Raw genomic sequence first — 101,541 nt, forward strand, 5'->3', positions numbered from 1 at the left:
GTAGCTTTTAAAGCCTTGTGGTAGTTGAGTCGACCACAATACTGTGATGTTTGGCTCTGGACTTGCACCCATGTTGTAAAGAGTGTGCAAGAAACGGAAGCTTGATTTAGTCACCAGTGTACGACCATCAAGGCCCATACCTGCAACAGACTCTGTTGCCCAAATTGGGTCGCCAGAGAATAATTCGTCGTATTCTGGAGTACGTAAAAAACGAACCATACGCAGTTTCATTACGAAATGGTCAATCATTTCTTGCGCTTGCTGTTCTGTGATTAAGCCGCTTTTTAAATCACGTTCAATGTAAACATCAAGGAAGGTTGAAGTACGGCCTAATGACATTGCCGCGCCGTTTTGGCTTTTCACTGCAGCAAGATAGCCAAAGTACGTCCACTGAATTGCTTCTTTCGCGTTTTTAGCTGGAACAGAAATATCGCAGCCGTATTTAGCGGCCATGGTTTTCATATGACCTAAAGCTCGATGTTGTTCTGCGATTTCTTCACGAAGCTGGATAACACTTTGCAAATCCTCACCGGCTTCCATTTGAGCTTGTAAAGATGCAAATTGGTTAAACTTGTCTTGCATTAAATAGTCGATACCATACAACGCGACACGACGGTAATCACCAATAATACGACCACGACCGTATGCGTCTGGTAATCCGGTTAATACGCCAGATTTACGACATGCCATGATTTCAGGCGTGTATACATCAAATACCCCCTGGTTGTGGGTTTTACGTAATTCTGAGTAAGTATATTGCACGTCAGCGTTTAGTTCGCGACCATAAGCTTGGCATGAACCTTCAACCATACGAATGCCGCCATTAGGCAACATGGCGCGTTTTAATGGTGCATCTGTTTGTAAACCAACAATCGTTTCTAGATCTTTGTTGATATAGCCTGCGTCGTGCGAGGTAATGGTTGACACCATATCAGTATCAAAATCGACAGGTGCGTGAGTTTGGTTTTCTAACTTGATGCCTTCCATCACTTTATCCCATAGCGATAAAGTAGCATCGGTTGCGCCAGCTAAGAATGCTTCATCACCCTCGTATGGCGTATAGTTTTTCTGGATAAAGTCACGTACGTTAACTTCTGTTTTCCAATCGCCAGCTACGAAACCTTCCCACGCATTGGCAAATAGTTCGGTTTTATCTGTCATTTACTTAACCCTCTGGTTGTTTAATTACGGATACCTTTCAAGTAAAACAAGCGCTGTTATCCGTTAAATGTTTGCATTCTAGTGTCTAGGAACATTCGCTAGACTGAGTCGTTTACCGCTTCTGCGACATTCTTGGCAATCGGTATGCCTAACTCACTTTAATGACGCTTCAGATCTAATAACCGGCAATGGTTTTAAATTGGTAAGACCATTTATCCACCCAATAATAATAGCACAAGCCATAGGTATTTTCGGCACATTTCGTTATTGGATTGGTAAAACTGTTAACTGGTTAACAATACCGTTTTTTATTTGGCGTTAAGCAGCCAATAAAAAAAGCGAAACATGATCTGTTTCGCTTTTTTAGTGGTTTTTTGAGTGAGGTTTTATTATAGCAGTGCAGGGATGCCTTCAATCATTCCTACGGCAAGCATGGCGGCTAAACAAATCACAAATGCAAGGCCTGGGATCACAATTCGGTCAGCAAATGATAATGTTTTAGGGCGCTCTTTATCGCCAATCAAACCATTGTTATCAAGTAGCATTGTTAGTGCCCAAGCAAGTACTGGGTTGGCAACAAATGAGGCGAAAATACAAATGCCGGCAGCTTGACTGCTGGTGGTATCTTTTACCATTTGTAAACCCGCTTCAAGTAGCGGTAAAAACACACCGACTAATAGCGCAATAGACATTACAGGGCGCCATACGGTGATATCCATTGGGTAACCTACAATCGCCACAATAATACATAAACTACCGAGTAAAATTGCGCCTGCTGGAATAGGGCGTTTAGCGATAGCCGCAGGGATCATGTATGTTCCCCAAGATGAAGTAATGTTACCGCCACCTACAGCTGTACCAACCATCTGTCTGATTGAGCATGTGGTCATCGTGTCGTCCACATCCATTAATACTTTTTCTGCACCTTTAGGGTAGTTGAGCTCTTGGAAAATACGGTGACCCAAAAAGTCAGGTGACCACATTGCGACAGCTAAAATGGCGAAAGGTAGAGAGGCGATAAAGTGGGCCATATTAGGTAAGCCCAACATCCAGCCGTGTTCTGTAGAGCCCCACCAGTAAACGGGGTTTAAATTAGGGATACCAGGTGCGGTAGTAAATTGCAGATCAAGCCCTGCGCCCAGTCCAAATGCTAACGCAATGGCAGCAATCGAACACAGCGGAATGGCTAACCAACGTTTGCCAAACTTAGCTAATGACGCATAGATGATGACGTTTATTACCAGGATGATAAAGGCTACATACCCTAATGAATAATCTAAGCTGTGTTTCGCTTGTAAGCCGCCAGCCCAATCAAACAACGACCCTATTTGACTCTTAGCACCCATAAAGCCAAGAAACACCAATAAGCCGCCAGCAACTCCACTACTGGTGAGATTAACCAGTTTTGAACCCCCTTTGAAATAGCTTAATAACAAGCCGAATATACCGATAAGGATTGCTAAAGCTAACGGATGAGCACCAGCAAGGGCGATGGTGCCAATGAGCGGGATCATTGGGCCGTGATTTCCGCCAAGGTTTGCACGTGGATTAATTAATCCCGAGCTGATAATACAAAACAATAATGCAGGAATAAGCATTTCTACGCGCACAATTTGAATGGCAAATTCAGCCCCCAGATTGACATGCTCCCACTTTTCACTGAGCCCTGCCGCCCATGCAGCCATTACCGCTGAGTACATTACTGTAATACCAATAGTACCTGCGATGGCTGGGACTAAGTCTTCCCATTCAAAGCGAAAGTCACGCCCAGGAAGGTTAAGTCCCCAGCGCCTTGGTTTCATTATTTTTAATTCGTTTTCTAAGTAGGCATCGCGCGTTGCAAATTCACTGGCTGGGCGGTGAAGTTCACTGTAACTCGCTTCATTGTCTGGTGTGGCTGCTTGATTGCTTGTATCTGACATAATTTCTCATTCTCCGAAAAGAACAGGTTATTTCATCAATTGATGAAGTTGAGTGTGTTCCATTGCAGTGATGGCGGTTGGCCATTAAGTTAGCTAGCCAATGAGCTTAATGCGCTCAGATCACCTTACTCGACTGCGATGCATTTTCATCAAATTGCGCCACAGTGATGTCCTTATAGTGTGTGTTTTTCTTGGTAAGACCAATTTACCTGTTAATTTTAGCATAGGCCGTGCAGACCATCACTTGCTATCAAGAAAGTTGATGTTTTGTTTATTCGAAGTGGGAGCTGGTTAACAAATTGAAGCTAATATTAGATCAATAAATTGCATTTATACGGGATGGTGTCGTTTGTTTTTTGTTCAAATCAAGGTTGCAGGGTAATGTTGTTATTTGATTGGTGATGTAAGGTTGCTTCATTACCGCGCCCAGCACCGAAAACAAGGCGATGCTCTGAAGCAAATATCTTCAAGTTGATTTGGTATAGCCAAAGTTTACAGGCACCGAAACGAAACGAGCATAGTGTCATAAGCAATCATATTACAACATTGAATGACATCGGATTTCATTTGATGTAAAAGCATATCATTGTCAATTACATCATCTGTATTTAACAGGGCGCTGCGCTGTAAACGGCCTAAAAAACTGTGGTGTTGAACCTGGGTATGGTGAATGTCTTTATCGAGTTCAATCTCAATATCCCATTCTGCAAACGCCATTTGAATTTCTTGTTCAAATTGCTTTTGCATCAATATATTATCGCCATCAGCGTCAGCTAAATTGTCAGCGGTAAATTCATGGGTTATTACCAGCTCAAATTGAGCAAGCATATCCAGCATATTGTTATGAACCATGTGGATCTCCTATCCAGTGATAGTATTTGTGATTAGCATACTAGCTTGCTTTACAATGGTATTTTTGCTGCATGTGCTTTACCGAGTGTGTTGCAATTTCAGTGAATACCGTTAGGTTTATATCTGATAATTTATTGATGTAGAGGCACGATTTACCTAATTTATGCTTGCCTAGCTTTGAAAGTAATTGTTGGTATGCTTCAAATCCTGGCATGATATACACCACTAAATGTTGTTTACGCGGTGAGAAGGCTATGACGGCAGATTCGCCTTCTCGGCCACTCTCATATTGATAATGATAGTGACCAAATCCAATAATGCTTCCCATTAAATAGGGTTTATAACCCGATGCGCTTTCAAGTAGTGATAACAGACTATGTGCATCTTTCTGCCTGGCCTCATTATCTAGCTTTGATAGGAAGAGTTTAATGTCGTCCATTTATTTATCCTCTTGCAGTATCGAAAAACCTAATTTTTTAGAAGGGTAATCGCATTTGTTGCCGTTGCATGTGTTCATTTAGTCATCAATTTTACGCCATATTTACGCCATAATGTTTACAAACAAAGCCCACTGAAACTGTGTTTTTTATTTAGATTACCTACACTTTTGCACTGTCTGTGCATATCCGTTGAGTGGTTTTAATTTTTGATTCAGTCATTTACCAGTCGTTTATTGTGGGTCTAAATATCTTGTGCTGGCATAGTCGATATAACGCTTTTTGGATATTGTTTTATTAATGCTATTTTTTAGCTAGTCGTTTGGCCTCAGCAATAAGGCAGGCTCTTAACGGATTATCACCCGTATCTTGACGCCATATAAACGACAAATGACGATTTAAATTAAGCTCTGGTGTGTTGAGCACCACCAACTCACCTTTAAATACGTCTTTTTCAATATCTAAATAGGGCAGGCAGCTTAAATAGACTCCATTTTTAACAAGTGCTTTTAATAAACCGACTTGTTCATATTCTTTCCACACGTTGAGTTTATCAATCAATCCGTGAATTGCTGCATCAAAAATGCGTCGTGTACCCGCACCAGGTTCTCTTAATACCCATTTAGCGAGCTCTAGCTGAGACAGGCTGGTTTTAGGGTGCTGAGCGAAGGGATGGTGGGGGGCTGCAACAACGACAAGGTGGTCATCTATCCACGGTTCTTGATGAAGTCGACTGTCATCAATACGTCCTTCAATAATGCCTAAGTCAAATTGGTAATCTAGTACTTCTTTGGCAACATGATCACTGTTTTCTACCGCGAGCTCTATCCTGAGTTCAGGAAAGTCATTATCAATGTTACTGATAAGTTGAGGGAGTAGGTGTTCTGCTGCAGTTTGGCTGGAGCATAGCTTAACGGTGCCGCTGATAATATGTTGGTCATGTAGGCCGAGGGTTATTTGTTGGGCATCTTGGAGCAACTTTTGAGCTCTTGGGCGTAACCATTGCCCCCAGTGACTCAAAATTAATCGATTTCCTTGACGTATAAATAACGGACGTCCCAGTAAATGCTCAAGTTGACTTAATGACATACTCACAGCAGATTGGCTCATCGATAATTTTTTGGCCGCCGCACTAACACTTTCTAGGCTGGCCACTGCGTCAAAAACAGCGATTTGTTTTAATGTGAAATGCATACATTACCTATTGATAGTAAAGCCAATGAGCCAATAGTCGGTCATTTTGGCTATACGGTATAGTCATCAATGTGAGTTTTGTGGCGAGATTAGCAGTAATCCAAGAAACAGGCGGGCTTTACCCCCATACATACAAATAAAAAAACGGCATCAAAAGATGCCGTTTAAAAGACAGAACTTATAAAAACATCATATCAATGTTTAAAATTTATAAGTTGCTGTGGTGTGGAAGAAACGACCTACGTTGTCATACGCTGAGCTTGCTTCTTCAGTACCTGTAGTACCGTAAGGTAAGTCACGGTTAAATACGTTGTCGATACCAAACTTCAATGTCACGCCAGAGTCAAAGTTATACGCCACAGATACATCACTGATGTAGTAGTCGCCATAGGCCATAGCGCTGCTTGGGTTTGCATTGTTATCTAATGTGTAGTTAGTGTACAAGTCTACCGCTTGGATATAACGAGTTCTCCAGGCATAGTCCCAGTTATTGATCGCATAACCTACACTTAAGTTAGCCTGCCACTTTGCATAACCAGCCGTACCAGCAAGCTCTTCATAAGTGTCTGGCTCATCTTGGAATGAATAATCATTACGCTTAAGCAGACGAGTCGCAATCAGGTTAGTTGTTACGTCACCTTCAAAGGCTTCAAAGGTGTAGCGAATATCAAAGTCGATACCAGATGCTTCAAGTGAAGCGATATTTAACGCAAATTGTCTAATTTGGGTAATTTCGCCAGTGCTTGAATCACGAGTAATCAAACTGCAGTATTCGTTGTTAATACCTGATGTAGAGTCTACACAACGGTCAAGAATATCTTGAGCACCTACAGCGCTAATGGCGTTTTCGATTTCGATATCCCAGTAATCAGTGGTAATAGACAAACCTTCGATAAAGCTTGGTTGATATACCACACCTAAGGTGTAACTTGTTGACTCTTCTTCTTTTAACTCTTCATTACCGCCACTTAATCCTTCAAGTGTTTTGTCATCATAATCTGAGTCAAAGCTGCTTGAAACGCCTAATGCGGCACAGTTTGCTTCGCGAACAGAGGCATCACTTAAGTCATTTAGGTTTGATGTGCGGCAAGGGTCATCAACACTAAAGAACGTTTGACTCGCAGCGCCATAAAGCTCACTGATGTTAGGTGCACGGATTGCTTCAGAGTACGTAGTACGAACACGAACTTCGTCGTCGACTTCCCAGCTTAAGCCTGTTTTCCAGGTAGTGGCATTGCCAATGGTGCTGTAATCAGCAAAACGAACAGCTAAATCAAGATCTAACTGACGAACCATAGGTAAGTCAGCTAATAACGGCACTGTCATTTCGGCAAAGACTTCGCTGACGTCAAATTCGCCCTTGTCTTCACCCAATACGTTGAAGAAAGTTCCTTCAGCATTATCAGGTTCAAAGATTTCACTTTGTTCTTTACGGTATTCAACACCGGTAGAGAACCCAACATAACCCGCTGGCATTTCAAACAAACCAGAGTTTGTCATAGTGCCACCTAATACGGTCTGCTTAATCACCGAGGTACCGATAGAGGTGGTATTAATATAATCAATGGCTTCTTGGCTAGGAGCACCAAACCCAAAAATATCAACAGCCACACAGCCAGCAGCTCTTGCTGTTTCATCGCGACATACGGCTTCGCCATCAACTAAAATTGAATCAAGCGCATTGGCGTAATTGCTATAGACTAAGTTGTTTTTGTTAATACGCTCAAGATCAGTTTGGCCATAAACAGCGTAAACATCGTAATCCCAATCTTCTAAAACAACACCTTCCATACCTAAAACGTAGCGTTGGGTTTCACGGGTATCATCTTCGATACGTACACCTAAATCCGTCATAAAGCGACGAACGTTGATCGTGTCTACGTCATTAGCTTGCATTAAGCTCGCAAGTTCTGGGCTAACAAAGGCATTATCTATGCTGACATTGTTAACTGAACTACCAAAGAAAAATGCAGGTTGTCCTTCGTCAGTTGACTGACTATTAACGTATTTGCTTTCAAAATAAACGTTGTGATCATCGTTTAGTTGGTAGTTTGTTTTGAAGTTAATATTGTAACGTTCAAATTCAGGCTGCAAGGTAACAAACTGATTTAAGTTAGTGAAGTCACAATCGGCACAACGAATACCATCAACGTTTTCGCCCAAGTACACATCTTTCATTGAACCGTCAGCGTTAAAGGTTTTCCAACCATCTAAATAAAACGTGCCGGCATTACTGATGCTGTAATGACCTGCATTTGGCGTTAAAATTTTATCAGGATCAGCTGGGTCGTTATTATCTACGGTGCGGCTTGAGTTGGTTAAACTGGCAAACGATGTTGCAGTTTGCTCGCGGTCATAAGCGGCTAATTCATCTTGTGCACTGTACTCAACGGCAAAAGCAATATTACCATCGCCTTGCGCAAAATCGGTACCGTAAGAAAGAGAGAAACGATCTTTATTAAAATCGCTGTCATCAGCCCAGCCTTTTGTGGCAGAAACATCTAAACCGTTAACATTTTTCTTTAAAATAAAGTTAACCACGCCTGTTACCGCATCAGCACCATAAATTGCAGATGCGCCACCGGTGATCACTTCTACTTTATCAATCCACACACTTGGGATGGTATTGACGTCAACAGATGAAGTACCCGCAGAGCTTGATACATGGCGCTTACCATTAACTAGCACTAGGGTTCTAGCAGTACCCATGCTTCTTAAATCAAGTAAGTTAAGTCCAGAAGTACCAATAAAACGACCAGAGTTTGCCAATGAGTAGGTGTTGCCTAGTGCAGGTAATTGGTTTAGCGCTTCACCAATGTTAGTTACACCTGTTGATAACAATTCGTCACCGGTAATAACAGTTACAGGTGTTGGCGCGATTGCACCTTCACGAATAATGCGTGAGCCCGTAACAGAAATACGTTCAACATTTGATGCGTCTGTTTCTTCTGCAACAGCATAGATTGATGTGGTGGCAGACAAGGCTACACCACTGATTAACGCAATGCGAACCGCACTGGCTAATTTTGAATTAACTTGCATTTATCACTCCCAGAAATGTTTTTTATTATGGTGTAATTGTTGTCAATATATTGCTGAGCAAGTTGACATAACATTACACGTACATGGATATAACCATTAACGAAATAAAAAACAACACTGTAAAGTTTAATCGTTTCCAGTTAAGAGTTAACTTATGTCGTTATTTTTAAATACAAAAAATCAACAAGTGGGCGACTTAAATACAAATTTGTAAATTATTGCATTTACAAAAGTTGATATTGTTATCGAGGTGTTGGTAAATAATGTTAATAATAAATTCGCAGACGGTTTTTTAATCTAATATTGTTGATGATATGTAATTTAAATTTATTTAAAAAATAAGATGAATTTATTTAATAATGGGATATTTAACGATAAACGTGATGATAAATAGCACAATGGCATATTGCATACATTATATAAAAATAGGTTAATGCCATTACGCTTGCTGAGAAATTTCAACCAAAAATGTAATCCAGGTGTTGGATATGCAATTTTATTGATTGTTTATGCATCTCAATATATAAAAAAGCCAGCAATTTTTTGCTGGCTTTTTAGTGATACCGATAAGGTGTTTGAGCTAAACCCAAACAATTGTACGCTGGTATGTGGTGTATTTACTGTACGTTTTCGCTATCGCCAAATTCACCAGCAAATAATACTGATGATAAATAACGCTCTGCAGCCGACGGTAGAACAACCACAATGGTCTTGTCTGCAAATTCTGGTAACGCAGCAATACGGTTTGCTGCAACAACAGCAGCGCCTGAAGAAATACCCACTAAGATACCTTCTTCTTTCATTAAGCGGCGTGCCATTTCAATAGACTCTTCGTTAGTGACTGCTTCAACACGGTCAATAATCGATAAGTCTAGGTTGCCCGGAATAAAACCAGCACCAATACCCTGAATTTTATGAGGGCCTGGTTGGATCGGTTGTCCTGCTAATGCTTGTGCAATAACCGGTGAGTCAGCGGGTTCAACAGCGACTGAAGTAATGGTTTTACCTTGTGCTTTAAGGTAACGGCTTACACCTGTTAATGTGCCACCTGTACCTACACCTGCAACAAATACGTCAACAGCACCATCGGTGTCATTCCAGATTTCAGGGCCGGTGGTTTTTTCATGTATCTCTGGGTTAGCAGGGTTACTAAATTGTCCAAGTACTAAATATTTTTCTGGCGCTGATTGGCGAATTTCTTCAGCTTTATCAATCGCGCCTTTCATGCCCTTAGCGCCTTCTGTTAACACTAAGTTTGCACCTAGGGCTTTGAGTAACTTACGGCGCTCAAGGCTCATCGTGTTAGGCATGGTTAATGTTAATTTGTAACCGCGAGCAGCAGCAACATAAGCAAGTGCAATACCTGTGTTACCTGAAGTCGGTTCTATTAATTCGATGTCTTTGGTTAGCAAACCTTTTTTCTCTGCATCCCAAATCATGTTAGCGCCAATACGACACTTAACACTGAAGCTTGGATTACGTGCTTCTACCTTTGCTAACACCTTGCCATTACTGACACGGTTTAAACGAACTAACGGGGTATTACCTAAAGTGTATGAATTATCTTCGAAAATTTTGCTCATGGATTATTTGCTCCTATGGTTGCATCAAACAATCATAATCAGATAGACAGGATTTAGAAGTGAAAGTTTGTTCTTCTTTATTCTTTTTAGTTATTAGCGTTTATGCTGTTATACTAAATCAGCAGTTATTGCTGGGTTATTGGCCTTTTAGGCTAAATAATGCTCAATTGATGGTCTGACCATTATGCAATTTTAATTTAGTATGACGAAAACAAAATATAAAATACTAGAATAGCTGCAATCAGTTAATTCAGCTCGCGCAAAAGCAATAAGACAGATGCAGAGGGTAGTGATTGTAATGACATCATTATACTTAACTCACATCAGGGGACCGTCTTGTTGCTAATGAGCATTAACTCTCTTACTCACAAATAATGGTAGAGCAAAATGAATAAAGTTGTGATTTCTGGTAGTGGTTTGTACACACCACCGCATAGTGTGTCTAATGACGAATTGGTCACTTGCTACAACAGTTATGTTGATCAATATAACCAACAACATGCCGCAGAGATAGAGGCGGGGACGACAGCCGCATTGGCATACTCTTCAAGTGAGTTTATTGAAAAAGCATCAGGCATTAAAAGCCGCTATGTGATGGTTAAAGACGGTATTTTAGACACCAATATCATGATGCCATTAATAGCCGATCAACCATCTGAAGCATTATCCATGCAAGCGGAAATGGGCATAGCTGCGGCCAAACAAGCCTTAGAACAGGCAAATGTTAACCCGGAAGATATCGATTTAGTGATTGTTGCCTGTGCTTATACCCAACGAGCCTATCCAGCCATTGCCATTGAAATTCAACAAGCCATGGGCACGAAAGGTTTTGCCTATGACATGCTAGTGGCATGTTCATCAGCCACCTTTGCAATTGTGAATGCGGTTAATGCAATACGCGGAGGTACAGCAAGTCGTGTGTTAGTGATTAACCCTGAGTTGACCTCACCACAAATTAACTTTCGCGATCGTGACAGTCATTTTATTTTTGGTGACGTAGCCACTGCTGTGGTGGTTGAGCGTGCTGATCTAGCAACATCGACGAATGCCTTTAGTGTGTTATCGACTCGTTGTGTAACCGATTACTCAAGCAATATTCGCAGTAACTTTGGTTTTGTTAATCGTTGCGATCCAGCAAATATCAACAGTGCTGATAAGCTGTTTCATCAACAAGGTCGTAAGGTGTTTAAAGAGTTACTGCCGATGATTTATCAACACCTTGATGCTCAGTTTGTTGACGAGCAAATAAAACCTGAAGAGTTTAAGCGTTTATGGTTACACCAAGCTAACATTAATATGAATTTGTTTGTTGTGAAAAAACTGCTTGGTGATAATGTTGAACCAACACAAGCACCTATCGTTTTGGATGAATATGCCAATACGGCTTCTGCTGGCTCTGTGATTGCTTTTCACAAATATAACCAGGACTTTAAAACCGGCGATTTAGGCTTGTTGTGTTCATTTGGTGCTGGGTATTCGATTGGCAGTATTGTATTAGAGAAGTGTTAATTTATTTAATAATCAGATAAAAGGGCAATGTATTGAGAATATTGATTGTTGAAGACAGTGAAACGATATCTAAAATCTTAAAACATTTAATTGTGCAAGATCTTGGTTATCATGTTGATATTGCACCAGATATGGCCAGTGCACTCACGTTGTTGGAGCAGCATCAGTATTTTGTTGTCGTTGCCGATTTGAACCTACCAGATGCATCTAATGGCGACATTGTGCGTCTGGTGTTATCTGCTTATAAAACACCGTGTATTGTGTTAACCAGCAACCTCGATGCTGATCAGCGGCGTGAAATTTTAAAATTAGGTATTGTTGACTACATACCAAAAGACAACCGTTACAGTTATCAGTATGTGGTAAAACTTATAGATAGGTTATATCGCAATCAACAGGTAAAAGTGCTGGTAGTGGATGATTCTGTTGTTAGCCGTAAGTTTGTGCGTATGTTGCTTGAGCATCACCTTTTTCAAGTAATAGAAGCTAATGACGGTGAAGCAGCGCTTGCCATACTAGAGCAAGAGGATGATATTCAACTGCTGATCACCGATTACAACATGCCTATCATTGACGGTGTTGAGTTGATCCTGCGTGTACGTGAAAAATATAACCGTGAAGATATCGCGATTATAGGTTTGTCTAATGACAATGACGAAAGTTTATCGGCAAAGTTTATTAAAAATGGTGCAAATGACTTTTTACAAAAGCCATTTGTTCATGAAGAGTTTCATTGTCGGGTGCTCAATACGTTAGATTCGCTCGATATGATGCGAAATTTATGGAGCAAGGCAAACCGTGACTATTTAACTAAAATTTATACTCGGCTGTATTTTTTTTCCGAACACAACAGCAAAGATTCTGAAAACGCTTTACTGTCGGTGGCATTATTAGACTTAGATTATTTCAAAAAAATTAACGATACCCATGGCCATGATGTTGGCGATCAGGTGTTAATTGAGTTTGCTCAGCGTCTAGACAATGCATTTGGATCTAATTTTACGGTTGCCCGGTTTGGCGGTGAGGAGTTTGTGGTGGCATTTAAAGGATTAGATGACATTAAAACGACTACCTTAATGGATAAGTTTAGAGAACAATGCGAAGCTAATCCTATGCAAACCACCGCGGGTGATTTAGTGGTTACGTTTAGTTGTGGTGTTGCAACGAGAAATAATGAAACACTGGATCAAACATTACAACGTGCCGATGAACTCTTGTATCAAGCAAAAACGGCGGGGCGTAATCAAGTGATTAGGGCCTGTTGATACCAAAAGTTATCCCAAAACAATAATGCCGTTGATGTAGTTCATCAACGGCATTATTGTTATTTGGACGGGAAAATTTTGTTATAACAACCAAGCGTAACTTACTTTCATGAAGTAGGTTTTTTCATCTTGAGTTAATGAGTCAATATCATCATTTGCTACAAATGCATCAGAATAACCAAGGTAAAATACACTTTGTGGATTTAATTTGTAGCCATACAACAACTCGTTACCAAGATCTTGATAGAGACTATCGGGCTTTTGGTATAAATATAGCGCTGGATCGCGTTCAATGTGGGTATAAACCGTACTGAAACGAATAAAGCTGTTAAGTGTGAGTTGCCAATTTAACCGTACATCACTGAGATTTGCCGTAAACAAACGGCCATCATCAACATCTAATGTTTGATAACGGTGTGACACATCAAGAACTAATGATTCAGTTAACTTCCACTCAACACCGGGATTGAACATATTAACAGTTGCAGAACGATTGTTGGCAAAATCAATATCATCACCTAAATACATGTCGAGCTCTAATTTCAGCGAGCCGATAGGGGTTAAGTTGGTGTAAAACCAAGCTAATGTTTCGTCAAACATGGTGGTATTGTTGTCAATATCACTGATACTTGGGTTATGACGTCTCCCAACGCGTTTACGCTGAACAATACCTGAAGCCATATAGCTTTGGAGTCCACCTTCAAACTCTATAAACATTTCGGCTTCTTGTTCGAGTAATTCATGATTTTCGCTATGGCTGATATCCCAGTCGCCGCCAAGTTCTATTCGATTAAAAAAGTTGTCTTGTGGATACCACATGTAGCCACCGCCAATAACAAACTTATTGACATCGACTTTGTCGATAAACCCTAAGTCTGCTCTAAAATCACGGCCAATAGACTGATATTGGCTCGAGGCATACCAATTACGGCGTTCATGCAGATAAGTCACATTTAACATTCCATCATCAAACTCATCTTCTTTGTTGGTGCGCAGTACACGCTCATTGAGTGCACAATTACCAAATTGACAGTCAGCAAGATCTTGGTTGCAATCGTTGTTATTGCAAAATTGCGTGAACAAATCTTCAGGGTAAGCCGTTTGTGAGTGTGCATACTGGGCGGTCAGAGTGTCTTGCTTAGTGGGCTGATATTTAATGTCGGCGCTGGCTAGATAGTTATGGTAGTCATTGGCTTGTTTTAATGTCACTAAACCACCAATTGAAAATTGCTTACTGGGGTCAAAGCGATATCGAGTTGCCACATTATGGCTTTGCTCATCAATGACAGCGATATCTGAACTTAAGTTACCGGGCACCAAAAACTGACTTTGTTCATCATTTGCCGCCAACATGGCAAAGGTATGATCATCGGTTTTGCTGGTGAGCTTTATTCCATAATCGGGTGAGCTAATGTTGCGAGTGTGCAGTAACTCAAGTTGCGTGTCGAAATAATCTTTATTGTCTAAGAAAAACGCCCGTTTTTCAGGAAAAAACAATGCAAACGTATTGTTAACATCTAATTGACCTGCATCGGCTTCAATCTGTGAAAAATCAGGATTAATAGTTGCATTAAGTAAGGTTGTTGGTGTTATTCCCCATCGTAAATCAACACCAGCCTCAACATGGGTTTTATCATCCCAAGGGCCTGCATTACTCGCGTCTCGTTGGTTATTTTGGTTTGCAACTAGTGATGGCGTAATTTGCAAGTCTTTACCTTGAGTCGCCCCTTCAAGGCCTGTTGCAGTGCCTAGTTGACACAGCTGGCAAGACACATTTCGGTCAATTTTATGGGTCGAGAAACGGTGAGTCTTGTTTCTTGGATAAAAGCGGATAAGTTCGATGCCCCATGTTTGTAAGGGGTGGCGGTCATCAAAGTTAAATAAACGCAGCGGCAGTTGTATTTCAACCTGATAGCCTTTATCGGTTAATTTGCCTTTGCTGTACCAAATACCATCCCAGGCGTCACTTTCTTGGCCTGTCAGTTCGTTTTCAATTGAATCACTTTGTACGCCATAGGCATTGATAAAAAATTGATAGGCTAAGCGGGCATTATTAAAGGTATCAAGCTTAATACCCACCATATCATCTCCCCAAGATTTATCTCTATCCCTGAGGTTTACCCTGATCTGTTCGGGTGCGGGGTCATGTGCGATAAAAGCAAAGTATAAGCTCGATTTTGAGGCAAACACTTTAGCGGAAGTCGTCACTGGTGCGGCAATATTTTCGCCTGGTGAGGTTTCATATTTAAGCGTAACTTCTGCAGCTTGTTGCCATACCGCTTCATTGAAATCGCCGTCTATTTCAACTTCTTGATTAATTGTTGGAATAGTTAAATGAAATTGTTCACTTGAACCGGCAAAACTCAGCGGTGTGACACCAGCAGACAAGACACACGCCATTAACATTCCACGCAAAACGTTACTCACAGTCACTGTTACTCTTTAATTGTTATTTAGGGCTATTGTCGCAAAAAAGTGTCTTTAGGGCAGGTCTGACTTGTGAGTAAAGTATCAATGAATTGTTACAGGATGTTGGCGTGACATAAAAAAGCCTGTTCAATAGAACAGGCTAATGGTCATCCAAACATAAAGTGTTTTAATCTGGAGCGACAAGTGGATTTTTGTATGCGTCACGGTATTTATCAACCCACATCGCGGTTGCACCACAAATAGCCACAGGCATCACAATAAAATTAACAATTGGGATCATTGAAAATAATGTGACCGAGGCGCCAAAGCTATAGCTTGACCCTTTGGTATTTTTAAGCGCGAATTTCATGTCATCAAAACTGACTTTATGGTTGTCAAACGGATAGTCACAATACTGAATAGCCATCATCCATGCGGTAAATAAAAACCATAAAACGGGTGCTGCTGTTTGGCCGATAACGGGTACCCAAAACAATATCAAAAACAGTAATGCTCGTGGTAAGTAGTATTTTAACTTAGTCCACTCACGACCAAGGATACGCGGTAAGTCCTTTATCATGTCTACAGAAGAGCCGGTATTAACATTTTTACCTGTAAGGTGTTGTTCTACTTTTTCGGCGAGCAAACCATTAAAAGGCGCCGCTAACCAGTTCATCACCGAGCTGAAAACGAAAGACATAACAACTAACATGGTTAACACCGCTAATGGCCATAAAAAGAAATGTAACCAAGTTAAATAGTCAGGCAACTGAGCGTTCATCCAGTCAAAAAGTTCAGATAGCTGGCCGACTGCAAAATACATTGCACCTGCAAAAAGCACTAAATTAATCATTAACGGGATAAATACAAATGAGCGTAATCCCGGCTTTTTAATTAATTGAAAGCCTTGCATAAAATAATTTACACCGCTCTTTTTAACGGCTTGAGTGTTGTTTATCATTAAATACGCCTGTTTTGTGTCTTATAACATTGATTTTGACTAGCCAATGATAATAAAACAAGCGATAAACTGTTTCAAAAGGATAAAAATCGTTACAAAATGCAGCTCAATTGCTAAAGTGAGCTGCTTTTTTCTTTTAATGCGTACCTGAACTGGCAACATGAGATTAAAACAAATAAAACTTGCTGGATTTAAGTCGTTTGTAGACCCAACAAAAATCCCATTCGATAATGCGCTTTCTGCCATTATTGGCCCTAATGGTTGCGGCAAATCAAATGTGATTGATGCCGTGCGTTGGGTGCTGGGAGAAAGTAGCGCTAAAAATTTACGTGGCGATTCGATGACCGATGTGATTTTTAACGGTTCATCTTCACGTAAACCCATTTCTGTCGCTGGCGTTGAATTAGTTTTTGAGAACTCTCAAGGGCGTTTAGCAGGACAATATGCAAGCTATCAAGAGATTTCTGTTAAGCGGCAAGTCAATCGTGACAGTGAATCGACTTATTTTTTAAATGGCCAAAAATGTCGTCGCAAAGACATTACTGATTTGTTTATGGGTACCGGGCTTGGTCCACGCAGTTACGCCATTATCGAACAGGGCACTATCTCTAGGTTAATTGAATCTAAACCGCAAGAGCTTAGGGTTTTTATTGAAGAAGCCGCTGGCATTTCGCGTTATAAAGAACGTCGCCGTGAGACTGAAAATCGCATTCGCCATACCCGAGAAAACCTTGAGCGTTTAAATGACATTCGAGTTGAACTTGGCACTCAACTCGATAAATTATCACAGCAAGCAAAAGCAGCATTACAGTATCGCGAACTTAAAACCCATGAGCGCTTGCTCCATAGTCAGCTATTGGTTATGCGTTATCAGGAACTGCTGTCCCAAACAGATACACTTGATGGCGAACTGACCTCGCTAAATAGCCAATCAGAACAACTGCAAGCTACATCACAACATGCCGATACCAGCTTGACCTTGCTCAAACAACAACTTGCTGAATTAAGCGATGCAGAACATAAAATAGTTGAACACTTTTATGCCACGGGCAACCAGATTACCAAGCTTGAACAACAGCTGAAACATCAGCAGCAACAAGATACACAGTTACAGCAACAAATAAGTGCTTTAGAGCAACAATTAGCCGTTGGTGAGCAGAAGATTGCGACGCTAAACGATAATTATCAACTTTTGCTGACTCAAGCAGATGCACTAACACCGCAATGTGAACAAGCCCAAATGGCGCTTGAGTTCATTGATGAGCAGCTTGCCGTGATTGAAGAAGCCTGTGATGAGCAACAATTGCAATTAACTCAATATGCTGAAACCTTGGCATCGAATAAAATGCAATTGGCGTTGTCGCAGTCAAATTTCACTCACCAGCAACAAAGTTTGCAGCAGGACGAACGGCAAAAGCAGCAATTGGAGCAAGAGCTTGCAGCGCTAACTTTGCAAGACAATCAAACCCAATTAGCCGATACACAAACGCAACTGGCTCAAATTGATACGCAACTCGATAACGCACTTCAAGAGCAACGCGTGCGTGAGCAACAAGTTAGCGCAACCCTGCAGGGGGCAGAGCAGCAACGTGAACAATATCAAACGCTAAAACAAACGATTACGCATCGCCATGCTCGTTTACAGCTTATAGAGGAACTACTTGCCGCCCACACACAAACCGCAGGGCAGCAACTTTGGCAAGTGCTTGACGTGCAACCAGGTTGGGAAAAAGCAGTCGCTATGGTGTTGCATGGGCTGAGTCAATTTCCGGTATTGAGTCACGAAGAATCTTCAACTAACCCAAAGCCAATCGGGTTTACTCAAGGGCACACAACAAGCAATATTGCTTTTAAGACCGAGGTTAATCTCGCACCTTGGCTCAAATCAGTAACCTGGGTTCATACACTTGATGAGGCAAAACGACTTTTGCCACAATTAAGTGAAGATAGCTATTTAGCAACCCAAGATGGTTATCTTGTGGGGCAGGGTTTTGTGTTAAATCAAACCCAAGCTGGGCAGTCTGCTATTGTACTTAGTCAAGAGCGGATTGAATTGAATGAGCAATTACTCGAGTTTGAAAGCCAGTTGAACCTTTCTCAACAAGCCTTAACAGCAAGTACACAACAAGCCGCAGAGCAACAATTACAATTAGGCCAGCTACAACAAACGTGTCATCAATTGCACATTAGCCAGACTAAATTGCAGTCCATTTTGGCTAGCTTGCAGCAGCAACAACATGATAAACACCAAAAACAGCGCAAATGCCACGACGCCTTAGTTCAGCTTGAGCAGGCTTACAATGATAAGCAAATGCAAATAGAGGCCTACGAAGAGCAAATCGTTGCTCAAGAAGAGGCGCTGTCGATTGCCATAAACCAACACGAAGTGGCTCAACATGCTTGGCAAAACAGCCAGGCAAAACTGCGTGAAACCAAAACACAGCGTGCACAGGCGCTTAATCTGCTCACACAGCACCAGGCTCAATTACAAAAACAGCAGACTCAGCAGGCGCTGAGCTCTCAACAATTGCAGCAACAAACTGAAAAACAAGCAGAGCTGTCAAGTCAATACGATCAGTTGCAACAAATATTACAACAGAATCAGCAGCAACGTGGTGAGCATCAACTGGCACAATTATCGGCTCAGCTGACACAAACACTTGAGCAGCAGCAAGCCCTCCAGCTACAATTGCAACAAAACCGCGCTCAACAGGCTGAGTTACAAACCAGTTTAGATAGCTCAGTATTGATGCAAAAACAACAGCTTGTAGCGTTACAGGACTTGACTCAAAAGATAAGCGCGTTAAAGTTACGTCGTGAGGGTTTAAAAGGGCAGGCCAATGCACAACTGCAATTATTGCAAGAGCAGCAAATTCAGTTGCAACAGGTCATTGCCGATATGCCAGAGCACGCAAGTGTTAACGTATGGGCAGAGCAGCTTGAAAAGGTAAAACAAAAAATAGTTCGCTTAGGGGCGATTAACCTCGCAGCAATTGAAGAATTTGAAACTCAACGCGAGCGAAAAGCATATTTAGACAGCCAAGACGATGATTTAAATAAAGGGTTGTCAACGCTAGAAGATGCCATTAGAAAAATAGATAAAGAAACAAAAAGCCGCTTTAAATCGACATTCGAAGCGGTTAATCACGATTTAGGGCAGCTATTCCCTAAAGTGTTTGGTGGTGGTAGAGCGTATTTGGCGCTCACTGATGATGATTTACTTGATACTGGCGTGACTATCATGGCACAGCCGCCAGGCAAGAAGAACAGCAGCATACATTTACTTAGTGGTGGAGAAAAAGCCTTAACCGCTTTATCATTAGTCTTTGCTATTTTTAGACTAAATCCAGCACCTTTTTGTATGTTAGATGAAGTTGATGCACCTTTAGATGATGCCAACGTCGAACGTTTTTGTCGTTTGTTGCAAGAAATGTCTCAAAGTGTGCAATTTATTTATATCAGTCACAATAAAATAACGATGGAAATGGCTGATCAACTCATTGGCGTTACTATGCATGAACCGGGCGTTTCAAGGATAGTCGCAGTGGACATTGAAGCCGCAGTTGCCTTAGCCGATGCGGTATAAATTAGAAAGACAGGGATACTAATGAAAGATCTACAACTGGTGTTGTTTGTACTAGGTGCGATTGCAATTATTGCAGTGTTAGTGCACGGTTTTTGGTCAATTAGAAAACAACAACCTAAAGCAATGAAACAAAGTCCAATGGCCGGATTTTACAAAGACCAAGCGCAACGTCGTGACTCAGAAGGGTTCGACGCTGATGGCATTGGTAAAGTGCGTGTACGTAAAGCCGACGAAGTTGATGAACCGGTAATCAAACCGATTTTAAAAACAAATCTAGGCCAAAAAACGGAACATTCAGATCCAATCCCAAGCCATACCCCTTTGCAAGATTCATTACGTCGCACGCCTGAGCCAGCAAAGCAGCCTACTCAACAAGCTTTGTTTACAGATGAGGAAACCACACCTTCAGTAACTGTTGCTCCGTCACTCGTGCAAAATGTGAGTTCAGCAATGAGCTCACCTAAAAAGATTTTTAATTCTGCAACGAGCACTGGCAAGTTAGAAAGCTATACCGGTAAACCATTACCGGTAAGAGCTGAACCGGTGAAAGCTGAACCTGTTAACACACAATCGGCTAAAATTGAGCCTAAAGTGCAGCAACAAACGCTAAACACAGCCCCTGAGCAGATGGCTACACAGGAAACCCCGGCAAAAACGACTCAAGCAAATGATCCTGTCGAGCCTACAGACGTGCTCGTGCTGCATATTGTTGCAAAGCAAGGCCAACAAATACATGGTGCGGAGTTATTGCCTAGTTTGTTGTCACTTAATTTTAAATTTGGTGATATGGATATTTTCCATCGCCACATTGATAATGCAGGTAATGGTAATGTATTGTTTTCATTAGCCAATATGTTAAAGCCTGGTGTGTTTGACCCAGACAATATGGAGCAGTTTGTTACTCAAGGCGTGGTGTTGTTTATGACATTGCCTGCTTTTGGTGACCCCATAATGAACTTTACCATTATGCTTAACTCTGCTTATCAGATTGCTGATGATTTAGACGCAGAGATCCTTGACGGCCAACGTCAGCCTTGGTCTGACGCTATAAAGAAAGATTATCTTAGACGAGTAAAAGCGGCGCTATAATATTATCCGCTTATTCTCAATGCTATAAGGCCGCCGCAGCGGCCTTAATTGTTTTATCCTTATTATTTTGCCAGTAGTGCCTCACACTGGCTAAGCAAATGAAAGTACATACTTGTATGATGACGGATACCCAAATGCACGAACTTCAAACTGAAATCGATCAACTCACTCAGGCAATTAATCAACATAATATTCGATATTACGTAGACGATGCACCGTCAATTCCCGATGCAGAATACGACAGATTAATGAAACGTTTGATTGAGCTTGAACAAGCCCATCCGCAATTAGCGTTACCGGACTCGCCCAGTAAAAGAGTGGGGGGGATTGCGTTACAAAAATTTGATCAAATCACCCATCTAAAGCCGATGCTCAGTTTAGATAATGCGTTTGAAACCGATGATTTTGTTGCATTTAATAAACGTATTGCCGACAAAGTGGGTGCAGTTGATTATGTTTGTGAGCCTAAGCTTGACGGTTTAGCGGTGTCGATTACATATCGTAACGGAGTACTTGAACGTGCAGCTACTCGTGGCGACGGCTCTGTGGGCGAAGACATCACACAAAATGTGCGTACTATTCGCGCTATTCCCCTTAAGTTACGTGGTGAAGGCTTTCCGGAGTTAGTTGAGGTTCGTGGTGAAGTGTTTATGCCTAAAGCGGCATTTGAGGCGTTAAACCAACGTCAAATGGCTAAAGGCGATAAAGTATTTGTTAATCCTCGCAATGCCGCTGCGGGGAGTTTACGGCAATTAGACAGCAAAATTACCGCATCTCGCGCCCTAGGATTTTACGCCTATGCACTTGGCGTTGTCGAAGGCGAGTCTCAAACAATGCAATTGACTCATTATGGCCAATTGAACCAACTAAAGCAGTGGGGATTACCGGTAAGCCTAGAAGTTAAAGTCTGTGACACCCTAGAAAATGTATTTACATATTATCAAGATATTATGTCTCGTCGCAGCCAACTTGAATATGAAATCGACGGCGTAGTGATCAAAGTCAATGACATAGAAAAGCAGCAGACGTTAGGTTTTGTTGCTAAAGCACCACGTTGGGCAATTGCTTATAAATTCCCAGCACAAGAAGAAATGACATTACTTGAAGCCGTTGACTTTCAAGTGGGCCGCACAGGTGCAGTTACCCCTGTAGCCCGTCTAAAACCTGTGTTTGTAGGTGGGGTTACGGTATCAAATGCGACATTACATAATGCTGATGAAATAGCCCGTTTAGGCGTAAAAGTTGGCGATACAGTGATTATTCGCCGTGCCGGTGATGTGATCCCGCAAATTGTTGCCATTGTGCCAGAGCAACGTCCAGATGATGCTCAAGACATTGTGTTTCCGCAGCATTGCCCAGTATGTCAAAGTATTGTGGAGCGCCTAGAAGGTGAAGCCGTTGCCCGTTGTAGTGGAGGATTGTTTTGCGAAGCTCAGCGTAAAGAAGCTATTAAACATTTTGCCTCACGTAAAGCATTAAACATTGATGGTTTAGGCGATAAAATTGTCGAGCAGCTGATTGATAAAGAATTAGTCAAAACCCCAGCAGATTTGTTTTCGCTTACCGCTTCAGCCATCACCATGTTAGATCGAATGGCGATGAAGTCTGCCACCAATATTGTTAATGCCATTAAGCAGGCAAAAACCACCACTTTAGCGCGTTTTTTGTATAGTTTAGGTATACGTGAAGTCGGTGAGGCAACAGCAGCTAACCTGGCGCAACATTTTGCTGAATTTGACAAAATTCGCACCGCCAGTGTTGAGCAATTGCTTGAGGTGAGTGACGTTGGCGAAGTGGTTGCAAGGCACATAAGCCAATTTTTTGCTCAACCACATAATATTGAAGTAATAGAACAATTACTCGATGCAGGTATTACCTGGCCAAAGATAGAGCAAGCCGATGAGTCACAACTCAGCCTTAAGGGACAAACTTGGGTACTTACCGGAACCTTAAGCCAACTCAATCGAAATGACGCTAAAGCACAATTACAAGCACTTGGCGCGAAAGTTGCGGGTAGTGTATCTAAAAACACAGATTGCCTAGTCGCAGGGGAAGCTGCTGGGTCAAAGCTTGCAAAAGCACTAGAATTACGTGTTAAAGTCATAGACGAACAAGGACTCCTAGACTTACTTAATGCCAGTCATTAATCTGATAAAGATAAACATTGAACTAATGCCTATGGCCGCCGATAAGAGTAAATTGTGAATTTTAGTCATATAACCTGGCTTGACGATCGCGGCCATATAAAACCGCCATTATTTTTATATTTAATATTGGTGTTTCTGGCCAGAGGTTGGTGTATTTTTATTGCATCACTCACTCAGTTTAATGACCGCTCTGGTTTAGTAAGGTTGTTTTATCCAGAAAAAACCGACTTTATTTTGGCCTTAGTTGCGGGGGTTGGAGCGGTATTTATTTATGGGTTGATTATTGCTGAGCGTAAGCGTAGTTGGCTAATATTAAGGCCATTATTTTGTAAAAGTATCTGGTTTTTATGGTTTTTACTTATTTTAGATGGTGTTTTTTTACTGCAACGAATAGTGCATGATGATTATTTATTTAAACTGGGTTACTCATTAGATGCGCTTTTTTTATTTTGGTCTGTGATTTATGTACTAAAATCAAAGCGGTTAAGTTACTACTTTGCTGATTGGACAACCGAAGATAACGACAGCCATCAGCCAACAAAAACACAATAACGACAATGTTAGCGTAATAATGACATTATCACTCCAGCTGGTATGGCAAATGTGAAAGGATCACTACTTTGGCTAAAGCAGAATTAACACAAATACCCGTTTCTGAAATGGTGATTGGTTTAACCGTTAAGCTGCCGTTGTCGTGGACCAGCCATCCTTTTTTTCGCAGTAAAGTAAAATTAGAGCAACAAGTTCAAATCGAGATGATAAAAGGGCTCGATGTCGATTTTGTTTATGTGATAGACGGCCATGATTTATTGCCGGTAGTAGAAGCACCAGTTGACGTTGAATCGCCAGCAGAAGAGCAAACCCAAGAAGTAGATTACCGGCCATTGGCTAAAAAAAGCATGCGAGTAAGTCAGCAACGCTTTATCAAGTGCGTTAATGACAGCCGTACCGTGTTTAGTAAAGTGGTGAGCGATCCAGAAGGTGCTTATCGCGAGGCTGCAACACTAGTAGAGAGCTTGGTTGAGCACCTATACGAAAGTGATACGCCACATTTAACCCTAGTCAGTAGTGGTGAAGCCGATGTGAGTGTGACCCAGCATGGTATTTCTGTTTCGGTTTTGTCGATGATGATTGCCCATGCACTTGCATTGTCTAAAAAAGAAGTGCGCGATATCGCCCTGGGCAGTTTATTTCATGATATTGGTAAACTTAAAGTGCCAGAAGAAATTAGGCGCAAACGGGGAGAATTATCTGATGTTGAAACCAACTTTTTAAAGAAGCATCCTAATTTTGGTTACGACATGTTAACCCGAAGTGGGCTCTTTCCTGAAGCCATTCTTGATATTGTTTTACATCATCACGAATACATTGATGGCAGTGGTTTTCCTGATGGCTTAACTGAAGCTAAGTTATTAATGACGACTCAAGTTGTGTCGTTAGCTAATGACTATGAAACCTTGTTATCTAAATACCATACCCCTCAAATAGCGCTGGGAATTTTATTTAAAAATCACAGCAGCAAACATAGCGATAAATTAATCTCAGTATTAGTTAAAATCTTAGGGATCTACCCGCCCGGAACCATAGTGCGCTTAACTGATGACAGTATGGCTAAAGTGATGATGACTACCGCAGATGTAAAACAGCCTCATGTTTGGGCGTGTGATAGCACAGGTGGCAATCCTGGTTTTAGATTTTTAATTAACGAAGATGTACAAGTTAAAGAAGTCATTAAGATAGATGAGTTAACAGAGGGCGCCACTAAAACGTTGCAAACTAACAACCCCATTAGCTTTTACTTTAATCATTTTAGTCATCAAGAGAATCAATGAATACAATAACAGTTATTGGTTGTGGTTGGTTTGGCCTACCTTTTGCCAAACACCTTATAAACCAAGGCTTTCAAGTTAAAGCGTCAAAACGACAAGTCGACGATTTAGTCTCTTTACCGCAATTAGGTATTGAAGCTTACCAGTTGGATTTGGCTAATGTCAGCCATGATGCAAAAAACTCATCGTTATTTGATGCAGATGCCATTGTCATTAATATTCCACCTGGGCTCAAACGTGGCAATTCCGATTACCTTCATTATTTAACAACACTTAAACAGTTAATGGGTGCAAGGCTGTATCAAAAAGTGATTTTTATTAGCACGACGGGCGTGTATCCCTCTGATGATCAAACGGTCACCGAAGCTGATGCCAGCGCGTTTAACGATACTGCCAGTACCTTGCTGCAAGCAGAAGCCATATTTGCCACTCTGCCTAATAGCTGTATTGTGCGGTTTTCTGGTTTGGTGGGTCCTAAGCGTCATCCAGGACGTTTTTTTGCTGGTAAGTCAGATGTTAGCGGCGCTAACGTTGCCGTTAACTTAGTGCATTTAGATGATTGTATAGCCGCAGTGAGCCTCGTATTAACCAGCTCAAATACATTGCCCATTTATAATGTTGCAGCGCCAATACATCCTACTCGTGGTGAGTTTTATGTTGCAGCAACAACCCACCTTGGCTTAACCGCACCGCAATTTAATTTACAGCATCAACCGAGCAAAGTGATTGATGGTCAATTAATTTGCCGAGATTTAGGGTTTCAATATCGTCATCCTGATCCACTTAAAATGCTTGATGCTTGCTAAACGGTCATAGGCTATAATAGCGGGCATATTTTGATTAAAAGGCAATTATTGTGACGACTCAAACTCAAGCGTTTGCATTACTTCCAGATGATGAATTCGTAGAACTGTACAAAGTATTAAAAGTACAAGGCTTAGTAAATGGTGGTGGCGATGCAAAGCATGTTATCACTGAAGGTCAAGTGACCGTTAATGGCGAAATTGACACCCGTAAACGTAAAAAATGCATTGTAGGTGATGTTATTTCGTTTAACGGTGCAAACATTGAAATAGTTGCGGCGCAATAAAGGACAAATACATGCAATTCCCTGATGATGATAACGGCCAAATGTTAGCAGCAATGGCTGAAGCCGGCATTGATTTAACCCAATCACTTGAAGTTGATTTCTTTTTGGTATTTGACGATCAGCGTGATGCTGAATCAGCTATCGAAGCCTTAACTCAAAGCGACATGAAGGGTGAACTAGAGCTTAACTTTGATGAAGAAAGTACCAAGTGGGAAGTGATTGTTTGCCTACAAATGGTGCCAGAATATGATGCTCTTGTTGCCAAAGAAACCGAGTTAAATAGCTTTGCACAAGAGTTTGACGGTATTTCTGATGGTTGGGGCGTAATGCAACATCAGCATGGCGACGATGAGTTTGCTGATGACGATGATGACCACGAATGCAGTGAGCATTGTCACCACTAATAATATCTCGTTTCATCATGTATTGATTTATTTTCAATAGATAGAAAAAGCCGTTAATGCTCGCATTAACGGCTTTTTTATTATCAACCAATTAATCCACTAGTCAGCTAACGAATCAACAGGCCGATAAGAAAAGCTATTCTTTAATTTCTTCAACGACTTCTTTGGTTTCTCGGCCAATGGCTTTTACCGTGTCGCGTGTACCATGACCAATTGCCGTCGTGACCTTTTTGGTTGTGTGGCCTATTTCTCTGCCAGTCTGTTTTAATTCTGCGCAAGCGGATAAGCACAGCACCATGCCTAAGGACACTAAGATTAAAATGGCTTTTTCATTCATTGTAGTAACCTGCTAATTTGTAGGTGTTAAATACAATCTAAAAGATGGATTTGTATAATATATCTCCAATCAACCAGAAACAATGATAAGTAACTGCCCATAAGGTTTACATTACTGCTTTAGCTAACCACGGTTAATGGTTAAATCAGAAATATAGCCATGCTGCGTTGCCACCAAGGCATTTTTTAGCATCAGCGCAGCTTCATCGGCTGTCATAAAGCTTGATGTGTCAATATCTTTACCGCTGGTAGACCAAAAATCGGTCGCCATTCCGCCAGGGTAAACCGCAATCAACTTCATTGGGCAACCTTTTAGCTCTAACCTTAACGACTCAACTAAGCCTTTTACCGCCCATTTTACCGCACAGTAAGTTGACTCATTTGCTTTGCCGGCGAGGGCTGCAGTCGACATCACCACCACAACATTAACCTTATGATCGCGATAGCGACTCACAAGCTCACGTAATACTAAAATACTGGATGTGAGGTTGTTGCTAATGAGCTGATCAATAGCTTGTGGGTTTTGTTGTTCGATAGGGCCAAAGTAACCACTGCCAGCACAATGAATGACTGTCGTGGGTGGAGTCGATAATTGTGAAAATAATCGACTTACATCGTCAGCAACACTCAAATCTGCAACTTGGCTGACAACTTTGTCTTGCTGTGCTGGGGTTAGTGTCGCGGTCACTGCGGCCAGTTTTTGTTTGCTACGTCCGCTAATGAGCAGTTGGCAATCGTCGGCTGCATAGTGTTGAGTAAGTGCAGCACCAAGGCCGCTGCTGGCACCTGTAATGACAATCATCGTAAATCCTGAGGCAAATTTCATTAAGCTGGTCACTATACCAATGCCTATGCAAACTGCAATCGTGGATAATTGTTGATGCATTCAATAAACGTGAATAAATTAACAGAACGCTTTGTATTTTGACGTTAAAGATTGTCTAATAACGCCTTGCTCATTGTCATACAGACAACACATTTATCGCGAAGAACGAGAACCTCCATGTTTGAACTCACACTCCAGCTTGCCGTTGTTTTATTTGCTGTTGCTTTAATTGCCGGATTTATTGACTCCATAGCCGGTGGTGGTGGCTTATTAACAATACCCGCATTAATGTGGGCTGGTCTGCCTCCAGCTGCTGCATTAGGTACCAATAAGTTGCAAGCTTGCGGGGGCAGTTTTTTTGCCAGTTTGTATTTTGTGCGCAAAGGCATGGTTGATTTACGCAGTATTCGGTTATCGTTGGTATGTGCTTTTATAGGAGCCGCAATCGGCACTATTTTTGTGCAAATGATTGACGCTAAGCTGCTTGAGTTAGTGCTGCCATTTTTAATATTAGCCATAGGGTGCTATTTCTTATTTTCTAAAAAGATCAGTGAAGATGATCGTCAACAAGTTTTCACCCCCACTGTGTTCGCCTTCACTGCTGCGCTTGGTGTTGGCTTGTATGATGGATTTTTTGGCCCAGGCACAGGCAGTTTTTTTGCATTGGCTTTTGTCTCTCTTGCGGGGTTTGGACTGGCTAAAGCTACAGCTCACGCTAAGTTATTAAATTTTGCGACTAACATAGCATCATTAATCTTCTTTTTAATTGGTGGCCAAGTCGTGGTGGTGTTAGGGCTTATTATGTTGATAGGGCAATCTATAGGCGCAACGCTTGGCTCACGCTTAGTGGTGACTAAAGGTGTTAAAATTATTAAGCCGTTGGTGGTGATAATGTCACTGGGTATGAGCCTTAAATTACTCTGGTCGCAATACATGTAACAGGGCAGCAAACTGTTCATTAAAGTTAGTTTTCATTAAAGGGATGTTATGCGCATTATTCACACATCAGACTGGCATTTAGGGCAATATTTTTATGGCAAAAGCCGTGCAGCAGAGCATGAAGCTTTTATGGCGTGGTTACTTGATCAAATTGATACTAATCAAGTTGATGCCCTCATTGTAGCCGGTGATATTTTTGATACAGGAACACCGCCAAGCTATGCTCGCGCGTTATACAATCAATTTATTGTTCAGATTCAACAAACGGGTTGCAAGCTGATTATTTTGGGTGGCAACCATGACTCCGTATCAACGTTAAATGAATCACGGCATCTATTAGCTTGCCTTAATACCACTGTTATCCCTGGGGCGTTTGAGCAAGTGAGTGAACATGTATTACCGCTTAAAAGCCGGCAGGGAGAGCTTGGCGCCATTTTGTGCGGTCTTCCTTATCTTCGCCCTCGTGACATTGTGTTGAGTGAGTCTGGTGAATCATCAACAGATAAGCAGCACAAGCTAGGGGCTGCCATTAGTGATTTGTATCAGCGCTGCTTTGAGCAGGCAACCGTGTTAAATGCTTCACTTTCATCACCCGTGCCAATCATTGCAACAGGCCATTTAACGACAGTAGGAGCCAGTACATCAGAGTCGGTTCGAGACATTTATATTGGCAGTTTAGATGCCTTTAATGCGGCGCATTTTCCGCCTGCCGACTACATTGCCTTAGGGCACATTCATCGCCCACAAGTGGTGGCAAAATCTGAACACATTCGTTATAGCGGCTCGCCAATAGCGTTAAGCTTTGATGAGTTAACAAGCCAAAACGATGCTAAAAAATCCGTATTTTTGGTTGAGTTTACTGATAATAAACTTGCGCACGTTACGCCGCTTATGGTGCCAATGTTTCAAGCGATGCAGGTGTTAAAAGGTGATTTAGACAGTATAGCGCAACAATTAAATACGTTTGCTGCAAATGCACAGGGCACGGCAACAACTTGGTTAAGTATTGAAGTGTCGCAGCAAGATTATTTGTCTGATTTGCAATCACGCATTGCCGACATGACTCAAGATAAAGCCGTTGAAGTATTACAACTTAAACGCGCTAGAAGCCAACGACAACAACACATTAAGCAACTTGATAATGAGACCTTATCAGAGCTCAGTGTGAATGAAGTCTTTGCAAGACGATTAGCGCAAGAGCAGTTTGATACTCCCTCACAACAAGCTCAGCTTGCTCGCATGAAGCAGCAATTTAGCCAGGTTGTGTCGGAAGTAGAGTCAGAAATCAATCAACAAGACTCAGCTGCCAGCCATGTACTTCACGAGTCAATGGATCAAAAGCGTGAGCAAGAAGGTCAAGCATAATGAAAATCTTAAGCCTACGTTTTAAAAACATTAATTCACTAAAAAATGAATGGAAAATCGATTTTACCCAATCACCGTTTGCTGAAAATGGCTTGTTTGCCATTACAGGCCCAACGGGCGCAGGTAAAACAACCATTTTAGATGCAATTTGTTTAGCGCTATACCACCGCACTCCGCGGTTAAATACTATTTCAAAAAACACAAACGAATTAATGACCCGTGGCACAGCTGAGTGTTTAGCGGAAGTTGAATTTGAAGTAAAAGGTGTCGCATACCGTGCTTTTTGGAGTCAGCGCCGATCACGTGATAAAGCAGACGGCAATTTACAAGATGCTCAAGTCGAATTAGCCTTACTGAGTGATGGAAAAATTCTTGCCAGTCAGATTAAACGTAAAACAGAGTTGGTAGAAGAAATCACCGGGCTTGATTTTGCGCGTTTTACTAAGTCGATGATGTTATCTCAAGGACAGTTTGCCGCCTTTTTAAATGCAGAAGCCAACGAGCGAGCAGAATTATTAGAAGAACTGACTGGCACAGAAATATACAGCTTAATTTCAGCTCGAGTGCATCAACACTTTAGCGATGCCAAAACCAATTTAAAGGTGTTAGAAGCCAAGCTTGGCAGCGTAGAGCTGTTAGATGACACTCAGCGTGCAGCACAAGAGATACAAATTAAACAGCTGGATCAATCATTAGATGCGCAGCAACAGCAGCTTTCTAAGCTCAACGAATTATTAACCTGGGCAGACAACACTACACAAGCTAACAACAACCTTGCTCAGGCTAAAGCGCTGCATCAGCAAGCACTGTTGCAGCAACAACAGCACAGTGAAGCACTCGCTCAACTAGCGCATAGCGAACCGGCTCAGCAGATTTCTCCCTTGTTTGACCAACAAGTCTTAGCGCAAACCAAAGTGGCCAATTTAACGGCACAAATAGCTACGTTGACACAACAAACGCAGCAAGCGGATACCGCGTTAACCACTTATAAACAGCAACATAGTAAAAGCCAGCAGCAGCTTAATGAGGTTAGCAAAGCACATAACGCACTACTGACTTTAATCGATAAGCAAGTCCTGCCTTTAGATCAACAAATTGCCCAGCTAAGTTTCCAATTATCGCAAGTGACGTCAAGCCAGCAACAAACAGAGCAGCAGCAACAAGAAGCGATTAAACAACAGCAAGCATTATTGGATCAACAAGCGACATTAACAGCCGCTAAACAACAAATAACCCAGCAACTTGACAGCCTGCCTCAAGGGCAAGAAGTGGCCAAAAAATTTGCCGCATGGCAAAACCAGTATCAGCAGATTATACAATTAAGTCAGCAAGGTGAAGGTGTTAAGCAACAGTTAGATAAACAAAAGCTGACCCTAAATGAAACCGAAAAAGCGTTAACACAGAGCGCTCCTAAAATAAGCCAAGCGCAGGCTGATTTCGCGCAAACATCGGCACAACACACGGCCAGCCAAGGTGCATTAACCACGTTGTTAGCTGGGCAAGATGAAACGAAGATAAATGCGCAATACCAACAATTATTGCAGCAACAAACTCATCGTTATCAGCTAAGCCAATTGTTTATCCAGTTTGAACAACAACAGCAGCAATACCAAACCTTAACCAGTCAATTGGCACAGATTGACGAAGAGTCATTAGCAGTAGCTCAATCGCTTACCGCAGTAAGAGCCCAGTGGAGTGATAAAAATCTGCAATACAAAGATGTGCAAATGTTACTGCAACAAGAGCAGCAAATTGCCAGTTTGAGTGCACAAAGAGCCAAGTTAAAAGCAGGTGAACCTTGTGCACTGTGCGGTTCGACCGAACATCCCTTGATTGAGAAATATGAAACACTCAATGTAACTGCAACTGAGTTGCGTGCCCAGCAGCTACAAATCGAATTAGATGCGATTAAACAGCAAGGGGAAGAGTTAAAAAACCAGCAAACAGCGATGCAAGTGAATCAAGAGCATGTTCAAAAACAATTAAGTCAGGCTCAATCGCAAATACAAGCAACACAAACACAATGGCTGCAACAAACACAAGCACTCAATGTTTCTCTGCCTTTAACATTGCAATCTAACTCATCCTTAGCCGCTTATCTTGCTGATGCTGAAAATAAACAACAACAGTTAGCATCGACCATAGAGCAGATTAATCAAAGCCAGAAAACCTTACATCAACATCAGCACGCTTTTGTACAAGCAGAGCAAGCGCTCAGTAAACTGATAAACCAGCAAGAGTTATTGCAACAACAGCGAGAAAATGTGCAGCAGTCGATGTTAGCGCAGCAGCAACAGCTGGAAGCGTTAAACCAGCAACAAGCAGACATGATTGAGTTAGTGACGTCACACATTAATGCCTGCGGCCTTAGCGCCCCTGATATAACTCAAGCTACAAACTGGTTAGCACAATTGCAACAGCAGCTTGATGCATGGACTCACGCGCAGCTACAGGCGGTAGAAAACCAGCAAGCGTTATCAATTACCACTGAAAAGCTTGCAGCAAGTCAGCAACAGATAACGGACATCACCGCGAAACTAGCATTAATCACAGAACAAGTGAGCCAAGCTCAAGCTCAGCTCGATAATGTCAAAGCACAGCGCCAAGCCATATTTGGCGACAAGGTCATTGACGATGAAAAATCTCACAGTCAACAAGTATTAGAGCAGGGACAACAAACTTTAGCGGCGATAGAGCAACAAGTGCAGCTTGCCGATAAACAGTTAACCAGCTTACAAGCACAACAGCACAGTATTACTGTGCAGGCTAACGATGCCACGGCAGAATATCAACAATTACAGCAACAATGGCAAACTGCTTTGCAAGACAGTCCATTTGCCGATGAAGCTGCTTTTAAACAAGCAAGGTTGACGCCGCAAGCGCGACAAAAGTTACAACAACTTAAACAACAACTCGACAATGACATTGTTAAAGCAAACACCATTGTTGAGCAAGCCAGTTTACGCCAAACCGAGCTCGCCGAACTTGGCGAGCAAAAACAATACCATGGTCAACATGTTCATGAATCTCAGCAGCAACAACAAACCATAACAACACAGCTCCAGCATGATAAACAGATGCTGTGGCGATTAACTCACGAGCTTGAGCAAGATGCGAGCAAACGAGCTGGCCAGCAACAACTGCTAATTGAGTTGGCCCAATTGCAACAAGAATACGATGACTTGGCTTGCTTACATTCGTTAATAGGTTCACAAAAGGGCGATAAGTTCCGTAAGTTTGCCCAAGGCCTTACTTTAGACCATTTAGTCGCTCTGGCGAATCGGCAGCTTGAACGGCTTCAAGGACGCTATTTATTAGAGCGTAAAGAGTCAGATGCGCTTGAGCTACAAGTGCTAGATACCTGGCAAGGTGATGCCGTTAGAGATACCCGAACCTTGTCGGGGGGAGAAAGCTTTTTAGTGAGTTTAGCCCTTGCATTGGCGCTTTCTGATCTTGTTAGTCATAAAACGAGCATTGACTCACTGTTTTTAGATGAAGGCTTTGGTACTTTGGATAGCCAAACATTAGATACCGCATTAGATGCACTCGATAATTTGAACGCCTCGGGCAAAATGATAGGTGTGATTAGCCATATTGAAGCCATGAAAGAACGAATTAGCGTGCAGGTAAAAGTGAATAAAATGAATGGGCTTGGGATCAGTAAATTACAAAATGAGTTTGCTGTTAATGCAACTTGATCGGCTTCAAACTCCCGTAATTACTGTAATCGACCGCAAATTAATTATTAATTAAATATCATTTTTTATTTGTAATATGACTATTTTTTGATATAAAAGAGCGTTGATATGCATTTTGAGTGCAAAAGTCCTTGTTTTAAGCAGTTTTACCGGACGGCGTAGTATCAAGTATTGGGCCATATTTATGATAAAAACGATGTGACAGCAGATGGTTAAACTCCTTGTGCTTAACTTCGCAATAACAATTTGCAGTAAAAGAAAAACAATAAATATAAAGCGTCATCTTTTAGGGTGGATTAGACATTGCTAATGAGTAAAATTATGGGCTATCAAAGGCCAGATATAAGCTCGCTGAGCTTACCTAACTTGCATAAAAAGTTATTACTAGCAAGTGTATTTGTTGTCGGTGCAGCGTTATTATGGCCCACACAACAAGAGTTTTCATCACAACGTATTCCAGTGGCTATCGACATAGACTCGTTACTGCCACACATAGCACAACAAAATCAGGTTGCTACTTCCACTCAACAAAATACCCCTATTTTAGATAGAGTGATTGAAAGCGGTGATACCCTTAGCCATTTATTTGAACTGGCCGGTATCGACCAACGCACCATGTATAAAGTGCTAGAAGCAGACTTAGAAGTACTGGCCTTAGATACATTATTACCGGGTAACCGTATTCAGTTTTGGGATAACGCCAATGGCGAGCTTGAAAAGTTAGAATTGTATTTTAACCCTGCTCATCAAGTGGTGTTTACCCGTTTTGACGATGGCAGTTATGAAGTAAAAGACATCAACATTGATGGTATTTGGCAAAATCGAATTGTCGGTGGTGAAATCAATGGCTCGTTTTATGTTTCGGCAAAAAATGCAGGTCTAAGTGCCGCTGAAATTCAAAAAGTAGAATCATTACTTAAGTCTAAACTCAACTTTTCACGCGAGCTGCGTGCAGGTGATACATTTTCTGTACTGGTAAATGATCAGTTTGTAGAAGGCGAGCCAACAGGAGTGACATCAATAGAAGGTATTCGTATCAATACCGGACGTCGCGATATTACCGCATTTCAAAATACCGATGGCAATTTTTACGACATTAACGGTCAAAGTTTGGCGCCAGCATTTCAGCGTATTCCTTTAGACCGTAAAGTGCGGTTAACCTCACACTTCAATCCGGCGCGTAAACATCCAATTACAGGCCGTATTCGCCCACACAATGGCACCGACTTTGCGACACCGATAGGCACCAAAGTCGTTGCCCCAGGTGAAGGTGTTGTCACTATGGTGACTAAGCATGCGTTCGCGGGTAACTATATTGTGATCGAGCATGACAATAAAGTGCGTACGCGCTACTTGCATTTGTCGAAGTTTTTAGTCAAAAAAGGCCAACGTGTAACGCGCGGTCAAGTGATTGCATTATCGGGTAATACAGGTGCATCGACAGGACCACACTTACATTATGAATTTATTGTCAACGGTCGCCCAGTGGATGCAATGAAAGCCAATATAGCAGAAGCCAAAGTGTTGCCTAAAAAGCAATTACAGGAGTTTCAGGCATTAGTGCGTAGCAGAACCATGATGATGGATTTAGGTTAATCATTAGCGACTAAATCATCAAAACGAATAAAAATGCAGCTATATTAGCTGCATTTTTTGTTTGAACACGAGCGTTTATATTGCCTCTTTGTACATTGCTACACTATCTGGATTGGGCATTTATAGTACAGCGATGAGATTTCTCTAAGTTTCTACTTTTCGATGGTATGAGTATTTATAGTAAGCTCCCCAATACGGTTGCTACCCACGGTTATCAAGATTTTCAGGCTGATTGCTTTAAAATCCATAGGTAAAACAATGAAACAGAATATCGTGCATATTGCACTAGTGATAAAAGATTACGATGAAGCAATCGATTTTTATGTCAATAAATTAAACTTTGAGCTTATCGAAGATACTTATCAGCCGGAACAAGATAAACGCTGGGTTGTTGTAGCACCGCCAAACTCTCATGGCGCGGCGATATTACTGGCTAAGGCGTCTAAGCCTGAACAGCAAGATTTTATAGGTAATCAAACCGGTGGTCGTGTATTCATCTTTTTGAATACCGATGACTTTTGGCGTGATTACAAGCGGATGAAATCGATAGGTATTCACTTTGTACGTGAGCCACAAGAGCAAGACTACGGCACTGTTGCGGTGTTTGAAGATTTGTATGGCAACCTATGGGATTTACTTCAGTTAAACCCCAATCATCCAATGGCAAAAAGGTAAGATTAGTTTTATCTTGGCAATGCTATTTATCAATTGTCATTTAACTTAACTTGCAAGTTGCTCGCTGAGTTTATTGTTTTACATTGTCCGCATCCACCTCGGTTCTTGGGTCCATTTCATATGCGGTTGGGCTTGCCATATCGGTGACGGCACGAAAGCTTTCTTTTGTTGCCAGTGTTGAAGGGGCAATATGGCTGCGACGTCTTAATAATACGATAACGAAGAAAATCGCCAAACAAGAACTGGTAAAAGCATATAACCCCTTGGCGCCTAATAATCCCATAGCAACTGAAGCTATGGGGGCACCAATAGCCGACGATAATCCCAGAGTGATGAGCATAGCGCTGCTTATTTCAACAAAATCTTCAGCGGTGGCGTTGTCATTCGCATGGGCTAAGCATATTGCATATAGCGTCATACAGGTTCCTCCCCAAAAAAAGGCTGATATCGCTGCAGGCCAACCGCCAAAAGTCGTGACAATGTAAGGAAGGGTAACAAACACTAGTGACACCATGGTGCCACCTAATGCGGTAAACATTAAAACACTGCGTCTATCAAACCTATCAGACAATTTACCCAGCGGTACTTGAAAACATGCTCCGCCAAGCACGGTGGCAGATAAAAATGCACCGAGTTGAATGTTGTCAAAACCATTATCTTTAGCATAAATAGGGGCTAAAGCCCAAAATGCACCTGTGACAAAACCAGCAACCACGGCGCCAATCAATGCAACATGAGAGTGGAGCCACACCTTTGGCATATTTAACTTAACCTGCTTTACCACTGCTGGTGCAGATGAACGTGTTAATGACACAGGTATGATGGCGATAGAGATAAAGATGGCTGCGAGACCGTATAGCATCGATTCTCGCTCACTACCTAAATTGAACAGTTGTTGACCACACATCACCATGATTAAATTGAGTGTGGTATAGATAGACAGTATTGTTCCCCTATTACTGGCTGTAGACGTGCCGTTTAACCAGCTTTCGATGATCATGTATAGGCCAGAAATCATTACTCCTATCAAAAACCTTAACAACATCCAACTATAAAACTCAGGTAATAAAGGAAACACTAAGATGACCACTGAGTAGCATGTAGCTAATACCGCAAAACTTCGAATATGACCAACTCGTTTAAGCATATAGGGTGTGGCTAAACAGCCGGAAACAAACCCTAAAAAGTAGCCAGATCCGGTCAAGGCGACTTGTGTATCGCTAAAGCCTGATTCACTGGCTGCGATGGGGAGTAAGGTCAATAATAATCCATGACCAAGAATTAAAAATGCATTCGATATGAGTAATGCTGAAAGTGGGATTAACGCGTTTAACATGTTACTCCAAAGGCTACTATGTCATATGCACAGGCATACGATGAGCCACTATTTGTGGTACTTAATTCAGGTTTTCTATGCGGACTTTAATCCTATGTGTTGCTATTTGATTCTATTATTGCGCCAATCGACTATGAACAGCGTGCTAATGAACGACTGTTGCTGTTAGATTAGCTTATCAGCATCATCAAGGTTGGAAGATTTATACCAAGTATTAAGATTATTTTTTATTCAATATTATCAAGCGATTAGTTTGTGACTGTCACGATGAATTTAACTTAATAGCACCAACTCGGTAGGTGTTTTATTTGTGTTGCACTTATATTGAACAAACTTGAATATCACAAAGTGCCAAAAAATTAGGGGGAAGCGATGGATCTCAATCAAGTAACATTACCTGTATCGAATATGGATAAGGCGGTGGCGTTTTATCAAGTTTTGGGGTTTACCTTAATCGTTGATACCCCACATTATGCGCGCTTTGAATGCCCGATAGGGCAGAGTACCTTTTCGCTATCATTAGAGCCTGAACCGACGATGAATGGGGTGGTGATTTACTTCGAACATGCAGAGTTAGATTGCTGGGTAAGTGACTTGCAAGCAAAAGGGATTGAGTTTGCTCAGCTACCCACAGATGAAGCATATCTATGGCGAGAGGCGGTTTTGTTTGACCCAAGTGGCAATAAACTTAAGCTTTATTGGGCGGGTGATAATCGTTTAAATCCACCTTGGCGAGTTAAATCTTAAAATGCCTTCTGTTTGGTTTAGTCAAATCTGTACCTTAATTATAAGGTGACTGGCCTGCTTCTTCTGCAACTAGCCACACACGCATATCAAATTCGAGTTGGTGATAGTCTGGCAGCATAAAAGTACAAAGTTGATAAAAAGCTTTGTTATGATCTTTTTCACGCAGGTGGGCGAGCTCATGTACCACCACCATTTGCAGCAGTTCAAACGGGATATATTTTAAGCGTGATGAGATACGGATTTCATTTTTAGCTTTTACTTTGCTGCCCTGGCGCCGATTAACATAAGAATGTAGCCCAAGTGCATGGTGGCTGGCATTAATTTTGTCGTCAAAAATGACTTTTGCTAATGGATCAGACTGACGCAAATAGGTGTTTTTTAACCCTATCGTCATATCATATAAAGCTTTGTCTGTACGGATGTCGTGTACACGCGGGTAGCGACTTAAAAAGTGTGCGCCCAATGCATTGCTATCAACCAATTGACGTATTTGCTCAACGATGTCTTGGCGATAACCACTTAAAAATCGTAATGCACTGAGTTCACTTTGCCGCTGTTTAATGTCGGCGCTGGTGATTAAGGTGCTCAAGTCTGTTTTGGGCTTGAGCGCTTGGCTTGCCGATTTTAGCGGCATTTTTGGCGGTGCTTGGCGATTTTTGGGTTTGCTGTCTGGCATGGGGGCAACTTGGGAGGCAATTAAATTTGAGTGGTAATGTAGATGATTAAGGCGTTACTAACTATTGCAGTAACGCCATAATGTGGCGGTTTATGCTTTACCAAAAATAATGCGGTTATGTTGAACATAAGCCACATCAAACGCATTTTTTTGAACACGTTTTAAGTCAAGTGATTCAAAATCAACTTGCGGCGGATTACGTTTTAACTGTTCTTTAATGGCAACCGGTGAAATGAGGCTTACCGGCAGATCAGTGATTTGAATGGCGGCTTCAAGTTTAAAGCTAGTGGCACTGCCGGCTAACTTTCCTTTTTGTTCACGTTCAATAATGGCGATGTGATCGACTTTATAATCTTCCATTAATTTATGAAACGCAAAATGAAACTCGCGAATACTTTCTGTTTCGTTAGAGTTTGACACGCTAAACGACACTTTACGGCATGCTGGTACGTTGAAGGTTTCGCCTTCATAAGTGAGCAAGCTGATAATGGCTTCGCCGCCTTTTAATTCTACACCACAAATTTTCATGTTAATCCTTACTGTTTTTACACACACCTGCTTTACGCTGATGTGTCGTTGTTCAATGGATCACGCTTAAGCGCAATCCTAAATGTTGTGCGCGTTAAAGTGTTTATTTAGTCTTCAGCGCTGTTATCTTCTTCAATAATTTGGATCGGTTTAGCTTTACGGCGCATCGGTGCGTCACCTACGTCAACACTGGTGATAAAGCGTTTATCACGCTTAGGTGCCGCTTTCGCTTTTTTAGCCGTTTTTGTTTTACTGGCCGTAGCACGCCCTTGTGGCGCATTGTTTGTTTTGCCTGTTGCCGGTTTGTCTTTGAGGCCTGTAAATTTAGCTTTCATGCCTTCGATTACTGTGGGCTCAAAGTTTTTACGCAAAAACAGCTGCACTTTTTTAAAGCTGTCCCAGTCTTTAGGGCCAACAAAAGAGATGGCATCACCTTTAGCACCCGCTCTACCTGTACGGCCAATGCGATGGACGTATTCTTCGGCAAATTTTGGCATGTCAAAGTTAATCACTAATGACACGTTAACTAAATCAAGCCCGCGAGATGCCACATCAGTGGTGATCAGTATTTGCGACTGACCACGTGCAAACTGATCCATAATGTGATTACGTGCAGATTGCTTTAAATCACCGCTCAATGCCGATGTTGCAAAACCTTGTGATGCCAGTAATGTGGCTAATCGGTCTGTATCAGAGCGCGTTGCGGTAAACACAATCACTTGCTTGTGTTGTTCTTGGGTTAAAATATGCTGCAATAACGCTTGTTTGTGGTCTAAATGGTCAACCAAAATAATGCGTTGTTCAATGTCTTTGTGTTCTGAGTACGACTCACCAATAGCAACGTGACTCGGAGACTTTAGTAAGGTTGCTGCAATGTCGTTAATGCTATCGTGATCTAAGGTTGCAGAAAACATTAAGGTTTGGCGACGTTTATGATCGGCCGCGTCATTAATGGCTTTTAATTGTGGTGCAAAGCCTAAATCGAGCATACGGTCAGCTTCGTCAAGAATGAGCAGTTCAAGACCGTTTAAAAACAAATGACGTTGTTGTAAATGATCCGCAATCCGGCCTGGGGTTGCCACAATAAAATGTGGGTCTCTTGCGAGGGCTTTGGCCTGGTCGTTAAAGTTTTCACCACCGAGTACGCTAATGGCTTTATATTGGGTGTTGGCCACTAATAAACGTAGCTGACCGTACACTTGTTGTGCCAGCTCACGCGTAGGCAACAAAACCAAAACACGAGGATCTTTTTTCGACAAGGCTTTCGTTGAGATTATACGTTGCATGGCCGGTAATAAAAACGCGAGGGTTTTACCCGAACCGGTTTTAGACGAAGCCATTAAATCTTTACCAGATAAGGCAATGGGCAGTGCTTGCGCTTGAACATCGGTAGGCGTGGTAATGCCAAGGTGCTTTAAACTGTCAAGCAGGCGCTTGTCCAATTGAAAATCGGTAAATTGCAAAGGTAAATCCCCTAAAAAATGTTAGCCACGGATTATAGCTGTTTCACTGTGCTATAGCCAACAAGAGTCGCTTTAGTTATGCTATTTTTTAACATCTTAGCTTTGCATTGTATTTGCACATTAAAGATGTTGATTGAATGATAATCATGCCTCGTTTGAAAGGAATAAATATGACAAAGCCGACCGTAGGATTAGTGTTAGGCAGCGGAGCCGCAAAAGGCTGGGCACATATTGGCGTGTTAAAAGGATTAGCATCGTTAGACATATACCCAGATAAAATTGCGGGTTGCTCAGTGGGGGCACTTGTTGGCGCTGCTTATGCTAATGATCATTTAGATGAACTCGAAACCTGGGTAAGCGGCTTTTCTAGCTGGGATGTACTTGGGCTAATGGATTTAGGTTGGCGTAAGGGGGGCTTAATCAGCGGGCAAAAAGTGTTCGATGTGCTGGCTAATCGCATTGGTGATCTCAATATTGAGCAATTAAATAGGCCGTTTGCGGCAGTGGCTACCGATCTGTATTCTGGCCAAGAAATATGGTTTAGAGAGGGAAATTTACGCCATGCTGTAAGGGCATCGTGTTCTATGCCTGGCTTTTTACCCCCAGTGCAACAAGATAACCGTTGGTTAGTTGATGGTGCGGTGGTTAATCCTGTGCCCGTTTCGTTGTGCCGGGCAATGGGCGTAGATATTGTTATTGCGGTTGATCTAAATGGTCATCGTCGTGGTCACATGCACATGATGCCTGAACAATTAAAAAGCCGTGAGCCTAAAAAATCTCAACCTGTTACTGAAAAACCACAGTTAGAGTCTGGCTTTATGGATTTGTGGGGCAAAGGTAAAGATTATATGAGTGACCTAACGGACAAGTTTTCCCTTGGTGGCGGTAAATCTCACCCGGGCATGATAGCTGTTATGTCTCAGTCGATGGACATTTTAGAGCAAAGACATAAACGGTCGCGACTAATGGGCGAGCCACCAGATATTTATATCGTGCCTGATGTGGTTGATATTGGCACTATGGAGTTTCATCGAGCCAAAGAAGCGATTAAAGCCGGAGAAGTTGCGGTACAAGATATTGCCCATTTACTTAAGGCGACGTTGTCGAGTCGTTAATATTTTGCAGCAGGTTATTGCTTAATGTATGGCCTGCTGTCGCTTTTATTTTTTCACTACGGTTAACTGCAATTTGTCTTAATCTTTACCAGTCTGCTTTCTTATGATCTGGATCAAAGAAACGTATCCCGTTATAGCGCCTAATACACACCATATAGTGTTGTTTATTTATTTTGTGCCAATATATAGTGTTTTGCGGCATTTATAAAAGGTGGGTCGTATGCTAGTTGTGGTGAAAAGGGATGGATGCCGTACTGCGTTTGACGCAAGTCGCATCAAAGATGCGGTGTTAGCTGCAATGGATTCTGCGGGGCAAGCAGATGATCAATATGCACTGGAATTAGCCAAAGCTATACAGCTACAGATGGCCGAGCGCACGCAAGTTGATATACATGAGCTACAAGATGCGGTTGAAAATTTATTAATGTCGGGGCCGTTTAAGTCTGTTGCTCGTCATTATATTGAGTATCGCCACGATCGCGACAAACACCGTGAAGCTAAAAGTAAGTTAAATTGTGCTATTCGTGGTTTAGTTGAGCAATCTGACAGTGCTATTTTAAATGAAAATGCCAATAAAGATGCCAAAGTGATCCCAACTCAACGGGATTTGTTAGCCGGCATTGTGGCAAAACATTACGCCAAAACTCACCTATTACCAAAAGATGTGGTCGCTGCCCATGAAAAAGGCGAGATTCATTACCACGATTTAGATTATGCGCCTTTTTTCCCAATGTTTAACTGCATGCTCATTGATTTAGCGGGCATGTTGACTCATGGTTTTAAAATGGGCAACGCTGAAATAGACACGCCTAAATCAATTTCTACTGCTACAGCCGTTACGGCACAGATTATTGCCCAAGTGGCCAGCCATATTTATGGCGGTACAACGATTAACCGCATTGACGAGGTGTTGGCTGAGTTTGTACAAAAAAGTTATCAAAAACATCTTGCTGTGGCTAAAAAATGGCAAATAGCTGACGAAGCGGGTTTTGCCATGACCCAAACCGAGAAAGAATGTCACGATGCTTTCCAATCGCTAGAATACGAAGTGAATACGTTGCATACCGCTAACGGACAAACTCCATTTGTGACCTTTGGTTTTGGTTTAGGCACATCATGGGAATCGCGGTTAATTCAAAAATCTATTTTAACAGTGCGCATGGCGGGTTTGGGCAAAAACCGTAAAACGGCAGTGTTTCCCAAACTGGTTTTTGCTATTAAAGATGGGGTTAATCATAAAGCCCAAGACAGTAATTACGACATTAAAAAGATGGCGCTGACCTGTTCTAGTATGCGTATGTATCCCGATATTTTGAATTACGATCAAGTGGTGAAAGTCACGGGTTCATTTAAAACCCCAATGGGATGTCGCTCATTTTTGGGTGCCTATGAAGAAAATGGGCAGTTGGTTCATGAAGGACGCAATAATTTAGGGGTAGTGAGCTTAAACTTACCTCGTATCGCGTTAGAAGCAGGTAATGATGAACAGCGCTTTTATCAGCTACTCGATCAACGTTTATTAATCGCGCGCAAAGCGCTAGATACCCGCATTGCGCGTTTAGAAGGGGTTAAGGCGCGAGTGGCTCCAATTTTGTATATGGAGGGGGCCTGTGGTGTTCGCTTAAAAGCAGATGACGATATAAGCGAGATTTTTAAACACGGTAGAGCCTCTATTTCATTAGGTTTTATTGGGTTACACGAAACCATCAATGCTATTTATGGTCACGACAAGCATGTGTTTGATGATGCCGCATTACGGGCAAAAGCGGTGGCGATCATCAGTAAACTTAAGCAAGCGACTGAGTCGTGGAAGCAAGAAACCGGTTACGGCTTTAGCTTATACAGCACACCTAGTGAGAACTTATGCAGTCGCTTTTGCCAGCTTGATACGGCGCAGTTTGGGGTGGTTGCTGGGGTGACAGATAAAGGCTATTACACCAATAGTTTCCATTTAGATGTTGAAAAGAAAGTTAACCCGTTTGATAAAATCGACTTTGAACAACCTTATCCGGCAATCGCTAATGGTGGGTTTATTTGTTACGGCGAATACCCCAACATGCAACATAATATTGAAGCGTTAGAAAATGTGTGGGAATACAGTTACAGCCGAGTGCCATATTATGGCACGAACACGCCCATTGATGAGTGTTATGATTGTGGCTTTATTGGTGAATTTAACTGTACCAGCAAAGGGTTTGTGTGTCCTAAATGCGGTAACCATGAACCCAGCCGCGTGTCAGTGACTCGCCGTGTGTGTGGCTATTTAGGCAGCCCTGATGCCAGGCCATTTAACTTTGGTAAGCAAGAAGAAGTTAAACGCAGAGTGAAACATTTGTAATGCATTACAGTGCATACCATAGTGTTGATGTTGTTAACGGTGAAGGTACCCGCTGTACGTTATTTGTCAGTGGGTGTGAACACGCTTGTAAAGGCTGTTATAACCAAAGCACTTGGCGACTTGATGCTGGCCATGTGTATACTCAAGCGCTTGAAGATCAAATCATTACAGATTTAAACGATGACCGCATAAAACGCCGAGGCTTAAGTCTTAGCGGTGGCGATCCGCTTCACCCAGCTAACGTGGAAACCATTTTACATTTAGTTAAGCGGGTTAAGCGTGAATGTCCCAATAAAGACATTTGGCTGTGGAGCGGTTATCAGCTTGCAGAGTTGAGCGAGGCGCAACAAGCAGTGGTTGCACTGGTTGATGTATTAATTGACGGAAAGTTTGAGCAAGATAAAGCTGATCCCGCGCTATTGTGGCGCGGAAGCAGCAATCAGATAATCCACCGATTTAGTCGTTAGTAATCCCAAGTTGATGGCGATAACGCTTAGTGCGTTGTTTGGTTTTAAATTGATCGACCACTAAACTCCATAGTGCTGAGTCGTTTGTTTGCGGTGTTGCTCCTTGGCTCATGCGGCGAAGTTGGCGTTTAATTATGGCCATGGTGGCCAATCCTGCCAGGGTTTTATTTTGCCAATCGACTCGAGGTAATGTTGGGCTAAAGTCTGGCTGTGTTTGCCATAAGTTGGCTAAGTTAGGGTAAAAAGCCAATGCACTGGCAATACCACACATTACAAAGCCGGCATCGAGCACTTGCTCTGCAATCTCCTTACGGCGTATGCCACCTGTGAGCATTAATGGAATAGGCGACTTAGCCACTAATTGACTGGTTAAACTAAGAAAATATGCTTCACGGGCGAGGGTACGTTCATCGGCACTTCGTCCTTGCATAGCGGGTGCTTCATAACTGCCGCCAGATAGCTCAACCACATCGACGTGATATTGGGCCAATAGATTAATGACTTGCTCTGCATCTTCTACATCAAATCCACCGCGTTGAAAATCGGCTGAATTAAGTTTTACTGCAATATCAAATGTGTCGCCACATCGTTGTCTTATTTGCTTAACCACGTCTAATAAAAGTTTGGCTCTATTTTCAAGTGTGCCACCCCATTCATCGGTGCGTTTGTTGGTTAATGGCGATAAAAACTGTGCCAGTAAGTATCCATGTGCAGCATGGACTTGCACGCCGTCAAATCCGGCCTGTTGTGCCATGCTTGCTGTTGTTGCAAAACGTTCAATTACATCTGTAATATCATCATGATTCATTGCTTTAGGCTGCGTAAACATTGAAGAATGCTTGCCTAAATCTAATGCGATGGCTGATGGGGCCAGGTTTTTACCGCCCATAGCCTTAAATACTTGTCTGCCTGGGTGGTTAAGTTGCATCCATACTCGGGCGTTGTTTTGCTTGGCAATACTGGCCCATTGTGTAAAAGGAGCTAAATCACTGTCGGCCTCTAACGCAACGCCCCCAGGACCTGTCATGGCATAACGGTCAACCATAACATTGCCAGTAATTATTAACCCTACGCCACCTTTTGCCCATGCATCATAAAGCGCAAACAATGCGCTGTCGGGTTGTTGTTTTGCATTGGCGAGGTTTTCTTCCATGGCGGCTTTGGCAATACAATTAGGGATAATGCCACCATTAGGTAAGGTATATGCGCTAAATAAACGGTTTGTCATGAAATGCTGTCCATTTATGGTATTAAATAAGGGAATTAAGTGAATTGACCCATGCCAGACATCATAAAGTAATACCATCACAACACCAAACAGGCCCTAGGGTCTGTTTGGTGTTGTTGAGAGAAGTTGATTAAATACGGTAGGTTACCGTTAACTTAGCATTACGTTCTTCGCCTGGTAATCCACCTAAGAACATGGCTTTTTCGTAGTATGATTTATTAAATAAGTTATTGAGATTTAATTGAATTTTATATCGTTCAACATCATAACTAATTGCAGAGTCTACAACAGTATAGCTTGGGACGTATCCGTCAGGAATGCCGAACGAGCTTGAGTTGGTGCTTCGCTCGCCAACATGCTCAGCACCAAGACTAATCGATACAGGTGCAGGTAAACCAAACTCGGCTGCATAAGTCACCCAGGTGCTTGCTGTTACGTAAGGTACACCTTTTTGATGTTGACCATAATCGCTACTGTTTGGATTTTGGTTGTCTCTTGCATCTTGATACACAGCATTAATGTTGACCTTCCATTGCTCACTTAAATAGGCGTTTAAGTCCATTTCGACGCCTTTGGTGTCTTCGCTGCCATCGTAAAAATACGGATCAATATCGGATGTCGTCGCGCTACTGTCGTAATCTGGGTTACTGTAGGCAATATTGGTACGTGAAGATTTAAAAAACACTAATGATGCCAGTAGCTGGTCTTCAAATGCTTTAAAACGTACGCCAAGGTCGTTACTGATTGATTCAGAATCATCTCGGTCGGCTTCTGTGCCTGTTACATCGCCCAATACACTGTAGGCTGTTCGACCTTTAGAGTGATTAACAAAAATAGAGATATCATCAGTTGGCATGTACGTTAAACCAAGGTTGTAAGTAATACCGTTGTCTGTGGTATCTGCTTCTGGCTGTGGCTCTGCCAGGCTACTGCTATATCGAGAATCGACGCCTAAATGCTTATAGGTTTGCCTGATCTCATTGAAGGCAACACCCACTCGGCTGGTAAAGCCTGCACCTAAATATCCCACATGCTGCACTCCAAGCCCCCATGCACTGACTGACTTATTGTAATTACTGGTCACTAGAGGGTCGTAATCTTCAAAATCACCTTCGGCCCAATTAGGATCGCGGATATCATAAATATAGGGGAGCGTTCCTTGGTAGCTTACGTCACCGTTACTGTCTTTTAATACGTAATCGGCATCCCATATTGACGACTGTTTAAATCGAATTGTTCGGTCTTCAAAGTTAGCGTTAACCAATAATTCGTTTTCAATGTTGCCAATGTCAAAGTCGTAACGCAGATCGGCAAAATATTGCCATGACTTTTCATCTGCTGTGACTTTACGGTATTCCTGACGACGAGCTGCATAGGGATACAGTACGTCATCTTCAACTAATGGTGCACGGGGATCTGCATTAATGACACCATTGCGTTGCCAGTAAACGTAATTATATGCACCTGTTTGGCGAGCAAAACCCGTTTCATAATTACGATATTGCAATTGCTGATTTAAGAATAGGTCGTCAGTTAAGTATATGTTGTGGGTAAGTTTAAAGCGTAATTCTTCGCTTTCGTTATCTTTTGCCATCGGGGAAATCAAACCATTATGGCCAAAGTCGTAGGGGGTTTGGCCATCACTAGCACTGAGCGAGTCTGCAAGTTGTTGACGCTGCTCATCGGTAAGTTGCACGCCACTGCTGGTTGGGTCGTTAACCAAATCTTCCCATGTCACTTCGTCAGCGGTTTTACCGTCAACCGATGCAGCGTTATAAATACGAATAGGGTGACCAATGGAGTCGACAGGAATAGCGTCTTTGATATAGGCAGTAGAGAACATCAGATTTTGACTGTCATCTACAACAAATTTTAATGAGCCGTAGACTTCATCTCTGTCTGTGCCAAGATCGCGATAGCCGTCACTGCGGGCGCTTTTTGCAACCACGCGATAGGCAACATCATCGGTTATGCCTCCCGTACTGTCGGCCATTAGTGAATAGCTGTCCCATTGTCCAACTTCGGCTTCAATAACATGTTTGCTTTCAAACTCTGGTTTTTTTTCGATTAAGTTAATCACACCGCCAGCGCTACCCATGCCGTATAAGCCTGTGGCAGGGCCTTTTAATACTTCAACTGAATTAACATTGGTGAGGGAGCGGGTTGGGTTAAATGTATTGCCAAGGCCGGCGCCGCCGTACATGCCATCAAAGGTGTAATTGGCTCCTAAACCGCGGATGACAAGGTTGTCGCCAATACCATAATTATTACCTGCTTGGGTCACGCCACTGATGTTACGCACTAGATCTTTCATGTTACTAATGCCCTGCTCATCAATGAGTGCTTCATCAACAATGACAACCGCCGCGGGAGTCTCCATCAAAGACATGTCTGATTTTGTTGCTAAACCGGAATTCATCACTACCTGGTTTTGACGACCGTATACAGTAATACGTTCATAGTCTTGTGCAGTGGGTTGCGTTTCAGTACTCGAGTCATTAGGTGTTTGCGCGTGTGCATAAATAGGAAATAAAATACTTTGGCAAGCAAGAGCAAGTAAAGATAATCGTAGCGATGTCATAGTGGATACCTCGTTTAATGATTTTGCGAATGATAATGATTATCATAAAGATTGCAATTGAATTTGAGTCATCATGTGGCAAAAACGCTAACAAGAAGTTTATTTGCGCTATTTTTAAGCTGATTGGCTGCAACATCATCATAACCTGTTGCATAAGTTGTTAATTTTTATAATGGAGTAGCTTTATTGTTAGTTATTTGTGATTTCGGATGCTGGCGTTTGTAATGCAATAACTGGTTTGGATCAGGCGTAAAAGACAAGACAGCAAAACCTCTAATCGATTTTTAAAGGTGGGTTATCTTTGTGGGAAGAAAAATTGTCTTAGTAGCCATATATGCGTAGTTTGGTTGTCGCATATTAGGTAGGTTTGGGTATATAATCTGCATCCGAAAAGGTGTTGTGAGGCATAGCTAAGTATCGCTTCTTCAATAACACACTAAAGTATTTAAGGTAACCAAATGAATTTAAAGCAAGAACTGCAAACATTAAATGACAAATTAGATAAGTTTCGTCGCAAATTAGCCGCGGCAGAACAGCGTGGTGATGCCACGGTTGTCATGCAGTTTAAGAAAGAAATTGCCACTGTCACTAAACGTATTGCCAGTGTAAAAGGTCAGCAAACTCGCGAGTTAAGCAAAGAGAGTGTTGCATTAAAAGCGCTTGGTTTTAAGCGTGCAATCACAAAAGCAGAACAGGCTGACATGGGTAAGTTGACTAAATCGGTTAAAGGTTTAGTTGTTGTGCACCCTTTAACGGCTCTTGGTCGTGAAATGGGCATTAAAGAAGTCACAGGCTTTGCTCCTACTCAGTTTTAATATTTTCTTTTACAGTTAGTTGTCGTAAGGTTAATTCATGTCGATAAAATATATCGCAACATCTAAATTACCCACTCCTTGGGGAGTGTTTGACATGCATGGTTTTGAAGAAACCGCTACAGGTAAAGAACATGTTGCGTTGACATTTGGTCAGCTTGATCCCACACAAGCGATGTTAGGTCGTATTCACTCAGAATGTTTAACGGGTGATGCTTTATTTAGTTTGCGTTGTGACTGTGGTTTCCAATTACAATCAGCGATGCAATCCATTGCCGAGAAAGGCCAGGGTTTTTTGTTGTATTTGCGTCAAGAAGGTCGTGGTATTGGCTTATTAAATAAAATCCGTGCTTATGAACTACAAGACGGCGGTGCTAACACGGTTGAAGCCAATGAACGTTTAGGCTTTGAAGCCGACATGCGTAAATACGACATGATAGCGCCTATGCTTAAACAAATTGGCGTAGAAAAAGTCAGCTTAATGACAAACAACCCTCGTAAAGTGATGGCCATGCAAAATGTGGGCATTGAAGTGGTTGAGCGTATACCATTGCAAGTGGGCAAAAACCGTTATAATGAGTCATATTTAAAAACCAAGTCTACTGAGCTTGGCCATATGATGTCTGAACATCATTTCAACGATGAATAGGAAAAACGAACCGTAATCTTATGGCAATGAAACCCGAGCGTCATCTTTGGCTTTTGGATTTATCACCATCGACTCAATCAAGGTTTTCTTTTTTGGCACCAAACCGCCTCGTTTTATCAGTCTGCGCTTTCATCGGCTATAGCATAAGTTGTCATGTGTTAGCCGATGAGCTCATCAGTTCAGAACCCGACGCTTCCCATTATGCGTTTGCTAATTATCTTGGCAGTGGTGTTTATCGTACGTCAGGCCAAAGTGCTGCCGTGGTTAATGTCCCTTTAGGCTTTGATTTAGAAGGGTCCGACAGCCATCTTCTTAAGTTTCGCTTATCGACTTCGTTTGGTTTTTTTGACTACTCTTTTAACGACTTGCCTGGTGGCAGTTTGCCTAAAAGTGTTGGTACACTGACCGTGACTCCCGGCATTGAATATCATTGGCTGGTGGACGAGAAATTGACTCTGGAGTCGTATTTTGATCTCGGGTATGGGCATAATTTCTCTACACACAGCCATGTGGGTATTTACTCAACAGGGCTGTCGAGTTTGTACCGCTTTGGCCCTGCGGAGTATAACCCTGTGTGGGTTAACCGCATTTATTATGCTGGATATAAAAGCAATCAAAATGACGGCACCGAAGGCTACTCAGTATTAAAAACCGGTGTAGATGTTGGGGTTAATTACGGTTGGCAGTGGGATGATATTTGGGTTGAGCCTCGGGTGTTTGTTGCAGGCCATTGGTATTTTAATCAATTAAAATTTGTGACACCCGTCGGCGAAGATGTGCTGACATCCTACACCTACGAAATAGGCACAACGTTGGCTTTTTCTAAACCGTTAACCTTTGCGGCCATTGGCCTAGACAGTGTCGAAATTGATCATTTTGGTTTGAGTTATCAAGTTGGCGGCGGGCTTAAAGTGTGGCGCTTAATATTTGGGTTTCCACTGTAAAGTAAGTGCTATTAATCAAACTGTGTTATTTCTATCCAAAAAGTGCTGAATTATTAGCACTTTTTGTCTAAGTTTTACCGATCAGGATAAAAAAATTATCAGAGATTGTTGAGTTGTCACATAATTAATGGAAATGGTATTAACCTTTGCCCCAAATATCAGCATTGACGGGCTTGGTCGGTTCAGCTGTTTTCGCTGAGGCTGATTTGTTAACTGGTTTAGATGTTTTTACGCCATGTTGAACCTTGATGGCGGGTTTGCGTGTGTCATCTTTTGGTGGTGGAAGTGGTAACTTATTCGTTTTAAGGTACAAGTATTCAACTTTGTCACGCGCCCAAGGTGTTTTTCGTAAAAACTTCAAGCTTGATTTAACACTTGGGTTATCTTTAAAACACATAATGTTGATTCTAGACGCTAATTCTTCCCAACCATATTTTTCAACCAGTTGGGTGACGATAGTTTCTAGCTTTATGCCGTGAAGTGGGTTATTTGCTTGTGTCATGGACCGTGCGTGCTCAATAAATTTGTCACTATTATACCCACATTAATGGCAAAGAGATATCAACACAAAACGGCAGCCAAGGCTGCCGTTTGTCATGAGAGGGAGAAAGTTATTGTTCGTTAGCTAAGGTGATGTTGTCTTCATCATCTGAATCAATATCGCCTTTACCTTTAGTTTTAATGATAATCAGCGCTGCAATTATTACTGTTGTGACAATACCGGCAAGGGTAGAAACGGTCATAGGCAAGCCTGCACCCAATGTAGATGAGTTCAGCATAAAGCTAATCACAACACAGGTCATAAACATCGCGGGTACAGAACAAATCCAGTGGAATTTATTATGCCGAAGTAAGTAGGCAGCTGCTGTCCATAGCATCAATACTGCTGTGGTTTGGTTTGCAACACCAAAATAGCGCCAGATAATACCGAAATCGACTTGAGTTAATACTGCACCGATTGCAAATAAAGGTAGAGCCAGCAAGAGGCGCTTTGGTAATTCAACTTGTTTGATGTTGAAGAACTCAGCCAAGATTAAACGAGCAGAGCGAAACGCGGTGTCACCAGATGTGATTGGAAGCACAATGACACCAAGAATAGCCAAGAAACCACCAAATGCACCAAGCAATCCGTTAGATGCTTCATAGACGACGTTAGCTGGGTTGCCTGCCATACCAGCATTAAGCCCTTCAACACCGCCAAAGAATGATAAAGCAATGGCACACCAAATCAACGCGATAACACCTTCACCAATCATGGCACCAAAAAACACAAAGCGACCATTTGATTCGTTTTCAACACAACGAGCCATTAATGGAGATTGGGTTGCGTGGAACCCTGATACTGCACCACATGCAATCGTAATAAATAGTGCAGGCCATAATGGCATGTCGTTAGGGTTAAGGTTAGTAAAGAAGTCACCCATTTCAAAGCCAGGTAACATAGTATGCTCAGATGACAGCATCAACGCGACAGTCAATCCAAGTGACATAAAGACTAAAAGTGCGCCAAAAAATGGGTAAAAACGACCGATGATTTTGTCGATTGGCACAATTGTGGCCACTAGGTAATAAACAAAAATAATGCCAACAAAGATGGCAACATCAAAGCCAGTCAACTTGCTTAGAAGACCTGCAGGTGCAGAGATAAATACCACGCCAACAAGTAATAGTAAGATAATGGCAAACAAATTCATAAAGTGTTTGGCATTTTTACCCAGGTATTTACCGGCTAAGTTAGGTACCGATTGCCCATGGTTACGAACCGATAGCATACCTGAGAAGTAATCGTGGACGGCACCAGCAAATATACAACCCAATACAATCCATAACATGGCAGCAGGACCATACAAAGCACCTAAGATTGGGCCAAAAATAGGACCCACACCAGCAATGTTTAACAATTGAATTAGATACACTTTACTCTTTGACATTGGCACGTAATCGACGCCATCAGTTTGAGTAAATGCAGGTGTTTTTCTTTGGGTGTTGATGCCGAATACTTTTTCGACAAAGGCCCCATAAATAAAATACCCACCGATGAGTAAGCCAACACAGAGTAGAAACCAAGTCATTTTTATATCTCCCCTTTTATTTAGTATCACAATTGTAAAGTGTTTAGGCGATTTAAAGGGGAGCATTGCAGTGACAGGTAGAATTGACTGCTTAAGCGGCAAATAGTGGGGATGAAATGTGTGGCTAGTTAAAAAGCGTGCGTTGCATCACTTAATTATATTGTCTATTGAAATCCAAGTAACTGTTTGAGCTCTTTAAGATAACGGCGTGATACCGGTACGTGAGTGCCACTGTGTGTTGTGACTTCAGCGCCAGTGTCGGTGATTTCTATTTCAGATATGGCGTTTGGCGACAACAGGTATTGTTTATGACAACGAAATAACGGCGTTTTTTCCTCAAGGGCTTTTAGCGTGAGCTGGGTGTGGGAAAACCCTTTACTTGAATGCACATGAATACCGCCCATATCACTCACAATAAATTCAACATCGGCAGTAGCGATAACTTTGAGTTTATTGCCTGTGTAGCACGGCAAGTGAGTGAGTTGGCTAGGTAATATATGTGTTATTGATTGTGGCGCCATATTACTGCGCACTTTATCTAGAGTTTGATTAAAACGATTTTCATCAATCGGTTTTAACAAATAGTCGAATGCATTGTTATCAAACGCTTTTACGGCGTATTCATCAAAAGCGGTAATAAATACGATTCGCGGCATTTGCTCTGGGTTTAACATGGCTATTAATTCCATGCCGCTGATCCTGGGCATTTGAATATCCACGAAAATTAAGTCCGGCTTTTGCTGGTTTATTTGCTGCAGAGCTTCGATGGCATTACCGCATTGGCCTAGCACGTTAAAGTCTGGATGTTTCTCGAGTAGGTAGGCCACTTCTTGGCGGGCAAATGGCTCATCATCAATAATTAAACACCGGATCATAATGTGCTCTTTTCAAGTGGGATACGAACCTGTACACACGTAAATTCTTCATCTTGGCTTGTGACTGTTATTCCATATTGTGTCCCAAACAGATTTTGTAGGCGCTTGTGTACTAAGTTCATCCCTAGACCTTCAGTATTGGATGCAGGGCTATACAGTCCTGCATTGTCGATGACTTTTAGGAGTAAATCATTGCCATCTGTGTTTGCTTCAACGTTAATTATTCCTGCTTCAAGCATGCGAGATGTTCCATGTTTTACTGCATTTTCAATTAATGGTTGCAGGGTAAAAGCGGGCATTTTGTGATGGTGATATACCTTGGGTATAGTAATACTTACCTTGAGTTTATCGATAAACCTTGCATGTTCAATGGCGAGATATGCATCAATGTGTTCGAGTTCATCGGCTAGGGTGACAAGTCCTGTTGTGCGTGTGAGGTTAATCCTTAAAAATTGTGACAATTGTTGTAGTAACTTTTTCGCCATTTTGGGATCACGATTAATAATGGCACTGATGGTATTTAAGGCATTGAATAAAAAATGAGGGTTGACTTGGGCTTGGAGTAACTTAATTTCTGCCTGCATTAACAGGCTTTTTTGTTGTTCAAAGCGTCCATATAGGATCTGATTTGATAATAATCTTGCTATACCTTCACCTAGGGTACGATTGATATTTAAAAACAGTTTGTTTTTAGGTTCGTATAACTTAATGGTACCTACCACTTCATCATTACTGCGCAGTGGAATGACCAAACTTGACCCCAAATTACAGTGTTTTGAAATTGAACAGGCATAAGTTGTGTCAACGCCATCGGCAAACATCACCTTATTTTGCGATATAGCATCTAAGGTGATCTTAGAAGAAATCGGGGTATTGGGAAGGTGGTGGTCTGCGCCAGTACCGATAAAGGCTAATAGTTTGTGTCGGTCTGTAATCGCGACAGCGCCTACGCGGGTTTCTTCTATGATTATTTTTGCCACTTTTTGGCTCGATTCTTCATTAAACCCTTTCGATAAAATGCCAACACTGCGCTCGGCAATTTTTAAGGCATTGGTTGAAAAGCTCGAGGACAGCTTATCGAACATGGTTTTTTGATCGCGCACTATGCTCATAAACATGGCCGCGCCTAATGAGTTAATTAACAGCATGGGAGGGGCAATAACATAAACCAATGCCCATGCTTGCTCAAATGGCTTTGCAATCAATAAAATAAGGCTCATTTGCAGCAGTTCGGCCACAAATGTCACCATAAAAACCCAGGCAGGGTTGTATAAGGACTCTTCTTTTCCTGCCTTTTTTAAATAATAACTGTATAACCCGGCTAGCAGCCCTTCTAAGGTGGTTGAAATAGCACACGCGATATCGGTAAATCCGCCCATAGAATAACGGTGCAACCCACCGGTGAGGCCGACAAAAAAACCTGTCACTGGGCCACCAAGTAGCCCGCCTAGTACCGCACCCATTGCCCGTGTGTTGGCGATAGCGCCAGTGGTTTGTTCGCCAAAATAGGTGGCCATAATACAAAAAAGTGAAAACACCACGTAAATAAAAAATTTGTGGGGTAAGCGTTTTGAACTTTCAGCAAATAGCTTAAAGAGCGGTGTTTTACTGACTAAATAAACAATAACCAAATACACGCACATTTGTTGCGTGAGTAATAAAATCAACGACATGAGTTCTCTCAAGGTAGCCATATCGGTTAGGTATCCTAACCGTGGTTTTGTAATGCTGCTAATTTAGCAGGCGTGAATAATATTAAGGGATATGGCGTGTGGTTAACGTGACGACTTACTCAATATGGTTAATTGGGCTGTGTCTTGTTGCTGATAAAATTCATCTATCAGTAATCGGAGGATTTTTGATTTGGCAACTTTAGTGGTTTTTGCGATTTCGTCGAGTTGAGCAATGCTTTTTTCGGTGAGTGTAAATGTGGCATGGCGATAAATTTTGGTGCTCTTTTTATCGAGCCCCTTTAGAAATTGTGCTGTAGTTTGGCTGGGCGCAGTTTGTCCAGATGATTTACCTAATGCATAGTTGTTAGCATCTTCAATAAAATCATCTACAGACACCTTTTTACGAGGGTCATTTGGTTTTTTGCGTTTAAGATCAGTTAAACTCATAGCGATTTTCTGGTGGTATAGCAAAAAGCTCATCAGCAATTGAGCGGATTTCCTCAGCGGCTTTGCCATCGGGTTCGATTTCAAGCACTGATGAACCGCTTTCTTCACTGTCATCATAAATATTACGGCTAAAGGTGACTGAATCTAGTGCTCGCAAACCAAATGATTGCACGACTTCTTTGGCTTCTAAAATACGTTTAACTTGTGAGGGCAGTGCAGGGCATTGAGTGATGACAATTGTGGCCACCATCTTGGGGTTAACCATTTTACAGGTGCTGAGCATGTCTTCCATGTGTGGTAAGGTTTTTAAATCTCGACGTTTTGGCCTTAATGGAATCACAACATACGTTGCAACAGACATTGCTGCCCGCATCGCTAGGTTGTCTTGGCCACCACAATCAACAATGACATAGTCGAAACGCTCGTCAAGACTTAATAAATCATTACGAATTTTACCGTACAGTTGAATGCAGTTAATGGCTTTGAGGCTAGGGTCATTGTTGCGAGCTTGGATCCAGTCAGAGGTTGTACGCTGTGGATCACAATCTACCATGAGTACATTAGCATCAAACTTTTGAGTGATATAAACCGCAAGATTTTGGGCTAAACAGCTTTTACCACTGCCGCCTTTTTCTCCACCAACAAGCAATATCATGTCTGGGTCCTCTCAGGTTTAAGCTTAAGTAACATAGCCAATCAGTGATGTACTTTTTATGAGTATAGAGCAGCCCCGTAAGACTGCATAACATATTCAATAAATTAAATTAATTGAAGTGCTACATGGTAACTATGGGGCGAGCATTCTGTACACCGACATACTTGCCCTTTAATAGTGTTTTGCTTTGGTGTGTTTTCGTTGAAGGTAATTGCGATTAAGTCACCTACTTTAAAGGCAGATTTATAATCCAATAAAACCCCTTTTCGGGCTAAGTCGATACAAATACCATAATCCTGGCAAGACTCACCTTGAGCGCTTATCCAATCTAAACGTATGCGCTCAGCTTCCATATCGACTCGAAGTGAACCACGTTTTTCGTCAAATCCTGTTGGCTCTTGGCCCATGTTGTCGCTCCTTGAAAATCAAAACACTAATAATGGCTATTTTTGCAGCTTGCTACTACTCATTCTATTGTTTGCTTCAGTCTATTACTTGCTACTGTTGCTACTAATTGCTTGCTACTGTTGCTACTAAGAGTCTATTGCTTGCTACTATTAATCTTATTGTTAGCACAATTACTTGGTTAAGCAAGGGCTAAGGTGAAGTTAATATGGTTTCGACTCGGTGGTAATCACGTGATGTTAATTGTCGTAATCTTGATTTTTCGGGTAAGGCATTTTTAACTGACCCCATCGAATCACAATAACGGTACACGCTAATAAGATAGTAGATAACGATATGGCCAAAATACGCCAATCTTCCATGCCTTTCATGTCTAAAATTAGGTATCGCGCTAATGCCACAATGGCAATGTACAGTGGCATGCGGATTGGCAGTTTGCCTGACTCAATGTAGTTAACTACCATGGCGAGCACTTCAAGATAAATAAACAGCAAGAGTAAGTCGGCTAATTCAACGGTGCGAATATGGATCATATGAAGGATTTCTTCGCCGATGGCAAATAAGGTAGCTAGAGCAATAATAAAGAGGACTAAATGTTCAATGCTCTTTAAGGATTTAATGCTTAAGTCTTTAGCTTTATATAATGGCATAGTTGATATCTGTCAGTTGATGAAGCAACATTATCGGTGACTTAAGCTCATTTGCACAGTGATCAAGTTCAACTTTAGTTTATTTCAGAGATAAAAAAAACGCGAAGGGCATAAAGCCATTCGCGGTTTTTAATTCTGTTTTGTCCAGGAGATATAAGCTTAGCGCTTTAACCCTTCGTTTAGTAACGGACGCATGGTTTTAACAAGCTGCGTGGTCACTTTTGGACTACCTGCAACAATATTACCCGATGCCATGTAGTTATGTGCACCCATAAAATCGGTTACAGTACCGCCAGCTTCACGACAAATTAAGTCGCCTGCTGCGATGTCCCATGGCTTAAGGCCAATTTCAAAGAAGCCATCTAAACGGCCAGCAGCAACGTAAGCAAGGTCTAACGCGGCAGAACCTGTACGACGTAAATCTGAACACATTGGGAAAACTTCAGCCAAAATAGCCATGTAGCTTTCGGTATGTTGACGCGCCTTGAAAGGGAATCCAGTACCAATAATGGTATTGCTAAGGTCGTTAACGTTAGTCACACGGATCCGGAAGTCATTGAGTTTTGCGCCTTTACCGCGCACAGCAGAAAACAACTCTTCACGAACCGGGTCGTAAACTACAGCAACTTCAATTTTGCCTTTATATTGAACTGCGATAGAAACCGCAAAGTGAGGGATACCACGAACGAAGTTGTTGGTGCCATCCAAAGGATCTACTATCCAAATGTAATCTTTATTGTCGCCACGGTTTTCACCGCTTTCTTCGCCCACAATCGTATGATCGGGGTAAGATTTACGAATTTGATAAGTAATAGTTGCTTCTGCTTCCTTGTCTACACTAGTCACAAAATCATTAATACCTTTACTACTAACCTCAACACGGTCAAGTTCAGTATAGGCGCGCATAATAGTTTGGCCCGCAGCGCGTGCAGCGCGCGTGGCAATAGTCAGCATCGGATGCATTGCAATCCCCTGGATGTTAAAGAACGAGTAAAATAGCGCCAGCATTATACTTAATTTAACGATTATATCAAATGCAGATTTTCATATAACGTAATAAACAACGACTGTGTTAAGATACGAGCAATATTTTTTGTTAAAAGAAAGTCGTAAATGCTCAGTAATATTCGTGTTGTTTTAGTTGGAACATCTCATCCTGGTAATATTGGCTCTACTGCCAGAGCAATGAAAACCATGGGCTTATCAAATTTATACCTTGCGGAGCCGCGCGTTGAGCCTGATGGTCAATCAATTGCGCTTGCTGCAGGTGCCTCAGAGATATTAAAAAACCTTACCACAGTTGACTCATTGCAAGATGCTATCGCAGATTGCAGCTTAGTGATTGCCACTAGTGCACGTAGCCGTACTTTAGATTGGCCAATGCTTGACCCAAGAGAGGCTGGTCAAAAGCTCACTCAAGAGTGTTTAAATGGTCCTGTTGCCATTGTGTTTGGTCGTGAGAATCATGGTTTAAGCAATGAAGAGCTACAGCAGTGTACTTATCATGTCGCGATACCTGCTAATCCAGAATACAGCTCGTTAAACCTAGCGCAAGCAGTACAGATTATTTGTTATGAAACCCGTGTGGCGCATTTAGCTCAAACTGAAGCGCCAGTCGTGACCGAGGAATACCCGTTAACCGTTGAACTCGAACGATTTTTTGTGCATCTAGAGTCAACCTTGTCTAAAACCGGGTTTGTGATAAAAAATCATCCAGGTCAAGTGATGACCAAGCTTCGCCGTTTATTTACTCGTGCGCGTATTGAATCGCAAGAAATGAATATATTGCGAGGCATTTTGAGTTCTGTTGATAAAAAAATGGACCAACAAGATTAATCCCTAAGGAATACACCATGGGCGTTATTGCTAGAATTAAAGAAGATATCGAATCGATTTATCATCGCGATCCTGCTGCAAACAGTACCCTTGAGATTTTATTTAACTACCCGGGTATGCATGCCATTTGGATCCATCGTGTGAGTCATAAATTGTGGTTGGCTAAATGGCATTTTACTGCACGTTGTTTATCGACGTTTTCGCGTTGGTTAACCGGTGTTGAAATTCATCCTGGAGCCACGATAGGACGACGCTTTTTTATTGACCATGGTATGGGGGTCGTTATTGGTGAAACCGCCGAAATTGGCGATGATTGCACGCTGTATCACAGTGTGACTTTAGGTGGTACCACCTGGCAAGCGGGTAAACGCCATCCAACATTGGGCAATAATGTGGTGATTGGTGCTGGCGCTAAAGTATTGGGCCCTATAACAATGCATGATGGTGCGCGAGTAGGTTCGAACTCAGTGGTAGTAAAAGATGTGGCAAGCGATCACACTGTAGTGGGGATCCCCGGTAGAGTGGTTGCATCACCCACTAACCAGTCAAAAGAAAAAAACGAGCGCCGCACCGAAATGGCCAAAAAGTATGGCTTTGATGCTTATGCTGTGTCGCCTGATAACCCAGACCCTGTAGCAAATGCCATTGGCCAAATGCTTGATCACATGCATTTAATGGACTCTAAAGTTCAGGAGTTATGCCAGGCGATTCAGCAAATGGGCGGTGATGTGTGTACTAAAAAGTTGCCAGAATTGAATGTAGATGCCTTTGATGAAGCTGAACGAAATGCTGCAAGTCATCGTAAACAAGAGATAGACCAATTTGACCCGAGCATTTGACGATTTCTAAGTCATTGTAGATTCAGGTCAAAAAAATGGCCGATATTGCGATTAATTACCTTATCGGCATTGAATCTTAGCGGATAAAAAGGTTAAATACCCCCGCGAAAAATGAAACCTTTTGTTATAAGAAATACCATAATACCTGAGTATTTTAGTAGGACTTATACTTGACTAATTTAGTCGGGTATGGTCAAATTACTGCATACTTTTTGGGAGCAGTACAAGTTATGAAACTTACATCAAAAGGTCGCTATGCAGTGACAGCTATGTTAGATGTTGCTATTCACTCAGCTGCAGGCCCAGTGCCGTTAGCCGATATTTCTGAAAGACAGGGTATTTCTTTGTCTTATCTTGAACAACTCTTCGCAAAGTTGCGTAAACATGGCCTAGTGTCGAGTGTTCGCGGACCGGGTGGTGGTTATCGTTTAGGCTTAGAAGCCGTCGATATTTCAGTGGGTATGGTCGTGCATGCCGTTGATGAATCTGTAGACGCCACTCGCTGTCAAGGACAAGGTAACTGCCAAAGTGGTACACGTTGCCTGACCCATTCTTTATGGGGCGACTTAAGTAAACAAATTTCTGAGTTTTTAGATGGTATTTCGCTTGCTGGCTTAATGCAAAAACGAGATGTTCAATTTATCTCGCTTAAGCAAGACGAAATGCAAAAGGAACATAGAGTGAGTTTGTAACTCTACTGTGTTGATTGATAAATAATTATTATTTGTACGTTGTATGTAGCCTCATCTGAGACTGCTAAGTACGGAGTGTGTTATGAAGCTTCCTATCTATTTAGATTATGCCGCAACAACCCCTGTAGATCCGCGTGTCGCAGAAAAAATGGTGCAACACATGACAATGGACGGTGTGTTTGGTAATCCAGCATCTCGTTCACATCGTTATGGTTGGCAAGCTGAAGAGGCGGTTGATGTTGCGCGTAATCAAGTTGCCGATTTAATTAATGCAGATCATCGTGAAATTGTATTTACCTCTGGCGCGACTGAATCAAGTAACCTTGCGATTAAAGGCATTGCTCATTTTTATCATAAAAAGGGCAAGCACATCATCACTAGCAAAACTGAGCATAAAGCGACATTAGATACTTGTCGTCAGTTAGAGCGTGAAGGTTATGAAGTCACCTACCTTGAGCCAGAAGCTAACGGCATTATTCCGATGGAACGTTTAGAAGCGGCCATGCGTGATGACACCATTTTAGTTAGCATTATGCATGTTAACAATGAAATTGGTGTGGTTCATGACATTAATGCCATCGGTGAGTTATGCCGTTCAAAAGGCATTTTCTTTCACATGGATGCTGCGCAAAGTGCCGGTAAATTACCTATCGATGTGCAAACCACAAAGGTTGATTTAATTTCGATTTCTGGCCATAAAATGTATGGTCCTAAAGGTATCGGTGCACTTTATGTTCGTCGTAAGCCTCGTATTCGTCTTGAATCGCAAATGCACGGTGGTGGACACGAGCGTGGTATGCGCAGTGGTACTTTAGCAACGCATCAAATTGTTGGTTTAGGTGAGGCTGCGGCTATCGCTAAACAAGACATGGCTGAAGACAGCGCACGTATCACCCGTTTACGCGACAAGTTATGGAACGGCATCAAGCACATTGAAGAAACCTATATCAATGGTGATATGGACCAACGCTACAGCGGTATCTTTAACGTAAGCTTCAACTTTGTTGAAGGTGAATCACTAATGATGGCGTTAAAAGACCTGGCCGTTTCTTCAGGTTCAGCTTGTACTTCAGCCAGTTTAGAACCGAGCTACGTTTTACGTGCTTTAGGGTTAAATGATGAAATGGCACACAGCTCAATTCGTTTCTCAATTGGTCGTTTTACTACCGATGAAGAAATTGAACATGCTATCAAAACGATAACTGAATCAATCGATAAGTTACGTGAAATGTCTCCTCTTTGGGAGATGTTCAAAGATGGTATTGATTTGAACCAAGTTCAATGGGCACATCATTAATCGTTTAACGACAAAGATTTAGGAGCAATATCATGGCTTATAGCGAAAAAGTAATCGATCATTATGAAAACCCACGTAACGTTGGTTCATTTGACAAAAACGATCCATCTGTAGTGACCGGCATGGTGGGAGCACCTGCGTGTGGCGATGTAATGAAACTGCAATTGAAAATCAGTGCAGATGGCATTATTGAAGATGCAAAATTTAAAACCTACGGTTGTGGTAGTGCGATTGCATCAAGTTCACTGGTAACCGAGTGGGTTAAAGGCAAAAGCGTTGACGAAGCAGCAACCATCAAAAATGCTGATATTGCTGAAGAGTTAGCATTGCCACCGGTTAAAATTCATTGTTCAATTTTGGCAGAAGATGCCATTAAAGCGGCAATTGAAGAGTATAAAACCAAACAAGCTAAGTAATGCCTGGAGTATAGATGGCTATTTCAATGACACCTGCGGCGGCAGACCGAGTAAAATCGTTTCTTGCTAACCGTGGAAAAGGCTTAGGTTTACGCCTTGGATTGAGAACATCGGGTTGTTCAGGTATGGCATATGTCATTGAGTTTGTTGATGAACTCAATGACGATGATGAAGTTTATACTATCGATGGTGTCAATATCATCATCGATGCTAAAAGCTTTATTTATCTGCAAGGTATTGAACTGGATTTTGTTAAAGAAGGCCTAAATGAAGGTTTCCAGTTCAATAACCCGAATGCAAAAGGTGAATGTGGTTGCGGTGAGAGTTTTACCGTTTAACCCTTAACTTTTGCCGTTTTATCGAAACAGTAAGCATGATATCTGCCAATGAATTATTTCGATCTGTTCAATTTAGAACCTGCCTTTGATATCGACACCGCCTTACTTGCAGAGCGTTACCGCGAACTGCAAAGGGCGGTTCATCCTGATAAGTTTGCTAATGATTCTGAGCAACAGAAATTGTTGTCGGTTCAGCGGACCTCGCAAGTCAATGACGGTTATCAAACCTTAAAAAATCCTTTGCGCCGTGCAGAGCACATGTTGAGCTTACGGGGCATAGAATTAAGCCATGAAACCACAACACTTAAAGATGGTGCATTTTTAATGCAGCAAATGGAGTGGCGTGAAGCATTAGAAGATATTCAACATAGCCAAGAGCCCCAAGAGCTAGTTGATGAATTATATGACTCTTTTGCTGAATTCGAAGCGACGTTATCCAAAAAATTAACTTCATTGCTCGCATCAAGCGATGAGGCTGATGCATTATTAGCTGCAGATCAAATTCGAAAGTTAAAGTTTATGGCAAAATTGCAAGACGAGTTAGCCCGTATTGAAGATGACTTACTGGACTAGTTCGTTAGACTTACATTCAAATTTAATGATTAGCGCTGCTAGTCAATAACACAACAAGTTGGAACACTATGGCACTGTTGCAAATTGCAGAACCTGGCCAAAGCGCCGCACCACACCAGCATCGTTTGGCTGTGGGGATCGATCTTGGCACCACTAATTCATTAGTGGCAACAGTCAGAAGCGGACTGGCATCAACCTTAGCTGATGATAGCGGTCGTCACTCATTACCGTCAGTTGTGCATTACTCAGATGAGTTAGTTCAAGTTGGCTACGATGCTCAAGCTAAATCAGCGTTAGATCCGCAAAATACCATCGTTTCAGTGAAGCGTTTTATGGGTCGCAGCCTTGCTGATGTGCAATCAGGCGTGCATAAACTGCCTTACGATCTCCAGGCGAGTGAGAACGGTTTGCCTGTATTTAATACTCCAATGGGCCAAGTTAACCCTGTACAAGTGTCGGCAGAAATTTTAAAGCCATTAATCGCACGTGCAGAGTCAACCTTAGGCGGTGAGCTTCAAGGGATTGTGATTACCGTGCCGGCCTATTTTGATGACGCTCAACGTCAAGGCACAAAAGATGCCGCTGAATTACTTGGCGTTAAGGTGCTGCGCTTACTCAATGAGCCAACTGCCGCAGCGATTGCTTATGGATTAGATTCTAAGCAAGAGGGCGTGATTGCGATTTATGATCTCGGTGGTGGCACGTTTGATATTTCTGTACTTCGTTTAAATCGTGGCGTTTTTGAAGTGCTTGCAACCGGTGGTGATTCTGCGCTTGGCGGTGATGATTTTGACCATCTGTTGGTGAGTCATTTACAACAAGCATGGAATATTACCGAGCCTAATAATCAGTTAGCGCGTCAGTTACTCATCGAAGCACGCAGAGTAAAAGAAGCATTAACAGAAAATGACGTCGTTGATGCAAGTGTTGTGATGGATAATCAAACATTAACGACCTCAGTTGATAAGTCATTATTTAACGAACTGATTGGCGCGTTAGTGAAAAAGACCATTAGCAGTTGCCGCCGTACTTTGCGTGATGCTGGTGTGAGTGTTGACGAAGTGATTGAAACCGTCATGGTAGGCGGTTCAACTCGTGTGCCATTAGTACGCGAGCAAGTAGAAGCCTTCTTCAAAAAAGCACCACTGACCTCAATTGACCCAGATCGTGTTGTGGCCATTGGCGCGGCAATTCAAGCTGATATTTTGGTGGGTAACAAACCAGAATCTGACTTGTTATTGTTAGATGTTATTCCATTATCGCTTGGTATTGAAACCATGGGCGGATTGGTTGAAAAAGTCGTGACCCGTAATACCACAATCCCGGTTGCCCGTGCGCAAGAGTTTACCACGTTTAAAGACGGCCAAACGGCAATGGCATTTCATGTGGTACAGGGTGAGCGAGAGTTGGTTGAAGATTGCCGTTCACTCGCGCGGTTTACCCTACATGGTATTCCTGCGATGGCTGCTGGCGCTGCACATATTCGTGTAACCTTCCAGGTAGACGCCGATGGATTGCTCAGTGTCACAGCGATGGAAAAATCAACCGAAGTAAAAACCACTATTCAGGTTAAACCTTCTTTTGGTTTGTCTGACACTGAAATTGCCACCATGCTAAAAGATTCGATGAAGCATGCTAAAGATGACATTACTCGACGAATGCTTGCAGAGCAAAAAGTTGAAGCGGCGCGTGTGATTGAGTCATTAAATGCCGCATTAGGTAAAGATGGTGATTTACTTGATGAACAAGAGCGTAAACAGTTAACTGATGCGATTGCGTTACTTGACGCTACCGCACAACAAGACGATGTTGATGCCATTGAGAAAGCAATTGCTAGTCTTGATGAACAAACTCAAGATTTTGCGTCACGACGCATGGATAATTCTATTAGAGCGGCGCTAAAAGGGCAGTCGGTCGATAACATATAGGTGAAATAATGCCACAGTTAGTATTTTTACCCCATCAAGAGCTTTGTCCAGATGGCGCAGTACTTGAAGCAGAAGTTGGTGAGACCATTTTAAACGTTGCACTACGTAACGGTATTCACATAGAACACGCTTGTGAAAAGTCATGCGCTTGTACCACATGCCATGTAATTGTACGTGAAGGCTTTGACCAACTAGAAGAAAGCGATGAGCTTGAAGATGACATGCTAGATAAAGCATGGGGTTTAGAGCCTGAAAGCCGCTTGTCTTGCCAAGCTAAAGTGGTTGATTGTGACATGGTGATAGATATTCCTAAATACACCATTAACATGGTGAGCGAAGGCTAAACCATCGCCAGTTATTGTACAGTTTTAGTATAAAAATGAGAGTCAATCATCAAGATTGACTCTTTTTTTATTTCTGGTCATTCCTGTCATTGATTTTAAATAAACTCAGCGTATGATGCGCGAAAATTCCTTTTCTGGAGCACTCTGTGCGCATCGCAATACTGTCTCAAGGCCCGCAATTATATTCAACCCGTCGCTTAGTCGAGGCAGCTGTCGCCCGCGGACATGAAGTTAAAGTAATTAACCCATTAAAGTGTTACATGAACATCAACATGACTAAGCCTAGCATTCATATGGCGGGTAAAGATCTTGGCCATTTTGATGCCGTGATCCCACGTATTGGTGCATCTGTCACTTTTTATGGCTCTGCTGTGCTGCGTCAATTAGAGATGATGGGCGTTTATGCGGTAAATAGCTCAATTGGCATTGCGCGATCGCGTGATAAATTACGTTCTATGCAATTATTGTCTCGCAGAGGCATTGGTCTGCCTATTACTGGTTTTGCTAATAAACCAAGTGACATTCCTGATTTAATTGACATGGTTGGTGGTGCGCCGTTAGTGGTTAAATTACTTGAAGGCACACAGGGTATTGGCGTAGTGCTAGCTGAAACACGTAAAGCCGCAGAAAGCGTACTAGAAGCCTTTATGGGCCTTAAAGCTAACATTATGGTGCAAGAATATATTGCAGAAGCTCAAGGCGCGGATATTCGCTGTTTTGTATTAGGCGATAAGGTCATAGCCGCAATGAAACGTCAGGCTAAACCGGGGGAATTTCGCTCTAATTTACACCGTGGAGGTAGTGCGACCTTAGTTAAATTATCGCCTCAGGAGCGCTCAGTTGCATTACGTGCGGCTCGTACAATGGGCTTAAATGTTGCTGGCGTTGATTTATTACGCTCTAACCACGGGCCTGTCGTGATGGAAGTGAATTCATCGCCAGGGCTTGAGGGTATTGAAGCTGCGACACAAAAAGATGTTGCAGACGCCATTATTTGTTTTATTGAAAAAAATGCAGTTAAAACCAACAAACAAACTAACGAAATGGCAGTTTGTTAATATAAATGACCTAAATAAATGCTGAAATGTTATTGCCTATGCTGATAAGGCTAGGCATTTTCAGTTTAATTACGTATAATCCGCGCGAATTTTTTAAACTTGCTCACATTAAGGAAGCTAGTTATGGCGATCGAACGCACATTCTCAATTATTAAGCCAGATGCAGTTGCTAAAAACCACATCGGTGCAATCTACAACCGTTTTGAATCAGCTGGTCTAAAGATCATTGCTTCTAAAATGGTTCACCTTTCTAAAGAACAAGCTGAAGGTTTCTACGCTGAACACAGCGCACGTCCTTTCTTTGGTGCTTTAGTGTCTTTTATGACTTCTGGTCCAGTAATGGTTCAAGTGTTAGAAGGCGAAAATGCAGTACTAGCTAACCGCGAAATCATGGGTGCAACTAACCCAGCTGAAGCTGCTCGTGGTACTTTACGTGCTGACTACGCAGCAAGCATCGACGAAAACGCAGTTCACGGTTCTGATGCTGTTGAATCAGCAGCTCGTGAAATTGCTTACTTCTTCAGCGCTGAAGAAGTGTGCCCACGCACTCGTTAATCTTTGCTAGCAAGAACATCGAAAAGGAGCCCTAGGCTCCTTTTTTGTTTTTAATCTCTGCTCAGGTTTATCTACAGCGGTATAGGCACAAAATGCCTTCATTAGAACTGTTTAGGCTTCTGTTACACAAACTGAATTACAGTCTCCCAGTCAGTAACATCCTGCAAGCACTATGTAAATGCAATATTCAAATCTAATATCAACATGTTTATTCATGCTTATCTTTCAATATCTAATATCTAATATCTAGCCTTGAGCATCTAACATTCCACATCTAGTATTCTATAGCCAGTAGCATCTAACACTGAGCATTTGATACATTTTAGCCAGCATTCAATCGTCACCCCTAATACCAGTATCTCGATTTTCTTGGCAACGACGTTGTTTTTTCCATTTATAATTGTGTTACTCACTCATAAGGCTATTGGACAGGTTAACTGACTAGTTTGCTTTATTGAGGGCTTTAGCAACTGCAACGTTCGATCGTTCAATTAACCACTTTACTTCCCCGGAGTTATTGAGCCTAGAAGAGATGTTTTCTACCCGCAAAAATGTTATCAACTTGTTTTTTTACTTGTCATTTTTGAGTGATAAATGAACTCTTAGCCGCATAGTGTGTGAAAATTGATGTATTAATACACGTTTTTTTGGCGTTGATTACCTCTTAAGTAAACTGTTTTCAGTATTTATTGACATGTTTTGAATAAAAATAAGCGTATAGAATACGTTATAGTCTATTTGTGAATAAATAATCATTCACTATTTATGTTAAATTTTCTGCTATTTTAGTTCAAAACAAAATATTTAACTTAATTTACAAAAATAATGATAGATACAGGTTATGAACTTTTGTTTTTATATTGTTAACTATGTTTTCTCTTTGTTTCTTTGCTGGTTTTTTATTGTGCTTTATTGGTTTTTTATTTGCGTTTGTTTTTTGATTTTAATATTACACAAAAATAACATAATGCGCCAAGCTCTTTATAAGTTGCTGTTTATGTTCATTTTCTTTAATTCGTTTTTAAAGTCAAATTAAAAGTTTGATTTACACAACTTTGCAAAGTTGCTTGTATCCCTCCCTTGTTGACGAAAGGTTTTTTATTTCTTAATAATGTTTTTAGTAATTGGCAAGGCCGATTGCTGCTCATTAAAAATATAACAATTTGATTTATTTATTTTAAGAATAGGGAGTTTTTTCATGAGTTCAGTCACATTAACTGCTAAAGCTATTCGTCGCAGTTTATTAAATGTAGCAGCAACAAGTGTCGCGACCACTGGGTTATTTTCTTCAGCGGTCATGGCGGCCGATAAGCAAAAAGTGGAGCGTATAGAAGTCACGGGTTCACGTATTCAACGTCAAGATATGGAAACAGCTTCTCCAGTAACCGTTATTTCTGCTGAAGCGATCCGTGCTGAAGGTTTCACTTCTGTTGATGAATTGCTTCAAGCTCAAACATCTATGGCTGGTGCAGCTTTAGGTTCAAGCTCAAATAATGGTTCAGATGGTGTCGCACAAGTTGATTTACGCGGCATGGGTTCGCAACGTACGTTAGTGTTATTAAACGGCCGTCGTATGGTTAACTCTGGTTCTGGTGCTGATAGTTCTGTGGATTTAAACTCTATTCCTGTGGCAATGATTGCACGCGTTGAGATTTTAAAAGATGGTGCTTCAGCGGTATATGGCTCAGATGCGATTGCAGGTGTAGTTAATATTATCACCAAAAAAGATTTCGATGGTTTCCAATTAGATTTTAACGGTAGTACCTCAAGCGAAAGTGATGGTGAAACTGGAGAATTGAGCGGTTTATATGGTTTTAACACCGATGGCGGCAACTATACCTTTGGCGTGGCCTATTCAAAGCGTGAAAGCGTGATCCAATCAGACCGTGATTGGACTGAACCAGGTTACAGTTCATATATTCCGACAGGTTCGCTTGATGGTATGGTGCAAAATGAAGCGGGTGAATGGGAAGCTCGTTCAACAGGTTATGACTATACAACGAGCAGTTATTATCAAACACCAAATGAGCGATACAGTTTATTCGCCAACATGGTACAAGAGCTAGATAACAACATGGTATTAACTGCTGATGCGCTTTATACCAAGCGTAAATCTAATCAGCAAATGGCGCCGCAACCGGCTTCTGTCATGCTAGATGTGTGTGAAACAGATTCTGACAGCTCATGTGTCACGTTAACCGATGCAATGACTGATGCGGGTATTGCTGCTGATGATACTGGCCGTGTTGAATATCGTCGTCGTATTGCTGATGCCGGCCCACGTATTTACGAGCAAGATACGGATACTTTCCGTATTTCAGCAGGGCTTGCAGGTGAGTTGGATATCAATAACGGTATGAATTGGGATCTCGCTTATACCTATGGTAAAAATAAAGCGGATTCAACCGTTAAAAACTCCATCAATGCCACCAATCTTTCTGAATCAATTTATGCAAACCAAGATGCATGGTTTAGTGGTGATGCATTAACAGACAGTATTGTTGATGACATAAGTTATACAGATAATGCCGATGGCGGTAACGAACAAAATGTCTTTTCTGCTGGTTTAAATGGCGATTTATTTGACGTAAGTGCGGGTGCCGTTGCCTTTGCAATAGGTGCTGAATACCGTTACGAAAGCGGATATTACAATCCAGATTCTGTTACAGTAGCCGGTGAAGGTACTGCGGCTCAACAAGATCCAACAAGTGGTAATTACAATGTTTTCTCTGTTTTTGAAGAGGTAAGTGTTCCTTTTACAGATAAATTAACCGGTGAGTTTGCTCTTCGTTATGACGATTACTCAACATTCGGTAAAGCGTCAACATGGAAAGTTGGCTTAACCTATGAAGCAACAGATGATTTAATGCTTCGTGGTGTAGCGGCCACAGGGTTCCGTGCTCCTAGTATTAGTGAGCTTTACGGTGGTGATACAGGATCTTACGATTACCTAGAAGATCCATGGGGTAATGAGCAAGACTCGCAAATATTAGTTCGTTATACATCAGACGACGACTTAGAGGCTGAAGAGTCGGACTCTTACACCGCCGGTGTTGTTTACTCGCCAAGTTATGTCGAGGGTTTGTCGTTAACGGTTGATTACTGGCGCTTTAAGGTAAAAAATGCAATTACTCGCTTGGATGTTCAAGCCGGTCTAGATGCTTGTTATGCTGACGCCGCATCAGATTCTTGTGAAATATTTAACATAGGAACTAACGGTGACTTAACAAACTTGACTAGCTCTCTAACCAACGTAGGTAGTCAAGACACCAGCGGTATAGACTTGAATCTTGCATACAGTTTCAGTGCGTTATCGTTGGATTGGAAAATCAATAATGATACCACCTACTTACTGAATTTTGAGCAAGAAGGTATAGACTACACCAATATCATTGATGGTAACTTTGGTGCATATGCTGAAGTGCGTAACAACTTTAATATTCAAGCGGGTATTGATGATTGGAGTGTTATTTACTCGAACCGCTACATTGGTGAAATGGAAGACTTAGGCACGGGTGATGATGTAGATGCAGTGCTTTATCACAATATTGCGGGAACTTATCATGTCTCTGACATGGTAACGCTTAGCGCTGGAATTAAAAACATCACAGATGAAGAACCATCAGACGTATCAAATGGTAGCGATGGTGGTACGGTGCCTGAAGTGTACGACACCATTGGTCGCCAATACTACGGCGGTGTGAGCGTTAAGTTTTAATAGTTGCAACAATAATCAATGCTAATAGGTACTATTGGCATATTAAAAAGCCTACTGAAATGTAGGCTTTTTTGTATCTGTATTAAGTCGAACGATAGATTTTTAATGATAGATTTTTAATGATTCAACCTAAGTTCTAACCTATGTTCATTTAAATATTTTTGCTGGCAGGAACTGCATCGTTGTTCGGTTGGATCGGTATTTAACCTAGTTGATTCAATATCCATTTCGCAATCAGAACATAGTCCATATAGGCCTAAATCGAGTTGGCATAATGCGGCATCTAGCTTCATCAGTTGTGTAAATAAATCGGTATCGGCTAATTTCACTTGTGATAAAAAATCGATAACATCCCCCAATGACGCGTTATTTGCCAGCTGGCTCGCATCGGGAGATATATCTTTAATAATCAGAAATAACTCGTGCCTCAACTTGAGTTCAAGTTGCTGTAATTTTTGCTGTATGTCCTGATAATTGTGCAACTGGATTAACCTTAACTGATAATGCCACTAGAAATTCTATTCTAAGCACAAAAAAAGAGTAGGTTATGACGAAGATCAATTCTGAGGTAGATTTTTGTACTCAGGCCCAAATGATTCAGCCTGAGTCAATGTTGTGATTATCGCAATGGCTTGCTAGCTTAACGATTGATGTGTTTGCTGCAGCACTTTGACTATCTCTTCAGTGGTTTTATAGATCCTTAACTCTCGGAACAATGCATCCGCTTCGGGATATTGACGATTTAGGTAACTAAACCACTGTTTTATCCGTGAAGGATAATAATCGGATTTACGGCCATTGAGCTCTTTTTCTGTGTACGCCATTAATAATGTGAGTGTTTGCAGCCAGGTATAAGGTGCAGCCCCCGTTTTTATTGTGTCACCTAGATTAGGTAATGATATGGCGCCGCGGCCAATCATCACACTGTCGCATCCCGTGACATCCATACATCGTTTTGCATCCGCGGCATTCCAGATTTCACCATTTGCGATAACAGGTATAGGCAAGCGCTTACGTACTTCAGTGATGTATTCCCAGTATGCTGGCGGTTTATAGCCGTCGGTTTTACTGCGGGCATGAATGGCGAGCTCAGATGCGCCGGCTTCATAAACCGCCAGAGCATTTTCCATGAACAATGATTTGTCTTCGTAGCCTAGTCGGATTTTGGCTGTAACAGGTTGATGGCTGGGCACCGCCTCACGCATGGCTTTGACAATGTTGTAAATATTGTCGGGGTATTGAAGTAAAACCGCACCGCCTTTACTTTTATTAACCGTTTTAGCAGGGCAGCCAAAATTAGCATCTACACCATTTGAGCCTAATTCAATCGCCCGGATTGCATTTTGTGCCATCCACTCAGGTTCTTGGCCAAGTAATTGGACACGCACAGGCGTACCGGAAGGGGTTAATCCATTATTGAGCAGTTCTGGACACAATTTGTAAAAGACTTTTTCCGGTAATAACTGGTTTACGACTCGTACAAATTCAGTAACAACTAAATCAAACGGATTGATGGCTGATAAAATATCACGCATATGGTCATCAACCACACCTTCCATTGGAGCTAAAATAACGCGCACGGTACACCTTACTGAAGAAAAAAGTGCGTCATTTTACCGTGTTTATTGGTTGATAACAGCATTAACCTTAATTATCTCAATGTGTATGCGGAACTTAATAGTTAACTTTATATTAATCATAGGCATAAAAAATATCTATTCGTTTAGTCCTATTATTATCCCGCTTCAAGTGGTGTAACCTTTGTGCTATTTTGTGTGTTCCTAGCAAGTTTATTTATTACCAAAAGTGAGTTTTTTCACAAATTGTCAATTTTTTTGCAATAAAGTTCATCTACTACAGGTCTCTTTAAGCAAGCCGGCAATGATGTTGGTCAACAATACATAATCAAAACACGAGGAAGACAATAATTATGAACTCTATCAAACAAACTACTGTAGCTGTTGCGTTAGGTGCTGTTGTAATGACTGCTGGTTTTACTGCTGATGTACAAGCTAACCCATTTGGATTCGAACAATTAACCGCTGGCTATCAATTAGAGGGTGGTGAAGGTAAATGCGGTGAAGGTAAATGTGGCGGCGACATGAAAAAGTCTGCTGAAAAAGCTGCTGAAGGTAAATGCGGTGAAGGCAAATGTGGCGGCGACATGAAAAAGTCTGCTGAGAAAGCCGCTGAAGGTAAATGCGGTGAAGGCAAATGCGGCGGCGACATGATGAAGTCTGCTGAGAAAGCCGCTGAAGGTAAATGCGGTGAAGGCAAATGCGGCGGCGACATGAAAAAGTCAGCTGAAAAAGCCAAAGAAGGTAAATGTGGTGAAGGTAAGTGTGGCGGTCAGAAGTAATAAGCATTGGATAATGTTCATGCTTTTTTGACACAATTAAGGCCTGGGTTTCAGGCCTTATTTTTACCTTGTTTTTATGGTTAAGGATGCACTATGTCTAGTTTTCAATATTCTCCATCAACTCAAGCGAGTGTAGGCTTAGGTTTACGTCGCGAAATGCTGGATGAATTTTGCCAACAGGTGCCATCTGCCATCGATTTTTTTGAAGTGGCACCAGAAAACTGGATGACCTTAGGCGGTAAATTTGCGCGTCAATTTTCGCAGCTAACCCAAGAGCACCGGTTTTTTTGTCATGGATTATCTTTATCCATAGGCAGTCCTGAAGCATTAGATACTCAGTTTGTCAAAAATATTAAAGGGTTTCTTGATGCGCATAAGATTGATATTTATTCAGAGCATCTAAGCTACTGTTCCGGTAAAGGGCATATGTACGATTTAATGCCAATCCCCTTTACCGACGATGCGGTGATCCACACTGCAAAACGCATTAAGCAAGTTGAAGACATACTTGAACGCCCATTTATTTTAGAGAATGTGTCCTTTTATGCGGCGCCCGGTGCACAAATGAGCGAGCAAGAGTTTGTTAATGCTGTGCTGCAAGAGGCTGATTGCAAATTGCTGCTCGATGTGAATAACATCTACGTTAATGCTATTAACCATCAGTATGATGCAAATGATTTTTTAGCAGCCATGCCAACCGATCGCATTGCTTATTTACATATTGCAGGGCATTACCAAGAAGATGTCGATTTGATGGTTGATACCCACGGTGCAGATGTTATTGACCCTGTATGGTCTTTATTACAGCAATGTTATCAATTGCATGGGGTTCACCCAACGTTACTTGAGCGTGATTTTAATATTCCTAAAACAGAAGTTCTCCTAAATGAAATCAATCAAATTCATCAATATCAACAACTTGCCTTAGAGCATTCGTCTGCATTGAGAAAAACATGATGAACTTTATTAAGTTGCAACAACAATTTATGGATTATATTCGCGATCCCAGTTTACCCCTTCCTGAAGGGATTGAACCGAGGCGGATGAAGGTGTATCGGGAGTTATTTTTTAATAATATTTCAGGGTTTGTATCCAGTGCATTTCCGGTTTTAAAAACCCTATATAGTGAAGAACAATGGCAAGCATTGATCCAGCAGTTTTTTGTTACCCATGACTGCAAAACGCCCATTTTTGTTGAAATTGCTGGGGAATTCTTGGCTTTTTTACAACATGAGTACACTCAATCAGAGCATGATCCTGTTTTTATGCTGCAATTGGCTCATTATGAGTGGTTAGAACTGTGCGCTGCTGTGGCACCAGATACACCAAAATCTCGACTTATTACCACTGATGAATTCAGTGACGTTCGTTTGGGTTTGGCTACTCATGCAAAAATTGCTCAATACTCGTTTGATGTTCAACATATCAGTGTTGACTACCAACCCATAGAACCGACCCAAGAAGCCCATTTCTTTTGCGTGTACCGCAACGTTGACGACGAAGTTGCATTTTTAAAGCTCACGCCATTAAGTGCCCAAGTACTTGCTTATATTGAGCAAATGGCTCATTTGAAACAAGGTGTGTTGCTCGAAGATATTATCGTCTGGTTAGGTGAGCTTTATCCGCAAATGGCTGCACAAACATTACAGTCTGGCTGTGTTCCATTAATACAACAGCTCAGCCAAAAGGGGATTATCATTTCATTGGCAGACAAATAATAGTCTTAATAAAATTAAGGTTTTTATTTTAGTAATATATGTCTAGAATGAGCCACTTTTTGTGATCTGCTTCACGCAAAATGACCGTATTAATGACCAGTGTTAAGCTGATTATCACATGTAAATTTTGTTAGCAGTGACACCCACGACAAATTTCAATCTAGGAAATATCATGAGTCAGCCGTTTAAAGACCCGTTTAACATTGTTTATTTTATTGGTTTTATTTTGGTTTTATTAATTCCTACATTACCCGCAAGCCTTTCGTGGTTAAAAGTGACTGGATTAATTTAACGATTAATTCAGATTAATTTGTCAAAATATTGCCTTACTAAACCACTCTGATAGAGTGGTTTTTTGTTTTCGGCAAGGGTGGTTATGGCGTTAAAACGTGGTTTTTTCCTTATTATTGGCTTGTGCAGTTTGGTATTAGGTTTAATTGGCATAGCCTTGCCATTATTGCCTACCGTGCCATTTATCTTACTGTCTGCTTTTTGCTTTGCTCGTTCAAATGACCGCTTGCACAATTGGTTGGTCACACACCCCTGGTTTGCAGAGGGGATTGACCAGTGGCAATCTAAACGCGCATTAAGCCGACCTTTAAAACGAAAAGCCATGATAATGAGCACGTTGAGTTTTGGCATTAGCATTATTATAGTGCCGCTGATGTGGGTTAAGATCATGTTGATATGCATGATGTTAGTTTTGCTCTTTTTTCTGTGGCGGATCCCAGAGTTAGAATAATAAATCGCCATTTTATGTATGACGGTTGCAACTGAACCTAAACGGGCATAAGATCGCAGCAGAATTTTTATTAGAGTCCACCAATGACGTGGACTTTTTTATTGCGTAATCACTTTAAACAGAGTTAATTCATTATGATGAACCAAGACAGTTTAGCGCTTATCAAAAACAGCATTAAAACCATTCCTGATTATCCAAAGCCAGGCATTATGTTTCGTGATGTCACGAGTTTGTTGGAAAGTGCTGAAGCCTATAAAGCGACAATCGCAATTTTAGTCGCCCATTACCAATCAAAAGGGTTTACTAAAGTGGTTGGTACTGAAGCCCGTGGCTTTTTATTTGGTGCACCATTAGCACTTGAACTTGGTGTGGGATTTGTTCCTGTGCGTAAGCCTGGCAAATTACCGCGTGAAACCATTAGCCAAACCTATGAGTTGGAATACGGTAAAGATACGCTAGAAATACATACAGATGCCATTAACGCGAACGATAAAGTGTTGGTTATTGATGATCTGCTTGCCACTGGTGGCACCATTGAAGCAACCGTTAAGCTGATCCGCCAATTAGGTGGTGAAGTAGCACATGCCGCATTTGTGATTTCATTACCTGAAATTGGTGGTGAAAAGCGTTTACAAGATTTAGGCATTGAAGTATTAAGTTTGTGTGAGTTTGAAGGCGAATAGCTTTTTTAATAACTGCTAATTAATTAGGCAGTTAACTCAATGCACATACATCAAAAGCCAGTGCAACAATAGCATGCCAGCCTCTGGCATGTTATTGTTATCCCTCAAATGGGATTGACTCCCGATAGCTCTGTGTGGGGAATTTCATGTCTTATCAAGTGCTCGCCCGCAAATGGCGACCTGCAAAATTTGAACAAATGGTTGGTCAGTCCCATGTATTAATGGCACTGACAAATGCATTAAGCCAACAACGTCTTCATCATGCGTATTTATTTACCGGCACCCGTGGGGTAGGCAAAACCAGTTTGGCGCGGCTATTTGCCAAAGGCCTTAACTGCGAGACGGGCGTTACTGCCAATCCCTGTGGTGAATGTTCAAGTTGTGTTGAGATTGCCCAAGGGCGTTTTGTCGATTTAATCGAAGTTGATGCAGCGTCGCGTACCAAAGTTGACGATACCCGTGAGTTACTTGATAACGTGCAATATCGTCCTTCTCGTGGTCGTTTTAAGGTATACCTCATTGACGAAGTTCACATGCTGTCACGCAGCAGTTTTAATGCATTATTAAAAACCTTAGAAGAGCCTCCTGAGCACGTAAAGTTTTTATTGGCGACAACAGACCCACATAAGCTACCGGTAACGGTATTGTCTCGCTGTTTGCAATTTAATTTAAAAAGTTTAACGCAACAACAAATTAGCCAGCAACTTGAGTATGTTATTACTCAGGAGCAATTGCCATTTGAGCCGCAAGCGTTAAATGTGTTGGCTAAAGCTGCTAATGGCAGTATGCGTGATGCGTTAAGTTTAACCGATCAAGCTATTGCTTTTGGTAGTGGTCAGGTAATGCTTGAACAAGTGCAAACCATGCTCGGTAGCATAGATGAGCAGCACGTTATCGCGTTATTAAAAACACTTTGTGATGCAGATGTGGGCCCCTTAATGCAAATGGTGGCAAAAGTACTCGCTTTTGGTGCTGATGCTGAAGAAGTGCTTCGCAGTTTATTAGAATTATTACATCAAATTACCCTAACTCAATTTGCGCCTGCCGCTGCTCAACAGTCTCTGTTTAGCGAGCAAATTACAGCCTTTGCACAGCAATTATCTCCCGAGCAAGTGCAGCTGTATTATCAAATGTTATTAAATGGCCGTAAAGATTTAGCCTATGCACCAGATCCTAAATCAGGGCTTGAGATGGCATTATTGCGCGCAGTGGCCTTTACTCCTGAAAAACAAGTAAAAAGATGGGTCAGTAATACAGCCGCAACTATAGACTTAACGCCATCAAAAGAGGTCACAGATACAAGCCCAAAGCCTAATACTGCAGAGCCTGCAACTGATGAGCCCTCACAGACAGACTCTACAGTGTTAACGGTTAATCCTACAGATAAAACCTCTGACGCTCTCAGCGATACCAGCAAAGATGACGCTGATGTGAACAATGATAGCTCCCATGGGCTCAGTTCATTACCAGATCCCAGCCCCATAGTTGCTGACTCAGTGGATGATGAGCTTGATGATTGTGATGAGGCATTGGTCGCTGAGCAGCAGGTGGTATTGAGCCAAGCGGCGAGCTTTGGTTTTAATCGTTTTGCGCAGGGGCAAGCACAACAACATAAAACTGATACGCCAACAGTCGTTGTAAATCATGATAGCAGTGAAGCTAACCCCACTGACTCACCAATGAGTGCGAGTAGCGACACTGATTATCAACAAGATGGTTTTTCAGCTGATGTGGATGGCTACTCTTTCAGTGATTATCAACAAGATGATGATTATCAACCTTCTGATCATGATGACTACGTGGCATTCTCAGCTCAGCATGAGTCTTATCAGGCGGACTCACCGGTAGATTATTCAACAAGCCATTCACAAAATCAGGCGTTATTAGACACACAGCCTCATACTGAGTCAAAGGCTGCACAAGCCAAAATGACATCAGAGTCAGGGGATGCGTTAGACTTTTTAAATGTGGTTTTAGCCACACGCGATTCATTAATTAAAGATCTTGGCGCGCTACAGCAAAAAGAGGCAGAGGCTGCAAAAGCGCCTGTTACAATAAAATCAACGAAAATACCTAATGCAGCTAAACCAACTGCAACAGTAGATACGCCTAACATGGGTAACTCAAGTGCAAAAGCGCCTGATGCAGTTGTTGATGAATGTGAGACATTGCAAGATACAAACTCACATCGCCCCGAGTTAGCCGACACATTGGCCGATGACGACGCAGAAGTTAGTCATAGCCTTGGCAGTGATCATTACGACAGGCCGCCTTGGGTTAAGCCTGGGGCAGGTGAGCAAGTCACGCCTTTTACAGATGCCGTTTTGCCTGCTGAGATCCTATCTCAGGAGCTAAACTCAACATCAAATACCACTATCACCTCTCAGATCATCGATGTAGACAGTGCAAAAGCCGCTGAATTACCGAGTAATCAAAAGGCAGTTGTTACATCAGCAACGCCTTCGGTTTTTAAGCCTCATCGTATCGAAGGTCATGAACTGGATTTACATTGGTATAAAGTGATGACGAATGTATCAGTTGGTGGGCGTGTCAGGCAGTTAGGGGTGAACGCAGTGTGTCAGGGGCAAAGTAATTCCTTAATACTCGTGTTAAAGCCTGATCAAAAACATCTATCTGCGCCACAGGCAATTGATCAATTACAAGTAGCCTTGACCGATTACCTACAGCAACCCATTGAAGTTAAGATTGAAATTGGCGTTGTTGCTCAGCGTGAAACCCCTTTAGAATTGCGCAAAAGGTTTCATCGTGAATTGATCGCTCAAGCTGAGCAATCCATTTTACAAGATGATAATACTCAGTGGATGATCCAACGATTATCTGCACAGTTAGACAGTGATAGTATTGAATATCCCCCAGAGCAATTGGCACAAATTGCCGAGGATATTGCTCAAATCAGTGTTCAATAGTTATTTGAATCGGTAATTTAGCTTGAAATGAACATATCTTCATCTCAAAAATGCATAGCTTAGATTGCCAATCGATTTTATTTCAGTAAGATTAGCGCCACTATGGCGACTTGCTAGCAACCTTAATTAGAGAGAGACGACTATGTTTGGTGGAAAAGGCGGTATGGGCAATTTAATGAAACAAGCCCAAATGATGCAAGACAAAATGGCAAAAATGCAAGAAGAGATTGCACGCACAGAAATGACGGGTGAAGCGGGTGCTGGCTTGGTTAAAGTAACCATGACAGGTAACCACAGTGTGCGTAAAGTTGAAATCGATCCAAGCTTAATGGATGACGACAAAGAAATGCTAGAAGATTTAATTGCAGCAGCATGTAATGATGCTGCCCGTCGTTTAGAAGAAAATCAAAAAGCGAAAATGGCTGAAGTGACTGGCGGTATGCAATTACCACCAGGAATGAAAATGCCGTTTTAATCGTTGTTTTGAACAATACCTAAAAAAGCTCAAGCATAAATGCTTGAGCTTTTTTGTTATGCGTCTGAGTCAGCCGTGTCCAATAGGGCATAACCTTGGGCTTGGTAATCATTAATGCATTGTTGAAATTTGTTTTCGAGTTTGATTTCATCAAAAAAGCCTAAGGCATACGAGTCGCATTTCACTTTCATTTTTTGATCGTTTATCAAAATGGCTTCTTTTTTCAATTCTGCAAATCCATTGCATAAGCTATGTCCACAAACTTGAGGTTAATAAAATAACCCAGCGCCACAGCGACAATGATAATAATCAGTTTTTTCATAATTCGTCCTTAATATTGTTAATGATCCTATTAGTCATTCAGTGAGCGCTTACTGTTCAATGTAGTATGTTGCACTATCACTGGATATAAAATGAGCAAGCCCTGTTCCAAATATAAAACCACATTAAATCATTAGTTTAATGGTGTTTGTTACAACGTCGGTGGTTTAGTTAAGCGAGTATATGGTTAATCTGACCAATTATTATGCTAAATGTGTCACATGTCTTAGCCTTTGTTGCCGCTATTTGTGATCAAGCTTCACTAGTCAATTTAAAGTATCTAATCCTTAACTATAAGTTAAAAATATTTGACATCTCGTGATGATGACTTATGATAAGAAAAGTTAAAAATTTTATACATAAAGTAATCTGAGGTTAACATGAGTAATAAACAGAAATGGATCCAATGGTTACAGGAAACCAGCTTTAGAGAATTGACGTTATCGGTCGATTTTTTAGTGACAGGCTACATTGGTTACTTGTATGTAAACGCATTGGTCAATGCTAGCCCTGAGCAATTAGCTTCTATAGAGTGGCTTTCAAGCTTATTGCTGCAAATTGTTATCTATTCCATCGTGTTGATGGTCATCAGTTACATTGTACTGGCATTTATTAGCGACGATGAGCTATCTCGACCGATGGACGTGCGAGAAAAGCAAATTAATTTGGTCGGTTATAAATACAGTGCCATCATTTTACAAGTTGGGGTGATTTTAGCGTTAGTTCAATATAATATCGCCGCCCAAGGTGTTGAGTTTATGCAATCGAATGTGCCGCATTTACCACTACATATTTTAGTGGGTGCATTCTTATTGGCCGAGTTGGCGCATTACGGTGTGCAGTTGTATAAGGGGCGAACAGGAGACATTTATGGGTGATCTTGCTGACGATAAACTGGGAATTTCAAACTCCATCCGTACCTTACGTTTTTTACATAATGAAATGACCCAAAAGCAATTGGCCGACAAAATCGGAGTGACTAGGCAAACTGTGATGGCGATTGAGTCGAACAAATATTCTCCCACACTTGAGGTGGCATTTAAAATTGCTGAAGTGTTTGATTTACCACTCGATCAAGTCTTTACATATCGTTCTGGTAAATAAGGTTACACGGTAAAGTGTGTCATAATAATCTCTTTGGTGTTTTTAGTCTTTGCATTAGCGTGCGGTAGAGACAATAATCGCACCTATTTAGATAGGTTAATGAATGTAAGCAATGTTTGTAGTTCAGCAACGATCTGCAAAATGAGTGAGTTATTATAAGGTGTTCGTGATTTTATGAAATTTAGTCCTTTGGTCGATGAGTTAATTCAGTCTTTGCGTGGTTTACCTGGTGTCGGTCCAAAATCTGCACAGCGCATGGCGTTCCAATTGCTTGAACGAGAGCGAAAAGTGGGATTAAAATTGGCCGATTCATTACAAAAAGCCATGTCTGAAGTGGGTCATTGTCAAAGTTGTCGTACGTTTACTGAACAAGAGCTTTGCCCGATCTGCAGTAGTCATCGACGAGTTAATGCCGGTATTATTTGTGTTGTTGAAACCCCAGCAGATGTGCTCGCCATTGAGGCTGGTGGACATTTTAATGGTCGGTATTTTGTGCTGCTAGGGCATTTATCGCCACTTGATGGTGTAGGACCTGAAGAGTTAGGGCTTGCACTATTAGAGCGCCATTTAGCATCTGATGAGGTCAGCGAGCTTATTTTGGCCACAAATCCAACCGTTGAAGGCGACGCCACTGCACACTTTATTGCTGACATGGCAAGACGTCATAAGGTGGTTATTAGCCGTATAGCACATGGCGTACCGGTTGGCGGAGAGCTTGAATACGTTGATAGCACCACATTGGCGCTATCATTTAACGGACGAATTCCCCTTTAACCTCCCATCATCATGAGCACGACCTGCCAATATGGTATTGGCAGGCCAGTGTATATTGTCGATATAGATACACTATTTTTAAGAATTTTCGGGCTTAATTGATCGTTTGTATCGAAAAACGTACTCTTGTTGGTGATTTATTCGACATTAAAATGATTCTCCCCTTGAAAACAATTTAAAGCCCCCCATTTCTTGGTTAACGAAGTTTTTTATACGGGTCGATAGTATTCAATCCGTGTTGTATTAACGTAACACCAAGGGAAATTATTCATGTCTCAACAAGAAACTCATGGTTTTCAAACCGAAGTAAAACAACTATTGCATTTGATGATCCACTCTTTATATTCAAATAAAGAGATTTTCTTACGTGAATTAGTCTCAAATGCGGCCGACGCTGCTGATAAATTGCGTTACCTTGCGCTAACCGATGACGCGTTATATGAAGGTGATGGTGAGCTTAGAGTACGTGTTAGTGCCGATAAAGAAAAAGGCACAGTAACAATTTCTGATAATGGTATCGGGATGACCCGTGATGGTGTTATTGAACACTTAGGCACGATTGCCAAGTCAGGCACTAAAGAGTTTTTTAATAACTTATCTGGCGAAGCTTCAAAAGACTCGCAACTTATTGGCCAGTTTGGTGTGGGTTTCTACTCAGCTTTTATCGTGGCTAAAAAAGTAGTTGTACGCACGCGAGCTGCCGGCCATGCTGTCAATGAAGCGGTATTGTGGGAGTCAGAAGGTGAAGGCTCATTTAATGTTGAGACCATTACTAAAAACACTCGTGGTACTGAAATTACACTGCATCTTCGTGATGAAGAAACAGAGTTTGCCGATGAATGGCGTCTACGTTCAATTATTTCAAAATATTCAGATCATATCTCCATTCCAGTAGAGATGTTTGAACCCGGCCAACCCGAATCAGAAGGTGAAGACGGCGAAAAGATTGCCGCGACTGAAGGTACTTGGAAGCCAATGAACAAGGCGACAGCGCTTTGGACACGCAATAAATCTGATATTACTGATGAAGAATACCAAGAGTTTTATAAGCACATTTCTCACGATTATACCGACGCATTAAAGTGGTCGCATAACCGCGTAGAAGGCAAGCAAGAATACACGAGCTTGTTGTATATTCCAGCTAAAGCGCCTTGGGATTTATTTAACCGTGAACATAAACACGGCTTAAAACTGTTTGTGCAGCGTGTGTTTGTTATGGACGATGCAGAGCAATTTATGCCGACATATTTGCGTTTTGTTAAAGGCTTAATTGACTCTAAAGATTTACCATTAAACGTATCGCGTGAAATTTTACAAGATAACCAAATTACCAAAAACCTACGTCAAGCGCTTACTAAGCGCGTGTTAGGTATGCTAGAGAAACTGGCTGAAAATGATGCTGAAAAGTATCAATCATTTTGGGCTGAATTTGGCCAAGTGTTAAAAGAAGGCCCAGCGGAAGACTTTGCCAATAAAGAACGCATTGCAGGTTTATTGCGCTTTGCCTCAACAAACGACAATTCAGCGGCAACCACTGTGTCGCTTGACGCCTACATTGAGCGCATGAAAGAAGGCCAAGATAAGATTTACTATATCGTGGCAGACAGCCATGACGCTGCCGTAAATAGCCCTCACTTAGAATTACTTCGTAAAAAAGGCATTGAGGTTCTCTTAATGTCGGAGCGTATCGACGAGTGGCTAATTAATCACTTAACTGAATTTAAAGGCAAAAAACTTCACTCTGTCACAAAAGGTGATCTTGAATTAGGTTCACTTGAAGATGAAGCAGATAAAGAAGCGCAAGAAAAAGTGGCTGAAGAAGCTAAACCTTTAGTTGAGCGTATTAAATCGGCATTAGGTAACAAGGTGTCGGATGTTAAAGTAACCAGCCGTTTAACTGATACGCCTGCCTGTGTGGTTACTGGTGAGGGGGAAATGTCGACTCAAATGATCAAGTTGATGCAAGCTGCAGGTCAACCTGTACCTGAATCAAAACCGACATTTGAAATTAACCCGACTCACCCATTAGTTGAGCGTTTAAATAACGAAGCAGACGAGCAACTATTTGCAGATTGGTCTAACTTGTTGTTACAGCAAGCCTTGCTTTCAGAGAAGGGCAGCTTAACGGATCCTTCGGCATTTATTAAGCTCACCAACCAAATGTTAATGGCCAGCTTTAAATAAGCTAACCTAATATAAGTAAAAGCGGACAGTCAGTCCGCTTTTGTTTTTGCAAGATAGCGGGGGCACTATGGACTATCTGATTAATTTAACCAAAGAAAACATTCAGCAAGTTGTCGATAGCTCAATGCAAAAAATGGTGGTGTTGGCATTTTGGGCACAGCAACAACCACAAAGCGTGCAAATGCTGCAAACACTAGAGCAATTGGCTCAAGCTCAAGCGGGTCGATTTATTTTGGCAAAAGTCGATTGTGAAACCGAAATTGAAATTGCCAATTATTTTCAAATTCAAAATTTACCCACCACATTAGTGCTAGATAAAGGCCGTCCTATTGACGGTTTTGCCGGGCTGCAAACCAAAGAGCAAGTCGAGACGTTACTTAACAAACATTTACCGCCGATGTGGATGCAAGAGTTTGAGGCAATTAAACAATTGTTAGCAGAGGGCGCATTAACTGACGATGAGTTAGTGCAATTATCTGTGCAGCTCAAAACGGTCTACACCGACTCACAGCAGTCTGCAGAGGTTGCGTTAGTCATGGTTGACGTGGCTTTACAACAAGGTTTATTAGCCGATGCCAAAAGCCTGCTTTTAACTATTGGCCTTGCGGATCAAGACAGCTACTATCACAATTTGATGGCAAAATTGGCACTCGCAGAAGATGCAGCCGATACTCCTGAGATCCGTCAATTACAACAAAGTCTTGCTGAGCAACCCGATAATCTGGATGTGGCAGTGTCGTTAGCTAAAGCGCTCAATATCTCGCATCGTAATGAAGAAGCGCTCGAGTTATTGTTTGCTATTTTGCAAAAAGACTTAGGCGCATTAGATGGCAAGGTTAAACAAGTCTTTATGGAAATACTAACGGCTATAGGGCAGGGCAACACGTTAGCCAATCAATATCGCCGTAAATTGTATACCTTGCTGTATTAAACAAACTGACGCCTTTTTGTTACAAACCTTATTAGATATAGGTCTAATCTCATAACAAAAGCGCTATTAAAAGTGCGGCATATGTGCGAAAATCGCCGCCCTAAAAAGAACATAAACTTAAAGAGGACTTTTGAGATGCGCATTATTTTATTGGGTGCCCCAGGTGCCGGTAAAGGTACCCAAGCTCAGTTCATTATGGAACAGTATGGTATCCCACAAATCTCAACCGGTGACATGTTGCGTGCAGCCGTTAAAGCGGGTACTCCATTGGGCTTAGAAGCCAAGAAAGTAATGGATGCAGGTCAATTAGTGTCTGACGACCTTATTATTGGTTTAGTGAAAGAGCGTATTGCGCAAGATGATTGTGTAAAAGGTTTCCTACTTGACGGTTTCCCTCGCACAATTCCTCAAGCTGATGCAATGGCTGACAATGGTATTGAAATTGATCACGTGATCGAAATTGATGTACCAGATGAAGAAATCGTTAAGCGCATGAGCGGTCGCCGTGTGCATCCTGGCTCAGGTCGTGTTTATCATGTTGTGTTTAATCCTCCTAAAGTGGAAGGTAAAGATGATGTGACTGGCGAAGAGTTAGCAATTCGTCCAGACGACGAAGAAACCACAGTGCGTAAACGTTTAGGCATTTACCACGAGCAAACTAAGCCATTAGTTGATTACTATGGCAAAGTGGCTGAGCAGGGACGTACTCAATACAATAAATTTGATGGTACTCAATCTGTTGCTAAAGTCAGTGAGCAATTAGCAAGCGTATTAAAATAATCGCGGTCTAATACTGAATAAAAACCTGCTTCGGCAGGTTTTTTTATCGTATTTTTTTGAGTATCTAATCCTTTATACAGAAAAACAAAAATAACTATGATAAAATCTGCCGCCATTTTCGCAGAGGGTGACTTTTCAACGTTGAATGTCGCCAAAGGCAATTAATTTCACACTTAATTTCACACTGGCAAGGATGCTAAGCTATGAGAGCCCAATATGAAGTTTCCTGGTCAACGTAAGTCAAAGCACTATTTTCCTGTAAACAGTCGTGATCCATTATTGGCTCAACTTACTCAGCAGCCGCAACCATTTTCGACCTACATTTGTGGAATCGATCAAACGCTTGTTGATATCGAAGCAAAGGTAGAAGACGAATTACTCGAACGTTATGGTTTGCCTAAAGGTAATTCAACACTCATTAACGATGAACAAGCTCATAACCTTTATCATGAATTGAAATCAAATGAGATGATTAGTGATGAGTTTGCTGGTGGTACTATTGGCAATACGGTTCATAACTATTCCATTTTAGCTGACGATCGCTCAGTATTATTTGGTGTAATGAGCCAAAACATTATGGTTGGTAGCTACGCGTACCGCTATTTATGTAACACTTCATCGAAAGTCGATTTAAACTACTTACAACCTGTAGATGGCCCAATTGGACGCTGTTTTACGCTGATCTCAGACTGCGGTGAGCGCACTTTTGCTATCAGCAAGGGCGCTATGGATAAGTTAACGCCAGAGTTTATTAACAAAGAAGTGGTTCAAGGAAGTTCAGCTTTAGTGTTAACAGCATATTTAATGCGTGCTAGTGAAGGTGATGGTATTACCGATGCCGCCATGACGGCGATTGAATACGCTAAACAAGCCGATGTGCCTGTCGTGTTAACATTGGGGACGCGTTTTTTAATTCAAGAAGATCCCACCTGGTGGCAAAACTTTATTCGCGATCATGTGACCATTTTGGCCATGAATGAAGATGAAGGCGAAGCCTTAACAGGCTTTAAAGATCCTTTGTTGGCCAGTGAAGCCGCGCTCGAGTGGTGTGATATGGTATTGACGACGGCAGGCCCAATCGGTCTTTATACCGCAGGTTATGCAGAAGACAGCGCTAAGCGAGAAACCAGCCATTTATTATTACCAGGGGCGATTCCTGAGTTTAATCGTTATGAGTTTTCGCGTCCTATGTTAAAAGCTGATTGCGAAACGCCGATTAAAGTGTACGCGCATATTTCGCCTTATATGGGTGGACCAGAGCTTATTCGTAATACTAATGGGGCTGGAGATGGTGCATTATCAGCATTGCTTCATGATTTATCTGCTAACACGTTCCATAAAGCAAATGTGCCTGGTTCGAGCAAGCATAAGCGCGATGGTTTATGTTACTCTTCATTTTCGCAAGTGTGTAAATACGCTAACCGTGTCGCTTATGAAGTATTAGCTCAACACAGCCCTCGTTTATCTCGTGGTTTGCCAGAGCGTGAAGACAGTTTAGAAGAATCATACTGGGAGCGTTAATTTCGCTTGAGTTAAAAAAACGATAATGACGATTCATTATCGTTTTTTTTTGCTAGGAGTTTATTAAAATAGTCTTTGCTCAGGTACAATTAACGCGTATCACAATATTCATAAGCTTTTAAAATCAGCCATCAGGAGCGTCACGTGAAAGGACAAATCTTAAGAGAGATGCATGTACTTAAGGCTATTGAGCCTGAGTTTGAAATTCAGCGCCGAGTTGCATTTATCAAAGCTAAATTAAAAGAAGCACATACCCACAGTTTGGTGTTAGGGATTAGTGGTGGTGTCGATTCTTCATTAGCAGGTCGTTTATGTCAGTTAGCGGTTGATAGCTTGAACCAGGAACAGAGCGACATTGTGTATCAGTTTATTGCTGTGCGTCTGCCATATCAAATTCAAAAAGATGAAGATGAAGCGCAATTAGCCTGTCAATTTATTCAACCGTCTAAACAAGTGACAGTGAACATTGCAGAAGGCGTGCTTGGTGTACATCATGCTACTTTGGCAGGTTTAAAAGAAGCCAATATTGCATTACCAGATGAAAACAAAGTCGATTTTGTTAAAGGTAACGTTAAAGCCAGAATGCGCATGGTGGCTCAGTATAATATTGCAGGTATGGTTAACGGCTTAGTGGTTGGCACCGATCATAGCGCTGAAAATATCACCGGCTTTTACACTAAATTTGGCGATGGCGCTTGTGATTTGGCGCCTTTGTTTGGCCTAAATAAACGTCAAGTGCGTAAGTTAGCAGCCTTTTTAGGCGCACCAGAATTACTGGTAAAAAAAGCACCAACGGCAGATTTAGAAGACAACCAACCCCAACTAGAAGATGAAGTTGCCCTCGGGTTGACCTATGATCAAATCGATGATTTTTTAGAAGGTAAAGAAGTGCCTAAGTCTGTTGAAGACAAGTTAATCGGAATTTATAAACGCACTCAACATAAGCGTCAGCCAATACCGACTATTTACGATTAATCGTGGGATATACCGGCATTGGCAATAATCTGTCTCGTTGTTTCAATCAGCGCATTAGAATATTGTCGGTAATCTAAGTAAGGCGTCAGTAAACAAGTTTGCTGGCGCCTTATTTTGTTAGTTTGAGCAACAGCATGTCCTGCTTGAGTATCTATTCCTAAACGTTGTTGGGTTTCTTTACCGCACACGATATGCCATTGCTGTGTACAAAGATGCAATGGGGCTGTGTTGGGCTCCACAATCTGTATTTGGCAGCTAAGTCGCCTACCTAGGGATGGCTGAGTTAAGAGAGTATTGGCTTGTGTGCTATCACAAAACAGGTTTGCCCTTATGGCTTTCCAGGCGGCGCCGTTATTCAGTGTAATGTCGGGCTCTACGCTGCAAATTTTGGCCATAATAGTGAAGATTTTACGCCAGTGATTACCATTTAAGGCCATTAATTGTGCCACAGCATCGGGATGTGTAGCCTGCCAATTCGTTGGCGTTATAGGTGGTGTGGGCAGGTAAAAAATAACGTCTGCCGTTTGTGGTCCTAACATCATAATGTGTTGCCTGTTTCTCACGCAGTTATCAGGTTTAATGGACTCGTTTAATGGTAAAATTATGCCATAGGATTGGGTATAGAGTTAGATTATTTAAGGAAGGCTATGCGCACCATTGTGATTGGCTCAACAAAACATCTGTTATTTGCCGCTCTTTATGGGGCGGTTGGTATTGCTGTTGCCATTATTTTTACTGCGGTGTGGTTTCTTAACAATCGTCCTGATTTATCTTTATGGCATACCACTCACTTAACCCATGAATATCATCAACAATCTGGTTTAACTAGCTTTAAACAATACCTGAGTTTAGAAGATAAATTATTTGCAGAAGTCGATCGTAAAATTTATCGAAAGTATCAACCAAAAGTGGCCTCTGCGCTCAATCGCTATGAACGCCATAGCTTGTCTGATCCGGCCTTATGGCAACAAAACTGGAATCGTTCATTTGAGTGGGAAAACCCTCAAGCTGAGTTTGGGATCTTGCTACTGCATGGTATGTCAGATTCGCCATATGTAATGAAGCACATCGCGGAGCATTATCAGTATCAAGCTCACATAGTTGGATTAAGATTGCCCGGCCATGGCACTGTGCCTTCAGGGCTTACTGACATTACTTGGCCAGATTTGGCGGGTGCAGTTTCGTTGGCAACAACGCATTTGGCAGCAGAACTGCCTGGTAAACCCATCTATGTTATTGGTTTTTCAACTGGTGCAGCATTAGCATTAAACCATGAGCTTGAAAATATCAGTCTTAATAAGCCGACAAGTTTTGCGGGAATGGTATTTTTATCCCCTGCGGTAGGGTTGGCACCTATTGCTGCCGGTGCATATTGGCAAGCCAAATTGGGGCGTTTATTAGGCCAGGATAAACTGTATTGGAATAGCATTCAAACTGAATACGATCCATTTAGATATCAATCGTTTGCAGTTAATGCAGGTGATGTTGTGTACCGGTTAACATTACGCAATCAAACATTACTAACAGGGCTTGACGACAAACAATTTAACGCCATCCCAGCCATATTAACGTTTCAATCTGTGGTGGATGATACTGTGTCGTCGATTTCTGTCGTTGACAAGCTGTATCAATACTTGCCTGAAAGGCGCGGGCATGAATTGGTGCTGTTTGATGTCAATCGAAATCATAACCATAATCAATTATTGATGCAGGATCCGCTCATTCCGTTTGCCCCTTTTTGGGTGACATCTCCCTTACCATACCGGTTAAGTTTGCTGGAAAATAACTCTCATGCCAATAATCAGGTGCAGGTGAGAGAACTGACACATGTATCAAAGGCAAAGGGTGCTGAGATCCATGAACTTGATTTAACCTGGCCAAATGAGGTTTATTCTTTATCACATGTTGCGTTAACTTTTCCGATTGAAGATAGCTTATATGGCCCGTTAGTGACTGACGAGTCGGATAAAATACAAATAGGTAGAGGGATCTATCAAGGAGAAAGAGGGATATTAAGTGTGAGTGCAGCAGACATGTTACGCCAAAAATGGAATCCATTTTATCCATACATGATGGGGCGAATGGACGAGTTTACTCAACAACGCCCATCAATCTAGGCCGTTTACTCTGTCATTATATTAATCACTGTTTTATTGCGGCCGTCTTGTTTAGCTTGATAAAGATTATCATCTGCCACTTTAATCCATTTGTCTAAGTCTATGGAGTAATCCGCATTCGCGGTAATGGCGCCGATACTGACAGTAACGTTAAATGACCGTTTATCCTCAGGGGATACCATGCTAAGTTGTGCTAACGCTTCTCTAAAACTGTTTAGATGATGCTCAATATGTAATGCATTGGTCAGGGGGAGCATTAATAAAAACTCTTCGCCGCCGTATCGAGAGACGATATCGATGTCGCGTTTAAAGTATTTTTGCAGTAATTGGGCGAATATACGTAAACATTCATCGCCAGCTAAATGACCATAGTTGTCATTAATGTCTTTAAATAAATCCAAGTCTAATACTGCTACGGTAATCGCTTGATCGCTGCGTAAGCAAAAATCCAACAGCTCATTAAATTTTCGTTCAGCATAGCGTCGGTTATACAGGCCAGTTAGCGGATCTCTGTCAACGAGTTCTTTTAGCTTTTTATTTGCCGTTTCTAATTCTTCAGTTCGTCTTGCTACTGTTTCTTCTAACTCTACTTGATGGTCTATTAATTGTTGCTTACTTGCCAGCAAACGTTGATACAGGCTAAATACCTCTTTTGGTGAGTTTTCATCAATACTTGGCAGTTTATGTTGCCCCGATGCTGATGGGCTAAATTGACTTGCAACAGCTTCTAACGGCACGGTGAGCAGTGCGCTGAGTTTTTTTGATATATAAAATGTACACATCAGCGCTATCAGTAACATTAAAAAGCTATTAAACATTTGCTCTTCTGCGAGCTTAAGCAGGGGAGAAAACTCTTTTAAAATATACACAGTCCAGCCATTGTCTAATGACTGATGTGCATAAATATATTCAGGCACAATTGATTCAGGTCGCTCAATGTTGATCAGTTCAAGATTGGTGCGATATACGCCGTTATTGACAACAAATTTAAACTGCGACAATGAGCTTAAGCCCAATTTTTCTGAGGCATATATGATTTGGTTTTGTTCATCGACCATGACAACAGATTCATCAATGGCATATTCATTATTTTGATCAACGTGTGCAAAGTGATTTAAATCAAGCGAACCCTCTACTATTCCGGCAGTTGTCGTGTGATGTTCATCGGTATAAAAAGGGGCACTCATGGCGATAATGGCGTCATTGCCAAAGCCTCTACCTTGAAAGACTGATGATACAAATAAACGATGATTGTAAAATGATTCGATAAAGTAATCGCGATCATTAATATTAATATTGCGTGTTTGATTGTTAGAAAGCAGTCGAGATACTGGGCTTGCAGCAATAATCTGAGCTTGAGGGTTAGCTATCAGCATACTGATAAACCCGGGATAGCTTTCATGTAAATTAGACAACATGGGTTGCCATTCCAATGGGTCGTCAGCCACGATAGTCAATTGGTTTGCGGCGTTGGCTATGACCGTCTTGTGGCCGTTGATGTAGTTTTGAGCAGATGTTGCTAAGTGTGAGACCGCATCATTAATGTTTTGTTTTAACATTGCTTGTTGGCGTTCTAAAAAATAATAATTAAAAATCAACGCTGAAAACAACAGGGTAAGCGTTACCATTAAGGTAAAAAAGTACGTTAATTGTGAACTTAACATTCTGCGTTGGCGATCTTTAACTTTGTCTTTAAAAAACCATAATTTAGGTATTGCCAAAATTAATAGTGACGCCAAACTGGTATAAACTAGCCCATTGACGGCTTGTTTTGATGTAATAAACCCAAGGTGTGATGACGGGATGTCCATGATGAATGTGACATACAAGTACACTAGAGGAATGCCTATGACTAACCAATAGATCGCATCTGCATATAAAGCATAAATATCGCGACGTCTGGCGTAACCTAAAAAGAGTGCTTCGAGGCCAAAAAATAAGTAAACATGCGGACTGTCCCAATTAATCATTAAGCCAGTAGAAGCCAGCATTGCGGTTAAAAACGCATACCATGGCCCCATTAATACCGCAGCAATGACAGTGACTGTATTACCTAATACAAACTGCACATTGGCAAAAAACTGAATGGGATAACAGTTTATTAGCAAACCAGCTATGCCTAGAATGATTGAAAACAACAAGTGTTGTTTGTTAATGCTGGGAAGCTTCAAAAAATATCCTTATTGATTTTATTAATAAAACCATTGTTCAACTTAACATTTATCTCAAGAAAATCATCAGAATTCAATGTAAACCCTAGATTAAATGGAAGGGTTTAACCTAAAAAGCATTAAATAATCATGTTCTGCAATCAACATTTTGTTCGACCTTGGTCTAATCCAGTTTAATAGTTCTGTTATAGAAACGCTATATTAAATGAGTTAAGTGGCTGAATTTTTTTAACTTTAACTCATTGTTTAGCACCTGCTAAAAATGAATACGACTAAGGTCTTGATTGTGGTGTGGTTCTGAGTTGCTAGATTAACTAAGACTTTACAAAAACTAGCACAGGGGAGTCGCAATGAGTTTTGAAAATAACGAAAAGGCAGCGGGATACTGGCGTGAAAATTTACGTTTAGTGCTTAGCTTGCTTGCAATTTGGGCTGCAGTATCATTTGGCTGCGGTATTTTATTAGTTGATGTATTAAACGAATTCAGCTTTATGGGTTTTAAGCTGGGGTTTTGGTTTGCGCAGCAGGGTGCAATGTATGTATTCGTAGCGCTGATTTTTGTTTATGTGGCGAAAGCTAATGCATTAGACAAAAAATACAACGTTCAGGAAGACTAAGGGGCACTACGATGGATGTTCAAACACTCACTTATTTAATTGTCGGCGCCACGTTTGCGTTGTACATCGGGATCGCCATTTGGTCTCGAGCGGGTTCGACGAAAGAGTTTTATGTTGCAGGTGGTGGTGTTCACCCTGTGATGAACGGCATGGCAACAGCGGCAGACTGGATGTCTGCGGCATCGTTTATTTCACTGGCAGGTATTGTGTCGTTTGTGGGATATGACGGTTCTGTTTACTTAATGGGCTGGACCGGCGGTTATGTATTACTGGCTTTATGTATGGCGCCTTATCTACGTAAGTTTGGTAAGTTTACCGTGCCAGATTTTATTGGTGACCGCTATTACTCGCAAACGGCCCGTACCGTAGCGGTAATTTGCGCCATCTTTATCTGTTTTACCTACATCGCAGGCCAAATGCGCGGTGTGGGTGTGGTGTTCTCCCGTTTCTTAGAAGTCGAAGTTGAAACGGGTGTATACATAGGGATGGCCGTGGTGTTCTTTTATGCGGTATTAGGCGGCATGAAAGGCATTACCTACACCCAGGTTGCGCAATATTGTGTGTTAATTTTTGCCTTTATGGTGCCAGCAATCTTTATTTCGGTAATGATGACAGGTCATATTTTCCCACAAATTGGTTTTGGTGCAGAGTTAATTGATGCAGCGGGTAATGGCACTGGCGTGTATTTACTCGATAAACTTGACGGGTTATCAGCCGAGCTTGGGTTTTCTCAATATACTGAAGGTTCTAAAGACATGATTGATGTGTTCTTTATTACCGGTGCGTTGATGTTTGGTACCGCAGGCCTACCACACGTAATCGTGCGTTTCTTTACTGTTCCTAAAGTGAAAGATGCACGTGTATCTGCGGGTTGGGCGCTAGTGTTTATTGCAATTATGTATACCACTGTGCCTGCTTTATCAGCATTCTCTAGAGTGAATATGATTGAGACCATTAATGGTCCTGATTCAACTGGTGTGCCTTATGAAACGGCGCCTTCTTGGATTAAAAACTGGGAAAAAACTGGCTTAATTACGTGGGAAGATAAAAACAACGATGGCAACATTTTTTACACCAGTGGTGATAAAAATGAAATGAACATCGACCGCGATATTATCGTACTGGCTACACCAGAGATTGCTGATTTACCTGCCTGGGTTATTGCATTGGTGGCCGCGGGTGGCTTAGCTGCGGCATTATCAACCTCAGCGGGTTTGCTATTGGTTATCTCAACGTCAGTATCTCATGACCTACTTAAGAAAAACTTTATGCCCGATATTTCTGACCAAAAAGAACTCATGTATGCCCGCATATCTGCTGCATTAGGAGTTGTTATGGCCGGTTACTTTGGTATTAATCCACCAGGCTTTGTGGCTGCGGTAGTTGCAATTGCGTTTGGTTTGGCTGCTGCATCATTGTTCCCTGCAATTATCATGGGTATTTTCTCTAGAACCATGAATAGAGAAGGCGCGATTGCCGGTATGGTGATTGGTTTACTTTCTACTGCGGCTTACATCGCTTACTTTAAGTTTATCAACCCTGCAGCTAATACATCTGACAATTGGTTCTTAGGTATTTCACCTGAAGGTTTTGGCATGGTGGGGATGTTTATTAACTTTGGTGTGGCATTTGCGGTAAGCAAAGTGACGACAAAAATCCCTGATGAGATTGTTGAAATGGTTGAGTCTATCCGTTTCCCTAAAGGAGCTGGTGGCGCTCAAGATCACTAATCATCGATGTTGATTTTACCTTAAGTTAAAGAGCGCTTCGGCGCTCTTTTTGTTGGGCTTAAGTCCTATAGCAGCCATATCTAAGCCTTTGCTATAGTGTTTATATGATGTATTCAATATGGAGATAATATGGATGCAAGTGAACTACAACCCGTTGAACAGTTTTTAGCTGCGCACCCCCCATTTGATTCATTACCCGCTCAGGTGATTAGTTATTTCGCTAAAAACATCATTGTAGGCTATTACAGTAAAGCGTCGGCTTTTGTTACATTTGATAAAGACAACCCTAAATTATATATCGTTCGCAGTGGGGCTTTTGAAGTAAGAGATCCTGAAGGGGTATTAGTTGATCGGGTAGCTGAAGGTGAATGCTTTGGTTTTTCCACTTTGTTGTCGGGTGAGAAAGTTGTTAATAAGGTGGCCATTTTAGAAGACGGCTTAGTTTATCATTTACCCCAAGTCATCTTTGAACAGTTGCGTGCAGAGCAGCGTAGTTTCGATCAGTTTTTTACTCGAGCTTTTGCAAAGCGCTTACGTAATGAAGGGCGATTTAAAGCAAAAGATCTCACTACGACCAGTAGAATCACATCAATCATGTGCGCCAATCCTATCATTGTGCAAGCGCAGGCCAGTGTAATCGATGCCGCTAAAATAATGCGAGAGCATCGAGTATCGTCAGTGTTGGTGATTGATAATCATAAATTGGTGGGAATTTTAACCGATAGGGATTTACGCAACCGAGTGATTGCTGAAGGGCTTGATACAAGTACTCTTGTGAGTCAGGCTATGACGATTAATCCCATCGTGACACATGCAAATGCATTGGTATTTGAAACCATGTTAACCATGAGTGAGCATAACATTCATCACTTGCCCGTAGTAGAAGGTAGTCAGGCCATTGGCATGATAACGAGTACCGATATTCTTCGTGCTCAGCGGTCACAACCATTGTTATTGATAGGTGAAATTGGTCGGCAAGCCAACATCGACAGTTTAATCCAGGTCAGTAAACAAATTCCATTGTTGCTACAAAACTTAATCAGTGCCGATGCCAGAGCGGAAGAAATAGGCCGAGTGCTTACTTCTGTTACTGATGCATTAACACGTCGTTTAATCGAATTAAACCAACAGATATTAGGCAAAGCTCCTATGGCTTTTTGCTGGTTAGCATTTGGATCGCAAGGGCGGCAAGATCAAGTGGCATGTTCTGATCAAGATAATGGATTGTTACTTGCTCATGAACCAGACGAGTTTGCAGCATCTTATTTTGATGCATTAACAAAAGCGGTGTGTAAGGGGCTTGACCAATGCGGTTATGTATATTGCCCTGGTGATATTATGGCGCAAAATCCTAAATGGCGTTTGCCGCTTAATCAATGGAAAGCATTATTTAAGCATTGGGTGCTGACACCCGAACCTAAAGCATTAATGCATGCAAGCATCTTTTTCGACATGCGGCCAGTATTTGGTCCTATGAGTTTATTTAACGAATTACAAGATGAAGTGCTTGCATCGACTAAAGATAACGACATATTTCTGGCTGGAATGGCAGGGAATTCGTTAACAGAATCACCGCCGTTGGGATTTTTCAGGAAATTTGTGCTTGAAAGAGATGGCAGTGAAGTTAAAGGCATGGATTTAAAACATAAGGGCAGTGCTCTGATTAATGATATCGCCAGGGTTTACGCATTAAGTGCGGGTATCAAAGAGGTGAATACGGCCAAAAGAATAAGAGCTTTAATGGATGCCAATATCATTAACCGTAAAGATGCACTCAATCTTGCCGATGCGCATGAGTTTATCGCTCATATGCGCTTGGCTAATCAAGGTTATCAGGCAACACATAATTTACCTGTGAATAATTTTTTAAAGCCACAGCATTTATCATCATTGTTGCGACATCAACTGCGCGATGCATTTAAGGTGGTGCACGACGCACAAGCGGGTATCAAGCTGAAGTTTTTGAGGAGCTTTTAGTGGCTAACCTGTGGTGGATAAAAGCGTTACTGTGGCGAAGTAAAACAAAATCATTACCTTTGACCTTAAAAAATTACTTAGCGGCGATCACACCCGTAATAAATCAGCGTTTTATTGATGCACCTTTAATGGCGATAGACCTTGAAATGACAGGATTAGATCCACTTAACGATCAAGTGATTAGTATTGGTATTGTGCCTATTGTACAAGGCGTTATTCCTTTAGATAAAGCGCAGCATGTAATGATTGCGATTAGTGGCAGTGTTGGTCAAAGTGCCACGGTGCATGGCATTGTTGATAATCAATTACATAAAGCACTGTCAATTGAACAAGCCATGCAATGGTTTTTAGCACAAACGCAAGGTCACATTTTAGTCGCCCACCATGCGCCGCTAGATATTCAGTTTATTCAGCAACAATTGCAGCGTTGTTTTGGACAATCAATACCTTTGGTGTTTATTGATACCCTGGCGATAGAAAAAAAACGCTGTTTAAGACAACAAGATGTACTAAGGCAAGGAACGTTACGGCTAGGGGCGAGTAGAGAGCGTTATCACTTACCTGTCTATTCAGCGCATAATGCCTTAGTCGATGCCTTATCTTGTGGTGAATTGTTATTGGCGCAAGTGGCAGCGATGGGGAATATTAACAACTTGAAGCTGAAAGATTTGATAGAAATAGCGTAAAAAGCCAGTCATAACGACTGGCTTTTTGTTTTTGGCAACAAACTAACCCAAATTATGTTTCGCTGCTGTCTACTTTACTAAAAAAATAATCGACTGCGGGTTTGATTAACTCAAGTGCCGTTTTATCGCAGGGAGGTAATGTTGCATCAGAGGTATTGATTGGGGTGGTACGTTCGCCCCATTGTAATAACATTGCTGCTGAGGTTAACCCTGCGCCAAACGCACATGATAAAATGGTTTGTCCTGGCACAATTCTACCTTGTGATAACGCATCACAAATCGCGATAGGAATGGTTGCGGCAGAGGTGTTGCCATAGTCTGCGATATTGACAAAGGCCTTTTCTTTGGGAATTTTCATTCGGCTGACAAGAGTATCAATAATCCGCTCATTGGCTTGATGCGGAATAACAAAATCAACTTCATCAATACTGGTATTGCATTTTTCGAGGACTTTAGCGCTTAAGTTACCCATGCCATGAATCGCACGTTTAAACACTTCTTGACCGTTGATGTGGATATAAAAATCCAGCGAGTCTGTATCAAATCGGTCCATTTGGGTGCCAAAGTTAGACTGTAAAATATGACGACCTTCAGGATCGTTATTTAACTCATAACCTAATATGCCGCCTGGTTTATCGCTTGCTTCAAGCACAATCGCTCCAGCGCCGTCACCAAACAGTACCGCTGTTTCACGACGAGACCAATCAAGGTAAAACGACAAACGTTCAGCCCCAATGATAAGAATCTTTTTGTTTTGGCCGCTTTTAATCATTGAGCTGGCCAAGCCTACACCGTACAAAAAGCCGCTACATGCTGCATTGATATCAAATGCGCCACAAGTGGCCCCGATATTAGCCTGTACTGTAGAGGCTATATTCGGGATCAAGGTATCGGGGCTTGCTGTGGCTAAAATAATTAAGTCAAGCTCGCTGCCGTCAATGCCAGCAGCAGCTAGCGCATGTTTGGCCGCCACTGAAGCCATTTCAGAGGTATTGACATGGCTTATGTTACGCTTACTAATACCTGTACGTGTTTTAATCCATTCATCGGATGTTTCCATGAATGTAGCTAAATCGTCATTGGTCAGCGTGGCGGTAGGAACTGATTTTCCCCAACCGGTAATGTGTGCGTACTGCATAGCAATTCTCTCAATGTGGTAACAATTAATTATTTAATTAGCGCCCAAGAGTGGTTGATGGCGCTATAGGCTTAAACAAGAATAATCATTGTTTTATGACTTAATTTTTTGTTCTACTAATTTGGTTATCGAAGCGGCAGCACTCAATATATGCTCATGTAACAATGCTGTTGCTTTTTCGACATCGCCGGCTTTACACAGTTCAAGTAAAATCCGGTGTTCGCGCTCAGCGGTGGGTATTCCGCCAGTAAATAGCAATTGCAAACGAATATAACGATCACAATTGGTGTTCAAACCATGAATGACCTCGAGCGTATGGGGTCTATTAGCCGCTTCGTATAAACGGGTATGGAAGCGAGTATTGAGTTCACTCCAGCTGGCTACAGACTCTTTAAGCTTAAATGCCAACTCAAGTTGAACTAACACAGCTTCTGCTTCTTTAATGTCATTGTCGGTCAAGTTTGGAATTGCTTTGGCCAATAAGTCAGATTCGATCATGGCTCTAAGTTCAAATAATTCGGTTACCTGCTCAACAGATAATTTTGTAGCAGTGGCACCTTTATGAGGCTCAAAATTTACTAACCCCTCAGCTTCTAATTGAACTAAGGCTTCACGAACCGGAATTCGACTCACATTTAACTGCTCTGCAATAGCCGACTGTCTAAGTGGTTCGCCTCCCTCGATATCACCAGAAAGGATCTGTTCTCTGAGTGCTTCCACAACAAGTTGCGTGCGGGTTTTATGAATAATAGGAGGTATATTGCTCATGTATTTTGTTTTCATCACTAATTTCTTCGAGCAAGGGTAACGCTTAGACGCTGCTTTATAAAGTGAAACATATATATAAATGCAGATAAATATCATAAAAATGGATTAACTAACCTGAACTCAGGATAACAACTAGCTTTATAGAGGCAATTTTTACTAACAATTAGGTTAATTTTGTTTGCAATAGGGCCGCTATTGACGAACTAATTTGCCTTGTTTTAAGCAAAAACATCTCTCTAGAATACATAGGATAGATATATGTTATTTAATTTCAGATATTTAGCTAAACTCTTATCCAGAGTCTTGGTTAAATAGTTAAATGGGTAAAATTGATTAGTTTGACTGGCACCAAATTGATGTCGGTGGGATAATTAAATCAACAATTAGCTTGTGGGGTATATAGGTTGAAAAAGGCTGTATTTTTAGACCGTGATGGTGTGATTAATAAAGACACTGGCTACGTACATAATGTAGATGACTTTGAATATATCGAAGGCGTCTTTGAAGCATGTTTAGCATTAAAGAAAATGGGTTATCTACTGGTCGTTGTCACAAATCAGTCAGGTATTGCGCGTGGGATGTACAGCGAAGATGATTTTCATCACTTGACCGAGTGGATGGATTGGAACTTTGCAGATAAAGGTGTAGATCTTGATGGTATTTATTATTGCCCACATCATCCTGAAAAAGGGATAGGTGAATACAAACAAGATTGTGATTGCCGCAAACCTAAACCTGGCATGCTGACTTCAGCAGCTCAGTTTCTCAAAATTGATTTAAGCCAATCTGTGATGGTCGGCGATAAAGCCGATGATATTCGTGCTGCACATGCCGCAGGAATAAAAACGGCAATATTGGTTCGTTCAGGCAAAGAGGTAGACGAGGCTGGTGTTTCGCTTGCCACGACAGTGCTAGACAGCATTGCAGATGTACCACAATTTTTGAGTAAGTGATCATCGGTAAGTCACCAAAGCAAAGCATGCGCTTTACAAGCACTTTGTTTTAATGAGTTAACATTGTATTAACCTGGTTTGAACCTCATTTAATGTCGAATTATATAAATTGGACACTTTATATAGAAGTAAATGGCTAATATGGGCTATTACAGTGATATTTAAGGCAGTTTAAAAAGGTATCAACAGGGCGATTTTGTTCATAAAGTCAGCACAAATAGTTTAAAACAGGCCTTTGAGTTTAAAAACTGTCCAGTTAAGCGATAAACTTAAGAAAAAAACGCAAAAGGCCTTGCACATTAAAATGAGTTCCCTATAATGCGCACCACTGACACGGAACACGGCGTATAACGCAGCGTTACCAAGTCCGCTCTTTAACAATTTATCAAGTAATCTGTGTGGACATTCACAGGTATTGAGTTATTCGAAATTGTCTTCTTGTTCTTCGGAATGTAGGCAATCAAAAAATTTAACTCTATGATGAGAATGTTCATAGAAATATGACACTGCAGAAATGCAGTGAGTAATTCGTCAGCTCTTATGAGCGAAGCGAATTATGACAGTAGAATTCATTGAGCCGAGACTATGTCTCAAAAAAACTTTAATTGAAGAGTTTGATCATGGCTCAGATTGAACGCTGGCGGCAGGCCTAACACATGCAAGTCGAGCGGCAGCACAAGGGAGCTTGCTCCTGAGGTGGCGAGCGGCGGACGGGTGAGT

88 protein-coding genes and 1 rRNA gene (1 of these 89 cut by a window edge) are annotated in these 101,541 nt (G+C 41.7%); 56 read left to right on the forward strand and 33 right to left on the reverse strand.

From position 1 onward, the window contains the following. From pflB to cysK, 7 genes are all read right to left on the reverse strand, one after another. A protein-coding gene (gene pflB, locus IEW93_RS04790) for a formate C-acetyltransferase (protein ID WP_188737471.1) crosses the window boundary here: on the reverse strand, positions 1 to 1,161 show its 5' portion. 1,122 nt of this gene lie to the left of the window's left edge; 1,161 of the gene's 2,283 nt are visible here — the first part of the coding sequence; its start codon is at positions 1,159 to 1,161; its stop codon lies beyond the left edge, outside the window. A 389-nt stretch (positions 1,162 to 1,550) separates the two neighbouring features. Continuing rightward, a complete protein-coding gene (locus IEW93_RS04795; RefSeq protein WP_188737473.1) occupies positions 1,551 to 3,083 on the reverse strand; it encodes a DUF3360 family protein in 1,533 nt (510 codons plus the stop codon). Between the two features lie 492 nt (positions 3,084 to 3,575). Beyond that, positions 3,576 to 3,935: a hypothetical protein gene (locus tag IEW93_RS04800; protein WP_188737475.1), complete on the reverse strand. Its 360-nt coding sequence runs from the start codon at positions 3,933 to 3,935 to the stop codon at positions 3,576 to 3,578. A 40-nt stretch (positions 3,936 to 3,975) separates the two neighbouring features. Next, positions 3,976 to 4,374 (reverse strand): DUF1801 domain-containing protein, encoded by a 399-nt coding sequence (locus IEW93_RS04805; RefSeq protein ID WP_188737477.1) that lies wholly within the window; start codon positions 4,372 to 4,374, stop codon positions 3,976 to 3,978. Between the two features lie 301 nt (positions 4,375 to 4,675). Beyond that, entirely contained in the window at positions 4,676 to 5,566 is an 891-nt protein-coding gene (locus tag IEW93_RS04810) for a LysR substrate-binding domain-containing protein (RefSeq protein WP_188737479.1), read from the reverse strand. A gap of 201 nt (positions 5,567 to 5,767) precedes the next feature. Continuing rightward, entirely contained in the window at positions 5,768 to 8,608 is a 2,841-nt protein-coding gene (locus tag IEW93_RS04815; RefSeq protein ID WP_188737481.1) for a TonB-dependent receptor domain-containing protein, read from the reverse strand. 617 nt (positions 8,609 to 9,225) lie between these two features. After that, complete coding sequence (gene cysK, locus IEW93_RS04820; protein WP_188737483.1) at positions 9,226 to 10,191, reverse strand: cysteine synthase A; 966 nt, start codon at positions 10,189 to 10,191, stop codon at positions 9,226 to 9,228. A 387-nt stretch (positions 10,192 to 10,578) separates the two neighbouring features. On the opposite strand from cysK, the gene IEW93_RS04825 reads away from it, so the two are divergent. After that, positions 10,579 to 11,700: a beta-ketoacyl-ACP synthase III gene (locus IEW93_RS04825; protein WP_188737486.1), complete on the forward strand. Its 1,122-nt coding sequence runs from the start codon at positions 10,579 to 10,581 to the stop codon at positions 11,698 to 11,700. 32 nt (positions 11,701 to 11,732) lie between these two features. Beyond that, a complete protein-coding gene (locus IEW93_RS04830) occupies positions 11,733 to 12,965 on the forward strand; it encodes a response regulator (RefSeq protein WP_188737488.1) in 1,233 nt (410 codons plus the stop codon). A gap of 81 nt (positions 12,966 to 13,046) precedes the next feature. Here the strand turns inward: IEW93_RS04830 and IEW93_RS04835 are convergent, their stop codons facing one another. Together IEW93_RS04835 and cysZ are read right to left on the reverse strand one after the other, a co-directional pair. Then, a complete protein-coding gene (locus tag IEW93_RS04835) occupies positions 13,047 to 15,371 on the reverse strand; it encodes a carbohydrate binding family 9 domain-containing protein (RefSeq protein ID WP_188737650.1) in 2,325 nt (774 codons plus the stop codon). A 190-nt stretch (positions 15,372 to 15,561) separates the two neighbouring features. After that, positions 15,562 to 16,335 (reverse strand): sulfate transporter CysZ, encoded by a 774-nt coding sequence (cysZ, locus tag IEW93_RS04840; RefSeq protein ID WP_188737490.1) that lies wholly within the window; start codon positions 16,333 to 16,335, stop codon positions 15,562 to 15,564. 160 nt (positions 16,336 to 16,495) lie between these two features. On the opposite strand from cysZ, the gene IEW93_RS04845 reads away from it, so the two are divergent. The 8 genes from IEW93_RS04845 (at position 16,496) to IEW93_RS04880 (ending at position 26,480) form a co-directional block, all read left to right on the forward strand. Next, a complete protein-coding gene (locus IEW93_RS04845) occupies positions 16,496 to 19,921 on the forward strand; it encodes a chromosome segregation protein SMC (protein WP_188737492.1) in 3,426 nt (1,141 codons plus the stop codon). Positions 19,922 to 19,942: 21 nt separating this feature from the next. Beyond that, positions 19,943 to 21,010 carry a cell division protein ZipA gene (gene zipA, locus IEW93_RS04850; protein ID WP_188737494.1) on the forward strand — a complete coding sequence of 356 codons (1,068 nt, stop codon included), beginning with the start codon at positions 19,943 to 19,945 and terminating at the stop codon, positions 21,008 to 21,010. A gap of 134 nt (positions 21,011 to 21,144) precedes the next feature. Continuing rightward, the gene (gene ligA, locus IEW93_RS04855) at positions 21,145 to 23,157 is read left to right on the forward strand and encodes an NAD-dependent DNA ligase LigA (protein ID WP_188737496.1); all 2,013 of its coding nucleotides are present in this window, start codon (positions 21,145 to 21,147) and stop codon (positions 23,155 to 23,157) included. A 54-nt stretch (positions 23,158 to 23,211) separates the two neighbouring features. Then, positions 23,212 to 23,709 carry a DUF2919 domain-containing protein gene (locus IEW93_RS04860; RefSeq protein ID WP_188737498.1) on the forward strand — a complete coding sequence of 166 codons (498 nt, stop codon included), beginning with the start codon at positions 23,212 to 23,214 and terminating at the stop codon, positions 23,707 to 23,709. Positions 23,710 to 23,777: 68 nt separating this feature from the next. After that, entirely contained in the window at positions 23,778 to 24,989 is a 1,212-nt protein-coding gene (locus tag IEW93_RS04865) for an HD-GYP domain-containing protein (RefSeq protein WP_188737500.1), read from the forward strand. After that, positions 24,986 to 25,792 carry an SDR family oxidoreductase gene (locus tag IEW93_RS04870; RefSeq protein WP_188737502.1) on the forward strand — a complete coding sequence of 269 codons (807 nt, stop codon included), beginning with the start codon at positions 24,986 to 24,988 and terminating at the stop codon, positions 25,790 to 25,792. Before IEW93_RS04865 ends, IEW93_RS04870 begins: the two co-directional genes overlap by 4 nt. A gap of 50 nt (positions 25,793 to 25,842) precedes the next feature. Continuing rightward, positions 25,843 to 26,076 carry an RNA-binding S4 domain-containing protein gene (locus tag IEW93_RS04875; RefSeq protein WP_188737504.1) on the forward strand — a complete coding sequence of 78 codons (234 nt, stop codon included), beginning with the start codon at positions 25,843 to 25,845 and terminating at the stop codon, positions 26,074 to 26,076. Positions 26,077 to 26,087: 11 nt separating this feature from the next. Continuing rightward, positions 26,088 to 26,480: a ribonuclease E inhibitor RraB gene (locus tag IEW93_RS04880; protein ID WP_188737507.1), complete on the forward strand. Its 393-nt coding sequence runs from the start codon at positions 26,088 to 26,090 to the stop codon at positions 26,478 to 26,480. Between the two features lie 136 nt (positions 26,481 to 26,616). Here IEW93_RS04880 and IEW93_RS04885 read toward each other — a convergent pair whose 3' ends face one another. Further along, a complete protein-coding gene (locus tag IEW93_RS04885; protein WP_188737508.1) occupies positions 26,617 to 26,817 on the reverse strand; it encodes a hypothetical protein in 201 nt (66 codons plus the stop codon). A 123-nt stretch (positions 26,818 to 26,940) separates the two neighbouring features. Then, positions 26,941 to 27,618, reverse strand: coding sequence for an SDR family NAD(P)-dependent oxidoreductase (locus IEW93_RS04890; protein ID WP_188737510.1), 678 nt, complete (start codon positions 27,616 to 27,618; stop codon positions 26,941 to 26,943). A 201-nt stretch (positions 27,619 to 27,819) separates the two neighbouring features. Between IEW93_RS04890 and IEW93_RS04895 the strand changes: the two genes are divergently transcribed. From IEW93_RS04895 to IEW93_RS04915, 5 genes are all read left to right on the forward strand, one after another. Continuing rightward, positions 27,820 to 28,581 carry a TSUP family transporter gene (locus IEW93_RS04895; protein ID WP_188737512.1) on the forward strand — a complete coding sequence of 254 codons (762 nt, stop codon included), beginning with the start codon at positions 27,820 to 27,822 and terminating at the stop codon, positions 28,579 to 28,581. A 48-nt stretch (positions 28,582 to 28,629) separates the two neighbouring features. Then, positions 28,630 to 29,946 (forward strand): exonuclease subunit SbcD, encoded by a 1,317-nt coding sequence (sbcD, locus tag IEW93_RS04900; RefSeq protein ID WP_188737514.1) that lies wholly within the window; start codon positions 28,630 to 28,632, stop codon positions 29,944 to 29,946. Next, positions 29,946 to 33,644, forward strand: a complete 3,699-nt coding sequence (locus IEW93_RS04905) for an AAA family ATPase (RefSeq protein ID WP_188737516.1) — start codon at positions 29,946 to 29,948, stop codon at positions 33,642 to 33,644. Before sbcD ends, IEW93_RS04905 begins: the two co-directional genes overlap by 1 nt. A gap of 309 nt (positions 33,645 to 33,953) precedes the next feature. Further along, entirely contained in the window at positions 33,954 to 35,240 is a 1,287-nt protein-coding gene (locus tag IEW93_RS04910; protein WP_373284875.1) for a peptidoglycan DD-metalloendopeptidase family protein, read from the forward strand. A gap of 258 nt (positions 35,241 to 35,498) precedes the next feature. Next, positions 35,499 to 35,915, forward strand: a complete 417-nt coding sequence (locus tag IEW93_RS04915; protein WP_188737519.1) for a VOC family protein — start codon at positions 35,499 to 35,501, stop codon at positions 35,913 to 35,915. A gap of 70 nt (positions 35,916 to 35,985) precedes the next feature. Here the strand turns inward: IEW93_RS04915 and IEW93_RS04920 are convergent, their stop codons facing one another. Beyond that, complete coding sequence (locus IEW93_RS04920) at positions 35,986 to 37,251, reverse strand: MFS transporter (RefSeq protein ID WP_188737521.1); 1,266 nt, start codon at positions 37,249 to 37,251, stop codon at positions 35,986 to 35,988. A 372-nt stretch (positions 37,252 to 37,623) separates the two neighbouring features. On the opposite strand from IEW93_RS04920, the gene IEW93_RS04925 reads away from it, so the two are divergent. Further along, on the forward strand, positions 37,624 to 37,998 hold the full coding sequence (locus tag IEW93_RS04925; protein ID WP_188737523.1) for a VOC family protein: 375 nt from the start codon (positions 37,624 to 37,626) through the stop codon (positions 37,996 to 37,998). Positions 37,999 to 38,032: 34 nt separating this feature from the next. On the opposite strand, the gene IEW93_RS04930 is transcribed toward IEW93_RS04925, so the two are convergent. The 3 genes from IEW93_RS04930 to IEW93_RS04940 all read right to left on the reverse strand — a co-directional run bounded on the left by IEW93_RS04930 (position 38,033) and on the right by IEW93_RS04940 (position 40,665). Then, positions 38,033 to 38,632 (reverse strand): M48 metallopeptidase family protein, encoded by a 600-nt coding sequence (locus IEW93_RS04930; RefSeq protein WP_188737654.1) that lies wholly within the window; start codon positions 38,630 to 38,632, stop codon positions 38,033 to 38,035. A 132-nt stretch (positions 38,633 to 38,764) separates the two neighbouring features. Next, entirely contained in the window at positions 38,765 to 39,202 is a 438-nt protein-coding gene (locus IEW93_RS04935) for a DUF3010 family protein (RefSeq protein ID WP_188737525.1), read from the reverse strand. Positions 39,203 to 39,309: 107 nt separating this feature from the next. Further along, on the reverse strand, positions 39,310 to 40,665 hold the full coding sequence (locus tag IEW93_RS04940) for a DEAD/DEAH box helicase (RefSeq protein WP_188737527.1): 1,356 nt from the start codon (positions 40,663 to 40,665) through the stop codon (positions 39,310 to 39,312). A gap of 170 nt (positions 40,666 to 40,835) precedes the next feature. Between IEW93_RS04940 and rssA the strand changes: the two genes are divergently transcribed. The 3 genes from rssA to nrdG all read left to right on the forward strand — a co-directional run bounded on the left by rssA (position 40,836) and on the right by nrdG (position 44,585). Next, positions 40,836 to 41,780, forward strand: a complete 945-nt coding sequence (gene rssA / locus IEW93_RS04945; protein ID WP_188737529.1) for a patatin-like phospholipase RssA — start codon at positions 40,836 to 40,838, stop codon at positions 41,778 to 41,780. 220 nt (positions 41,781 to 42,000) lie between these two features. Further along, on the forward strand, positions 42,001 to 44,118 hold the full coding sequence (gene nrdD / locus IEW93_RS04950) for an anaerobic ribonucleoside-triphosphate reductase (protein WP_188737531.1): 2,118 nt from the start codon (positions 42,001 to 42,003) through the stop codon (positions 44,116 to 44,118). Further along, positions 44,118 to 44,585 (forward strand): anaerobic ribonucleoside-triphosphate reductase-activating protein, encoded by a 468-nt coding sequence (gene nrdG / locus IEW93_RS04955; protein WP_188737535.1) that lies wholly within the window; start codon positions 44,118 to 44,120, stop codon positions 44,583 to 44,585. Before nrdD ends, nrdG begins: the two co-directional genes overlap by 1 nt. Here nrdG and IEW93_RS04960 read toward each other — a convergent pair. Together IEW93_RS04960 and IEW93_RS04965 are read right to left on the reverse strand one after the other, a co-directional pair. Further along, positions 44,575 to 45,813 (reverse strand): NADH:flavin oxidoreductase/NADH oxidase family protein, encoded by a 1,239-nt coding sequence (locus IEW93_RS04960; RefSeq protein WP_188737537.1) that lies wholly within the window; start codon positions 45,811 to 45,813, stop codon positions 44,575 to 44,577. The two genes, nrdG and IEW93_RS04960, sit on opposite strands and share 11 nt — an antisense overlap. A gap of 130 nt (positions 45,814 to 45,943) precedes the next feature. Continuing rightward, positions 45,944 to 48,394 carry a TonB-dependent receptor gene (locus IEW93_RS04965; protein WP_188737539.1) on the reverse strand — a complete coding sequence of 817 codons (2,451 nt, stop codon included), beginning with the start codon at positions 48,392 to 48,394 and terminating at the stop codon, positions 45,944 to 45,946. Positions 48,395 to 48,852: 458 nt separating this feature from the next. On the opposite strand from IEW93_RS04965, the gene IEW93_RS04970 reads away from it, so the two are divergent. From IEW93_RS04970 to IEW93_RS04980, 3 genes are all read left to right on the forward strand, one after another. After that, on the forward strand, positions 48,853 to 49,209 hold the full coding sequence (locus tag IEW93_RS04970; RefSeq protein ID WP_188737541.1) for a YibL family ribosome-associated protein: 357 nt from the start codon (positions 48,853 to 48,855) through the stop codon (positions 49,207 to 49,209). A 37-nt stretch (positions 49,210 to 49,246) separates the two neighbouring features. Next, the gene (gene ribA / locus IEW93_RS04975; RefSeq protein ID WP_188737543.1) at positions 49,247 to 49,855 is read left to right on the forward strand and encodes a GTP cyclohydrolase II; all 609 of its coding nucleotides are present in this window, start codon (positions 49,247 to 49,249) and stop codon (positions 49,853 to 49,855) included. Positions 49,856 to 50,010: 155 nt separating this feature from the next. Next, a complete protein-coding gene (locus IEW93_RS04980; RefSeq protein ID WP_223417167.1) occupies positions 50,011 to 50,799 on the forward strand; it encodes a hypothetical protein in 789 nt (262 codons plus the stop codon). A gap of 139 nt (positions 50,800 to 50,938) precedes the next feature. On the opposite strand, the gene IEW93_RS04985 is transcribed toward IEW93_RS04980, so the two are convergent. The 9 genes from IEW93_RS04985 to suhB all read right to left on the reverse strand — a co-directional run bounded on the left by IEW93_RS04985 (position 50,939) and on the right by suhB (position 58,539). After that, positions 50,939 to 51,301 (reverse strand): VF530 family protein, encoded by a 363-nt coding sequence (locus IEW93_RS04985; protein ID WP_188737546.1) that lies wholly within the window; start codon positions 51,299 to 51,301, stop codon positions 50,939 to 50,941. A gap of 109 nt (positions 51,302 to 51,410) precedes the next feature. Beyond that, complete coding sequence (locus tag IEW93_RS04990) at positions 51,411 to 52,871, reverse strand: carbon starvation CstA family protein (protein ID WP_188737549.1); 1,461 nt, start codon at positions 52,869 to 52,871, stop codon at positions 51,411 to 51,413. A gap of 164 nt (positions 52,872 to 53,035) precedes the next feature. Continuing rightward, entirely contained in the window at positions 53,036 to 53,746 is a 711-nt protein-coding gene (btsR, locus tag IEW93_RS04995; protein ID WP_188737551.1) for a two-component system response regulator BtsR, read from the reverse strand. Continuing rightward, complete coding sequence (locus tag IEW93_RS05000) at positions 53,743 to 55,419, reverse strand: sensor histidine kinase (protein WP_188737553.1); 1,677 nt, start codon at positions 55,417 to 55,419, stop codon at positions 53,743 to 53,745. Before IEW93_RS05000 ends, btsR begins: the two co-directional genes overlap by 4 nt. 102 nt (positions 55,420 to 55,521) lie before the next feature. Further along, entirely contained in the window at positions 55,522 to 55,866 is a 345-nt protein-coding gene (locus IEW93_RS05005; protein WP_188737555.1) for an SPFH domain-containing protein, read from the reverse strand. Then, positions 55,853 to 56,521 (reverse strand): AAA family ATPase, encoded by a 669-nt coding sequence (locus tag IEW93_RS05010; RefSeq protein WP_188737557.1) that lies wholly within the window; start codon positions 56,519 to 56,521, stop codon positions 55,853 to 55,855. Before IEW93_RS05010 ends, IEW93_RS05005 begins: the two co-directional genes overlap by 14 nt. Positions 56,522 to 56,625: 104 nt before the next feature. Then, positions 56,626 to 56,928: a PilZ domain-containing protein gene (locus IEW93_RS05015; protein ID WP_188737560.1), complete on the reverse strand. Its 303-nt coding sequence runs from the start codon at positions 56,926 to 56,928 to the stop codon at positions 56,626 to 56,628. A gap of 237 nt (positions 56,929 to 57,165) precedes the next feature. After that, on the reverse strand, positions 57,166 to 57,576 hold the full coding sequence (locus IEW93_RS05020) for a phosphate-starvation-inducible protein PsiE (RefSeq protein WP_188737563.1): 411 nt from the start codon (positions 57,574 to 57,576) through the stop codon (positions 57,166 to 57,168). Positions 57,577 to 57,735: 159 nt separating this feature from the next. Further along, positions 57,736 to 58,539 carry an inositol-1-monophosphatase gene (gene suhB / locus IEW93_RS05025; protein WP_188737565.1) on the reverse strand — a complete coding sequence of 268 codons (804 nt, stop codon included), beginning with the start codon at positions 58,537 to 58,539 and terminating at the stop codon, positions 57,736 to 57,738. Between the two features lie 150 nt (positions 58,540 to 58,689). On the opposite strand from suhB, the gene trmJ reads away from it, so the two are divergent. From trmJ to IEW93_RS05085, 12 genes are all read left to right on the forward strand, one after another. After that, positions 58,690 to 59,412: a tRNA (cytosine(32)/uridine(32)-2'-O)-methyltransferase TrmJ gene (gene trmJ / locus IEW93_RS05030; protein ID WP_188737567.1), complete on the forward strand. Its 723-nt coding sequence runs from the start codon at positions 58,690 to 58,692 to the stop codon at positions 59,410 to 59,412. A gap of 17 nt (positions 59,413 to 59,429) precedes the next feature. Then, positions 59,430 to 60,251 carry a serine O-acetyltransferase gene (cysE, locus tag IEW93_RS05035; protein ID WP_188737569.1) on the forward strand — a complete coding sequence of 274 codons (822 nt, stop codon included), beginning with the start codon at positions 59,430 to 59,432 and terminating at the stop codon, positions 60,249 to 60,251. 230 nt (positions 60,252 to 60,481) lie between these two features. Beyond that, positions 60,482 to 60,943, forward strand: coding sequence for a Fe-S cluster assembly transcriptional regulator IscR (iscR, locus tag IEW93_RS05040; protein WP_160054303.1), 462 nt, complete (start codon positions 60,482 to 60,484; stop codon positions 60,941 to 60,943). A gap of 82 nt (positions 60,944 to 61,025) precedes the next feature. After that, positions 61,026 to 62,240, forward strand: a complete 1,215-nt coding sequence (locus tag IEW93_RS05045) for an IscS subfamily cysteine desulfurase (protein WP_188737571.1) — start codon at positions 61,026 to 61,028, stop codon at positions 62,238 to 62,240. A gap of 32 nt (positions 62,241 to 62,272) precedes the next feature. Continuing rightward, positions 62,273 to 62,656, forward strand: a complete 384-nt coding sequence (gene iscU, locus IEW93_RS05050) for a Fe-S cluster assembly scaffold IscU (protein WP_188737573.1) — start codon at positions 62,273 to 62,275, stop codon at positions 62,654 to 62,656. A gap of 14 nt (positions 62,657 to 62,670) precedes the next feature. Beyond that, positions 62,671 to 62,994, forward strand: a complete 324-nt coding sequence (iscA, locus tag IEW93_RS05055; protein WP_188737575.1) for an iron-sulfur cluster assembly protein IscA — start codon at positions 62,671 to 62,673, stop codon at positions 62,992 to 62,994. A gap of 48 nt (positions 62,995 to 63,042) precedes the next feature. Continuing rightward, positions 63,043 to 63,567 (forward strand): co-chaperone HscB, encoded by a 525-nt coding sequence (hscB, locus tag IEW93_RS05060; protein ID WP_188737578.1) that lies wholly within the window; start codon positions 63,043 to 63,045, stop codon positions 63,565 to 63,567. Between the two features lie 68 nt (positions 63,568 to 63,635). After that, positions 63,636 to 65,495: a Fe-S protein assembly chaperone HscA gene (hscA, locus tag IEW93_RS05065; RefSeq protein WP_188737580.1), complete on the forward strand. Its 1,860-nt coding sequence runs from the start codon at positions 63,636 to 63,638 to the stop codon at positions 65,493 to 65,495. 8 nt (positions 65,496 to 65,503) lie between these two features. After that, on the forward strand, positions 65,504 to 65,839 hold the full coding sequence (gene fdx / locus IEW93_RS05070; RefSeq protein ID WP_188737582.1) for an ISC system 2Fe-2S type ferredoxin: 336 nt from the start codon (positions 65,504 to 65,506) through the stop codon (positions 65,837 to 65,839). Between the two features lie 146 nt (positions 65,840 to 65,985). Beyond that, on the forward strand, positions 65,986 to 66,897 hold the full coding sequence (gene rimK, locus IEW93_RS05075) for a 30S ribosomal protein S6--L-glutamate ligase (protein WP_188737584.1): 912 nt from the start codon (positions 65,986 to 65,988) through the stop codon (positions 66,895 to 66,897). 123 nt (positions 66,898 to 67,020) lie between these two features. Continuing rightward, a complete protein-coding gene (gene ndk, locus IEW93_RS05080; RefSeq protein WP_188737586.1) occupies positions 67,021 to 67,452 on the forward strand; it encodes a nucleoside-diphosphate kinase in 432 nt (143 codons plus the stop codon). Positions 67,453 to 68,650: 1,198 nt separating this feature from the next. Continuing rightward, positions 68,651 to 71,170 carry a TonB-dependent receptor plug domain-containing protein gene (locus tag IEW93_RS05085; protein WP_188737589.1) on the forward strand — a complete coding sequence of 840 codons (2,520 nt, stop codon included), beginning with the start codon at positions 68,651 to 68,653 and terminating at the stop codon, positions 71,168 to 71,170. 116 nt (positions 71,171 to 71,286) lie between these two features. Here IEW93_RS05085 and IEW93_RS05090 read toward each other — a convergent pair whose 3' ends face one another. Together IEW93_RS05090 and dusC are read right to left on the reverse strand one after the other, a co-directional pair. Continuing rightward, positions 71,287 to 71,652, reverse strand: a complete 366-nt coding sequence (locus tag IEW93_RS05090) for a TraR/DksA C4-type zinc finger protein (RefSeq protein ID WP_223417168.1) — start codon at positions 71,650 to 71,652, stop codon at positions 71,287 to 71,289. A 153-nt stretch (positions 71,653 to 71,805) separates the two neighbouring features. Further along, complete coding sequence (dusC, locus tag IEW93_RS05095) at positions 71,806 to 72,750, reverse strand: tRNA dihydrouridine(16) synthase DusC (RefSeq protein ID WP_188737591.1); 945 nt, start codon at positions 72,748 to 72,750, stop codon at positions 71,806 to 71,808. A 350-nt stretch (positions 72,751 to 73,100) separates the two neighbouring features. Here dusC and IEW93_RS05100 point away from each other — a divergent pair, with 350 nt between their 5' ends. The 7 genes from IEW93_RS05100 (at position 73,101) to IEW93_RS05130 (ending at position 80,074) form a co-directional block, all read left to right on the forward strand. Next, positions 73,101 to 73,529 carry an HvfA family oxazolone/thioamide-modified RiPP metallophore gene (locus IEW93_RS05100; protein ID WP_188737594.1) on the forward strand — a complete coding sequence of 143 codons (429 nt, stop codon included), beginning with the start codon at positions 73,101 to 73,103 and terminating at the stop codon, positions 73,527 to 73,529. Positions 73,530 to 73,622: 93 nt separating this feature from the next. Continuing rightward, positions 73,623 to 74,486 (forward strand): HvfB family MNIO-type RiPP peptide maturase, encoded by an 864-nt coding sequence (locus IEW93_RS05105; protein WP_188737596.1) that lies wholly within the window; start codon positions 73,623 to 73,625, stop codon positions 74,484 to 74,486. Further along, complete coding sequence (locus IEW93_RS05110) at positions 74,486 to 75,247, forward strand: HvfC family RiPP maturation protein (RefSeq protein WP_188737657.1); 762 nt, start codon at positions 74,486 to 74,488, stop codon at positions 75,245 to 75,247. Before IEW93_RS05105 ends, IEW93_RS05110 begins: the two co-directional genes overlap by 1 nt. A 376-nt stretch (positions 75,248 to 75,623) precedes the next feature. Then, complete coding sequence (locus IEW93_RS05115) at positions 75,624 to 75,989, forward strand: YbaN family protein (protein ID WP_188737598.1); 366 nt, start codon at positions 75,624 to 75,626, stop codon at positions 75,987 to 75,989. A 131-nt stretch (positions 75,990 to 76,120) separates the two neighbouring features. After that, the gene (gene apt / locus IEW93_RS05120; RefSeq protein WP_188737660.1) at positions 76,121 to 76,672 is read left to right on the forward strand and encodes an adenine phosphoribosyltransferase; all 552 of its coding nucleotides are present in this window, start codon (positions 76,121 to 76,123) and stop codon (positions 76,670 to 76,672) included. Between the two features lie 146 nt (positions 76,673 to 76,818). Then, a complete protein-coding gene (dnaX, locus tag IEW93_RS05125; protein WP_188737600.1) occupies positions 76,819 to 79,599 on the forward strand; it encodes a DNA polymerase III subunit gamma/tau in 2,781 nt (926 codons plus the stop codon). Between the two features lie 142 nt (positions 79,600 to 79,741). Further along, the gene (locus tag IEW93_RS05130) at positions 79,742 to 80,074 is read left to right on the forward strand and encodes a YbaB/EbfC family nucleoid-associated protein (RefSeq protein WP_188737603.1); all 333 of its coding nucleotides are present in this window, start codon (positions 79,742 to 79,744) and stop codon (positions 80,072 to 80,074) included. A 56-nt stretch (positions 80,075 to 80,130) separates the two neighbouring features. Here IEW93_RS05130 and IEW93_RS05135 read toward each other — a convergent pair whose 3' ends face one another. Then, the gene (locus IEW93_RS05135; RefSeq protein ID WP_188737606.1) at positions 80,131 to 80,301 is read right to left on the reverse strand and encodes a hypothetical protein; all 171 of its coding nucleotides are present in this window, start codon (positions 80,299 to 80,301) and stop codon (positions 80,131 to 80,133) included. A 474-nt stretch (positions 80,302 to 80,775) separates the two neighbouring features. Here IEW93_RS05135 and IEW93_RS05140 point away from each other — a divergent pair, with 474 nt between their 5' ends. The 8 genes from IEW93_RS05140 to nadE all read left to right on the forward strand — a co-directional run bounded on the left by IEW93_RS05140 (position 80,776) and on the right by nadE (position 88,664). Further along, positions 80,776 to 81,273, forward strand: coding sequence for a hypothetical protein (locus IEW93_RS05140; RefSeq protein WP_188737608.1), 498 nt, complete (start codon positions 80,776 to 80,778; stop codon positions 81,271 to 81,273). Beyond that, a complete protein-coding gene (locus tag IEW93_RS05145; protein WP_188737610.1) occupies positions 81,266 to 81,499 on the forward strand; it encodes a helix-turn-helix transcriptional regulator in 234 nt (77 codons plus the stop codon). The genes IEW93_RS05140 and IEW93_RS05145 overlap by 8 nt, the downstream gene beginning before the upstream one ends. A gap of 174 nt (positions 81,500 to 81,673) precedes the next feature. Then, the gene (gene recR / locus IEW93_RS05150; protein WP_188737612.1) at positions 81,674 to 82,273 is read left to right on the forward strand and encodes a recombination mediator RecR; all 600 of its coding nucleotides are present in this window, start codon (positions 81,674 to 81,676) and stop codon (positions 82,271 to 82,273) included. 270 nt (positions 82,274 to 82,543) lie between these two features. After that, complete coding sequence (gene htpG / locus IEW93_RS05155; protein WP_188737614.1) at positions 82,544 to 84,457, forward strand: molecular chaperone HtpG; 1,914 nt, start codon at positions 82,544 to 82,546, stop codon at positions 84,455 to 84,457. 67 nt (positions 84,458 to 84,524) lie between these two features. Next, positions 84,525 to 85,388 (forward strand): co-chaperone YbbN, encoded by an 864-nt coding sequence (locus IEW93_RS05160; protein WP_188737616.1) that lies wholly within the window; start codon positions 84,525 to 84,527, stop codon positions 85,386 to 85,388. 135 nt (positions 85,389 to 85,523) lie between these two features. Next, a complete protein-coding gene (adk, locus tag IEW93_RS05165) occupies positions 85,524 to 86,168 on the forward strand; it encodes an adenylate kinase (RefSeq protein WP_188737618.1) in 645 nt (214 codons plus the stop codon). A 216-nt stretch (positions 86,169 to 86,384) separates the two neighbouring features. Beyond that, positions 86,385 to 87,689, forward strand: coding sequence for an inosine/guanosine kinase (locus IEW93_RS05170; protein WP_188737620.1), 1,305 nt, complete (start codon positions 86,385 to 86,387; stop codon positions 87,687 to 87,689). Positions 87,690 to 87,833: 144 nt separating this feature from the next. After that, complete coding sequence (nadE, locus tag IEW93_RS05175) at positions 87,834 to 88,664, forward strand: NAD(+) synthase (protein ID WP_188737622.1); 831 nt, start codon at positions 87,834 to 87,836, stop codon at positions 88,662 to 88,664. Here nadE and IEW93_RS05180 read toward each other — a convergent pair. Then, entirely contained in the window at positions 88,661 to 89,206 is a 546-nt protein-coding gene (locus IEW93_RS05180; RefSeq protein ID WP_188737624.1) for a DUF6942 family protein, read from the reverse strand. The genes nadE and IEW93_RS05180 overlap by 4 nt on opposite strands. A gap of 105 nt (positions 89,207 to 89,311) precedes the next feature. On the opposite strand from IEW93_RS05180, the gene IEW93_RS05185 reads away from it, so the two are divergent. Further along, positions 89,312 to 90,781, forward strand: a complete 1,470-nt coding sequence (locus IEW93_RS05185) for an alpha/beta hydrolase (protein WP_188737626.1) — start codon at positions 89,312 to 89,314, stop codon at positions 90,779 to 90,781. A gap of 5 nt (positions 90,782 to 90,786) precedes the next feature. Here IEW93_RS05185 and IEW93_RS05190 read toward each other — a convergent pair whose 3' ends face one another. Further along, a complete protein-coding gene (locus IEW93_RS05190) occupies positions 90,787 to 92,952 on the reverse strand; it encodes a diguanylate cyclase (protein WP_229706613.1) in 2,166 nt (721 codons plus the stop codon). 350 nt (positions 92,953 to 93,302) lie between these two features. On the opposite strand from IEW93_RS05190, the gene IEW93_RS05195 reads away from it, so the two are divergent. The 4 genes from IEW93_RS05195 (at position 93,303) to IEW93_RS05210 (ending at position 97,962) form a co-directional block, all read left to right on the forward strand. Next, positions 93,303 to 93,569, forward strand: a complete 267-nt coding sequence (locus IEW93_RS05195) for a DUF4212 domain-containing protein (RefSeq protein ID WP_188737629.1) — start codon at positions 93,303 to 93,305, stop codon at positions 93,567 to 93,569. Positions 93,570 to 93,580: 11 nt separating this feature from the next. Further along, positions 93,581 to 95,299 (forward strand): sodium:solute symporter family protein, encoded by a 1,719-nt coding sequence (locus IEW93_RS05200; protein ID WP_188737631.1) that lies wholly within the window; start codon positions 93,581 to 93,583, stop codon positions 95,297 to 95,299. Between the two features lie 129 nt (positions 95,300 to 95,428). Further along, positions 95,429 to 97,276: a DUF294 nucleotidyltransferase-like domain-containing protein gene (locus tag IEW93_RS05205; RefSeq protein ID WP_188737633.1), complete on the forward strand. Its 1,848-nt coding sequence runs from the start codon at positions 95,429 to 95,431 to the stop codon at positions 97,274 to 97,276. Positions 97,277 to 97,284: 8 nt separating this feature from the next. Next, positions 97,285 to 97,962 carry a 3'-5' exonuclease gene (locus IEW93_RS05210; RefSeq protein ID WP_283104481.1) on the forward strand — a complete coding sequence of 226 codons (678 nt, stop codon included), beginning with the start codon at positions 97,285 to 97,287 and terminating at the stop codon, positions 97,960 to 97,962. A gap of 52 nt (positions 97,963 to 98,014) precedes the next feature. Here the strand turns inward: IEW93_RS05210 and IEW93_RS05215 are convergent, their stop codons facing one another. Further along, entirely contained in the window at positions 98,015 to 99,100 is a 1,086-nt protein-coding gene (locus IEW93_RS05215) for a ketoacyl-ACP synthase III (protein WP_188737636.1), read from the reverse strand. 93 nt (positions 99,101 to 99,193) lie between these two features. After that, positions 99,194 to 99,868, reverse strand: coding sequence for a GntR family transcriptional regulator (locus IEW93_RS05220; RefSeq protein ID WP_188737667.1), 675 nt, complete (start codon positions 99,866 to 99,868; stop codon positions 99,194 to 99,196). A gap of 404 nt (positions 99,869 to 100,272) precedes the next feature. Between IEW93_RS05220 and gmhB the strand changes: the two genes are divergently transcribed. Continuing rightward, complete coding sequence (gmhB, locus tag IEW93_RS05225; RefSeq protein WP_188737639.1) at positions 100,273 to 100,821, forward strand: D-glycero-beta-D-manno-heptose 1,7-bisphosphate 7-phosphatase; 549 nt, start codon at positions 100,273 to 100,275, stop codon at positions 100,819 to 100,821. A 602-nt stretch (positions 100,822 to 101,423) separates the two neighbouring features. Further along, positions 101,424 to 101,541, forward strand: a 16S ribosomal RNA gene (locus IEW93_RS05230); the annotation flags it as partial.

Source organism: Shewanella inventionis (genome assembly GCF_014641855.1).
Classification (GTDB): Bacteria; Pseudomonadota; Gammaproteobacteria; order Enterobacterales; family Shewanellaceae; genus Shewanella; species Shewanella inventionis.

Excerpts from the sequence above, each read along its gene's own strand:
- IEW93_RS04795 (WP_188737473.1), bottom strand. The coding sequence starts at position 3,083 with ATGTCAGATACAAGCAATCAAGCAGCCACACCAGACAATGAAGCGAGT.
- IEW93_RS04800 (WP_188737475.1), bottom strand. The coding sequence starts at position 3,935 with ATGGTTCATAACAATATGCTGGATATGCTTGCTCAATTTGAGCTGGTA.
- IEW93_RS04805 (WP_188737477.1), bottom strand. The coding sequence starts at position 4,374 with ATGGACGACATTAAACTCTTCCTATCAAAGCTAGATAATGAGGCCAGG.
- IEW93_RS04810 (WP_188737479.1), bottom strand. The coding sequence starts at position 5,566 with ATGCATTTCACATTAAAACAAATCGCTGTTTTTGACGCAGTGGCCAGC.
- IEW93_RS04815 (WP_188737481.1), bottom strand. The coding sequence starts at position 8,608 with ATGCAAGTTAATTCAAAATTAGCCAGTGCGGTTCGCATTGCGTTAATC.
- cysK (WP_188737483.1), bottom strand. The coding sequence starts at position 10,191 with ATGAGCAAAATTTTCGAAGATAATTCATACACTTTAGGTAATACCCCG.
- IEW93_RS04825 (WP_188737486.1), top strand. The coding sequence starts at position 10,579 with ATGAATAAAGTTGTGATTTCTGGTAGTGGTTTGTACACACCACCGCAT.
- IEW93_RS04835 (WP_188737650.1), bottom strand. The coding sequence starts at position 15,371 with ATGTTAATGGCGTGTGTCTTGTCTGCTGGTGTCACACCGCTGAGTTTT.
- cysZ (WP_188737490.1), bottom strand. The coding sequence starts at position 16,335 with ATGATAAACAACACTCAAGCCGTTAAAAAGAGCGGTGTAAATTATTTT.
- IEW93_RS04845 (WP_188737492.1), top strand. The coding sequence starts at position 16,496 with ATGAGATTAAAACAAATAAAACTTGCTGGATTTAAGTCGTTTGTAGAC.
- zipA (WP_188737494.1), top strand. The coding sequence starts at position 19,943 with ATGAAAGATCTACAACTGGTGTTGTTTGTACTAGGTGCGATTGCAATT.
- ligA (WP_188737496.1), top strand. The coding sequence starts at position 21,145 with ATGCACGAACTTCAAACTGAAATCGATCAACTCACTCAGGCAATTAAT.
- IEW93_RS04870 (WP_188737502.1), top strand. The coding sequence starts at position 24,986 with ATGAATACAATAACAGTTATTGGTTGTGGTTGGTTTGGCCTACCTTTT.
- IEW93_RS04880 (WP_188737507.1), top strand. The coding sequence starts at position 26,088 with ATGCAATTCCCTGATGATGATAACGGCCAAATGTTAGCAGCAATGGCT.
- IEW93_RS04885 (WP_188737508.1), bottom strand. The coding sequence starts at position 26,817 with ATGAATGAAAAAGCCATTTTAATCTTAGTGTCCTTAGGCATGGTGCTG.
- IEW93_RS04890 (WP_188737510.1), bottom strand. The coding sequence starts at position 27,618 with ATGATTGTCATTACAGGTGCCAGCAGCGGCCTTGGTGCTGCACTTACT.
- IEW93_RS04895 (WP_188737512.1), top strand. The coding sequence starts at position 27,820 with ATGTTTGAACTCACACTCCAGCTTGCCGTTGTTTTATTTGCTGTTGCT.
- sbcD (WP_188737514.1), top strand. The coding sequence starts at position 28,630 with ATGCGCATTATTCACACATCAGACTGGCATTTAGGGCAATATTTTTAT.
- IEW93_RS04905 (WP_188737516.1), top strand. The coding sequence starts at position 29,946 with ATGAAAATCTTAAGCCTACGTTTTAAAAACATTAATTCACTAAAAAAT.
- IEW93_RS04910 (WP_373284875.1), top strand. The coding sequence starts at position 33,954 with ATGAGTAAAATTATGGGCTATCAAAGGCCAGATATAAGCTCGCTGAGC.
- IEW93_RS04915 (WP_188737519.1), top strand. The coding sequence starts at position 35,499 with ATGAAACAGAATATCGTGCATATTGCACTAGTGATAAAAGATTACGAT.
- IEW93_RS04920 (WP_188737521.1), bottom strand. The coding sequence starts at position 37,251 with ATGTTAAACGCGTTAATCCCACTTTCAGCATTACTCATATCGAATGCA.
- IEW93_RS04925 (WP_188737523.1), top strand. The coding sequence starts at position 37,624 with ATGGATCTCAATCAAGTAACATTACCTGTATCGAATATGGATAAGGCG.
- IEW93_RS04930 (WP_188737654.1), bottom strand. The coding sequence starts at position 38,632 with ATGCCGCTAAAATCGGCAAGCCAAGCGCTCAAGCCCAAAACAGACTTG.
- IEW93_RS04935 (WP_188737525.1), bottom strand. The coding sequence starts at position 39,202 with ATGAAAATTTGTGGTGTAGAATTAAAAGGCGGCGAAGCCATTATCAGC.
- rssA (WP_188737529.1), top strand. The coding sequence starts at position 40,836 with ATGACAAAGCCGACCGTAGGATTAGTGTTAGGCAGCGGAGCCGCAAAA.
- nrdD (WP_188737531.1), top strand. The coding sequence starts at position 42,001 with ATGCTAGTTGTGGTGAAAAGGGATGGATGCCGTACTGCGTTTGACGCA.
- nrdG (WP_188737535.1), top strand. The coding sequence starts at position 44,118 with ATGCATTACAGTGCATACCATAGTGTTGATGTTGTTAACGGTGAAGGT.
- IEW93_RS04960 (WP_188737537.1), bottom strand. The coding sequence starts at position 45,813 with ATGACAAACCGTTTATTTAGCGCATATACCTTACCTAATGGTGGCATT.
- IEW93_RS04965 (WP_188737539.1), bottom strand. The coding sequence starts at position 48,394 with ATGACATCGCTACGATTATCTTTACTTGCTCTTGCTTGCCAAAGTATT.
- IEW93_RS04970 (WP_188737541.1), top strand. The coding sequence starts at position 48,853 with ATGAATTTAAAGCAAGAACTGCAAACATTAAATGACAAATTAGATAAG.
- ribA (WP_188737543.1), top strand. The coding sequence starts at position 49,247 with ATGTCGATAAAATATATCGCAACATCTAAATTACCCACTCCTTGGGGA.
- IEW93_RS04985 (WP_188737546.1), bottom strand. The coding sequence starts at position 51,301 with ATGACACAAGCAAATAACCCACTTCACGGCATAAAGCTAGAAACTATC.
- IEW93_RS04990 (WP_188737549.1), bottom strand. The coding sequence starts at position 52,871 with ATGACTTGGTTTCTACTCTGTGTTGGCTTACTCATCGGTGGGTATTTT.
- btsR (WP_188737551.1), bottom strand. The coding sequence starts at position 53,746 with ATGATCCGGTGTTTAATTATTGATGATGAGCCATTTGCCCGCCAAGAA.
- IEW93_RS05000 (WP_188737553.1), bottom strand. The coding sequence starts at position 55,419 with ATGTCGTTGATTTTATTACTCACGCAACAAATGTGCGTGTATTTGGTT.
- IEW93_RS05005 (WP_188737555.1), bottom strand. The coding sequence starts at position 55,866 with ATGAGTTTAACTGATCTTAAACGCAAAAAACCAAATGACCCTCGTAAA.
- IEW93_RS05010 (WP_188737557.1), bottom strand. The coding sequence starts at position 56,521 with ATGATATTGCTTGTTGGTGGAGAAAAAGGCGGCAGTGGTAAAAGCTGT.
- IEW93_RS05015 (WP_188737560.1), bottom strand. The coding sequence starts at position 56,928 with ATGGGCCAAGAGCCAACAGGATTTGACGAAAAACGTGGTTCACTTCGA.
- IEW93_RS05020 (WP_188737563.1), bottom strand. The coding sequence starts at position 57,576 with ATGCCATTATATAAAGCTAAAGACTTAAGCATTAAATCCTTAAAGAGC.
- suhB (WP_188737565.1), bottom strand. The coding sequence starts at position 58,539 with ATGCATCCGATGCTGACTATTGCCACGCGCGCTGCACGCGCTGCGGGC.
- trmJ (WP_188737567.1), top strand. The coding sequence starts at position 58,690 with ATGCTCAGTAATATTCGTGTTGTTTTAGTTGGAACATCTCATCCTGGT.
- cysE (WP_188737569.1), top strand. The coding sequence starts at position 59,430 with ATGGGCGTTATTGCTAGAATTAAAGAAGATATCGAATCGATTTATCAT.
- iscR (WP_160054303.1), top strand. The coding sequence starts at position 60,482 with ATGAAACTTACATCAAAAGGTCGCTATGCAGTGACAGCTATGTTAGAT.
- IEW93_RS05045 (WP_188737571.1), top strand. The coding sequence starts at position 61,026 with ATGAAGCTTCCTATCTATTTAGATTATGCCGCAACAACCCCTGTAGAT.
- iscU (WP_188737573.1), top strand. The coding sequence starts at position 62,273 with ATGGCTTATAGCGAAAAAGTAATCGATCATTATGAAAACCCACGTAAC.
- iscA (WP_188737575.1), top strand. The coding sequence starts at position 62,671 with ATGGCTATTTCAATGACACCTGCGGCGGCAGACCGAGTAAAATCGTTT.
- hscB (WP_188737578.1), top strand. The coding sequence starts at position 63,043 with ATGAATTATTTCGATCTGTTCAATTTAGAACCTGCCTTTGATATCGAC.
- hscA (WP_188737580.1), top strand. The coding sequence starts at position 63,636 with ATGGCACTGTTGCAAATTGCAGAACCTGGCCAAAGCGCCGCACCACAC.
- fdx (WP_188737582.1), top strand. The coding sequence starts at position 65,504 with ATGCCACAGTTAGTATTTTTACCCCATCAAGAGCTTTGTCCAGATGGC.
- ndk (WP_188737586.1), top strand. The coding sequence starts at position 67,021 with ATGGCGATCGAACGCACATTCTCAATTATTAAGCCAGATGCAGTTGCT.
- IEW93_RS05085 (WP_188737589.1), top strand. The coding sequence starts at position 68,651 with ATGAGTTCAGTCACATTAACTGCTAAAGCTATTCGTCGCAGTTTATTA.
- IEW93_RS05100 (WP_188737594.1), top strand. The coding sequence starts at position 73,101 with ATGAACTCTATCAAACAAACTACTGTAGCTGTTGCGTTAGGTGCTGTT.
- IEW93_RS05105 (WP_188737596.1), top strand. The coding sequence starts at position 73,623 with ATGTCTAGTTTTCAATATTCTCCATCAACTCAAGCGAGTGTAGGCTTA.
- IEW93_RS05110 (WP_188737657.1), top strand. The coding sequence starts at position 74,486 with ATGAACTTTATTAAGTTGCAACAACAATTTATGGATTATATTCGCGAT.
- IEW93_RS05115 (WP_188737598.1), top strand. The coding sequence starts at position 75,624 with ATGGCGTTAAAACGTGGTTTTTTCCTTATTATTGGCTTGTGCAGTTTG.
- dnaX (WP_188737600.1), top strand. The coding sequence starts at position 76,819 with ATGTCTTATCAAGTGCTCGCCCGCAAATGGCGACCTGCAAAATTTGAA.
- IEW93_RS05130 (WP_188737603.1), top strand. The coding sequence starts at position 79,742 with ATGTTTGGTGGAAAAGGCGGTATGGGCAATTTAATGAAACAAGCCCAA.
- IEW93_RS05140 (WP_188737608.1), top strand. The coding sequence starts at position 80,776 with ATGAGTAATAAACAGAAATGGATCCAATGGTTACAGGAAACCAGCTTT.
- IEW93_RS05145 (WP_188737610.1), top strand. The coding sequence starts at position 81,266 with ATGGGTGATCTTGCTGACGATAAACTGGGAATTTCAAACTCCATCCGT.
- recR (WP_188737612.1), top strand. The coding sequence starts at position 81,674 with ATGAAATTTAGTCCTTTGGTCGATGAGTTAATTCAGTCTTTGCGTGGT.
- htpG (WP_188737614.1), top strand. The coding sequence starts at position 82,544 with ATGTCTCAACAAGAAACTCATGGTTTTCAAACCGAAGTAAAACAACTA.
- IEW93_RS05160 (WP_188737616.1), top strand. The coding sequence starts at position 84,525 with ATGGACTATCTGATTAATTTAACCAAAGAAAACATTCAGCAAGTTGTC.
- adk (WP_188737618.1), top strand. The coding sequence starts at position 85,524 with ATGCGCATTATTTTATTGGGTGCCCCAGGTGCCGGTAAAGGTACCCAA.
- IEW93_RS05170 (WP_188737620.1), top strand. The coding sequence starts at position 86,385 with ATGAAGTTTCCTGGTCAACGTAAGTCAAAGCACTATTTTCCTGTAAAC.
- IEW93_RS05180 (WP_188737624.1), bottom strand. The coding sequence starts at position 89,206 with ATGATGTTAGGACCACAAACGGCAGACGTTATTTTTTACCTGCCCACA.
- IEW93_RS05185 (WP_188737626.1), top strand. The coding sequence starts at position 89,312 with ATGCGCACCATTGTGATTGGCTCAACAAAACATCTGTTATTTGCCGCT.
- IEW93_RS05195 (WP_188737629.1), top strand. The coding sequence starts at position 93,303 with ATGAGTTTTGAAAATAACGAAAAGGCAGCGGGATACTGGCGTGAAAAT.
- IEW93_RS05200 (WP_188737631.1), top strand. The coding sequence starts at position 93,581 with ATGGATGTTCAAACACTCACTTATTTAATTGTCGGCGCCACGTTTGCG.
- IEW93_RS05205 (WP_188737633.1), top strand. The coding sequence starts at position 95,429 with ATGGATGCAAGTGAACTACAACCCGTTGAACAGTTTTTAGCTGCGCAC.
- IEW93_RS05215 (WP_188737636.1), bottom strand. The coding sequence starts at position 99,100 with ATGCAGTACGCACACATTACCGGTTGGGGAAAATCAGTTCCTACCGCC.
- IEW93_RS05220 (WP_188737667.1), bottom strand. The coding sequence starts at position 99,868 with ATGAGCAATATACCTCCTATTATTCATAAAACCCGCACGCAACTTGTT.